A 114,647-nucleotide genomic window follows, 5' to 3' on the forward strand; every position below is an offset into this window, starting at 1 on the left:
GTTTTCAATCAGCGCCAACAGCGAATGGTCAGTGAGGAACCCGTACAGGATCGCGACATGAGCATCATGGGGCAGTTGAGTGCGCTGGGCATCGGTAAGGGGCTGGAATTCAAGCCAGACACGCAACGCCAGAAACTCCTTCGCGATGCGGTCGATGAAGCGCATGCCTACATGATGGACGGCTATGCCAGATCGGGTGTCGCTATTTGGGACGGCCAGCGTAAATGGCGTTCGCTGGCAGAACCAAAGCAGGCGATCGGCACGAAACTGAGCTTCATCGAGCCAGGCCGGCGCGTCTATCTCGATGACCGTGCCTTTGCCTGGTTCGCCATGTATGGCCCTATCGTTCCACCAGGTCCGCAGGTCTACATGAAGAGTTACGAGACCGGCAAGGGCGAGCCACTTGACGGCATCCACACCTACCGCCTGACCATTCCAGCCAATGCACCGGCAAAGGATTTCTGGGCGCTGGATGCGTACGACGCACGTACTGCCGGCTTCATTCGTGAAGCCCGGGTTGTGGGACTTGATTCCTATAACCAGAAGATGAAGACGAATCCGGACGGCAGTGTCGATCTGTACTTCGCACCGAAACCGCCTGCAGGTCATGAAAGCAACTGGATCAGCACCCAGGCCGGCCAGCCGTTTTTTACCATGTTCCGAATCTATGGACCGGAACAGGCCATGCTCGACCGAACCTGGGTAATGAACGATATCGAAAGGCTCGACTGAGCGCCGGGATAGCAGCGGCTGATGGTCAGCCGCTTGCCTCGGGCAGTTCCCCAATCAACTCTTGAGCGATGCGTCGGGCGTCTTCTGCGATGTTTTCGCTGAGCAGGGGGAGCGAGGCACCACTGTTTTGCCAACCCGTCTGTACATGACTGCTGTCTATGCGATTGACGCGGCGCTCGATGCGTTGAGCAATATCGGTCGCCAACAACCGGGCGCGACTGGCGGTTTTGCCGTCCAGCTTGCCGCAATCCAGTGTGCGAAAGCCCAGGTCACACATAAGCCGCGCGGCTTGCAGTTGGGTGTTGAGTTCTGTGAACTGAGTGGCCACCAGATGCTGTGCCGCGATTGGCCGACCGAATTGAGTGTTGAGTTTGGCCCGGCTGATCGATGCATTGAGTGATACCTGGCCTCGTGCGAGCGTAATGACCGCCTCGTGCAGTTTGGCGACATCGAACAAATGGCGTGTCATCACTGAAGTAGCACTGGCATCACCCAACCAGCGTTCGGCGGGGAGCCGGGTTTGAGTGATCTGCAAACTCATCTGCTTATGGCCCTCGAGATCGTGGTAGTGGCGGATCTCGTGACGATCTTTTGAGCGATCCAGCAACAGATAGGAGGCATTTTTCGCGTCCTCACGGACGGCACAAACAAGCAGATCGCAATGGAGACTGGCGGCGACATTGTCGCAACGTCCATCGATGATCCACTCATCAGCTTTTCGGCGGCCATGCAACGCGCTGGTTGGGGTATTGAGCGTAATGCCGAACAATGTACGACCCACGATCAGATCGGGCAGGTAGCGCTCACGCAATGTCGGTTGTTGCATGACAAGGGTTGTAGCGAGCATGTTCATCAGGACCTGGCTGGCCAGTTCGACACTGCCCATGGCCAGCTCCTCGAACAGCCTGCCTTGCGTTACCCAGTCAACACCGTGACCGCCCAGTGCCTTGGGAATAACTATCCCGGGCAGGCCGAATTCGGCGACCGCCTGGGTAAGCTCCAGCAGTTGATCGCGTGGCGCTGCGTCATGACGCAGGACATTGGCGACGGGTTCAATTTCACGCTGCACGAAGGTGCGCATGCTGTCGATTGAAAGCAATTGGGCGTCTGTCATGGGTGGACATACCATCTCAAGTTAACTCATAGTCCGGATGCCTCACGTTAACGTAATGCCGATGAGTTTCTCCCACTCCGCTGGAGTGGTCCCCCGGCTCATCGTGCCCCGCCCGAGTTATTGCCTGATGAAACCCAACACCTTACTGGTCAGCACTAAATTCGCTCCGCCTCGTCTTTCCAGCCAAACCGTGTTGCGCGAAGAGCTGATGACCCGGCTGAACGATGCTCGCCATAAAAAACTGCTGGTCATCACTGGGAGCGCCGGTTTCGGCAAAACCACACTGATGGCGCAATGGCGGATGGAACTGATCAAGGACGGCGCGCGCGTTTCCTGGCTTTCACTGGTTCCGGAAGACTCCTCAAGGGCGATCTTCTGTGCAGGCTTGGTTGGCACACTGCAAAAAGCAGGATTGGCACTTGAGGACGACTTATGGCTCTTGAGCGAGGCGGGGGAGAGCGGTTGGCAGCAGGCCATTTGCGCGGCGTTGATCAACTCGCTTGAGCGGGATGGGGCCGAGCAGTACCTGATGATTGACGACTTTCAACACATCAGTGACCCACCCATCCTGGCGCTGATACAGGCATTGGTCGATGCCGCTCCCAGCAATTTGCATATCGCGCTGGCCTCGCGGGTGGGGCCGTCACTCTTGTTGGGCCGCTTGCGGGCAATGGGTGATTTATGCGAGATCGACGGCAGTGAGCTGTCGTTCGCCTTTCGCGAGTCCTTGAGTTTTCTCAAGAGTCACCTGGACGCCAGCATCGATCTGGATGCCGCGCACTCTATTCACGACTTGACCAATGGATGGCCCATCGGCCTGCAGCTGGTCTCAATCTCGATGAAGTCAAAGCCCGCTAAACAGGCGCGGCCTGCAAGACAGCTACTCAACAACGCGAATCTTGGCGCTTATCTATCGGAAGATGTGATCAGCGATCTGCCCGCCGAGTTGTTCCAGTTCATGCAGAAGATTTCGATTCTGCGCCGCTTCAATGCATCGTTGGCCGCGCATGTCACCGAGAATGACCGCGCGCCTGAGCTCATCGCTTCTATCGAGGCACGCAATCTCTTCCTGCTGCCAGTGGACATGGAAGATCGCTACCAATGGTATCGGCTGCATCCGATGTTTACCGAGTTTCTCAATCAGCGATTGGTCGAGGTGGTGGTTGATGTCAGCAGGCTGCACCTGCGCGCTGCGCAGTGGTTCGCCAATGAGGGGCTTTTCACCGAAGCAGTGCGGCATGCCGTGTTAAGCGGTGACTTCCACACCGTGGTGGAAATTCTGGAACGTGCCATCCCGACATTGAACAACCTCGGCCATCTTGGCGTGTTCATGCGCTGGATCGAGCGAGTGCCGACGGATCTTCTCTCCGTTCACCCACGATTGATGCTGATGGGGGCCTGGAGCGCGGTGATGGTCGGGCACCTCGAAACAGCCAGGCATTGGAAAGATATCCTGACGACGAGCCGACCTACGGAAATTCAGGCATTACAAATCAAATTGCTGCAGGCGATGATTGCGGAAATGGACGATGACGTGGAAAGCGCCCTCGTCCATTTGAATGAAATTGGTGACGCTGCGCTGGGGCATGAATTTTTCGAATGTTTCCGCCTGGGCCTGACCGTCGGCGCTTTGGCAGTGCTGGGACATTATCCGCAGGCGCGCAGCCGTTTCAATGCGCCGGATGCCCGGTTTGTGCAGAACAACATCAGCGAGGTGGCGCTGGTTAACCGCAGCACGATTGCGATGGTGGCAATGTACGAGGGCAACGTCCTGGAAGCCGAGCGCATCTGTTCGAGCATTCTGGCCACAGCCGAAACCCATCATGGTCGTCGCTCTGTCAGTGCCAGCAGTACTGCAGCCCTTTTGGCCGAGCTGTGGTACGAACTGGACCGCATTGACGATGCGCGGGAAACCCTCGCCAACCGTTTGGACGTCGTGCATTTTTGTGCGCCTGAATACATGTATTGCGCAGCGCGAAGTTACGCGCGGCTTCAGTATCTTCAGGAAGGTCTCAGGTGCGCCCTTGATTATGTGGTCAAAAAAGAAGCTCATTTTCGCGCACAGGGTTTGGACCGGGGCGTTGCCTTGATGCTCGCCGAACAGGTCAATCTGGTACTCAAAACCGGCGACTGGCGACACGCCGATTCGTTACAGGTGGTTCTTGATGACCTGTCTCGGCAGCCAGAACGATCCCGTACATGTCATAGCGCAATCGTCGCGATTGCAGGATTGTCGAGGGCTCGCCTGGCGCTGGCCAGGCAGGAGCCTGAGTCGGCGTTGCAGATTATTGAGGCGGTGCATGAAATCGCCGTGCGACTTAACAGAGGCGTGTTGTTGGTAAAGGCTGACATCCTCAAGGCCGTTGCGCTGGAGAAACTCGGCAATGAAGCCTTTCGCAGCAGCCTGCTGAACGCTCTCGCGTCCGGCTACCGTTTGGGACTGCTAAGGACCTTCATTGATGAAGGGGACATGTTGCATGGGTTATTGGTCGATCTGGACTGCCAATCCGTTGAAACACTTGCGCAGTACAAACAGCAATTGTTGGCTCGAATGACGTTCACGATGAAGACGTCAGTCGATAAACCACCAGCAGCTTCGGCGGCGGCTCACGAGGGGACAGAACCACTGACCAAGCGTGAGCAGGAGATTCTCGCGTTGCTGGAGCAGTCCATGTCGAACAAGCACATCGCACTGGCACTGAACATCAGCGTCCAGACCGTGAAGTGGAACCTGAAGAATATGTTCATCAAGCTGGGGGTCTCCAGCCGTTACGAAGCCATCATCGTTGCTCGCAAGCGCGGATGACGCGGCCCACTCCTGGGGGTGGGTCTGGTGCCTATGGCGATGAATTAACCTGAAGCCCTGATTACAAAGGGGTTGATTGTTGTGAGTCGTACCATTTCCACACTGACGGGAACTCGTCGCAAAGTCGACGGCGGGACCCTGTTCGGGCATGCACCGCGGCTGAAATGGGCTCAGTGGATGACACCCGATCGGGACAATAATGTCGAGATCGCCTCCCGCGCACTGCTGGTGCAACGGGACGGAAAAAACATCCTGGTGTTGGCCGGAACGGATGCATTGTTTTGCTTCTCTCGCAATCGATACCGGGTCATGGGCAGCTATCCCAAAGCGGTCATCCCGAGCACGTGACTATCCCTGAGTTTTTCTCAGCCCTTTCAAGCGCACATTCGCCCTTTGCACAGCGGCCATTTTTTCAGGCCGCTTCATGCGTTTCCACTTTCGGATGTCTTCTTTGCTTCGCCCGCAGCTCACACACAGATCACCACTGAGTTGGCAGACAGAGATGCACGGATTCTCGATTTCTTTAGCCATTGTCAGCCACCTTTGGCCCCACGTGATTGAGTCAGGCGGATTTTCCAGTCGCCTCCGTGATTTCGCTGACACTCTTCCTCAGAGTCAAAACGGACACAATTGTCTGAAGGGATCAGGTCGATGTCGGCCTGATTCAACGCGATGGCCGTCAACTCAAAAATGCGTGCCTTGGCGTCAACCTGGGCGCGCTTTCTGTCAGCCAGGGTTTCGAATACCCAGATGACTTTCAAAGTCTCAGCCAACGCGTTCAGGTCCGCAGTGTGGGTGAGCCAGGTAAAGCCCTTGATTTCACCTTTTGCCGTTTCGCACGCTTCGGTCAGTGTGGTGATCAACCGGCGTTCGATCCGCGCCGATTCACGTTTCCCTGGAGGCATCGCAAGTTCCTTTGGAGATAATGGAGGGGGCTGAATCAGACCGGTCGAAACTCGACCGTCAGATGGCTGACTTCGTGAACCGGCTTGAGACGTTCACGAATGCTGTCGGCGTTCGCAGTGGCTTCACCGAGAACGCTGACGATGGCCGCATGGGCTTGCGGTCCGACCCGCCATACATGCAAGTCGGTGATGGTGGCGTCCCCCGGCTTCTCGACCAGCTCGCGGATTTCCTCGGCCACATGCGCATCTGTCTGATCCAGCAATACGCCGGCGGTGACCCCCATCAGGGTCCATGCCCAACGCGCGATAACGATGGCGCCGACGATACCCATCACCGGGTCCAGCCACACCCAACCGAGATACCGGCCGGCGAGAAGTGCAGCGATGGCCAGAACGGAAGTCAACGCGTCCGCGATGACATGGACGTAGGCCGATTTCAGATTGTTGTCGTTCCCGTGATGCGCATGGGAATGGCCATGATCATCATGATCGTGCCCATGACTGTGCCCGTGGCCCAGCAGCAGGGCACTGACGATGTTGACGATCAAACCGGCAATCGCGATGAGCGTAGCGGTGCCGAACTGTACGTCCGTTGGCTGCAAGAGGCGCATGACAGATTCAACGCCAATGCCCAGGGAGACCATTCCGAGAATCAACGCCGAGGCGAACCCGCCCAAGTCTCCAACCTTTCCGGTCCCGAAACTGTAGCGCTGGCTGGTAGCGTGGCGTTTTGCGTACCCGTAAGCGGCTGCCGCAATGCCCAATGCGCCGGCATGAGTTGCCATGTGAAAGCCATCGGCGAGTAACGCCATCGAACCCGTGAGATACCCGGCGGTGATCTCGCCAACCATCATCACGACGGTGAGTGCCACTACCCAAAGCGTACGCTTGGCATTTTCGTCGTGCGCTGAGCCAAGGAACACGTGGTCGTGCGTGTAGTTGATATTCGTGCTGTTCATGAGTGTGGCCTGGATGCGTTCACTTGGAGTAACGGCGAATGGCTTTAAAAAGCTCTTCGACACCCTTGTCACGCTCTTCTTCACTGAGCGCAGGGCTCGCGACATGCTCCCGCGCGTGGTCCGCGACGCCTGCATGCGAGGTGACTATCGTACGCGCCTGCGAACCGTCCGGCTTAGCCTAGTGGCTCGGCAAGACCCACGATGATCCCCTCAGGCCCACGAATATAGGCGAGCCGGTAGGAATTCTCGTACTGCATCTGGCCAATAAGTTCTGCGCCATGAGCCTGTATCTGTGCAACGACCGAATCGATGTCATCGACGGCAAACATGATGCGACGAAGACCCAAAGCGTTCATGGGTGCGTCGACAGGCCCAAACCTGACTGCTTCTGGCGTGTGGAATTTGTCCAGCTCAATTCCCTGCCCATCGGGAGTGCGCAGCATCGCGAGGGTGGCTCGCACATCACCAAGGCCGATGAGCCTCCCGATGGCAGCGCCTTCAACCGTGCTTTGCCCCTCAAGCTTGAGGCCCAGCGCGATGAAGAACGCCTTCACCGCTTCGAGATCGTCGACAACTATCAAGACGTTGTCCATTCGCCTGACTGTCATGTTCTTCACTCCCTTTTTCAACGGTGTCGCCAATTGGGGGAACCGGCGTCTGGATCGAACCGGGCGGATGGATCGCGTGGCTTGGCACTAACGACGATAGTAGCGGCGATCGTCCTCGTAGCGGTGCCGCATGGCCCGATCTTGGTGGCGCTCTCAATCACGATGGCGTTCGGCTTCTCGACGAGCTTGCTCTCTGCGCCACTGATCTCGACGCCATTGATCTCGACGCCAGTCATCTCGGCGCCAGTCGTCTCTACGATCGTGCCAACGGCCGTCATGCCAGTATCGGTCGTCATGGGCAAGCAACGGCCCAGGCTGCTTGCCAGCCGTACTGGCCAGGGTCGACCAAGGGTTGCCGACGGCCTGGACAGGCGCCTGAGCGGCGGTGACGTGCGTTGCTAAAACCGGGGTTGAGGTACTCATCTGTGAAGCTGATGCCGAGCCCATTGCCGCGAGCGCGAACAGGCCGAAGAGCACCATCCGTGGGTAATGGAATTTCATGGGCGAAGACAACCTCGGATTGACAATTGGAAGTGTGGCCATCCGGCTGCGGCGAAGCCTGTTGGTCGCGCACGCAGGCGGATGTGCCTGTCCAATAGACCGATAAATAGCCGAAAGTTCTGGGGAGCCGGTGCTCCACCTGGCAGTCGAACTGTTGACCAGATGCCCATTGGCACCGGTGACCAACGATAGCGTGTTCATGGATTGCCTTATCCGCTGACGGCGGACCCTGAAAGATACGGGTTGCCCCAAGGGACAGAGTCAAGCGCTGGCGTCAGGCCCATCGAAGGTGACAGCACAGGACCCGGCACTTTAGAGGTCATCGTTTTTGTGAAATCACACCACCCATGTATTGATTCAAATCGCGCAGATCATTAATGCTCCACGAGTGCGGCGGTAGCTTCACACCATTCTCACGCAAGGTTCTTGGAATCAAGTCTCCATTTGGGCGAAGTATTATCGAACTTACAATCACGCCCGGATAATCATTCAATCGTATTTTGAAAGTGGAGGTTGTCAGATCAGGTGTAGGAGGATTGCTTTTATTGGCCAGTGGCCCTGTCGCCTTGAGATCCATTCCGTGGCACATGCTGCATCGCTGTAGATAGAGATTTTTTCCATTAGCACTGTCCGCGAAGGACAGTGACGTTTGAGCCAGCGATAAAATGCCTAGCGCAGCGATGAATAATAGCTTCATTGTTTTCTATCTTCCTTGATGAGATCAGCGTCGATTGGACGCGATTTGACGCGCGGGAAAGATATCAGCCATCCCGTCGGCACTGACACTCATTTCTATTGCTCAACTCGTTTTTCCGGCGCAGTCCGGTGACCGCTCCTGGCCACGGCTGGCGGTAACTCCACGGACAAAAAACGAACCCGGCGGACCAATCACGCATTGATTTTCCTCCGAGCGCAATCTGTCATATTCGGTATTACTTCATTGCAGATAGTAGCCAGCCCATCGTTCGATCAATGAGGCTGTACTGTGTTTCCACGTCTTCTGTGTTCGCTGTCCGTTTTGACTGTGTCCATCGCCACTGCCCAAGCCGCCGAGACTAATGTCCTCGAGACTCCCCACCTGCGCAGCATTGACAACTTCCGTGATCTCGCGGGGACTACCACCGCCTATTCCACGGCCCACGACGGCACGATGCGTAGCGGCGTGTTCTATCGTTCCAACGCGCTGACCCCGTCTGCCGCGGATCTGGCTACGCTGAATTCTTTGGGCATCAAGGCAGTCTACGACCTGCGCACACCCAGTGAGATTGCCGGCACGCCGGACACGATGCTCAGCGGGGCGACCTACGAAAACATTGACATCATCGGCAGCACCACGTCCGGTTCGAACATCACCACGGTCTCGTTCAAAAGTGCAGCCGATGCCATCGCGATGATGGAGCAGACCAACCGGGCGTTTGTCAGTGACGCAGGGATGCGCAGCCAGTTCACCAGGCTGTTCAATGAACTGGCCAGTGTCGACGGTGCCGCGTTGTTCCATTGCACCGCCGGCAAGGACCGAACCGGTTGGACCGCCGCCGTGTTGCTGAGCATTGCCGGGGTCGACAGTGCCACCATCATGAGTAATTACCTGGCCACCAACGACTACACCGCCGCGCGCGTGGGGGCGACCCTGGCAAGTATGCCGCCCGCGATGGCGGCCATTTATGCGCCGCTGCTCGGCGTCGAGGCCAGCTACTTGCAAGCCGGTCTGGACGAGGTGACCGCGCAGTACGGCAGCATGGATAACTACCTCAAGCAAGGCCTGGGTCTGTCCCAGGAGACGATCTATGTGCTGCGCGGCAAGATGGTCTACTTCAACAGTCTGCCCGGCCAGGCGGGTTTGCTCGGCAACGCCGCCGGCGGCGCGCAGCTTTTGCAACAGCTGCAGAACAGCAGCCTTTCGGGCACTTACAGCGACTACAACTACTATCTGCAATCGGCCATCGATGCGGGCAACCTTGCGGGCGTCGAGTCCACGGTCGGTGGTCAGGTGCACGCCGACGCGGCGAGTTACCTGCTGCGTCAGGGCGCGATGATCGACCAGGCTGCTGCGCCGTTTGCCAGTGGCACGGATCTCAAGGCGGGCCAATACCGTTTGTGGTCCACTGCGTTGGCGGGCTACCTGGGCACCGACGGTTCGTCCCAGGTCTCCAGCAGCAACGAGCACAGCCAAGGCATGATGGTCGGCCTGACCCAGCGTTTCTCCGACCAGATCAGCGCCCATGCCGGCTTCGGCTACAGCAAGGGCAACGTCGGCGGCGCGGGTGGCGAGGCGGATACCGACTTCACCTTTTTCAGCATGGGCGCACGCTTCGCGCCGGACGGTCTGGAACGCGGGCTGTTTGTCGACGCCGACGCCAGCGACGGCTACATCGACTACGACAGCAAGCGCGACCTCGGCGGCGGCCTCGGCACCGCCAAGGGCGAAAGCCATGGCAATCTCACCGGAGCCACCCTGGCACTGGGCTATCGAGTGCCGGTCAGCGGCGTGACACTCGAACCGAGCCTCGGCGTGCGCGTCAGCCATCTGAATTTGTCGGGTTTTCAGGAGAAAGGCAGTGATCTGGCCCTCGACGTCGACAGCATTGACGAAACCCGCCGCAGCGCCGTGGCCAACCTCAACGCTGCATTCGCCCCGATCGGCATGGGCGCCTGGCAACTGGTGCCGGGTGTCCAGGTGGGCTATGAGCATGTGCTCGGCGATCATCAGGTCGACAGCGAAGGGCATCTGCTGGGCCTGGATATCGAACAGCGCGCCGCGTTCGATAACCGCGATCAGTTCACCGCAGGGATCAACCTCATGGCTAATCTCGGCGCGCTGAGCGTGGGTGCCGAAGTGGGTGCGAGCGGCGGTGGGGACAGCCACGGCTTCAGCGGCGGGCTCAAGGCCAGTTATCTGTTTTAAGGAAACACTTCGGGGTCGGGCCGCTATCGTTTGGCGGCCTGGGCCTTACTGCCGCGCTCGCGTGCGCAGTCCTGATTTCAGGTCCGCGGGGCTGATGCCATAGGCGCTCTGGAAGTACTGGCAAAACCTGCCGACATTGCTGAAGCCCAATCGCAACGCCACCTCAGTCACGGAAGGCGAATCGCGGTGGGCGAGCGATTCGTAGGCGCGCTGCAGACGCACCTGCCGCTGGTACGCCACAATCGAGCTCCCTACGAATCGCCGGAAACCTTCCTGCAATGCCCGCTGGCTGACGTTGGTCAATCGGGCCAGATCCGTTCCGCTGAGCAGATGCTCGGGGTGCGCCTGAATGTGCTCAACCGCCAGCTTCACATGCCGGGGCGCGATCAACGGAGCAGGCTGTCTCAGGGCTTGCGTGAAATTATGCGGCCAGGCTTCCAGCACCGCGTCCAGCAGCATCTCTCGCAGTCGCGATGGCATCAATGTTCCGCTGTTGATCAGCACATCGAACTCGGCTCCGGTGGCCAGATCAATCAATGCCTTGATGCCCTGGAAACTCGAGACCTTCAAATCAACCACAGGCTCGAATACCAATCTTTCAACAATTGGCTTTCCCAATAGCGTCGACAGTCGTTCAGTGAGCAACGCACGCTTTATCGAAATCCCGTGCTGCGCATGATTGTCGACAAAGCGCATCGAACGAATTTCCGCCTTGTCGATTGCCAGCCCGACCTGTGAAACACCCACCGACTCGCAGAGGTGATTGAAGATGATTTTGCCGGCGGTAGGAATGACGAAGGTGATTTCGTCCTGGGGATCGGGAAAGACCACCGAGAAGTCGCCCCGGTAATGCATGCGGCGAAAACTGACACCTTCGTGCCGGCCGTAGACGCCGCCGATGATGATGTTCGAGGGCAAGGGCGGGGTGTTGGAATAGCGGTTGCCGAACATTTTCGCGAACAGCGCGCCGAAGTCATCGCTGCACATGTCGTTGGACCTGAGGATGATTTGCTGGCGGGACGGAGTGGAGGACACCTTGGCTGGCACCTTGTAGTCAGGCTTTATGTCGGGGTGAAATGCGGGAGAGCGGGAGGTTAGCGTGCAGGGATGACAGGTTTGTGACGGTCCGGTGTTCTGATCGCAAATCCGCCTCTTGCAAATCTTCGGATGATCACATGACAATAAGAGTCATTATCAGTCGTGAATTATTCCATCGCCATGCCCGCCAATGATTTAAGCCTGCGCAGCGCCGTCAATGACCTGTATTGCGACCACCATGGTTGGCTCAATGGCTGGCTGCGCAAGCGTTTGGGCAACGCGTTCGATGCGGCTGATCTGGCACAGGACACCTTCGTGCGAGTCATCAAGGCGCGTAATGCGTTGGAGATTCGCGAGCCGCGCCCTTACCTGACAATGATCGCAAAGGGCTTGCTGATCGATCTGTTCCGCCGGCGCTCTCTGGAACAAGCCTATCTGGAAGCCTTGGCGGCCATGCCCGAATTGCAGCAACCCTCACTGGAGGAGCAGGCGATCCTGTTGCAAGCGCTGATGGAAATCGACCGCTTGCTGCAAGGGCTGGGAGCTAAAGTGAAGCAGGTGTTCATCTTGTCTCAGTTCGAGGGGTTGACCTATCCGCAGATTGCCGAGCGGCTGGGTATCAGCTCCCGAACGGTCAACAATTACATGGCCAAGGCCATGGAGCATTGCTGTTTGATGCAGATCCAGATGCAACTGGCATGAGTCTTTCAGCCATCGAGTTGAAGGCGATCAGCGTCGCTGCCCAGTGGTACGCCCGACTTCACTCCGGTGTCGCCACCGACTCGGATCGATCAGCCTGGAACGACTGGCTGGTTGCTGACCCTGCCCATCTTCAAGCCTGGCAACGCATGGCGGCCGTCGGCGAACAGATGGCACGTGTGCCGGGCGCCTTGGCTTCACCCGCGTTGCGCGGTGCTGATCTGTCCCGGCGTCAGGTGGTGCGCAGTGTGCTGCTGCTGGCGTCCGCCAGTTCCATTGGCTGGCTGGGCTGGCGCAGTGAAACCTCCCGGACCCTGTTTGCCGATTTGCGTTCCGCCGTGGGCGAGCGCCGTGAATTGCGCTTGGCCGACGGCAGCTCATTGCTTCTCAATACCGACACCTCCCTCAACCTGCGATTTGATGGTCGACAGCGGGTCTTGGAATTGTTGTCCGGTGAGATTCTGGTGACCACCGCTGTTGATCCGTTGCAGCGCCCGTTCAAGGTGCTCACTCGCCACGGCGAAGTGCTGGCGCTGGGAACCCGCTTTATCGTCCGGTCCCAGGAACTGGGCGGCGAAGTGTCGGTGCTCGAAAAAGCCGTTCAGGTCAGTCCCGCTCTCGGTGGGGCGATGATTCGCGTGGAGGCCGGACAATCCGTAGCCTTCAACGGTCGCTCAGCCGGTGCGCTGCGGCGTAATGATGCCTCGGTCGGGGCATGGCAGCAGGGCAGCATCATCGCCATTGATCGCCCCTTGAGCGAATTGCTCGCTGACATTTCGCGCTACCGCAGCGGCGTGTTGCGCTGTGATCCGCGTATTGCCCAACTGAAGGTGTCCGGAGCGTTCCCTATCGATAACACGGATAGGGCGTTGGCGGCGCTGGAGAGCGGATTGTCCCTGCGCGTCACCCAGTACAGCCGCTATTGGGTCAACGTATCGAGCGATGATCCGCGCTAGTTGAAAATAGTTTTTGTGGGTTTGCACTTTTTGTACTCATCGTTCGGCTCATCCCTCAATGAGTTTTTATTGATTGTGTTTTGGGGGAGGGTAAAGCATGTCTCGGGTGTACAAGCCTGGTCGTCTGGCGACGGCAGTGAAGGCCGGTCTATTGGTCGCAGCAGCGACGGGTGTTTGGTCAACGGCAACGATGGCGGCACAGGTTGCGTCGCAGCAACAGGCTGCGGTTCAAACCTTCGACATTGCCGGGGGGAGCCTGACCGAAGTGCTCAGTCATTTCGCCAGTGCAGCGGGCGCGGCGATTTCATTTGATGCGCGACAAACCGAAGGGTTGAAATCTCCAGGGCTCAAGGGCGCGTTCGGCATCACTGAAGGCTTTGCGCGGATTCTCAGTGGCAGCCGTTTGCAAGCGGAGCCCCAGGCCAACGGGACTTATGTTCTGCGACCCGTTCCGACTTTCGGTTCGGCACTGGAGCTGGGCGCCACCAACATCAATGGTCAGATGCTTGGCGCAACGACCGAGAACAGTGGCTCGTACACCACGGGCGCGGTGACCATTGGCAAGGGCGAGCACTCTCTCAAGGAAACGCCGCAATCGGTCACGGTGATGACCCGCAAGATGCTCGATGATCAAAACCTCAACACCATTGATCAAGTCATGGAAAAGACGCCGGGCATTACCGTGTATGACTCCACCATGGGCGGCAAGTACTTCTATTCGCGCGGCTTCCGGATGTCGGGCCAGTATCAATACGATGGCGTACCCCTGGACATGGGCAACCTCTATGTTCAGGCCGACAGTTTCAGTGGTGACATGGCCTATTACGACCGCGTAGAGATCCTGCGCGGCGCAGCAGGCATGATGAAAGGCTCGGGCGGCACCGCCGGTGGCGTCAACTTTGTGCGCAAGCGCGGCCAGACAACCCCGCATACCGAGATCACGCTGTCCGGTGGCAGTTGGGACAATTATCGTGGACAGGTCGATACCGGCGGCCCGCTGAATGACGCCGGCACCATACGCGGCCGGGCCATCGTCGCCGAGCAGAGTCGGCACTACTTTGTCGACGATGCCAGTCGCAAGGATCAAGTGTATTACGGCGCCCTCGACGTGGATGTGAGCCCCGACACGACACTCGGGCTGGGCGTTGCTTATGAGGATGTGGATGCCAATCCTTGTTGGGGTGGTCTGCCGCGCTACAGGGACCGCAGCGATTTGAAGCTCAGCCGTTCGACCTGTCTCGATCCTTCGTGGAACACGTGGCGTAGCAAGCGCACTACTGTCTTCAGTGATCTGAATCATCGGATCAACGACGATTGGTCCTTAAAGGTCGCCAGTGTTTATACAAAAAACACTCAGGACATCAAGTACGCGTTCGCGTCCGGCGCGGTGACTCCAGGCATCAATACCACTGGCATGCTGGGCAGCATGTACGACTACGACCAGGTCGATTACGGTCTGGACGCCTACGTGGATGGCAAGTTCGACGCGTTCGGTCAGCAGCATGAGTTAGTGGTGGGCGCCAATGCCAGCCGCGGGAAAAAAGATGACTTCTACTCGGTGGCGTTTCTGCCGCAGCGGCAGAATGTGTTCAACCCCGATAAACATATTCCCGAACCGGACGACAGCTACTTTATCGATAACTCGTCTCGCGGCGGGCCGGTCAATTCGGTGACCAAACAAAAGGGTGTCTACTCGATCCTTCGTTTGAAACTGGCGGACCCTCTGACGCTTGTCTCCGGCACTCGAGTGAGCTGGTACAACTCGGACACCGACTCTGACTTCATCAACACCGGCACCTCGGAACACTCCAGTACCACGGAGACCGGACAGGTCACACCATTTGCCGGTGTGCTGCTGGATTTGAACGAGAACCTGACGGCCTATGCCAGCTACTCGGACATCTTCACCCCGCAGGGTAACTACCGTTCCGAAGACGGGTCAGCGCTCAAGCCTCTCGTGGGTCAGAGTTATGAACTGGGGATCAAGGGGGCCTGGTTCGAAGGTCGCTTGAACAGCTCCTTCAATCTGTTCCGCACGATTCAGAAAGACCAGGCCCAGACGGACTTCAACTCTTCCTGTCCTTCATCCGATGGCTATTGCTACGTCAATGCCGGCAAGGTTCGCGCTCAGGGCTTTGAGGCCGAGATCAGTGGTGAAGTCATCGAGCGCCTGCAATTGCTCGCGGGTTACACCTACACCCAGACCAAAACCCTCGATGACATCGACGACAGCCTGAACGGCGCAGCATTCAACTCCTATGTACCTCGACACATGCTGCGCATGTGGGGCGACTATGCGTTGAGTGGTTCGCTTGAGCGGTTCACCATTGGTGCAGGCGTCAACGCGCAAAGCGACAACTTCCGTGTTTCTCCCGCCAGTGGAGAGAACATCACCCAGTCGGGTTATGCGATCTGGAACGGTCGCATCGGCTACCGCATTGATGACACCTGGTCGGTCGCGCTCAATGGCAACAACCTGTTCGACAAGCGCTACTACGCCACCATCGGCACCGAGTCCTTCGGTAACTACTACGGCGATCCACGCAACTTCATGGTCTCGGTTAAAGCGAGTTTTTAAATGGGTAAATTTGCCTGTCGCGTCCGGCGTATCTAGCCGTTGTTTGACCGTTCGCAAATGATCGCTTCTGGGCGTTTCCTGCCGGACTTTACAGGCAGAAAACACCCAGAGACGATCGGTGACAATAGCCAGAATCCGATCGGGGGGCTGAGCCGGGCCTATTGCGGTAGTTTGGCGATCACCTTGATCTCGAAGTCGAAGCCGGACAACCACGTCACGCCGATAGCGGTCACCGTCGGGTAGGGCGCTTCGCCCCAGTACTCGGCCGCGACCTCCCAGATCGTTTCGAATTTCGAGTCGGGGTCGACCATGAAGATGGTCGTGTCGATTACATCCTCGAAACTGCTGCCGGCCTGGGCCAGGATCGCGTTGAGGTTGGCAAACGCCAGGCGAACCTGATCCGAGAGGTCCGGCTCGGCCGAACCATCCTTGCGGCTGCCGACCTGACCGGATACGAACAGAAAACCGTTGGCGCGAATCGCCGGTGAGTAGCGGTGGAGTTCGTACAGTGCATGGCGGTCGGGCGGGAAAACGACATCACGTTGACGGGTCATTGCATACCTTCTTCGGGGCCATCGTGGCCCGCTGTTTACGATGGTGTCACTGTAAAAAGATGACCGACCCGGATAAACAGGCAACTCTGGTCATGACTGTTTGTAGAATCCAAACTATCCAGACCGAGTGAGGCGTGAAATGGACCGTTTCGATGCGATGCAGGCCTTTGCCCGGGTGGTGGAAACCGGCAGCTTCACCAAGGCGGCAGCCACCCTGCACATGAGCAAGACCAGCGTGACGCAACTCGTCCAGCAACTGGAAGCGAGGCTGCGCGTACGCCTGCTCAATCGCACCACGCGCAAGGTCAACGTCACCGCCGATGGCGCGGCCTACTACGAGCGTGTCATCCGGCTGCTGGCCGATGTCGACGACGCCGAGACCAGCCTGTCCAGCGCGTCGATGACACCGCGTGGGCGGCTGCGAGTGGATGTGCCAAGTCCGCTGGCGCGAATGCTGCTGATACCGGCCTTGCCGGGGTTCTATGCACGCTACCCGGAAATCCAGCTGACCATGGGCGTGAGCGACCGCATCGTCGACATCATTGGCGAAAACGTCGACTGCGTGCTGCGTGGCGGCGAGATCACCGATCAGTCCCTGGTAGCAAGGCATGTGGGCGATCTTCAACTCGGCGTTTATGCCGCGCCGGGCTACCTGCAACGCTGCGGTACGCCGGCGCACCCACGTGAGCTGGAGGAGGGCAGGCACAGTACCGTTGGCTATCTCTGGTTTCGTACAGGCAAAGCCTTGCCCTACGCGATGCAGCGGGGCGAAGAACGCATCGAGGCACAGGGCCGCCCGCAGCTGACGGTCGATGACGGCAATGCGTACCTCGCCGCAGGACTGGCAGGTCTGGGCATGCTCTGGCTGCCGCAGTACATGGCCAAGCCACATCTGGTCAGCGGCGAGTTGCTGCCGCTGTTCGAGGACTGGCATATGGCGCCGATGCCGATGTATCTGGCATTCCCGCCGAATCGCCATGTCAGCGCCAAGGTGCGGGTATTTATCGACTGGATAATCGAATTGATGGCCGAGCATGCGCCGGTGGTTGGGCGGGGTTGATATCGGGGATGAAAAAGTTGTACACGCTCTGTACTGATGGTGTAAAAACTATACATTGATATATTCTTGTATAGATTTTCAAAAAAGGCCGAGACGCTGATGAACGTGGCTGGTTCCAGACGCTTGCTCAAACATCGTCTGTCGATAGGCTGGTTGTTCGCGATGTTACTCGCCGTACCAGCCTGGGCGGACTGGCATCCCGCGCTGCCCGACAGGCGTCTGGTGGGCAGCGGCGACTTTACCTGGTTCGGCGTGAGTCTATATACCGCGCGGTTGTGGAGCGCTGGGTTGCCGCTGACCTGGGATCAGCCCTTTGCACTCGAACTGACTTATCACCGTGTCTTTTCCCGGGACACGCTGGTGGAGGTCAGCCTCAATGAAATGGAGCGCATGGCAGAGGCTCGTCTAGAGGAGTCCACCCTCCAACGCTGGTCCAATGAAATGCGTGAAGACTTCGTCGATGTTCGGCCCGGAATGCGCATCACCGGGGTCTACCATCCCGGCAAGGGCTGCACTTTCTACGTCGACGGCCAGTTGCGCCGGCGGGTCGACGACCCTGCTTTCGCCCGCGCCTTCTTCGATATCTGGCTTGATCCGCGTACACGGGACAAGCCACTGCGTCACCGACTGCTGGGGATGGCCGGGTCGGCGGAGTGAGGAGGTTGAGATGCGTCAAATACTGGTACTGCTCGTTAGCCTGCTGCTGGTCAGCTGTAACAACGTTGGCGTGGAGCACTACGCAAAGGAGCGACCGACGCTGGACCTCGTGGGGTTCTTCTCTCGGCCGGTACAGGCTTGGGGTCTGTTCCAGAATCGCTCGGGCGAGGTGGTCAAGCGCTTCCATGTTCAGATCGACAGCCGCGTCGAGGGCCAGCAGTTGATCCTCGACGAGCGATTTCTCTACAGCGATGGCACGCGTCAGCGGCGCGTCTGGACGCTTGAACCGGCCGGTGCCGGGCGTTGGCGTGGTCGTGCCGACGACGTAGTCGGAGAGGCTACCGGCGAGGTCGCTGGCAACGCGTTGCGCTGGCGCTATCGCCTTGACCTGCCGGTTGACGGCAGGCATTGGGAAGTGGATCTGGACGACTGGATGTACCTGATGGACGAAGACACGATGATCAATCGCTCAAGTATGAGCAAGCTGGGCGTCGAGTTGGGACAAGTGATCCTGTTCTTCCGCCGCCAGCCGGAGTCGCTTCCGTAAATCCTCAATAACCGGCAAAGCAGGCGGTATTCAATCATTTCAAAAGGCTGCTGTTGATCAGCGGGACGCCGCCAGCCGCAGAATGATTGGCATCCATACAGCCCACAACGGGGCAAGCAGCAGAGCCGTGCCGAGGGTGCCCAAGGGCAGGCCTACACCGGCGATCGTTGCGCCAGCGAGGTAAGCCAGAGGTCCACCGAACAGGCCCAGTAGGACCCCGTACCAAAGCGGACGTCGAGCCCAGGCCAGGCTGTGGCGAAGCCCACTGGCCAGCACCAGCCACAGCACGGCCAGCCACAGGGGAAGGGGGCGCTGGGTAAAATCGAAGACACCCAGCGCACCCAGGCCGGCATCCAGTAAACAGCCTGCCATCCCCACACAGGCCAGAGTGATTGCTTCGTCGCCCGGTCGAGGGCAAGCCGCCACATGCACCAACAGGCCTGCCACCACCGGGACTAGCAGCCAGGGATGCCGCTCACTCAGTACGCAAGCCCACCAGGCGGCCTGCATCCACAGCGCGTTGCCGATCAACCAGGCCCGGCTCACATCAGGCGCCTGGCAGCGCTGCGCGGCGTGCGGCCGGAGCTGCCCAGAGCAGTTGCGCGACGCCGATGGCACGCTCCTCGAAACCGCCCTGGCAGTAACACAGGTAGAACTCCCAGAGGCGCTGAAAGGTGTCGTCATAGCCCAGCTCGATCAAGGCGGTGCGCGACTGGCGCAAGTTGTCGCGCCAGTGCTGCAGAGTCCGCGCATAGTCCAGGCCGAAGTCCTCCATGTGCACCAGATTCAACGCGGTATGGCAACTGGCGGTCTGCAGCATGACGCTCAGGGAGGGCAGGGCACCACCGGGAAAGATATAGCGCTGAATGAAATCTACCGACCGCTGGGCCTGTTCATAGCGCTGGTCGCGGATGGTGATGGCCTGCAGCAACATCAAGCCGTCATCCTTGAGCAGTGACGCGCAGCGGCGAAAGTAGACCGGCAGATAGCGGTGCCCGACCGCCTCGATCATCTCGATCGAGACCAGCTTGTCGAAACGACCGCCAAGGTCGCGGTAGTCCTCGCGCAGGACGGTAATGCGTTCTTGCAGGCCAAGATCGCGGACGCGCTGCAGGGTATGGGCGTACTGCGCTTCGGACAACGTGGTGGTGGTCACCCGGCAGCCGTGGCGGGTGGCGGCATGGATCGCCAGGCTTCCCCATCCGGTACCGATCTCGAGCAGATGATCGTCGGGGCGCAGCGCGAGTTTGTCGCAGATACGCTCAAGCTTGTTCAGTTGACCTTGCTCCAGGCTCTGCTCCTGACTGTCGAACATGGCTGCCGAGTACATCATGGTCGGGTCCAGCAGCCGCTCGAACAAGGCATTGCCCAGATCGTAATGGGCGAGAATATTGCGGCGCGCGCCGCGCCGGCTGTTGCGGTTGAGCCAATGCAGCAGGCGCAGGACCGGACGGCCCAGGCGCGCCAACCCGCCTTCAAGGGCGTCGAGCACCTCCAGGTTGGCGACGAAGAGGCGAGTGACCGCGGCCAGGTCCGGACTGCGCCAATAGCCATGGATGTAAGCTTCGCCGGCACCGATAGAACCGTTGGCAGCCACCATCCCCCAAACTGCCTCATCGAAGATCTCGACCTCCGCGTGCAGCTCGCTGTTGACGTCGCCAAACAACCACTCCTGGTCCTGGCAGATCAGGCGCAGACGGCCCTGGCGCAGGTTGCGAAGCTGAGTGAGCACGGCGCTCCTGGCCAGGCCGCCGAACAACGGCACCAAGCCCATGGATTTGCTAACGCTCAGAGTTGGATCGGACATGCTCGGGCTCCTCGTGGACGTGATGGCCAAGGTTTTGGCTGCTCTGATGGGGTGTGTGGCTATAGAGCGGGGTGCGCTTGAGCAACAGGCGCAGGGCTTGCCAATAAATGGCGCCGAGGGTACGCAGGCTCATCCAGGGGAACGCCAGCACGTGCCGTTGTAGTGCGGCGCCATCCAGCGGCTGTTGGCGCAGGGCCAGGTCGGCCTCGAATACTTTTTGTCCTTCGCGGCGGTTTTCCATGTGGATGCGCATGTGCGCGTCATCAATGTAAAAGCGCATGTGGTATTGCATATCCATTGGCAGGAATGGCGAGACATGGAATGCCTTCGTGACCGAGAACTGCCGCGGCTGACCGGGCAGCACAGACAACACGTAGTGAAAGCGCTCACGCCAGGGGGTGTTACGGACCTCCAGGACAATCGCCGCCAGGTGACCGTCACTGTCGTGGCAAAAATAGAAACTGACCGGATTGAATGAAATCCCCCAACTGCGCGGCTGGGTCAGCAAATGAATGGTGCCGCACGGGGCCTGGCCCAAGGCCTTGGCCACCACTTCGCGCACAGCTTCCTTCAAGGGGATACCGCGACGAGTCCAGGCTGGCAGGTAATCGGTTTCTCGCCAGCACAACGGCGCCAGGCGAGAAGCACCGAGTAACGGGGACAGGCCCAGCAGCAGATCCTGTTCGTCCAGATCCACATAAAGCATGCCGGTCCGATAACGGAATCCATGGAATCGCGGCAACAAACGCCGGTGGCTGACCCAGCCGTAGCAAAGGCTGCTGTTCACAGGCGCTCCCCGAATCTTTGGGCGACGTCCAGTGCGCTGACCACGCCATCCTCATGGAAGCCGTTGGCCCAGTAAGCGCCGCAGAAGTAGCTGTGCTGGTTTCCCTGTAGCTCACCTTGGCGCGCCTGAGCCGCCATGGCGGCAAGGCTGTATTGAGGATGTGCATAGTTGAAGCGCGCCAGCACCAGCGACGGGTCCACGCAATCGCCCTGATTGAGGCTTACGCAGAAGGTTGCCGGGGCGTCGAGGCCTTGCAGAATGTTCATGTTGTAGGTCACGGCCGCCGGAGCGTGCTCGGGTCCACCGAGGCGATAGTTCCAGCTGGCCCAGGCCTTGCGCCGCTTGGGTAGCAGGCGGGTGTCGGTGTGAAGCACTACTTCGTTGGCGGCATAGTCGAGGGCCCCCAGCACCTCGTGCTCGGTAGTCGTCGGTTTCTCCAGCAGCGCCAAAGCCTGGTCGCTATGGCAGGCGAACACGACCTTGTCGAAACGCTCATGGCCTGCCGCGCTAGTGATCACCACGCCGTTGTCGTCCCGGCGGACGCTCATCACCGGGCAACTGAGCCGAATGCGCTCGCTGAAGCTCTTGCACAACGGCTCCACATAGCTGCGCGAGCCACCCTCGATCACTCGCCACTGTGGCCGCTGGCTGATCGAGAGCAGGCCATGGTTACGAAAAAAACGGACGAAGAAGTGCAACGGGAAGCGCAGCATATCGGCCCGTGATACCGACCAAATGGCCGAGCCCATGGGGACGATGTAGTGATGGATGAAACGCTGTCCGTAGTTTCGTTCGTGCAGGTAATCGCCAAGACTCATGCCCGGTTCGATGCGGTGGCCGTCAAGGTCGGCCACCGCCTGGCGGTTGAAGCGCATGATGTCGCGCAACATACCCCAGAAGCCCGGCGACAGTAGATTGCTGCGCTGGGCGAAGAGGGTGTCCAGGTTATTGCCGTTGTATTCCAGGCCGCTCTGTGGATCGTTCACGGAAAAGCTCATCTCGGTGGGGCGCGAGACGACTCCAAGGCGATCCATCAAACGGATGAAGTTGGGATAAGTCCAGTCGTTGAAGACGATGAAACCGGTGTCCACGGCATAACGCTGGCCCTGCCATTCGATGTCGACAGTGTGGGTATGACCGCCGATCCAGTCAGCCGCTTCGAACACCGTCACTTCATTGCGACGTGACAGCAGATAGGCACAGGTCAGCCCAGAGATCCCGCTGCCGATGATGGCGATGCGCATATGACGTTATTCCTGTTCGGTGCGCGCCAGTCGGCGGCCCAGGGCCAGACGCCAACGCGCTGGCAGGGCGCCAAGCAAGCGCAGGACGAAAATGAAGAGGCGGGGAAAGTTGATCTCCAGCGGTCGTCGCGTCAGGCGCGCGACGACATGCCGCGCGGCGCGGTGGGCCGTCCAGCGTTGTGGCATGGCAAAGGTGTTGCGCTGAGTCAGGGGGGTGTCGATGAACCCAGGGCTGACCAACGTTACATCAATGCCTTCAGCGCATAGATCCAGGCGCAGGGATTCGACGAGATAACGCAGGGCCGCCTTGGACGCGCCATAGGCTCCCGCCCGCGGCAGCGCCAGCCAGGTCACCGAGCTGCCGATCACGACCAGGTGTGGTCTGTGCCCGCGACGAAGCAGTGGAAGGGCGGCTTGCAGGCAGTAACTGACCGCCAGCAGATTGGTGCGCATCACGCGCTCGACTGTCTCGGCCTCGAACCTGCCCGGCACAAGATATTCGCAGGTGCCGGCGTTCAGGATCACCAGGTCCAGCGCGCCCCATGCCTGCTCGATGTTCTCGCAGATAGCCGAGACCTGTCGTGGGTCAGTCACATCGCCGGTAGCGAGCAGGGCCTCAGGGTAACGCAGCACGAGCGGCATCAGTGCCTCCGCCCGCCGGCCACCCAAAGCCACCGCATGACCTTGCTCCAGAAGCCGTTCTGCCAGGGCAGCACCGAGGCCGCTGCTGGCTCCTGTCAGCCAGCAGCGGCTCATGCGAGCCTCCTCTTGATCAAGCCAATCACCCCGCCAAGTACCGGGACGTGCTCGTAGAGCAGGGCGCCGGCATCGAAATAGTCGTGGTGCAGGTAGACATGTGTTGCCCAGCGCAGGTGGCTGCAGCCTTGCAGACTGATCGGCTGGCCGCGGGACAGGTGCGGATGACGGAAGTGCAGGTTCCAGCGCAGATAACCGTGGCCGGGGGCGGTTTCATCAACGTCCAGGAGGTCGTAGCGGATATCCTGGACGTTGCTGTACAGCTTTTCAAAGTAAGTGCGCAGTGCCGGCAAACCATCCAACTGATGCAGCGGATCACGAAACTGAACGTCGTTGCTGTATAGCTCGCCCAGTCGGTCCAGGCAATCAGCGTTCAGCGTTGCGAACGTGTCAGCGAAATGGTGGAGATACGCAGACATGGCAAGCTCCAGGCAAAATTGTACAAGTCGGAAAACCTGTACATGTTTAGCTGAAGCGTACGGGGAAAATTGTACAAGTCAATATTCTTGTACACTTTTTGTGTCGCTTGTGGCGCTACTCGTCGTTAGCCACCGAGCGTTGCCAGTTGACGGCGAAGCTCGGCCACTTCGGTCTCAAGTGACTGAATCTTTTCCAGAGCGGCAATCTTGTCGCTGACGTCGTGCTGTATGCCAATGTAGTAAGTCAATTGATCGGCATCATTGTGCACGGGAGTGATAGACAACTCGTTCCAGAACGGGCTGCCATCCTTGCGATAGTTGCGCAGCACCTGGCGGCAAGGCTGACCGAGGCGGATGGCGCTGCGGATTGCCTCAAGGCTGGGCTGATCATGATCGTCTGCCTGCAGGAACCGGCAATCCTGGTAGAGAATTTCGTCGGCACTGTAGCCGGTCAGGCGCTCGAAGGCGGGGTTGGCATAGATGAGAATGCTGTCATCGCCTTCCTGCTCGGCCACGACGATGCCGTCATTGGAGGCTTCGACCATAAGTTGCAGGAGTTTGGCGTCAATCATGGCTGGGCTCGTTGTGATTCGTGGGGTTGCCCCACAGCGTAGTCGTCAGCGACAGCCATGCCTAGAGGGCAGGGCGCAGAGCAGCGGGACATCGATTGCTGCTGGTTAAAAAGTGCGATGCCTGGTTTAGAATGCCGACACACTCAGGATGCAACGACTTTCAATGACCGAGCCCATCGAATCCACCTCCGACGACGCCTTGCTGCCCATGCGGGAAGTCGCCAGCCTGACTGGCGTCAACCCGATCACCTTGCGGGCATGGGAGCGCCGTCACGGGCTAATCCGACCCGTTCGCACGGTGGGAGGGCATCGCCTGTATTCGCAACAGGACATCGAACATATTCGTAGCATCATGCTCTGGACCAGCCGAGGCCTGCCGATCAGCAAGATAGGCGCGTTGCTCGTCCGGCAGCAGGACACGCCCGGTATCACTGCGTCGGGCTCGGCCGAAGCTCCCCTGGTCCAGTGGCAAGAGGCGGTGCACCGTGCCGCGCAGGCTTTTGATGGCGCTGAGCTGGAACGACTGCACGGGCAACTATTCACCATCTATCCGAAAGCTACTGTACTGGAGGCTATTTTGCTGCCGGTCTGGCGCAGCCTGGCATCCGGGAATAATTTCGGTCGACGCAGTCAGTGGTTGTTCCTTGACGCCTTCTTGCGTGCGCGGATGTTATTGCGCCTGCAGATGAACCAGAGCAACGGTGCTTGCGTGCTACTGGCAGACGGCTCGGGCCATGCGCGCGAATTGGAGCTGCTGTGTGCCGGTTTGTTGATGAGCAGTGACCAGCTGCGCATTGAAGTGCTGGGCGCGGGCCAGCTTCTGGATGAACTGCCGTTACTGTGTGAAGCGATTCAGCCCGCCGCGCTGGTGCTATTGGTCCAGGCGCCACTGCAGGCAGATGCACACAAACGACTGCGAGCCCTTGAAATGGGCGTTGCGTGCCCAGTGGCCTTGGCTGGCGACGGTGCTGCCGCGTCATCGGAAGAGTTGCGTGGATCTTCGATTGCCATTTTGGGCAAGGACGAAGCGAGTATTTTGCCCAGGTTGGAAGCCTTGGTTAGGGGCACACTGCAAATTTGAGCAATCCAATGCATCCCTCCATCGCTGGATTGTAGGGTGTTCGTAAAATTGAAACGCCTTTTGGGGCGATGACTCAACGCCGATAGAGCAACGCATCCACCACAACACCAAACGCTGACGAGTGTTCACGGCGATTGGGGTAGTAAAGATGATAGCCCGCAAAGGGTTGGCACCAGTCCTCGAGGACTGGCACCAGACTGCCGTCAGCCAGCTCTTTTGCGGCCCGACGTTGGCGTTGGGAGAACAGTAAGCGAGCTATCGAGTGGGCACTAGACGGGTAAATCGGCAAGGGTTCATGAGGTTTGCTCATCAGTCCCGAAAGAGGGGGGTGCCAGCGGGAGCGCGGAGTATCCAGCGCGAATGACCGCTTCAGGTTGTGGATGCAACCGGCCGCCGCAACAGATTGGCTAATTCGTTCAGCGGTTGTTTCATCGTTTGGTGTTTTCCAGGTGCGGAGATTTATGCCACGGATAGCCTTTCGCGCTGAGTTGAAAGGCGTAATCGAATAAACGCTTCATGTACTCGCCATCGAATTTGCGATCGTGGGCAAAATCAAAATCGGAGCCAATGTAGGCGAGATTGAAATCTGCGCCATCCTGTTGCGCCATGCGGTAAATGCGCTCCAGATCGCTGATCCCCTGAGTTTGAATCAAGGCACTGATGGCTCGACCGCCGATACTCAATGTGCGGCGCTTGGTCCCGGACCACTGCGGCTCCAGCGTTCCGTTACGAATCACATAGAAATGCCGGTCCAGTCGCAATGGTGCTCCGGTGGCTTTGCTCAGCGCCATCACGGTACTGGGTGGGTAAAGAAACACTTGTGTAATGACCCCACCGTCCACGTGCATTTCCTGAAACAGTTTGCCATCAACGTCCACATCAATCATGACGGGCGAGACTGCACCGGGAATACTCATTGAGGCGAGCATGATATTGCGGAAAAGGTCGAGCGCTCCCGGTGCCTGGCTGGAAGCAATTGCGCCCATGTTCCAAGTGACCGGCCGACCCGAATCAAGGTCAGTGGTGCCGATCAGCAGAATTCGTCCTTTGGCGTACTCCGTCGCGATCGCCGCGAGAATTTCTGTTGTGACGTATTTTGCGATGAGCCGCGAAAGAGGTTTGCTATCAGCGATACCGTCGCTGGCAAAGCGGGTTAACACGTTTCGCGAATGAAAAATGTCTTTGGGGCCGATGGCGTTGGAGACATACCGAATGACGCCGTCGTACTCGGACCCCAGGTATGCGAACGGGGCGACCAGGGCTCCCGCGCTAATGCCCGTGACGAACTTGAACACGGGGCGAGTCCCGTGCGTCGTCCATCCGGCAATTAGTCCCGCTGCGAATGCCCCCGCATCGCCGCCACCGGAAACCGCCAGCATGTTCGCCAGGGGAAGGATATTGTTCGGCTTCCCGGCCTCGGCGAGCACCTCGCTCTCACGTTTGTTGGACTGCACCGCATCCACAATGAAAGGCGTCAGGTCGTGATCCAGCCTGTAGCGAGCATCGGGAATGCCCGGGATGACAGCTTTTTCCGTCAAGGTCGGCGGAACCGCGTCACGACGTGGCAGACATGCCTGAAGAAACAGGTCCAGAGAGGCGCCAGGTTTGAGCGGGAATGGTTTCACATCGTCTCTCCAGTCCTTGCCGTCGACAGCATCAATTGCGACGCGTGCCCCGACCAGAACGACTGACCGCCCCAGGTGGTGTCCGTCACGATGTACGTTAGCCGTTGCGGCTGGCCTTGAGGGTCAACGCTAGCGATGCTTGCGATAGCGTTCGGTCAAGGACTGCACGAGGGTGACGTAGGATTGCGTCTCGGCGTAGGGAGGCACGCCGTTGTACTCGACCACGGACGCTTCGCCGGCGTTGTAACCTGCCAGCGCCAGCACTTGGTTGCCGTTGAAGCGCTTGAGCAGCCAGGCCAGGTAGCGCACGCCACCGCGAATGTTCTGTCGCGCGTCGAACGGATCGTCCACGTCGAAGCGTTCGGCGGTGGCGGGCATCAACTGCATCAGTCCCTGGGCGCCGGCTTCGGAAATAGCGTTGGGGCGAAATGCCGATTCGGCATGAATCACTGCGCGGACCAGCGCGCTGTCGACACCATAATGACCCGAAGCGGCTTCGATCTCCCGCTGATAGGAACGGGTGTCCAGGCGCAGCGAGGTGACTTTGAAATCCTTCGGCGCCATGCACAGATAGCAGCCCTTGATGTAGTAGAGCTCAAGGACATCGACCCGTGCGGAAATCCCGACGGGGCGCCGGCTCACATATTGACGAACACCCTTGTGGATGAACGTGAACACGCGAATCCGTACCGCGCCTGAATCGTCGTCCCGCACAAGCCGTGGCACGGTCATAGCCTTGGCGCCGCCATCGGCGCCCGCCATGTTTTTCAGGCGAGTGCAGCGGGCGCTGGCAGTGGCTTGGTTGGTGTAGCTGATGGCTCCGTCGCTGGCTTGGCACTTGAACATGGCGCTGGCGCACAGTGGAGCGACCAGCAAGGCCAGCTCGATGCTGCCAATCAGGCTCTTGCGAGCCCCTCGCCATGCTCTGGAACTCATCACATCGCTCCGCACCGAAGGCGCTGATCAGGCCACGACGCGTGGCCCGGCCGCCTGTTGTTCTGATAGTTATACCCCTTGTTACCGGCCTTGGAACTTGTATTGACGTAAGGGCAGACGCACAGACCTCGGGCCCCCTGTAAGCGGACCGCAGGATCCAGAACCTGAGCAACCAACCCTCCATTCAAGCGTTGCTATAAAAACAAAAGTCATTTGCGATTTGACCGGATTGTTGCACCACAATCATCAGTGCGATTGGCGTTCCTCCCTATTGGGATGATCTCAGCGGGTCCAGCCAGTCAGAATGAAGCTGCGGAAATCGCTCTTGCAGCCATTCAATAAAAACCTGTACTTGCGGCGCCAGGTGCATCCGGCTTGGGTACAACAGCGACACAGGACGAGGGGCTGGCCGATAGGGTCTAAGAATCTCCACCAAAGCGCCGCTGTCCAGATACTCGGCCACAGTAATGCCTGGCGCCTGGACTATTCCGAAGCCCGACACGCCACACTGAACGTACGCATTCGATTCGGTGACGGTGATACCGGCATTACTGACAAACGCTCGATCCTGACCCTTAACCGAGAAGTGCCAAGGCAATGTTCTGTTGCTCTGACCGGACAAGAAGTTGACGCCTCGATGGGCGGCGAGATCGTCGAGTGTCTCGGGTTCGCCGTGCTCGTGCAGATACTCGGGCGCCGCGCACGTCACCATGGTTGCCATTGCGATAGGGCGGGCGATCAATGTCGAGTCCGGTAAATCGCCTATGCGCAATGCACAGTCGATGCCTTCGCCGATCAGGTCAACGGCTCGATCGGTCACGCCCAGCACCATGTCGATGCCGGGGAAGGCGGTGGTGAACGCTTTAAGGCTTCTGATGAATTCCATTTGTGCAAAAGCGGTCGGGATATCGACGCGAAGTCGTCCCACGAGCGTTGCTCCGGTGCGGTCAAACATCGAGGTCGCGGCAGAAATGCCCGCGAGAATTTCCTGCACCCGCTCATAGAACTGCTCCCCCTCGGCGGTGAGCGCCACCTTTCTCGTGGTGCGTTGGAACAAGCGCACGCCCAATGACGTCTCCAGCTCCTGGATATAACGGGTGACCTGAGGCCGCCCGATGTCCAGCGACTCGGCGGCTTTAGTGAAGCTGCCGAGTTCGGCGAGTCTGGCGAACAGTCGCATCGATTGCAGCAATTCCATGACGTTTCCATGTGGGCCCCGACTGATTTACGGAGCAAAAGATGATTGTTGCCTGAGGATAGAACAATCATGTCTATTTCCGCGCATTTATTGCGCCTCTCCAAAAGCGAAAGATGTGCCCAAGGCAAAGCCATTTCCGGTTTGCGGCCCATTGACGAGTATTTGGAGATTTATAATGAAGGCTTGGCTATTGAAAGATTTCGGACTCGACAACCTGCAATTGGGAGAGGTAGCGACCCCGCAACCCAAGGCTGGCGAGTTGTTGGTCAAGGTCGGCGCTGTCTCGCTCAACTTTCGCGACAAGGCGATCGTGGACGGTATCTACGAACCGCATAAAGTGCCCAAACCCCTGATCCCGGTCAGTGATGCAGCCGGCACAGTGGTCGCAGTCGGTGATGGCGTCACGCGCTACAAAGTCGGTGATCGGGTCAACTCGCATCTGTACTCCCGTTGGCTGGATGGCGAGCCTGGGCCGAATGAACCGGATTACTGCTTCGGCTCGCCGTTGCCCGGCGGTCTGGCCGAATACATGATCATCCACGAAGACAGCGCCGTGGGTGCGCCAGACAACATGAGCGACGAAGAGGCGGCAACACTGCCGATTGCCGCGCTCACGGCGTGGTATTCGCTGGTGGACTTCGGACAGATTCAGCCGGGTCAAACCGTGTTGGTTCAAGGTACCGGCGGGGTGTCCATTTTTGCCGTGCAAATCGCTACGGCGCTTGGCGCCAAGGTGATCGCAACGTCGAGTAGTGACCAGAATCTGCAAGCCGTGAAAGAGCTAGGGGCTGTAGCGGGCATCAACTACCGAACGACTCCGAACTGGGCGGACGAAGTACTGACGCTGACCGAAGGGAAGGGCGTGGATCTGCTGCTCGATGTGGCTGGCGGCAGCGGCATCAATCAATCGGTCGCAGCGACCAAGGCATCCGGGCGTATTGCGCAGATCGGCTTTTTGACCGGGCAGACCGTTGAACTCAACCTGATGCCACTGATTTTCCGCCAGACAACCATTCGCGGTATCGCCGTGGCGCCGCGCTCATCGTTTGACCGGATGAATGCGTTCCTCAACGAACACAAGATTCGTCCCGTGATCGATCAGGTGTACCCGTTCGAGAAAGCACGAGAAGCTTACGAGCATCTTGCGAAGGGTGCATTTGGAAAGGTTGTCATCAAAATCGGTTGATATCGGTAAGGCTGTATTCTGTGAGCGCTACTGCATCTGCGCATGCCTGTAAGGCAGGATCAGCTTGTAGCGCTTCTGATACTCCTCACCGGAGAGGCCCTGCTGTTCGAGTTGTTGCAACCAGCAAAGATTCTCCCGCTACGCTACTGCCTGAGGCTTTGGCAATACGCCGAAAATCGGCAGCAACGTTCCGTGGGTCGGTTTCCGGTGGCGTTTGCAGTCTCGGGAACCCTGCTTACAGCCTTCGGGTACTTCGCGATGGTCCTCGCGGATTGACGTGGTCCGCAGAGCCGAGGGTTCATAGTCCATAACGACCGGCTGCTTCGTGTCAGCTGCTGCCCTTCGTAACTGGTCGTTAGCGACCGAACGCAAGGCGGCAGGAACCTTCAAGGCCCACCCTCCCACAACTGAGCAGCCACCTGCGAACATTGCTACGTCCAGTAATCGACCTGACGATGCCAACCGCTCGACAGAAGTCGTCATTCACTCCCGAGCAATCTTGTCATTTGCCAAGGCTTAGGGCAGGGTCGATACCACTGACATCTCTGCCATAGGAGTCACCCATGTCAAAGCTATATCCCAGTATCGATCCTGAGGGGCTGGTCGAGTACTCAGTGGTCTACACCGACCGCTCGCTCAACCACATGTCGCAGTCGTTTCAAGGCGTGATGAAGAACATTTCCAGCACCCTGAAACAGGTTTACAACGCCCAGGGTGTTGCGGTGGTTCCGGGCAGCGGCACCTTCGGCATGGAAGCGGTGGCGCGACAGTTTGCCACCGACCAGCAATGCCTGGTGATACGTAACGGCTGGTTCAGTTATCGCTGGAGCCAGATCCTTGAGATGGGCAACATCCCGGCGGCCACCACGGTGCTGAAAGCCCGGCCGGTCGACACGGGTCGCCAGGCTGCCTACGCTCCACCCCCACTGGACGAAGTGCTGGCAGCCATTGCCGCTTCGAGGCCGCAGATTGTCTTCGCCCCCCACGTTGAAACCTCATCAGGGATTATCCTGCCCGACGACTACCTGCGGGCCGTCGGCGACGCCGTGCATGCGGTGGGTGGCTTGTTCGTGCTGGACTGCATCGCCTCTGGCACGCTGTGGGTTGATATGCAGAAATGCGCAGTCGACCTGCTGATCAGCGCACCGCAGAAAGGCTGGAGCGCTTCCCCTTGCTGCGCTCTGGTAATGCTCAGTGCTTTGGCCCTCGAGCGCATCGAGCAGACGCAGAGCAGCAGCTTCGCTTGCGACCTGAAAAAGTGGCTGCAGATCATGCAGGCCTACGAACAGGGCGGACATGCCTACCATGCGACCATGCCCAGCGATTCCCTCGCGCGGTTTAACGAAGTGATGAAAGAGACGCAAGCCTACGGTTTCGACAAGGTCCGCGGCGAACAACAGGTTCTGGGCGATCGGGTACGCGCAATGTTGACCGGCAAAGGCTTTAAAAGCGTGGCCGCAGCCGGCTTTCAGGCCCCTGGCGTAGTGGTGAGCTACACCGATGATGCCGACATCAAGAACGGTAAGAAATTTGCCAACCACGGTCTACAGATCGCCGCCGGAGTGCCGTTGCAATGCGACGAGCCGGCCGACTTCCAGACCTTCCGCATCGGTCTGTTCGGACTCGAAAAGCTGCAGAATATCGAGCGCACGGTCAACACCCTTGAGCAGGCACTGGACGAGGTGATGGTTAACTAAGCCATCTTCCAGCCCGCAGCACGTCATCGTCAGGGTGGAAAACGTTTGGTGCAGGAGCAGCCGAAGCTAGGGCGTAAAGCCCTAGCGGATAGCAGGTGTCACTTTTTCTTTTTCGCCGGCTTTTCTGCCTTGTCTGATTTCTTGGCCTTTTCTGGCTTGCTGTCAGCTTTTTTTGCAGATTTCTTTGGTTCGGCATCTTTCTTCTTGTCTTTCTTTTCGGAAGATTTCGAAAGAGCCGAGGCTGCAGCTGATTTCTTCGCCGATGATGACTTCTTGTCTTTCAAATCCTTGCTGGCGTTCGAAGCTGCACCTTTGCTTTTCTTCTCGTCTTTAGCCACGTTGACCACCTCTCGGAGTATGCCGGTATTGGCACATCGCCTGTGCGAATGTCCACAAGCTGATCATTAGGCGAGCGCGTACAACAGCGGTTCAAATTCTTTTTGATGTGTTGAGATCGGCGCACCGATATGTACTGAGGTCTGAAAGCAGGTATGTCTGAGCGTCGACAACGGCACGGTTTGAACTAGCCTTGAGTTAAATAACGGGGAGAAAAAATCCCATGCCCGTCGCTCTCGGAGATATGTTGGCCGTTGCCTTGGCTGTTTTTTGCATAGCAGCGTCCGGCCAAACGGTTGCTGCAGAAACCCATGAGCCACCGGCAATACTCCCGTTGGAGTCCGAGTCGGTGCCTACGCTCGTGGCGTATCCTCCACTGGCCGAACCGCTTGCCCGCGGCGTCGTCATTATTCAATATCGAACAGAGCGCGCCAGGATCATGCCGGTTTTTGGTAAAGCCGCTGCCGACGTGTCACCACGACTCGGTCATCTTCACGTTACCGTTGACGACTGGAAGGGTACATGGGCACACACCAGTGAAGACCCGATTATCCTGGTCGGACTGACGCCCGGCACTCACAGGGTTCTTCTTGAAGTGGCCGACCCGACTCACAAAATCCTCACCAGTACGGTCGTGAGTTTTACAGTCCCGGAGAAGAAACCAGCGGGCGCCACACCGTGACGATAACTGCGAGGAGCGAGAGCGGAGATGGGCGAAGCGCGACCGATCAAAAAGTAGTAAACCGGCGGTGATAGGATCTGAACGACTCTATCTCGCCAAGAGATTGCCCATGGATCGCTTGTCTATCTTGTTGTCGCAGTTCGGCGTGCGCGCAAACCTGTTTTATAACGGCCGACTTTGCGGCCTGGCGTCTTACGATGACACTGACCGGCGTGGTTATATCCATCTGTTGCAGGCAGGGAGCGTCACGTTGCAGGGGCCCGATCGCAAGGACGTGCTGCTGACCCGGCCCAGCCTGATTTTTATGCCACGCCCCAGCCGGCATCAACTGTTTGCCGGTGAGTCAGAGGGCGCTCAACTGTTGTGTGCGTCAATGGAGTTTGAAGGCGGGGTTGATAACCCGTTATCGGCTTCCTTGCCCGACTGCCTGGTGCTGTCCCTGGATGAGCTGCCAATGCTGGCCGATACGCTGAAGTGGATGTTCGGCGAGGCGGCAGGCGGACATTGTGGCAGAGAGGCCGCGTTGGACCGGTTGTTCGAATTGTTGATCATTTTGTTGTTCCGGCACCTGCTGGACCATCATCAGTTGCGAACGGGAATGATGGCAGGGCTGGCCGATTCGCGGCTGGCGCGCTCCTTGGTACAGATTCACAACGCGCCGCAGCGAGCCTGGTCAATTGCGGAGCTGGCGAGCGAGTCGAACATGTCTCGCGCGGCCTACGCCGTGCATTTTCGGGCCGTTATCGGGCAGACGCCAGCCGATTATCTGTTGAGTTGGCGTATCAGCCTGGCGCAGAAGCGTCTGCGGGAAGGGCGGTCGATTACGCTGATCGCCGCCGAGGTAGGCTATGAAAGTCCTTCGGCACTTGCTCGTGCGTTTCGGCGCAAGACAGGCTACAGCCCTCGGGACTGGATGAAAGATCTGGCAGGAGAAGATGATGGGGCAATGGCCTGAAAGCATCGAACTGCTTCAAGCCATCCCGGTTGGTCGATCATCGGTTAACGGCGTTCCAACTCAGTCAGCGAATGGCCGGCCACAAATATCGACGCAGCAAGCAACCCGATGTCTTTAAGTAGAAACTGCCCCGGCGCAACCGTAATGGCGGGAAAACCGAGGCCGGGTTCAATTACGCCGGGGGTCGAGAACATGAAGCTCAAGGTCGTGAAGAACAATCCTGCAGACAGCGCACCCCCAATCAATGAAAGCTTGGGAGACAGCAAGCGACCTGCAATGAGTACGCCGATCGAGACCTCCAGGATGCCGAGCAGACTGGAGAAGGTGTCGACACTGAAAATTTCATAAACCCAACCCAGGAAAGGGCTGTTGCTCACCAGCGGAACCAGCCCGACGGCTTCGTAGTGTGTGAACTTCATCCCGCCGAACCAGAAGTAAATGACCGCGAGCGCAAAGTAGGCACCGTAGGTGCCCAGCGCCATGGTTTTGATTCCGAGCGAAGAAGGGTTTTGTGCGTTGTTGGTTCTGTGTTTCTCGATGCTTAAGGTTTTCATGATCAAGGCTTCCAGGAGTGTGGTGAGGAACGCTAATCAGCAACCCGGCGCGGTGTGCGTTGGGAGTGGAGACAGTGTTGCCTTTGATTCCACGCTCGTGCCGTCCGAACGTATTGCGTTCAGTGCAGATCGTCTTGACTCATGGCAGGATTGAAAGAACAGGCAGATTCACGCAGCTGTACCGGACTCACCCCAAGGCGATGCCTGAAAGTCGTCGCCATATGCGCCTGAGAGTTGAATCCGCAGGCGAGGGCGATCTGCGCAAGGCTGGCGGTCGAATCGCGCATCAGTGCGCGGGCCTTGGCGAGGCGTCGGTCGATCAGGTAACTGTGGGGGCTTTTGCCTGTGGCGTTCTTGAATGCCCGGATGAAATACCCGTCGGACAATCCCAGCAACCCGGCCATCGCCGGTATGCTCAGCGGGCCATCGAGGCCAGCCTCGATAAACTCATCGAGCAGGCGCATCCGGCTACCGGTTATCGAACCCTGGACGGGCACCGACAACGCTGGGTTGTCCGTTGTCCGCTCAGCCAGGGCGAGTGCCCAGGCCTCCCAATCGTCTTCCACCGAAGCCTGTAACAGCGCGGCGCGCATGCGCAGCGCAAGGGTAATGGCTTGCGGATCAATACGATTGTTGAACGCATGGTCCCCAGCCAGCGCAACACCGTCGATGCGAATCACCCGCAGGTACTCACCGCCCTTGGGTGACTCGGACAACACGTCGCAGCCAACAGGGACGAACGCCAGTCCGTTGGGCAGGGCGTCGAAGGGGTGGACGCGATCGCTGCCAATGGCGTGCAGTCCTCGTTGGCTGTCGAAGGCAAAGCCAATCGCCGACTGGGTCGCCACATAGCGGGTCGCATAAGCAGCGCCGGGTAGCAGCTCGATCGCCCAAGGCCCGGCCTCGATCCGACGGACCGGTTCAGGCTGGAGCGGGGGCAGGAGGCGGTTTCGATGGCTCATGAGCAGCATAGTAATGAAGAGGGGGTGAAAAAGTCAGGTCAGTTTTCTGAACGCAAGGATGGTGTGGGTTTTTCTGTGCAGAGCCGTTGGGCTGTCTTGTCACTTGTGCTTGTGCCTGACCCCAAAGGTTGTTTGGCAGTTTGACGTCGTACAGCTAATCTAGCGCACGCTAGGGTGGAAATGTCGCCTTGGGTCGTCAGTGTCTGGCAAGGGAGCCGCCCGCGATGAATACCGAACAGAGTCATTACAGTCCGCCCACCCTGCTGGTGGTGGATGACACACCCGATAACCTGCTGCTGATGAATGATCTGCTCAAGGATCACTACCGGGTCAAGGTCGCCAATAGCGGTGAGAAGGCTTTGCGATTACTACAGGGCGGCACGTTACCGGACCTGATTTTGCTTGATGTCATGATGCCCGGACTGTCCGGCCATGAAGTGGCGATTCAACTCAAGCGCGACCCGCGTACGCGCGACATTCCAATCATCTTTCTGACGGCCATGGCCGGTACTGAAGACGAGATCCATGGCCTGGAACTGGGTGCTGTCGACTACATCACCAAACCTATCAGGCCGGCTCTGGTTCTGGCGCGGGTGGATACCCAGCTCAAGCTCAAGGCGGCGGCGGACTTCCTGCGCGATCACAACGACTATCTCGAGCAGGAAGTGGCGCGTCGCACTCGCGAGGTGACGGCGATCCAGGACGTGGCGATCCAGGCCATGGCTTCACTGGCGGAGACCCGCGATAACGAAACGGGCAACCATATCCGGCGAACCCAGCATTACATCAAGGTGCTGGCCGAGCATCTGCGTGACCATCCCCGATTCAGTCACTTTCTCAGCGAAGAGACCATCCAGTTGCTGTTCAAGTCGGCACCGCTGCACGACATCGGCAAAATCGGCATTCCCGACCATATCCTCCTAAAGCCTGGGCGATTCACCGAGGAGGAGTTCGAGATCATGAAGACGCATACCACGCTGGGCCGCGATGCCATCCAGCATGCCGAGGATGCGCTTGGCATTCGCGCCGATTTCCTCAGCCTGGCCAAGGAGATTGCCTACAGCCACCAGGAAAAATGGGACGGCAGCGGGTATCCGCAGGGGCTGGCGGCTGACGACATCCCCATCAGTGCCCGGTTGATGGCGGTGGCTGACGTCTATGACGCACTGATCAGCCGGCGGGTCTACAAAGCGGGGATGCCCCACGAACAGGCTGTCGAGATTATTCGTCAGGGGCGCGGTACGCACTTCGACCCGGACATCTGTGATGCCTTCCTGGTCTGCGTTGATCAGTTCCAGGCCATTGCCGAGCGTTTTGCCGATACCGATCAGGACATGGCCGGCAAGCTGGCGGCCCTGGAACGTGTTGGACAAGCTACCTGAGCCAGGGCTGCGAGCCCGTTTTAACCGTGTATTCATCAGGTTCACAAGGATAGGTCATGGCCCGATTACGCACCCTGCTTGAGCGTCTCTCGCTGCTGCACAAACTGATCCTGGGATTCGCCGCGCTGCTGCTGTTGGTACTGGTACTCGGCGTGCAAAGCCTGCGCACTCAGCAATCGCTGAAGCAGGACATGCAGAACCTCTATCTCCAGGAACTGGTCGGCATGGAGCACCTGTATGAGGCGCGGGTGCAACTGCCTCATATGGTGCAAGCCCTGCAACGGGCGGTGGGAACCAACAGCGCGCAATTCCGTGTCGAGTCCCTGCAGCGCCTGCGTGAGACCCAGGATCGCTTACAGCGGGCTCTGGCTCAAGCCAAAGTGACCCTCAGGCGCCCGGAGAATCTGGCGCGTCTCGCCGAGTTGGATGTGCTGCTGCAAAAGTTGCAGGGTGATAGCGATCAGGCTTTTCAACTGATTGATCAAGGCCGACAGGGGCAGGCGATGTTGCTGCTCAATAGCAGCGAGTTTCAGCAACTCGATCAGCAGGCCGATGCGCTCTTGAGCACGATCGCCCAGATCAAGAGCGCCTCGATTCGCGACACGGCCAAGGATATTGCCGACTTCGCCGAACACAGCACCTTGCTGACTTACGTGCTGTTGTTCGGCGGTTTGACGCTGGCGTTGCTGCTGTCCTGGCTGGCCAGCCAGTCGATCCGCAATCCGCTCAACCGGGTGCGGGTGGCGGTGGATCATTTGGCCGCCGGGCAGCTCGATCAGCCGATTCCTCACACCGACCTGAACAACGAAACGGGTGATCTGGCACGCGCCATCGCCAAGTTGCAGACCGAGTCCCAGCAACTGGAGCGCCAGCGCTGGATCAAGGCGCATACCGCGCAATTGCAGGTCGATTTGCAGCAGGCCGATACACCAGACGAACTGGCCCACGTGTTCCTGCAGCACATGGCAAGCCTGCACGGAATCTGCCAAGGGGTGCTTTACAGCGCACACGAGGAGTCCGCCAAACTGCTGCTGATGGGCCGCTATGCCACCGATGCCGAGCGACCACCTGAGGCACAAGTCATGTTCGGCGATGGCCTGCTGGGGCAGTGCGCGGTGGATCGCCAACCAAGGCAATTTCACGCGCTACCGGAGAATTTCTGGCGTTTGCATTCGCCGCTGGGCGAGATTCCGGCCAATTGCCTGCTGCTGCAACCCATCGTGCATGGTGAACGGTTGCTTGGGGTACTCGAGCTGGCCGGACTGGAGCCACTGAACGAGCGTGAATTGCTGCTGTTGCATGAAGCCACCCCGCGTCTGGCGGCCGCGATGGCGATCATGGAGCGTAATGAAGCGGTCAAGACGCTCTTGGCAGAGACCCGTCGCCAGGCCAATGAAGTGGCGGAACAGGCGCTGCAATTGGAGGAACAAGCCCAGGCACTCGAAACCCAGCAGTCGGCGTTGCGCGCGACCGAGGCCTGGTATCGCGGGATTATCGAAGCGGCGCCGGACGGCATGTTGGTGGTGGATGCCGAGGGGCACATCCTGCGGACCAATCGCCAACTGGATCAGCTGTTTGGTTATGCCGCCGGAGAACTGCTCGGCGAACCGATCGAACGCCTGGTGCCGTCGGCGAGTCGGGGTCGCCACGTGGCGCTGCGCAATGGATTCCTTGCCCACGGCGACACGCGACAGATGGGCGCCAATCTGGACGACCTGCAAGGCGTGCGCAAGGACGGCAGCCTGTTCTCGGCGGAGATCAGCCTGTCACGCTTGCCGAGTCTGGAAGGCGGCGAAATATGCGTGTGCGCGTCGGTGCGTGATGTGAGTGAGCGCCGACAGTTGCAGGCGGCGTTGAAGGCCAATGAAGCGCAATTGCGTGCAGTCCTCGACAGCAGTCCGGTGGCCATGGTGATCCGGGATGGCGATGGCCGTCCGACCTACTGCAACCCGCAGTTCGACAGTTTGTTCGGGACCCGCCTCGCTGACCTCGAACGTACCGACCCGGCACAGTTCTGGGTCGACCCGCAGGCTCATCAACGCTTCCTCGCAGCGGAGTCGCAAGGTGAGGTGCTGAACTTCGAGGCTTGCATGCAGCGTGCTGACGGCGATCGTTTCGACGTCCTGGTGTCGGCCATCACGATGACGCTGGGCGAGCGGGGCATGGCTGCCAATTGGTACTTCGATATCACTGATCGCAAGCTCGCCGAAGCCGAGGTGCAGCGCGCACGGGAGGCTGCAGAAGAGGCGACCCGGGCCAAGAGCGACTTCCTGGCCACCATGAGCCACGAGATCCGCACGCCGATGAACGCCATCATTGGCATGAGCCATTTGGCATTGCGAACCGAGCTCAACCATCGCCAGCGCAACTACATCGAAAAGGTCCATCGCTCGGCTGAAAACCTGCTGGGGATCATCAACGATATCCTCGACTTCTCGAGGATCGAGGCCGGCAAGATGAACCTCGAGCACATTCCTTTTCGCCTTGAGGACGTGCTCGACGGTTTTTCCAGCATGATCGGCCTGAAAGCCGAGGACAAAGGCCTGGAACTGCTGTTCAGCACGGCTGCCGAATTGCCGACCGCATTGATCGGCGACCCGTTGCGTCTGGGTCAGGTGCTGATCAACCTGGGAAACAATGCGACGAAGTTCACCGAGCAGGGCGAGATTGTGCTGGGTGTAGAGATGCGCGGTACCGCAGGAGAGAACGCCCAACTGCATTTCTGGGTGCGTGACAGCGGAATCGGCATGAGCGCCGAGCAATGTTCGCGGTTGTTTCAGCCGTTCAGTCAGGCGGATAGCTCCACTACCCGCAAATACGGCGGCACCGGCTTGGGCCTGGCCATCTCCCGGCATCTGGTGGAATTGATGGGCGGGGACATTTGGGTGGAGAGCGAGCCGGGCTACGGGTCGACTTTCCATTTTGAAGTGAGCCTGGGCGTGCAGCATGACGTTCATTTACGGCGCATGGTGACGGCCGACGAACTGGCGGGCTGCCGTGTCCTGGTGGTCGACGACAACGCCAGTGCGCGGGAGATTCTGTCCTGCATGGCGCGCAGTTTTGGCGTGGAAGTCGACGTCGCGCAAAGTGGTCGAGGCGCATTGGCCATGCTGGTGGAGGCCGAATCCAGGGCGCTGCCTTATGACCTGGTGCTGATGGATTGGCGCATGCCGGGTATGGACGGGGTGGAGACGGTGCGACAGATGCACGCCGCCAAACTGGCGCAAACACCGTCGGTGATCATGGTCACCGCGTTCGGTCGCGAGGAGGCGCACGAAGAGGCCAGTCGACATGGCATTCAATTGCCGTTGGTGCTGACCAAGCCGGTAACGCCGTCTACCTTGCTTGAAGCGCTTGGCGCCGTACTCGGCAAGTCCCCTCAAACGGATGCCCGGGCCAGCGAGCGATTGGGCCAGAGTGCCAGTGCCATGGCCAGCCTGCGTGGCGCACGACTGTTGCTGGTGGAAGATAACGAACTGAACCGGGAGTTGGCGTGTGAACTGCTGGAGAGCGCCGGGATTGAGTTGTGCCTGGCCGTCCATGGTGCAGAGGCGCTTGAGCAACTGGCGCGTGACGCGGACATCGATGGTGTGTTGATGGACTGTCAGATGCCGGTGATGGACGGTTATACCGCTACCCGCAGAATTCGCGAGCAGTCACGTTGGGCTAATTTGCCGGTGATCGCCATGACGGCCGACGCCATGGCGGGGGACCGCGAACGGGCGCTTGGCTGCGGCATGAACGATCACATTTCCAAGCCTTTGAACGTCGAAGACATGTTCGCCACGTTGGCCAAATGGATACACCCGCGACCTGGTCGTGGCGCGCCTTCGGCGGAAGTTTCGCCAATCATCCCCGTGACTGCGCCGGGCCTGCCGGCCAGCCTTCCCGGTATAGATTTGAACGCAGGCCTGGGCACCTGCATGGGCAAGGTCGAACTCTACCTGCGCCTGCTGCGCAAGTTTCAATCCAGCCAGCAGGCCTTTTGTACCGAGTTCCTGGCGGCACGCGGTCAAGGCGATTCTTCGGCGGCAGTCAGAGCGGCTCATACCTTGCGCGGTACGGCGGGCAACATCGGCGCCCTGGGTGTCGCGAATGCAGCCAGCGCCTTGGAACAGGGGTGTCTGAGCGAAGTCTCGGAGCAGGACCTGGCCGATCGATTGGCAGAAGTTGAGCGCTGCCTGACAACGGTGCTTGAAGGATTGGCGGTACTGACCGAACCGACATTGACCGTCGATTCATCAGATGCACCGCCTCTGAACAGCGAATGGCATGCTCAACTGGATCACGTCCGTTATCTGTTGGCCGAGAGTGACGGCCAGGCATTGACAGCCTTGCACAAACTGCAGGAGCTGGCGTCAGGCCCGCGGGCAGTGGAGCAGTTACATCGGGTTGTCCAGCAAGCCGAGTGCTTCGATTTCGATCAGGCTCTGGAATTACTGGAGCAACTGTCCTGATGATCTCGTTGCCACAATAAGGCGTCGAGGCCGTGGCAGGCGTGAGTGACCTACGCCTGCTTCTGGCCGAAAGCGATCAGGCTTCGGCGTGTACGCCCCACGTTTCATTTAATCTCGGTTCCGGGCGTGAAAAATTTACCGGGATCATCGGCTTGCTTCAGGTCAATCAAGGCTCGGCAAACGCAGTGGGAGAATTGTTCCTGCAACTTTTCGGGGTCTTTCCAGGCTATTTGGGAGGCCTGCAAATGCTTTGCCTCATTCGATTTATAGCAGGCACAGTTGTCAAGTCGGGTGATGCCGTCATTGCTCTGACAAGCAGTGGTAAGGAAAGAGATCGCGATGAGTATGACGAGGCGTTTCACTGGCTCCCCTCCGAGACTGTTGTGATGGTCTGACAAAGCAGAACGCGGTCCGCTCAATAAGCCCGAATACAGAAGGAAGCTTAGCTGTCATTTTCCATCGAGGGGGCGAGACAGTCAGGTCAGTTTTTTGAAAGCCGGTGGGGTGAGTGTATGTCTAGACTGGGCCAAAACCAGGAGACGACTCATGCACCCACTGACGCGCGAAGATATCGAACAAGCGGCCCGCCACGTGTACCAGGTAATGCCTGCCACCGCCCAGTACGCCTGGCCTTTACTGGCTGAGCGGCTGGGTTGCACGGTGTGGGTCAAGCACGAAAACCATACACCGACCGGTGCTTTCAAAGTGCGTGGTGGCATCACCTTCATGCACTGGCTCAAACGCGAGCACCCGGACGCCAAGGGCATTGTCACCGCCACCCGCGGCAACCATGGTCAGAGCCTGGCGCTGGCAGCCGCCGCGCTGGGTTTAAGGGCATTGATCGTCGTACCGGAAGGTAACTCGGTAGAAAAAAACAAAGCCATGCGCGGCTTTGGCGGTGAAGTGGTCGAGTACGGCCGTGATTTTGATGAAGCCCGTGAAGAGGCCGCGCGCCTGGCGCAGGTGCATGATCTCTATCTGGTGCCGCCATTCCATGTCGAACTGGTCAAAGGCGTGGCCACTTACGCGCTGGAACTGTTCATGGCCGCACCGGATCTGGATACCGTGTACGTGCCGATTGGCTGTGGCTCGGGGATTTGCGCAGTGATCGCCGCTCGCGATGCGTTGGGTTTGAAAACCCGTGTGGTGGGCGTGGTTTCCACTGAGGCTGCGGCCGCCAAGTTGTCGTTTGAAGCGGGAGAAATCCTCGAAACCGCCACAGCGAATACTTTCGCGGATGGCCTTGCCGTGCGCAAACCGATTCCCGAGGCCTTTGCCATCTACGGGTCGGCTGCGGCTCGAATCGTATCGGTCAGCGAGGAGGAAATTGCCGAGGCCATGCGCGTGTATTACACCGATACCCACAATCTGGCTGAAGGGGCGGGTGCGGCGGCCCTGGCGGCACTTATCCAGGAGCGTGAATCGATGGCGGAAAAAAGCGTAGGGGTGATCCTGTCCGGGGGGAATGTTGATCGGTCGGTGTATGCAAAGGTGATTGCTCCGTCCTGCCAAGTCTGAGAAAACCTGCGAAGCACGACGTGTTGAACCGCGGCACTGTCCAGAAAATACAAATGCGAATAGGTATCAAAAGCCAATGGCGTGGTTTACCATGCGCCGCGATTTATTGGCACGAATGCCGTCCCATTTGGCTATTTTCACAAGGTTTCCTCGATGCGTCGTACTTTGGTTTCTGTCTGTGTGCTTCAGGCGTTTTCCGCTTCTTCCTGGGCGGAGCAAGTGACAACCGATAAATCCAGTCTGGAGCTGCAAGCGACCGACATCGTGGGCACCGCTGACTTTGAAACGGCGTTGGGGCCGGTGGATGGATATCGTGCGACGCGTTCGGCCAGTGCAACGCGAACCGACACGTCGATCCACGAAACACCACAATCCATCACTGTAGTGCCCAAGGATGTCGTGGAGGACATCAGTGCTACCCGGTTGCAGGACGCACTCGACTACGCCGGTGGGGTGGGGCGGGCGAACAATTTCGGTGGCCAGGGCCTGACCACTTTCACAGTGCGTGGATTTACCACCGGCGAGTTCTATCGCAACGGATTTCCGATCAACCGTGGTTATCCGAACATGCCTGATGCGAACACCATCGAGCGGCTCGAAGTGCTGCGAGGGCCGGCGACCATGCTCTATGGACGAGGTGATCCAGGGGGCACATTCAACGTCATTTCCAAACAACCTTTGGCCGTGCCCACGGTCACGCTGGGTAGCCAGCTCGATGACCAGGGGATGAAGCGTGGCACGCTGGACGCCTCCGGCCCGCTGGATGAAGAAGGTCGCCTGGCCTATCGCCTGAACGTGGTGGGAGAGGGCGGTGATACCTTCCGCGATCATGTTGAAACCGAACGCTATGGCGTGACTCCGGTTATTTCCTGGCAGGCCAACGATGACACCAAGGTGATCTTCGAGGGCGATTTCATGCGTAATAATCACCCGCTGGATCGTGGCCTGACGCGCTATCCGAATCAGATTGGCACTGCGTCGCGTGACACGTTCTTTGGTGAAAAAGACGTCGGTAAATTGCACAACGACAACAACATGGCGCAGTTGCGTTTCGAACACCTGCTGAGCGATAACTGGACCTTGGGCGGTGGTTTCCAGTGGCTCGACGGCACCCTTGAAGGTAATGCCGTTGAGGCCAATGGTGTCGCGGCCGACGGACGCACCCTGGGCCGCAACTTCAACTATCGCAAGCTGGAGTGGACGGACAAGGACACTCAGCTCAACCTCACCGGGCATTTCACCGCTGGCGGTTTCGATCACACCTTGCTGACCGGAGTCGAGTACGAGGATTACGACTACAAGTCGATCATTCAGCGTTCCAGTGGCGCGGTGAGTGCCTATCCGATTGATATCTTCGATCCGGTGTATGGCCAGCCTCGTCCGGTCTTGACCCGAACCCCGACCAATGACAAGGAAAACCTCAAGACCTACGCCGCTTTCGTCCAGGATCAGGTGGCATTGACCGAACGTTTGAGAGTCCTCGCCGGGGCTCGTTTCGAGCGCTTCGAGCATGAGTACGAAACCTTCGTACCGGGCGGTAGAAGCTGGGATGCCAGCGACAATGCCGTGACCCCGCGCATAGGGGTGACCTATGACCTCACCGACAGCGTGGCGATCTACGCCGATACGGCTCGCTCGTTCAAGCCCAATACGGGTGCCAGCCGGCAAGGCGGTGGTTTTGACCCGGAAAAGGGCAAATCGTATGAGCTGGGTATCAAGTGGGAAGCACTGGACAGTCAGTTGAGCGTCGACGCGGCGATCTACCAGATTGAGAAGCGCAATGTACTCACCACCGATCCTGTGGACTCGACCTTCAGCGTGGCGGCAGGCGAAGTACGCAGCCGTGGTTTCGACCTGAATGTCGCCGGCAACCTGACCCCGCAATGGCGGGTGATTGGCGGCTACGCGTATGTCGATGCCGAAGTGACCAAGGACAACGTGATCAAGTCCGGCACCCGCTTGATGAACATTCCGCAGAACAGTTTCAGCCTGCTCAATGTCTACGAATTCCAGGACGGTGCGCTCAAGGGGCTCGGGCTCGGTACAGGGCTCAAGTACGTTGATGAGCGTGCAGGGCAGACCGCCAATACCGCGTTTTCAATGGGGAGCTACACGGTTGTCGACCTGCTTGGCTATTACAAGGTAAACGACAAGATCAGGCTCAATCTGGACGTGAAAAACCTGACTGACGAAGACTACGAGGAAGGGGCGTTCGGCAACGTTTACGCCTATCCAGGGGCGCCGAGAACGGTACAGGTTGGAATTTCTTATACCCTCTAGCGAACCCGTGGCTTTGTTTTGAATCCAGTGGCGACAAGGCAGAACTTGTTAAAGGCCCAATCTGCGCTTGAGTTCGGCCTCGCTCAACACGCCGCTGAGCGGGCCGCCCGGCAAACCTTCATTGGCGCGCGCCAGCGGGATAAGCACCGGCACAAATCCGGCATCTCGCACCAAACGGGCACCCAGCTCTCGGGCCTGGGTGTCGTCGGCGAAAGTGGGAATCGCCTTGTTTTTGCCGGATTGGTCTTTCATTGATGCGTACCCTATGGCGTTAAACGCTCGCACCAGGTGCACCCCAGGCAAATATTGCTGGTCCGCCAAGGCGACTCCCAGATCCAGCGCCTTGCGCCCTACGTCGCCGTCACGACCGCTGAACGGATTGCTGGTGCTGAACACCACTTTGCCGGCCAGTTTGCCCTTCAGTTGTTCGGACAGTGCCGGCATTGCACCGTAGGGAACACTCAGCACGATCACATCACCCCATGCCGCTGCATCGCTTACCGAGCCCGCCTGAGCGTTGGGGCCGGCAGCCCTCACCAGTTCCGTAAGCGCCTCGGGGTGGCGTGACGAAAACATCACCGAATGTCCGGCCTTCACCCATAGCGTGCCAAGCGTACCGCCGACGTTTCCTGCGCCGATCACACTGATCTTTAGCGTGTCCGCCATAGCCTGACCAGTGCACAGAGCCATGCCAGCGAACGTCAAAAAGATGATTGCGTACATGCGTTGCGCTCCTGTGTTGGAAAGCGGTGTTGTCATCACCGCAGTAGAGCCTAGCGTGTTCTTCGGGTGTGCAATGCCGTCAGCTCGACAGACCATTTGATGGCTCCCTTGAAGCAAGGGTCCGGGGGCCTCTTACCTGACCCCAGCTTCGCAAAACCCTCAAAGCCACCGTTCAATGGCAGAATCTGCGCAACTTGATCGTTTTGGAGAACACCATGCTTCGTGCGTTTGAACGAAGGCTCGACCCCTTTCCCCCTGACGAGGTACCACCGCCACCCGACGGCCTGGCTCGCTTTCTTTGGGCCTGTACGCGGGGTGCCCGCGGTTACATCCTAGCGCTGGCGCTGCTCGGTGCTGGTGTGTCGATTTACGAAGCCTGGCTGTTTTCCTTCCTCGGACAGGTTGTGGACTTGCTCTCGACCTGGCAGGCAGGCGGTGAAGCGGCTGCGCAGGAAAGTCGCGTGTTGTGGGGCATGGGCATCGTCATGGTGACCAGTATCGGCCTGGTGGCGTTGCGCACCATGGTGCAGCACCAGATACTGGCGATTAACTTGCCATTGCGGCTGCGCTGGGACTTCCATCGCCTGATGCTGCGGCAAAGCCTTTCGTTTTTCTCCGATGAATTTTCCGGCCGAGTCACTACCAAGGTGATGCAGACGGCGCTGGCGGTGCGCGACGTGCTGTTCACCCTGATCGAGATCGTGCCCGGGATCGGCGTGTATTTCATTGCGATCATCGCACTGGCCGGCGGCTTCGCTCTGAAACTGATGCTGCCTTTCATTGCCTGGGCTGTCTTGTTCGGTCTGGCCATGTGGTACTTCGTGCCCCGTCTGGGGAAAGTCGGGCAGGAACAGGCCAATGCACGATCCATGATGACCGGGCGTATCTCGGACGCCTACACCAATATCACGACGGTGAAGCTGTTCTCCCACTCCAATCGTGAAGCGCACTTCGCGCGCGCGGCGATGGAGGACTTCAAGCAAACCGGTTTTCGCCAGATGCGCCTGGTCAGCCAGTTCGAGATCGTCAACCAGGCATTGGTGGTGGGGTTGATCATGGCAGCGGGTGGCTATGCCCTGTGGCTATGGTACCAGGGTCAGGTCGGCGCGGGTGCCGTGGCGGCCATCACCGCCATGGCGTTGCGTATCAATGGCATGTCGAACTGGATCATGTGGCAGATGACCTCGCTGTTCGAGAGCATCGGCACCGTGCAGGATGGCATGGCCACCCTGACCCGCGGCCCGAAGGTGCAGGATGCGCCGAACGCGGGCGTCCTGGTGACCTCCGGCGGGGCGGTGACCTTCGACAATGTGAGCTTTAACTACGGTGGCGAACGTCAGGTGCTCGATGGCCTGAGCCTGAACATTCGCCCGGGCGAAAAAATCGGCCTGGTAGGGCGCTCCGGCGCGGGCAAATCCACGCTGATCAACTTGCTGCTGCGTTTCTATGACGTCGACAGCGGGGAGATTCGCATCGACGGCCAAAACATCGCAAAGGTGACTCAAGACAGCCTGCGCAGCGCCATCGGCATGGTCACGCAGGATACCTCGCTGCTGCACCGTTCTATTCGCGACAACATCGCCTACGGGCGTCCGGACGCAACCGACGCGCAAATCCGCAGCGCCGCGGCCAATGCCCAGGCCGATGGGTTCATCAGCCAACTGAGCGACCGGCAAGGCCACACCGGCTACGACACCCTTGTGGGTGAGCGCGGTATCAAGCTGTCAGGCGGCCAGCGCCAACGCGTCGCGATTGCCCGGGTGATGCTCAAGAATGCACCGATCCTGTTGCTTGACGAGGCCACCAGCGCACTGGACTCGGAAGTGGAAGTGGCCATTCAGGAAAGCCTTGATGAAATGATGCACGGCAAGACCGTGATCGCCATCGCCCACCGGCTGTCCACGATTGCCGCCATGGACCGGCTCATCGTCATGGATGATGGACGCATCATCGAACAGGGCACTCACAGCGAATTGCTTGGGAAGAACGGCATCTATGCGCGGCTGTGGCAGCATCAAAGCGGTGGGTTTCTGGGGGAGGATCAGGGAGTGGTCGAGGCGGTTGATCAGGCGTGAGCATGAAGGGGGCGCGGCAAGGGGGGACGACGTCCTGCTGTCATTGGGCTGAAAACCGGGAATGGATGGAGCGCCCGGTGCAGGCGCCCATCCGATCATTGCAGGTTCAGCGCAAGTGCACGTAGGTACCCGGCGCAGCCTCAGCAGCGGCATAGGCCTTGTTGCCCAGTTTAGCCGGAGCCTTTTTGTGATCGCCCGAGCGTGCCTGCAACCAGGCCAACCAGTGGGGCCACCAGGAGCCTGCCTGTTCATTGGCAGCCTGCATCCATTCCTGAGCCTCGACGGGCAAATCGCTTCCGGTCATGAAGCGCGCCTTGGGGTTGCCTGGCGGGTTGAGGATGCTCTGGACATGCCCGCTGTTGGACACCACGAACTCGCCCTGACCGCCGAACAGTTGCATGGAGCGGTAACAGGCGTCCCACGGCGTGATGTGGTCGGTTCGGCCGGCGATGCAGTAGAAGTCACTGGTGACCTGACCGAGGTCTATCGGTGTGCCGCAAACCTCCATGGCACCGGCGCGGGCGAGCGGATTGGTCTGGTACATGTCAATGAATTCGCCATGCAGCGTGGCGGGCAGGTTGGTGGTGTCGTTGTTCCAGTAGAGGACATCGAATGCCGGCGGCTCGTTACCGAGCAGGTAGTTGTTGATCCAGTAGTTCCAGATCAAGTCATTGGGGCGCATCCAGGCGAAGACTTTGGCCAGTTCGCGACCCTTCAGCACGCCAGACTGATAGGAGCGGCGCTTGGCGGCCTCTAGAGACTTCTCATCGGCGAATAGACTGACCTGGGTGTCGGGGCGTATGTCCAACATACTGACCGCCAGGGTAAAGGCATTGACCTTCTTCTCGTCCAGGGCAGCGTAGTGGCCCAACAGCGAGGACAGGGTGCAGCCCCCGGAACAGGCTCCGAAGGTGTTCAGGTCAGGGCTGCGGGTGATCGCAAGAACCGCGTCGATCGCTTCCTTCAGCGCTTCTACGTAGCTGGACAGACCCCATTCACGCTGTGCCTTGCCCGGATTGCGCCAGCTGATAGCGAAGGTCTGGATACCGCTGTCGAGGAGAAAACGGATCAGGCTCTTCTCCGGCGTCAGATCAAACAGGTAGAACTTGTTGATCTGTGGCGGCACCACCAACAACGGACGCGCCTGTACCTGCTCGGTACGGGGCTTGTACTGGATCAACTCCAGCACCTCATTGCGAAACACCACCGCACCTTCGGTGATGCCCAGATTGTGGCCCACCTCGAAAGCCGTCTTGTCCACCTGACTGGGCATGCCGCCGTTTTCAATCAGGTCCCGGGTCAACTGCGAGAGGCCATCCAGAACGCTCTTGCCGCCGGTTTCAAGCAAGCGCTTGAGTGCTAACGGGTTGGCCAAAGTGTTGGTCGGTGCCATCGCCTCGGTCAGCAGGCTAATGACGAACTGACCACGCTGAGCGTCCTGTTCGCTGAGGTTGCTGGTGCTGATCCAGTCGTTCATTTCCTGGCACCAGGCCAAGTAAGTCTTCATGTAGCGACGGTATAGCGGGTTGCGCTGCCAGGTATGTTCGTCAAAACGCTTGTCTCCCGCCGCTGGCTTGAGCTGCGAGCGGTCGAGTAGAACATTTTTCAGCTCAATGCCGAATGCAACCATATGCCGAGCGCTATGCACGGGTTGCTTCAACACTTGTTGCAGGACCATGCGGGCGGTGCCGAGCAGGTCGCGCCGTCGAGGACTGAACACCGGATTCAGGCTCAACGTGTGCATGGCAGCTTGCTGGGAGAGGTCTTTATTTTTCTTGTTCATTGTGACACCCGATAGGACACCCAAAACGGGCGCCCGGAAGTTGTATGGCTGCGGGCAAGCGGACGGACATTGTGGCGGCTGAGCCAGCCGCAGGAAGGCAGGGCTCGCCGCGCAGATTTTGAGAAGTTAATAGACGGGGGGACGGCAAACATTTCATTTGGCGACAATGCTTTTTCAATTCATGACAATCCACGACCTTTGATCGGGCATCGCACAGGAACAACAAGGTGCATCGCAAAAGCGCATCGCCACCCGGGCATGAAACTTCCCGATTGGCGGGACCTATCGGTTTGCCGATTGGCAGCCATACTTTTGCGTCAACAGGCTTGAATTCGGCGTCGCTCCCGGTGGGCGCTGCGGTGGTGCGCCGAATAAAGGCGATCTTCCGGTCATTGAACTGCGCTGGAGGTGCTTGATGCTGTCCTTGTTCTCTGAACGTCCATTGATATGGGGCCTGGCCTTGATCCTGATCGATATGGTGATGTGGCGCGTGGTCGGTTCCCACCGGTACAACTGGAAAGTGCTCGCGCGCCTGGTCATTTTTTCGTTGTACAGCGTGCTGTTGTTCCACGAAGGCTTGAGCCCATGGGAGCCGGCGCCCTTGATCGATTATGCGCCGCTGCAATTTGCGCACACGGTGCTGCAGATCATCTGGTGGCTGTTCGGCGCGCGTACGCTCACGGTGATGATCGGCTCCGTGATGATGTATCGGGTTGGGCACGCCGGCCGGTTACTCCAGGACTTGCTCGGCGCGGTGATTTTCCTGGTCGCGGTGATCGCCGCGCTGGCTTATGTGCTCAACCTTCCGGTCAAGGGCGTTCTGGCGACGTCCGGCGCCTTGGCGATCATCGTCGGTCTGGCCCTGCAAAGCACACTCAGCGACGTATTTTCCGGAATCGTCCTGAACACCACCAAGCCCTATCAAATCGATGACTGGATCGCCATTGACGGCACCGAAGGCCGGGTGACCGATATCGATTGGCGCGCCACGTTCCTGCAAACCTCCCAAGGCAGCATGATCGTGATTCCCAATTCGATGGCGGCCAAAGCCAAGATCACCAACTTCAGTCGGCCCAGCGACATGTTCGGCGTTTCGATCAGTTTGTTGATCAGCCCGCAGGTACGCCCGAACAAGGTGTTCGATGCCCTTGAGCGTGCAGCCCAGGGCTGCCGCATTCTGCTGACCAAACCGGCACCCAAGGTGACAATCAAAAGTACCGGCAGCAATGGCGTGGAGTACGAAGTCAGCGGCTTCGTGGTGTCGATGGATCAGAAGCGCACGGTGCGCAATCAGATGTACGATCTGGCGTACCGGCATTTGCTGGCAGCCGGTGTCAGCTGGATATCGACCATCGAACAGAGTGCGCCCGCGCGGCTGTCGCGAGCCAGGGCCTTGCTGGACCACACCAGCATTTTCTCGGGTAACTTGAGTGAGGAAGACAAGGACCACGTCAGCCAGAACATGACCCTGCAATCCTTCAATCCCGGCGAAATCATTCTGGCGGGCGGGCAGGTCAGCTCGGAGTTGTACATCATTGAGTCCGGCGTGGTGACGGTGGCCTTGTTCCGTGCTGACGTCAAATTCGAAGCCGGGCGCATGGGGCCGGGGGAGGTCATCGGCGAAGGCGGGATCGTCTCGGGAACGGCGCTGCCGGCGGAGTTCGCCGCGCTGACTTTTTGCAATCTTTACCGGATCGAACGGGATTATCTCCATCCGTGCATGGAGGCTCGCCACGAGATGTGCCAAGCGATGAAGGCGTTGCTGGATTTCCGCTTGCAGATCGCCCATACGATGACTCAGGAAGAGCCAAAGGCCATCGAGAAAAAAGGTTTCCTGCAGTGGCTGCGCAGCCGGGTGTGAGAGGGATCATCTGCACGCCAGACGTTGTCTTAGCTGGGGGCAGACCAAGGGGGAAACCATGACAACGCAAAAATTAACCGTTAAAGACTTGCAGTTGAACGTTTCAATCCGCGGTCAAGGCTCACCGCTGCTGTTGCTCAACGGCCTGGGTGGTTTGATCCGTACCTTCGATCCCCTGCGCAATGAATTGGAGGATTACAGGACCATTACACTGGACGTGCCCGGGGTCGGCAAATCGCAAGTGCCCCGCTGGCCGATGCGCCTGCCGCGCCATGCCGACCTGATCGCCGAGATGCTCAAGCAATTGGGAATTGACCAGGTCGATGTGTTCGGCGTGAGTTGGGGCGGAGCATTGGCGCAAGAATTTGCCCTGCGTTACCCGAGCATGGTGCGCCGGCTGATCCTCGCGGCGACCTCGGCCGGCCCGGCGATGCTGGTGAAGCCCGCGGACATCCTGGACTTTTTTTGCAGGAGCAAAAACGCCAAATTGCGAAAGCAAGAAGGCTCGCGCCATTCGATACAGACGCTGCTGCGCTTCGGTGTGGTGAACGGCATGCTCACGGCCAATCCGCGAACCTATTACCACCAGCTCACCGCCTTGGTCGGCTGGACCAGCCTGCTGCGTCTGTTCCGGCTGCGCCAGCGCACGCTGATCCTCACTGGCGACCGCGACACCCTGGTGCGGCTGTACAACGCGCACATCCTGCGCCGCACCATTCGACGTGCCGAACTGCACGTCTTGCAGGGCGAGGGGCATTTTTTCGTGGTGACCAGCGCCAGGCGAACCGCCGAAGCGATTCGCGAATTCCTCTGCCAGCAGCACGAGGATGAGGTGCCCGCGCCAATGATCGCCAACAGCATGTTCAAGCCACACCTGCTGTAATCCGATATGGCTGCGGGCGAGCGAGCGGGCAGGGCGATTCAAAACGGGCTTCTGACGAGCCGCTTTTGCGGGGCCTGCTATAGTCAGTCCGAGCGGCTCAAGGCAGTAGCTGCAGGGTAATAAGTTATCTACTCGGGAGTTTGATTATGCGAATCGTAACCGCCGCGGTGTGCACATTCCTGTTATCCCTGGCAGTGCCAACGGTGTCCTTTGCCGGTTCGGATTGTGACGATGCGGGCAGTGCAAGTGACGTCAGAAACTGCTTAAAAAACAACAACGATCAGAAAGGCAAAGGCAATTGCAATGACAATGGCAATTGCGGCAAAGCCAAGGCCAAGGCCAAAAACAAGGATTACGATGACGATCACTCGGTCAGTTGCATGGAGATCAATAACCTTGCCTTGCGCCGTGAGTGTCTAGACCGGCGCAGGAATTGAATAAAGGAATTGCAGCTGCAAGCGAAAAAACCAGCGCTGCGCTGCTTTCCTTCCGACCCAAGAAGGCATGGCGTGCCTACTGATGTGGTCACGTCCACTGGTTGTTCTGAAAAGGTGAAACATGTCGCCCGGAGGGGGAGCTATGTTAATCAGGAAAGTACCTTCAGGCTTTTTATACTACGTTAGCTCAAGTCGCTCTAACGCATAGTCCTTTCCTGCCAGGGTCAGTTCAAAAATCGTGGCGCCGAAGGTACCCCTTGTCACTTTTTGCCTCACCAGCCGTTTGGCTTGGAGTTGTTTTAGGCCGGCTTCGACTTCTAACGTGCTGAGTGAGACAAGCTTGCAAATTGAGTTTAAGTTAGCCACTTTTCTGAAGTTCGCATGATAGGCCAAAGCTTCCATCAATAGCGTCTGGTTATCTGTCAGCTGTGGAAAGTGAGGGTTGTTCTTTTTGTAAACTTTTCGTTCTATTTCGTGCAACTCGCCGTTAGCTCCATCAGTCATGCGTGCGTAGTAAATCGCTACAGACAGAGTGCTGATTAAAATCGCGATAATCATCAGTAGCGACCAATTCGGCACTGGCGATTCCAGCAAAAGCCAATCCCAAAGACTTAGCAGCCAGCCCGTTGCATCTTCCAACAACGTCAGGTCAAGGTACGTGTCGAGTAGATTTATAGCAGCCCCGGCGACAAGGAAAATTCCTGCCGAGCAGGCCATGGCCTTGAGCATGAACGGGGAATGGTTGCCTTGTGTTGCCATGCTACTCGTCTCTGGGTTAGAAACAGATGCTATCAGCATAGCAGTGGAAAATTCGCGAGCGAGCCGCTAAACCGCTCGCCTGAAGTCCTTAAAATAGCCTGGTGATTTGATTCAGGATCCGATCCTGGGTTTGCGTACTCGGCCTGTTGCGATAAGCCACTGCGAAAAAAGCAACACCTTCGTAGTCGCAGCGAATCGAAAAAGTCATACCTTCACGCAACCCATAGACTGACCTGTCTCCCGTTTCTACAAAATACCTCGCTTTTGTAAGAGCCGCTCTTGCGTGCTCCATACAGCCGGTTTGGCTAAATGAGTGTTGCAGCCAACTCGTAGTGACACGCACAGAAGACGTTTCGCTGTCGTCGATAGGAGGGCGAGTAATTTCTTTAGGTGCAGTCATGCTCTCGTCGCTGGTGCAAGCGGTCAGCCCCACTGAGATAACACCCAGTAAAAAACCAAAACGAACTCTCGAGTGCTGAAGTGGATTTCGCATCGTGGGGCGTTCCTGTGACGATCTGCAATGAATGAATTGGCGATTACTACGTAATAGCGGATTTCTGATCTTTTGCTACCTGTGTTCAGTCATTGCGACGAGACGCGACTCGACCCACAGCTGACCTTGTCCTATACCCGTTGACGATTTCGTTGCTGTTTCACCTTATACATCTCGCGGTCTGCCAGCTTTGTAGCCTCGTCCACAGTCATGCTGCCCGGGATCACTGCCACCACCCCGACGCTCGCGCCGGTATATTGGATATCACCCAGATCGTGGCCCAGCTCATATCGCCCAATCGTCGCTTGGGACAGGCGATCTTGAAGCAGTTCGGCGGCATGTCGCATGTCTTCTGCCAGGTCCAAGTGTTGGGAGGGTGTGCCCAAGGCGATCACGATGAACTCATCACCGCCAGTACGCCCGATGATGTCGCTGGTTCTAAGGCCATGCTGCAATTGGGCGGCCACGCTGCGCAGTAGCTGGTCTCCAGCCAGGTGGCCGCGGGTATCGTTGATGAGCTTGAACCCATCCAGATCGATGACACCCATGAGTATGTATTTGTGCTCCCGCTGGGCCAGGGCGAACAGGCGCGCGGCATCGTTTAGTATCGCGCGCCGGTTGGACAGGCCGGTGAGTGGATCGGTCAGGGCCAGCTTGGTCAACTCGGCGTTGGCAGCCTGGAGTCGCTCAACCAGCAGCCCACGTTCAAGGGAATATCCGAGCAACCCTGACAGCAGCATCAGCAAGGGTTCCACTTCAGGAGAGCGGGCCACCCGATCCGAGCTGGCGGCGCATACCGTACCCAGCACTTGCCCATCCTGGGATCTGATTGGCGCGCTCACGTAAGTCCTGATGCCCAGGGCCGCGGCGGCCTCCGAATCGCTCCAACATTCGGCCACGTTATCCGAGTACATGCGATTCTCGTCCAGCGCCCGCTTGCACAGAGTATCTGTCCACGGCACGACCAGCCCTTCAGGAATCACCATGTCACCGACGTTGCGCGCGAACTCGACACGCTGGACCCCCTCGTCGGTATTAATGGTCGTCAGATAGGTCGACTCCATACCGGTTACCTTGCTGAGCAGGGCCAGCAAGGGACGCGTCAGCTGCTCCAGGGTCTGGGCTTTTGGAAGGGTATCGGAGAGAAGAGAAAGAATCTGATCCATTTGGGCGTGCCGATATTTAAGTAGTGTTTCAATTATCGACTAATCGGCGGATTACTGAACAGGGCAGGGCTTCTGCAAAATGATTGATCGATAAATCCACAGGGCTGCCGTTATCTGTCCTTTAGCCGACATCCACTGGCTTTTTAGCGTTAGTCGGCAATCACCCGCCGCGTTAAAGTCGTCGTCACGTTCCCGGCAATCCTGGATGATCCTGATGACTCGCCCTCGTTTTTTACCCGACAACTTCACCCTGACCCTGATCGGTGTCGTGGCTCTCGCCAGTTTGCTGCCCGCCAGTGGTCAGGTCGCGGTGGGCTTTGGCTGGCTGACCAACAGCGCCATTGCCCTGCTGTTTTTTCTGCATGGCGCCAAGCTGTCGCGCGAGTCGATCATCGCCGGTGCCGGGCATTGGCGCCTGCATTTGTTGGTGTTCAGTCTGACCTTTGTGCTGTTCCCGCTGCTCGGCCTGGCGCTCAAGCCTGTGTTGTCACCGATGATTGGTGCCGATCTGTACATGGGCATGCTTTACCTCTGCGCGCTGCCCGCGACGGTGCAGTCGGCGATTGCCTTTACCTCTCTGGCGCGCGGCAATATTCCAGCGGCGATTTGCAGTGCGGCGGCCTCCAGTCTGTTCGGAATTTTTCTCACGCCACTGCTGGTGACGTTGCTGCTGAACGTGCATGGCGACGGCGGCTCGACCGTCGATGCGATATTGAAAATCAGCGTGCAACTGTTGCTGCCATTCATTGCCGGGCAGCTCGCACGGCGCTGGATCGGCGCTTGGGTAGGGCGCAACAAGAGTTGGCTGAAGTTTGTGGATCAGGGCTCGATTCTGTTGGTGGTCTACGGGGCTTTCAGCGAAGCAGTGAACGAAGGCATCTGGCATCAGATTCCGTTGCGGGATCTGGCCGGACTGGTGGTCGCTTGCTGTGTGGTGCTGGGGCTGGTGTTGGTGGCTTCTACGGTGTTGGGCAAAGCGTTTGGCTTCAATCAGGAAGACCGCATCACCATTTTGTTCTGCGGTTCGAAGAAAAGCCTGGCCACCGGCGTGCCGATGGCTCAGGTTCTGTTCGCCGGCAGCACCATCGGCGTATTGATCCTGCCGTTGATGCTGTTCCATCAGATTCAGCTGATGGTCTGTGCGGTCCTCGCTCAGCGCTATGCAAATCGCAAGGAGTCGGTGGCCGAACTGATGGGGCAAGTCGATCCTTGAGGCTTGAGAGGAGCCGGGATTTGAATCCCGGCTCAAATCAGTCTTGCTGTGCTCGGTACTGACAAGCGCTTGCTGAGTAGTGAGCGACCATCAGTGCGAATGCCGCGGCTCACCGCCACTGCGCGCAATAACCCGCATGTGCAAGGTGGCCGGTTCCAGGCAGCCGCCAGTGGACAGCTGCCCCACTAATTGCCGGTACAGCTCCTGCCACGGGGTTTGCGAGGCGGGGATATTCGGTGTCCACTCGGCGCGGCGGCGCTCCATTTCGGCTTCATCCACCAACAGGTTGACCGAGCGTGCGTTGAGGTCGACGCGCAGACGGTCGTTGGTTTTAAGCAACGCCAAACCACCCCCCACGGCCGCTTCCGGCGACATGTTGAGGATCGACGGGCTGGCGGAGGTGCCGCTCTGGCGACCGTCGCCGAGGCAGGGCAGGGAATCGATGCCTTGCTTGATCAGCGCCGCCGGAGGCGCCATGTTCACCACTTCCGCGCTGCCCGGGTAGCCCACGGTGCCCGCGCCACGAATCACCAGGATGCAACGCTCGTCGATATCCAGCGACGGGTCGTCGATGCGCGCGTGATAGTCCTCCGGCCCTTCGAACACGATGGCCCGTGCTTCGAAGCTGTTTTCCGCACCGGGTTCAGACAGATAGGTCTTGCGAAACGCTTCACCGACCACCGACATTTTCATGATCGCGCTATCGAAGAAGTTGCCGCTGAGCACGATGAAACCAGCGCGATGTTTGAGCGGCGTCTCGAAGGGATAAATCACATCGGCGTTGCTGGTCAGGCTGCTGCTGACGATTTCGCCGATGGTCTTGCCGCTGACCGTGGCGCAGTCTTCGTGCAGGCGCCCGGCTTTTTGCAGTTCATGCATGACCGATGGCACGCCGCCCGCGCGGTGGAAGCCTTCGCCCAGGTACTTGCCCGCCGGCATGCAGTTGACCAGCAGCGGTACGTCTTCACCAATGCGTTGCCAGTCATCGAGGCTCAATTCGACGCCCATGTGCCGGGCGATGGCGATCAGGTGAGGAGGGCAGTTGCTCGATGCGCCCAAAGCCGAGGCGACGGCGATAGCGTTTTCGAACGCCTCGCGGGTCATGATTTGCGAGGGTCGAACATCCTGCATCACCAGTTCGCAAATACGCTTGCCGGTGGCGTAGGCCATTTGCCCGCGCTCACGATAGGGCGCCGGAATGCTCGCGCAACCCGGCAGCGACATGCCCAGCGCTTCGGCCAAGGCGTTCATCGACAGGGCGGTGCCCATGGTGTTGCAGTGACCGACGGAGGGCGACGCCGCGGTGGTCATTTCCATGAAGCCTTCGTAATCGATTTCACCGGCGGCCATCAGATTGCGCGCATGCCAGAGCACGGTGCCGGAGCCGATTAGCTCACCCTTGTGGTGGCCGTCGAGCATCGGCCCGCCGGACAGCACAATGGAAGGCAGGTCGGTGGTCGCGGCAGCCATCAGGCAGGCCGGGGTGGTTTTGTCGCAACCGGTAGTGAGTACGACGCCGTCCAGTGGATAGCCGTGGAGGATTTCCACCAGCCCCAGGTACGCCAGGTTGCGGTCCAGCGCGGCCGTCGGCCGACGGGACTGTTCGGCGATCGGATGCACAGGGAACTCCATGGGAATGCCGCCGGCGTCACGAATGCCGGCCTTGACCCGCTGCGCCAGTTCCAGGTGATGGCGGTTGCACGGGGTCAGGTCGCTGCCGGTCTGGGCGATGCCGATGATCGGGCGGCCCGATTGCAGCTCTTCGCGGGTCATCCCGTAGTTCATGTAGCGTTCGACGTACAGGGCAGTCATGTCCGCGTGGGCAGGGTCGTTGAACCATTGCTCACTGCGCAGGCGGCGCTTTGGGGTGTCACTCATGGTCGGGTCTCTCTTGTAATTGGATGAATCGACAATCCGGCGTGGCTTCAGCGGGCGAGCAGTCCCCGGGACGCCAGGTTGCGCAGCAAGGCACTGACGCCAAAGGTCCAGGGCGCGGCCTCAGAGCTGTGGGTTACCTGGTTGTGCAGACTGCCGAGCAACGGGCTGCTGATGCTGACCCGGTCGCCCAATTTGTGGGTGAAACCACTGCCGGCATGATCGCGATCCTCGGTGGGGGCGAACAGAGTACCGAGAAACAGCAGGAAACCATCAGGGTATTGGTGATTGGCGTTGAGCGTCTGGCCGGCCAGGTCTTGCGGATCACGGCTGATCTGGCTCATGGAACTGGAGCCCTGCATCCGGTAACCGTCCTCGCCCAGGACTTTCAGGTCGACCACGCAAGCGCGCACATCATCCAGGCTGAAGTGCTCGTCGAACAGGCGAATGAACGGCCCGATCGCGCAGGACGCATTGTTGTCCTTGGCCTTGCTCAACAACAGCGCACTGCGGCCTTCGAAATCCCGCAGGTTGACGTCATTGCCCAGGGTCGCGCCATGGATCTGGCCACGACTGTTCACGGCCAGCACCACTTCCGGTTCCGGGTTGTTCCATTGCGAGCCGGGGTGAATGCCAATGCGGCTTCCACTACCGACGGCGGCCAGAACCGGTGCCTTGGTGAAGATTTCTGCGTCCGGGCCAATGCCGACTTCGAGGTATTGCGACCACATGCCTTGTTCGATCAGCAAGGCTTTCAAGCGCATGGCTTGTTCGGAGCCTGGAACGATCGAGCGCAGGTTGTCACCGATCACGGCTTGCACGGTAGCGCGCACGGCTTCGGCCTTGGCCGCGTCACCGCCGGCTTGTTCCTCGATCACGCGCTCGATCATGCTGGCGGCGAAGGTCACCCCAGCGGCCTTGATCACTTGCAGGTCCAAGGGCGGCAGCAGATAAGGTTTGGCGGGATCAGAATTGGAACCGCTGTTGGCCAGCAGGGCTTCGATGCTGCAAAGGAAGGTGCCGGGCGTCTCGCGCACGGCCGACAGCGGTGCTTCCGCTTCCAGCAAATCACTCAAGGTCGCGAAACGCTCCGACAGGTCGAACACGCCGTCAGCGCGCAGGACGATGGGCGAAGGCCCGGCGATCTGGCCGGGAACCCAGGCGCGGCCAATCAAGGTACCGGCTACGCCGTCGACCGGCAGGGTGTTTTCGGGAGTAAGCAGTAGCGACATGGCGAATCTTCCTGGTTCGTAAAGCCTTCACGCTAGGGCGGGCAGTCGATAAACTCCAATGAGATATATTCAGTATTCGATAACGTCTGGTTATTGCCGCCCAAAGGAATGCCCATGTCCGATCTGTCCTTCTCCAGCTTCTGTGGCTGGCTCAAATTCCGCCATTTGCTGCTGATCGACACCCTGGGGCGCACGCGCAACATGCACCTGGCGGCGCAGCAGATGAACCTAAGCCAACCCGCCATCAGCAAGATGCTCAAGGAAATCGAAAGCCTGCTCGGCTTCGCGCTGTTCGAACGGCAACCCCGGAGCATGCCGCCCACGGCGCTGGGCGAGCACGTGTTGCGCTATGCGCAGATCGCCCTGAACGATGCCCGCTCGTTCGTCGAGCAGATCAGCAGCCTGCGTGAGGGCGGTCATGGTCATCTCAAGGTCGGCGGGATTTTCGCCGCCACGGCGGTGGCCTTGCCCGAGGCCATATTGCAGATCAAGCAACGCTGGCCCTTGCTGTCGATTGAGGTGGTGGAGCAAACCAGCAACCACCTGATGGAAATGCTCGAAGAGAAAAAGCTTGATCTGGCGGTCGCCCGTTTCACCGAGCAAAGCCAGCAGCAGCGGTATGACTTCCAGCCTTTGGCGCCGGAACCGTTTTGCATCGTGGTCAACAGTAGCCATCCACTGGCTGACGCTGGGCCGACTTCTTTACAGCAATTGGTGGATCTGCCGTGGATTCTCTACCCGGTCGGCACGCCGATTCGCGGGCGCATGGAACTGGCGTTTGCCGAAGCGGGGGTGAGGATGCCAAGGAACACGGTCGATACCATTTCCATGCAGACCTTCCTTCAGGTTTTGCGGCGCGGGCCGATGATCGGGATGCTGCCCAATGCCATGGTCAATCCGCTGCTTGAGAGCGGTCAGCTGAAGACGCTTGATACACCGTTGCATCTGGTGCCGCAGGACTACGGTATCCTCACGCGCAAAGGCGAGCACCTGGTTGGCGCGGCTTTGGAATTTGCCGAGATACTCAAGGAAAACGCCCGGCTGGCTCGCGATTTGGCTGGCTGAAATGCGCGCCGAAACCTGTAGGAGCCGGCTTGCTGGCGATAGCGGTCTCTAATGTGCCTTCTGTGTCGAATTATCGGGCGCCATCGCCAGCAAGCCGGCTCCTACAGGTCAAAAAACGCGTAGCTTTTTCGATAACGCAGGATTACGGCATCCTCACGCGCAAAGGCGAGCACCTGGTTGGCGCGGCTTTGGAATTTGCCGAGATACTCCCCGGCTGGCTCGCGATTTGGCTGGCTGAAATGCGCGCCGAAATCTGTAGGAGCCGGCTTGCTGGCGATAGCGGTCTCTAATGTGCCTTCTGTGTCGAATTATCGGGCGCCATCGCCAGCAAGCCGGCTCCTACAGGTCAAAAAACGCGTAGCTTTTTCGATAACGGTTCGTTATCGGTTAATCCAAAAATGCCATTGGGAAAGAATCGGTTCGCGACAGTAGAGTATCGACCAGCTTCCAATCACGGTCAGGAGACTGTCATGCCCCAACTGTCCGGACACAATTTCATCGCCGGTGGCCGCAGCGCCGCCGGATCGGTGGTGCTGCACAGCGTTGATGCGACAACTGGAGAAGCGCTGCCTACGGCCTTCATTCAGGCAACGGTCGAGGAAGTGGACGCCGCTGCCACGGCTGCCGATCAAGCCAGCCCGATCTACCGCAACCTGCCCGCCGCACGCCGTGCCGAATTCCTCGACGCGATCGCTGCTGAACTTGATGCACTGGGTGATGATTTCGTCGCCCTGGTCTGCCAGGAAACCGCTTTGCCTGCGGCGCGCATCCAGGGTGAGCGAGCCCGCACCAGTGGCCAGATGCGCCTGTTTGCCCAGACCCTGCGCCGCGGTGATTTCTACGGTGCGCGCATCGATTTGCCGCTACCCGCGCGCCAACCCCTGCCTCGGGGCGATCTGCGCCAATGCCGCTTGGGCGTCGGCCCGGTGGCCGTGTTCGGTGCCAGTAACTTTCCGTTGGCCTTTTCTACCGCCGGTGGCGATACCGCCGCCGCGCTCGCGGCTGGCTGCCCGGTGGTGTTCAAGGCCCACAGCGGCCATATGGCAACCGCAGAGCGAGTGGCCGAAGCGATCATTCGCGCCGCCGAGAAAACCGGAATGCCAGCGGGCGTGTTCAACATGATCTTCGGTGCCGGCGTCGGTGAGGCGTTGGTCAAGCATCCGCTGATTCAAGCGGTCGGTTTTACCGGTTCGCTGAAGGGCGGCAGGGCGTTGTGCGACATGGCCGCCGCTCGCCCGCAGCCGATCCCGGTGTTCGCCGAGATGAGCAGCATCAACCCGGTACTGGTCCTGCCCGAAGCCCTGCACGTCCGCGGCGAGCGTATCGCCAGCGAACTGGCCGCGTCGGTGGTCATGGGCGCGGGTCAGTTCTGCACCAACCCCGGCCTGGTCATCGGTATTCGCTCACCAGCGTTCAGCCACTTCGTGAAGGCACTCGCTGCTTTGATCGCCGATCAACCGGCGCAAACCATGCTCAATGCCGGCGGCCTGCGCAGTTATGTGCACGGTTGCGAAGCCTTGCTGGCGCATCCGCGGCTCATGCACTTGGCGGGACAGAAGCAGCAGGGCGATCAAGCCCGGGCGCAATTGTTCCAGGCCGACGTCAGCCTGCTGTTGACCGGCGATGAGTTGCTGCAAGAGGAAATTTTCGGCCCGGCCACCGTGGTGGTTGAGGTGGCGGATCGAACGCAATTGTTAGCTGCACTGAAAGGTTTGCGCGGGCAACTGACCGCGACCCTGATCGGCGAAACGGCCGAACTGGAGCAATCCGCCGATCTGGTGGCTGTGCTTGAGCAAAAGGTCGGACGCGTATTGGTCAACGGCTATCCCACCGGTGTGGAAGTCTGCGACGCGATGGTCCACGGAGGCCCTTGGCCGGCCACGTCTGATGCCCGTGGTACTTCCGTGGGCACTTTGGCCATCGATCGATTCCTGCGCCCGGTGTGCTACCAGAACTTCCCTGATGCCTTGCTCCCCGAGGCCCTGAAGAACAGCAATCCACTGGGGCTGACGCGCCTGGTCAACGGAGAGAAAACTGCCCAGGCACTCTAGTCATTGCTTCGCCGCCGAGTGAATCGCTCATTCGGCGTGACCCAACTTCGATAAAAACAATCAGGCATGTCCACATGCCCAGGGGTTACCTTAATGCAAACGATATCCGAGCATTTGCCCGCGCAGGCGCAAGCCAGCGAACTCGATTTTGAAGACCGCACTTACCGCAAAGTCATCTGGCGCATCCTTCCCGTGCTGCTGCTGTGCTACATGGCGGCGTACCTGGACCGGGTCAACATCGGCTTTGCCAAGCTCGACATGCTCAACGAGCTTTCATTCAGCAACACCGTCTATGCCTTGGGCGCCAGTATGTTTTTCTGGGGCTATTTCCTGTTTGAAGTGCCGAGCAACCTGCTGCTGCATCGCTACGGCGCGCGCTTCTGGATTGCCCGGATCATGTTGACCTGGGCCGTGATCTCCATGGCCGTCGCGTTCACCGTGCCGCTGGCAGGGTTCTTCCATATCGAATCGAGCACCATGTTCTACGTGCTGCGCTTCCTGCTGGGTATCTGCGAAGCCGGTTTCTTCCCGGGTGTGATTCTGTACCTCAACTACTGGTTCCCAACCCATCGGCAAAGCCGTGTGATGTCCGGGTTCCTGATGGCCATGCCGATCAGCCTGACCCTGGGCGGGATCCTCTCCGGTTGGCTGATGAACAGCATGCAAGGCGTGCAGGGTATGTCGGGCTGGCAATGGATGCTGATCATCGAGGGCATTCCGTCAATCATCATGGCGTTTGTCGTAATCGTCTGCCTGGCCAACAACATCGACTCCGCCAAATGGCTGTCGGCTGCCGAAAAAGCCTTGCTCAAGGCCAACCTGCAAACCGATAACCAGGGCAAGGCGTCACGCCTGAGCGAAGTATTCTTCAACCCGCGAGTGTGGTTGTTGGTGCTAATCCTGCTGACCTTCAACACCGGCTTCTACGGTCTGGCGTTCTGGATGCCATCAATCATCAAAAGCACCGGTATCACCAATAGCCTGCACATCGGCTTGCTGACCGCCATTCCCTACGCAGTGGCCGTGGTCGCGATGCTGCTCAACGCACGGCATTCCAACCGCACCGGCGAGCGCCGCATGCACGCCGCGATTCCTGCGTTCATCGGTGGGCTGGGGCTGATGCTCAGTGCCTACTTCGCCGACAACCTGGTGCTGTCTATCCTGTTCCTCAGCGTATCCGCCTCGGGGATTCTCAGCCTGATGCCGATTTACTGGACCCTGCCTGGGACTGTGCTGTCGGGCGTCGCTGCTGCAGCAGGCATCGGCATGATCAACGCCTTCGGCAACCTGTCCGGTTTCACCGGCTCGATGATCACCGCCGTCGCGGAAAACCTCACCGGTAACATCAATAACGGCACCTACGTGTTGGCCCTGTGCCTGTTCGTCAGCGGCGGATTGATCCTGGCTATTCCCGCGTCGATGCTCGGCAGAACCCCGAAAACCGCGACCACCAGCGCGAACCTGGAGACGGCATGAACCTGCAAAACAAACGGGTGCTGGTCACGGCGGCCGGGCAGGGCATTGGCATGGCCAGTGCCATTGCCTTTGCCCAGGCGGGCGCCGAAGTCTTTGCCACTGACATCAATATCCAAGGGCTTGAAGGCGTCGAGGGCATCACCGCCCTCACGCTGGACGTGACCTCGGCCAGTGCCATTAGCGAAGCCTGTGAACGTATCGGTGGACTGGACGTGTTGTTCAATTGCGCCGGCTACGTCCACAGCGGCAACATTCTCGAATGCGACGAATCGGCGTGGGCGCGCTCGATGGACCTGAACGTCACGGCCATGTACCGCATGATCCGCGCCTTTTTGCCAGGCATGCTGGAACGTGGGGGCGGCTCGATCATCAACATGTCATCGGTGGTTTCCAGCGTCAAAGCGGTGCCCAACCGTTTTGCCTATGCTGCAAGCAAAGCCGCAGTGGTGGGATTGACCAAGGCTGTCGCTGCGGACTTTATCGGCCAGGGCATTCGCTGCAATGCGATTTGCCCCGGTACCGTGGAGTCGCCGTCGCTGCGCCAGCGCATTGCCGCGCAGGCCGCACAACAGGGCGTCGACGAAGCACAGGTTTATCAGCAGTTCCTCGACCGCCAACCCATGGGTCGAATCGGCAGCGCGAACGAGATCGCCCAGTTGGCCTTGTACCTGGGCAGTGATGCGTCGAGCTACACCACCGGCGGCGTGCACGTCATCGATGGCGGCATGAGCATCTGAAACCCGGTTTGCACTTTCAGTTTGAGCAGGAGAAACACATGAAACTGTTGCGTTATGGCGAAAAAGGTTCGGAGAAGCCCGGCCTGCTGGATGCTGATAATCAGATCCGCGACCTCTCGGGCCACGTGGCAGATATCGCCGCTCAAGTCCTGAGCCCGGAAAGCCTGGCCGCGCTGGCCGCCATTGATCCGGCCAGCCTGCCGCTCGTTGTCGGCAAGCCACGTATCGGCGCTTGTGTAGGGCAGGTCGGCAAGTTCATCTGCATCGGCCTGAACTACGCCGACCACGCGGCCGAGTCGAACATGGAAGTGCCGAAAGAACCGATCATCTTCAGCAAATGGACCAGCGCCATCTGCGGCCCCAACGACAACATCGAAATCCCGCGCGGCTCGGTCAAGACGGATTGGGAAGTGGAGCTCGGCGTGGTCATCGGCAAAGGCGGGCGCTACATCGATGAGGCGAACGCCATGGAACACGTCGCCGGCTATTGCGTGATCAACGATGTGTCGGAACGCCAATGGCAGCTGGAGCGCGGTGGCACCTGGGACAAGGGCAAGGGTTTCGACACCTTCGGCCCGCTCGGTCCATGGCTGGTGACCCGCGATGAGATCGCCGATCCGCACTCACTCGACCTGTGGCTGGAGGTTGATGGCCACCGCTATCAGCAAGGCAACACCCGCACGCTGATCTTCAATGTGCCGCAACTGATTGCTTACCTGAGCCGATGCATGAGCCTGCAACCGGGCGATGTGATTTCCACCGGTACGCCACCGGGCGTGGGCCTGGGTATCAAGCCCAATCCGGTATTCCTGCGCGCGGGTCAGACCATGCGCCTGGGCATCGCGGGCTTGGGTGAGCAACAACAAGTGACCGTGCAGGCGGATTGACGCGCCTGCGATCAATGCCTGCACTCCGCCAACACCACCTGGCAGGTGTTCGGCGTGCCACCGGATCGCCCGGCATAGCGCATGCAATTATCCATGGATTTTTTGCGCGCCATGCTCATGGTGTTGCCCCAGGCCAGGCCGCCTTCACCAGCCGTAGGCAGGGCTTTTGCGTAGCAGCTTGAGCCTACGGTGGTATAGCGAGACGTGGAGCTCTTGCCTGAACATCCGGCGGTGAGCGCCAGGTTGATGGCGAGCAAAGAAGGGAAGATCCAGGACGAGCAGTGCAACGCTGTTTTTCCGGTCATCCCGTTTCCCCTGTATCAACCGACTAGAGGCGAATGTGTGCTGCCGTTGCACTCAGCGTAGACGGTGTCCCGGTTCAAGAGCGGTCGGCCTGCGCAAAGCCTTATGCCAGAGCCATTTCTTACCAACCACAGAAGCCTAAGCTAATTCCAAAATAGTATTTATATAAGTTTTTTAAGATCGTTTAGCTTTATGTCATCAGAAGCGCCGCACTTCACGTCCGGCGCTTTTTTTGCGTCGGGCTAACCGTTTTTCGGTCACAGCCCGAGACTCACTTTTTCCAACCCGTAAGCAAGCTTTTATGGGTCGTTGGCCGGGAGCTCCTGTGACAGTCATACAAACCCCTTTGGCACTGGACCGGATCGCGTCCGGGCAAAGACCGCTACAGCCGGACGATCACGCAAATGACGGCGATGTGGTGCTCGAATTGCGGGATGTCACCAAGACCTATCTGCGCAAAAAAGGCACGCCGGCGTTACCTGCGGTCAGCAATGTCAGCTTGAAGGTACGTCGCGGTGAAGTGCTGTGTCTGATGGGGACTTCTGGAAGCGGCAAGTCAACCTTGCTGCGACACATCAACCGTTTGATCGAGCCCAGCAGCGGCGAAGTGCTGATCGAAGGTGAGGCCATCAGCGGTCTGAGCAGCAAGGCTTTGCGCACACTGAGATCGCGACGCATCGGTATGGTGTTCCAGCATTTCGGTCTGCTGCCCCATCGCACCGTTCTGGACAACGTCGCGTTGCCGCTGGAGTTGTGCGGCGAAGCGGAATCCGCCCGGCATGCGGCCGCCGCGATTCAGTTGAAGGCCGTTGGGCTGGACGGGTGGGGCGAGCACTATCCTCACGAACTGTCCGGGGGCATGCAGCAACGGGTCGGGTTGGCCAGGGCGTTGGTGACGGAACCGGACATCCTGCTGATGGACGAGCCGTTCAGCGCACTGGACCCGACGATCCGCCGCGACCTGCAAAGTCACTTTCTCTCCATCGCCCGTGAACGCGGGATCAGCACCTTGCTGGTCACCCATGATCCGGCCGAGGCCATTCGCCTGGCTGACCGCATCGCGGTGATGCGCCAGGGTCGCCTGGTGCAGCTGGGCACGCCGCAACAACTGCTTGAGCAACCGGCCGATGCTGAAGTCGCGGACTTTTTCCGCGACCACCTTCCAGCCTCGACCGCCCCGCGCAGCTTGAACAGCAGCGGTCTGCAAACGTCACAAGGTGAACGTCGCGAGCAGCCTTCCTCCCCTGGCTTGCCGTGGTGGCAAGCGCTGTTGCTGGGGCCGGCGGCCTTGGCAGCACGGGGTAAGGGCGGCTTGTTCTGGGGCACGTTTGCCGTAGAACTTGCGGCATTGGCTGCCTTGGGGCAGGGCATTGCCGGCTCGTCGTGGCTGGCGATTGTGGCGGCGTTGCTCCTGCTGTTCGCCAGCCGATTCACCGCTGTCTCGATGAGTCGACATGCGCTGCGTCGGGGCGTTTCCGGTTGGGCGCTGCCGCTGGGCGTACTGCTGGTTTCGCAAGCGTTGGTGATCTGGCGCGTCGTGACCCCGGACACCGGTCACGTGCTGTTGCAGTTCCCGGTCAACCGGCAGGCGCTGCTGTTGACGGCGCAGAGCATCGACGAGTTTATCGGCTGGTCGCAAGTCACCTTCGAAACGGCGTTCGTTGGCGTGATCGTTGCCGTTCGCACGGTCATTGAAGGGGTGGAAAACGTGCTCGGCTGGCTGCCATGGCCGGTCTCGGCACTGGCTCTGGTATTTCTGGCCTGGCGCTCTGCGGGCCTGGCGTTGGCGCTCACCAGCAGCGCTGCCTTGTTATACATCGGCCTGTTCGGCTTCTGGGAACGCACCATCGCCACGCTGGCACTGGTGGGTTCGTCGGTGCTGATCGCCCTGATCATTGGCGTTCCCACCGGCATCTTGCTGGCCAAGCGGCCGCTGGTACGCCGGCTGATCACGCCCTTGCTGGACGTCATGCAGACCCTGCCCACCTTCGTCTACCTGATTCCAGCGGTAGCGTTCTTTTCCGTCGGCAAGACCCCTGCGGTGATCGCGACCGTGATTTTCGCCCTGGCCCCAATGATCCGTTTGACGTCGCTGGGCATTCAGGAAGTGCCCAAGGATGCGGTCGAAGCCGCTGTCGCCCACGGTGCCAGTCCATGGCAAACGTTGATCAAGGTGCAGCTGCCGCTGGCTCGCCGTTCGTTGTTGTTGGGGATCAACCAGACCATCGTCATGAGCCTGTCGATGGTCGTCGTTGCTGCACTGATCGGCGCCGGCGGCCTCGGTTACGACGTCATGACCGCGTTGCGCAACATCAAGGGCGGAGAGGGCGTGCTGGCCGGCGTCGCGATCGTCCTGTGTGCGCTGATCCCGGATCGAATCATTCAATCGAGCTTGCGCAAGCAAGACCACCTCTACCACTGACAGTGAGAATTATCGTGAAGACACGCCTATCGCGCACCTTGGGTACGACTGCATTACTGGCCTCCGTGATTGCCTCCGGCGCGGCCATGGCCAAGGACAAAATCGTCATTGGCGAGCAAAACTGGACCGGTGCCATCGCCATTCAATACATCCTCGGCGAAGTGCTTGAAAGTCGCCTGGACGCCGATGTTTCCTACCTGGCTGGCGATGTCCCGGTGTTGCTCAGCGCCGCCTCGAAAGGCGATGGTTCAGTGGATGTCTTGACCGACATCTGGTTGCCCAATCAGTCCGCCGCCTGGGCCAAGTACGTCACCGGTGGCACCCGCTCACTGGTCCCGAACAGCCACCCGTACGCGGGTGAGCAGGGTTTCTATATCCCGGGCTATCTGCAAGACAAGTACGGGGTCAAATCGGTCTACGACCTGAAGAAACCGGAAGTGGCCAAGCTGTTCGAGCCACTGGGCGGTGGCAAGGCACAATTGCTGGTGGGGCCAGCGGGCTGGGAGTCGACTTACATTGGTCAAATCAAGGCCAAGGATTACCAGTTCGCCGACAAATTCGAGGCGGTCTCCACTGAAGCTTCCGTGACCTATTCGAAGTTGTCCGCGGCGTACAAGGCTGAGCGTGGCGTGGTGTTCTATGCCTACACCCCGGACTGGATTTTCTCCGCTTTCGACCTGCGTCGCCTGGAAGAGCCTGCGTTTGACGGTTACGCCCAGGACAACAAAAAAGATGATCCGCTGTACAAGGCCGACGGTTGCTGGAAATTCATCAGCCCGACGGTTGATCCGGACTGGCTGAACAAGAGCCGGATCACCTGCGCGTTCCCGGATGCCAAAGTCCACGTCCTGGCCTCCGTTGCATTGCAAAAGCGCGCACCGAAAATTGCCGAGTTCCTGCAAAACGTCGCCATCGAGCCGAAGCAGCTCAACGAGTTGATTCTGAAGATCGAAAAGGAAAAGCAGCCGGCTGACGTTGCCGCGAAGGCCTGGGTCAAGGCGAACGGTGCCACGGTTGATCAGTGGCTGGCGGGTCCGACGCAGAAAGTGAGCGTGAACCAATGACCCAATCGTCAGTGCGTTTGCTTGATGGCGGCATGGGGCGGGAGCTGCAACGTATCGGCGCGCCGTTCCGGCAACCGGAATGGTCGGCGCTGGCACTGATCGAATCGTCGGATTTCGTGTTGCAAGCGCATCGGGCGTTCATTGCCGCCGGTGCCCGGATCGTCACCACCAACAGCTACGCGGTGGTGCCGTTTCATATCGGCGATCAGCGCTTTGCCGAACAGGGCCGTTCGCTGGCCGAGCGGGCCGGACGCCTGGCTCGCCAGGCAGCCTCGGAAAACTCCGAGCCGGTCACGGTGGCCGGCTCATTGCCGCCGGCCCTGGGTTCCTATCGCCCGGACCTGTTCGATCACCCGCGTAGCGTCGAAATCCATCGGCAGCTGATTGCCGGGCTGCAAGATCAGGTGGATGTCTGGCTGGCGGAAACCCAGAGCTCCATCGCGGAAGTGCGTGCAGTCGTCGAAGCCTTGGGCGTAGATCCCAAGCCTTTGTGGCTGTCCTTTACGCTGCTTGATGAGGCCGACGGAGCGCCACGTCTGCGCTCTGGCGAACCGGTGGCCGATGCGGTGCAAGTGGCTGCCGGGCTGGGCGCCAAAGTAGTGCTCTTCAACTGCAGTCAGCCAGAAGTCATGACGGCTGCATTGGCGCAAGCCCAATCGGTCATCCAGCGCCTTGGCAAAAGCATTGAGCTGGGGGTTTACGCCAATGCCTTTCCACCCGTCAGTACCCAGGCCAAGGCCAACAGCACCTTGCTCGAAATCCGTGCTGACCTGACCCCCGAGTCGTATCTGCACTGGTCAAGGTCATGGGTGGCTGCGGGTGCCAGCATCGTGGGCGGATGTTGTGGTATCGGGCCTGAACATATCGCGCAGTTGCACGAGCATCTGCTGCCGCAAAAAGAGGCTGTTAGCGTATGAGTGATTCGCAAAAAGACGTATTTGTTGAACAGGCGACGTTTGGTGCCGGTTGTTTCTGGGGTGCCGAGGCGTCATTCAGGGCCTTGCCAGGCGTGCTCGACAGCCGCGTCGGCTTTGCCAGCCCGGCCGGTGATGAGGCGGTGTCCATCGAGGTGGTCCAGGTCGATTTCGACACCCGGGAAATTCCCTACAGCCGCCTGATCGAGCATTTCTGGACACTGCACGATCCCACCTCGGTTGATCGCCAGGGCGCCGATGTCGGCGTGAAATATCGTTCGGCATTGTTCTTCAATTCAGCCCGCCAGGCCGACGACGCGCAAGCCGCGAAACAGCAGCTCGACGCCACGGAGCAATTGGGCAAACCCGTGTCCACGGTGATCGTGCCGTTGGGTGAGTTTCAACTGGCGGACGAGGAACATCAGCAGTATGTGGAAAAGCACGGAGGGAGCAGCTGTTCGATTTGAATGCACGTAAAATCTCAACTTCACATTTAAACCGTGGCGAGGGAGCTTGCTCCCGCTGGGCCGCGAAGCAGACCTAAAAGCTGCGGCTGCTACGCACCCGAGCGGGAGCAAGCTTCCTCGCCACAGAGACTGTGTACCGGGGGCTACTCATGCGGATCAATCTGACTCAGCACCCGGTTGGCCGAAGAGGTGGTAATGGCCTCACCGTGGAAAAGACCTCTGCCATCGCCAAAAATGACCTCACACCCACCTGTGGCGAGGGAGCTTGCTCCCGCTGGGCTGCGCAGCAGACCTAAAAGCTGCGGCTGCTACGCACCCGAGCGGGAGCAAGCTCCCTCGCCACAAAGAGACTGTGTACCGGGGGCTACTCAGGCGGATCAATCTGATTCAGCACCCGGTTGGCCGAAGAGGTGGTAATGGCCTCGCCGTGGAAAAGACCTCAGCCATCGCCAAAAATGACATCACACCCACCTGTGGCGAGGGAGCTTGCTCCCGCTGGGTCGCGCAGCGGCCCCAAAAGATCGCAGCCTGCGGTAGCGCCTACAGGTTTGTGCCCTGCTTGATATCCCCGCAAAAAATATCGACGTTGCCATCGGTCGCGGTGGTGCGCACGAGGATGGAGTATTCACCGGCAAGCAAGGTCTGCAATGGCACCGGTGCGCTTCTTGAGAATGCCCAGCCGCGGATCGGTTGACGTTCGGTGTTGACTCGATCATTCATGGCGTAGGCGACTGGCCCGGGTTGCTGGCAGCTGCCTTTGTTGATGAAGGAATAAAGGCGCAAGGGCAGTACCACTCCACTGGGCGCACCACTGATGAAGAAACTCAACCCGGTCTGTTTGTCCCACTCGGACAACACGACATTGCCGATCTGACCGGTGTTTTGCCGGGTGGCCACCAACGTAACGTTAACGCTCTGGTTGGATGAAGTGGTGCAACCGAAAAGGCTCACGGTGACCATCAGCGCTGCCAGTGAGTTTTTGAGTTTCATTGCCAACCTCCGGTGATGAAGGGATGTACGCGCACTTGTAGGAGCTGCCGCAGGCTGCGATCTTTTGACTTTGATCTTCTAGGGACCGGTGGAAGATCAAGATCAAAAGATCGCAGCCTGCGGCAGCTCCTACAGTAAAGCCGGACGTATGCGTTGATCAGCCTAAGTCGTCCGCATGATGCCGTTCCGGCACCTGGCTTTCCTCATCGCCCCACGTCCGGTTGACGCGCTGGCCACGGATGACCGCAGGCCGTTTGGCGATTTCTTCCGCCCAGCGCTGCACGTGGGAGTATTGGTGGGCCGATAGAAACTCGGCAGCCGAATACACGTTGTCTCGCACCAATTGGCCGTACCAGGGCCAAACCGCGATATCGGCGATGGTGTAATTTTCACCGGCCAGGTAAGGGCTTTCAGCCAGGAGGCGGTCGAGGACGTCCAGCTGCCGCTTGGTTTCCATCGTAAAACGGTCGATCGGGTATTCGAGTTTCTCCGGTGCGTAGGCGTAGAAATGCCCGAAGCCGCCGCCCAGGTAGGGCGCCGAACCCATCTGCCAGAACAGCCAGTTCAGGGTTTCGGTGCGTCCTGCGAGATCGGTGGGCAGGAAGGCGCCGAATTTTTCTGCCAGGTAGAGCAGGATCGAACCGGATTCGAAGACACGGATCGGTGGCTCCACGCTGCGGTCCAGCAGCGCCGGGATCTTCGAGTTCGGGTTGATCTCGACAAAACCACTGGAGAACTGATCACCTTCGCCGATGCGGATCAGCCAGGCATCGTACTCGGCGTCGCTATGCCCACGCGCCAGCAGTTCCTCCAGGAGGATGGTCACCTTCACGCCATTGGGCGTGGCCAGTGAATACAACTGCAATGGATGCTTGCCGATTGGCAGTGTCTTTTCATGGGTCGGACCGGCAACAGGGCGGTTGATGCTGGCGAATTGGCCACCGGATGGAGCGTTGTTTTTCCAGACCTTGGGAGGAACATAAGACGCTTTGCTCACGAGATCGACCTCATAATGTGATTACTGAGATGGCGCAGAATGCTTGCGTGCGTTGGACGTTATGCCGGTGTGACATCGCTGCCTTCAACCAGCAACATCCGGTACTGCGCGCCCTTCATGCGATGCAGTCGCGCCTCCTGATAGGCAGGGCTGTTGTACCACGCGCGCGCGGCGGCCATGTCGGGAAAACGCAGGATCGCGACGCCTTCCGCCGCCGAGCCTTCCAGCACTTCGAGCTGGCCATAGAAGGCGAGGCGGGTGATGTCGTGGCCCGTTCGGGCGGCTGGCGCCTTCTGCGCGTACTGCTGCATTTCTGCTTCGTTGGTAGTCGTTTCGCGGATGAAAATAACATAAGCGGACATGCTTAAAACCTCAGTGTTTGTACAGGTTTGTCTCTGACTTTTCGAGACTGAAGACCCGGCCAGATGCCTTCGAACAGCGATCTGGTCGGGCTCGCCCATGACGATGATTAGCGCAGCGCCTCGATAATCGCTTTTGCCAGCGGGCCGCCCGAAGCCGGGTTCTGGCCAGTCAGCAGGCGGCCGTCGACCACGACCTTTTCCTGCCACACATCGGCCGACGAATACTCGGCACCCTCGGCGCGCAGGGCATCTTCCAGATTGAACGGCACATCTGCCTGTGCGTAGCCAGACTCTTCATCATTGGAGAACGAGGTCAGCTTGCGTCCGCGGATCAATGGGCTGCCATCTTCCTGTTTGACGCCAAGGAATGCCGCCGGGCCATGGCAGACAGCTGCCACGATTTTGCCGCCGTTCCAGGCACGTTCGACAGCACGTTTCACGTCCGGGTCTTTGGCGATATCCACCATCGGACCGAGGCCACCCGGGAAGAAAATGGCGTCGTAGTCGAGCACATCCACTTCCGATAACTTGCGGCTGTTAGCCATGCGGCGGATCGCCAGGCTGTTGCGGAAGGCGAGCTGCGAAGGATCGCTTTCATCGTAGCCATCTTCCGGCGGTGTACCGCCCAGTGGCGAGGCGTATTCCACCGCTACGCCTGCTTCGGCGAAGACCTCGTAAGGGTGGGCGACTTCAGGGAAGAAGTAGCCAGTGCGGCGGTGGTTGGGGCCGATTTCGGCAGCGTTGGTCAGAATGAACAGTACGTGTTTGATGCTCATGGCGAACTCCTTGACGAGGGATTGGGCAGAACCTTTTGGTTGGCCTAACTTTGCGTCAAGGTCAGTTATTCGAGAAATTTACTTACGCTATTTTAGATATTCATCTGGCATTATGACTGCTGCATCGTTAACCAACGCGTGAGCACTTATGCGATACGACCTCAATCTCTTGCCGGTTTTCATTGCGCTCATGGAGGAACGCAGCGTCACCCGCGCCGCGCTGCGTCTAGGCATCACACAGCCTGCGCTGTCGAACGCATTGAATCGGCTACGCGATACGTTACGAGATCCTCTGTTTATCCGTGAACGTTACGGCATCAAACCGACCCAGTTCGCCGAAGAGATTGCGCCTGTGATTATCGAGACGCTCGGCAGGCTCGATGAAGTTCTGGTTGGCCGGCAGCACTTCGATCCGGCCACGGCTACCCGGCAGTTCAACGTTGCTGCCAACAGTTACGTCGAGATCGTGCTCATGCCGAGCATCATCGCCAAGCTTGGACATTTAGCGCCCGGGATCAAGATGTCCCTGACGCCGTTCGGCAATGATCTGGTGGAAACGGGGGTGATCTCGGGAACGACTGACATGGTGCTGGGCCGCATCATCGATCCGCCCGACAATTTGATCCTTCAGCATTTGATGGACGATGGCCTGGCTTGCGTCGTGCGCATCGACCATCCGGAAATCGCAAACAGCCTGTCGCGGGAGCAATACGAGCAGCTGCGCCATGTCAATGTTCAACCACCGGGTCGACTCAGGGCAGGGGTGTTTCAGGCGCTTGAACGGCAGGGGCTGCGGCGCGAGCTGGCTATTTCCGTTACCCACTTTCTGGCGGTACCGGAAATCATCGCGGTCACCGATTACTGCGCGACGCTGCCTCGACTGATCTGCAACCAGATCGCCAGGGATCCACGGCTGAAAGTGGTGCAGGCCCCCGTCGATCTCGGCACTTTTCCGGTGGAGATCGCTTGGCATGTGCGTTATCGAAATGATCCAGCCCACCAATGGTTTCGGCAGTTGCTGGTTGAAACAGCAGCGCAATTGACCGGTAAAGACCAAGATCAGCACGCGTGAACTCACCCTGCCGACACACGCATCCCCTGTAGGAGCTGCCGAAGGCTGCGATCTTTTGATCTTGATCTACCCCGCCCATAGCGGAACAGCACACAGATCAAAGTCAAAAGATCGCAGCCTTCGGCAGCTCCTACAGGGGGACCGGTTTCGCTGACTGTTCCACCAGATGAAATGCTGGATTGTAAAAGCTGGTAATACCGCTGTTCCGGACGGGAGTAGAAGATAGGCCATCGACGCGACTACCGGGTCGAACCGTCCAATAATCGGAGTACGTCATGTCCCAGCAAGCAATCAAACTTTATCGTCACCCGCTGTCCGGTCACTCGCATCGGGTCGAATTGATGCTGTCCCTGCTTGGCCTGCCTACCGAACTGGTCTTTGTGGATCTGATGAAAGGCGCACACAAGACGCCTGAATTCCTCGCGCTCAACCGCTTTGGCCAAGTGCCGGTGATCGATGACAACGGCACCGTGTTGGCGGACTCGAACGGGATTCTGACTTACCTCGCTGCCAAATATGGCGATGGCCAATGGTTGCCGAGCGATCCGGAAGCGCAAGCCAGCGTCCAGCGCTGGCTCTCGGTGGCCGCGGGCCAGATCAATTCGGGACCCGCCAGGGCTCGACTGATCACCGTATTCGGTGCCGGTTATAACGCTGAAGAGGCCATCAGTAACGCCCATGGCTTGCTCAAGGTCATGGAGCATGAGTTGGGGGAAAGCCAATTTCTGGCCGGTGAAAAACCGACCATTGCCGATGTCGCGGCTTACACGTACGTGTCCCATGCCCCTGAGGGCAATGTTGCACTGACTGATTATCCCAATGTCCGTGCCTGGCTCGGCCGCATTGAAGCGTTGCCGCGTTTTGTCGGCATGCAACGTACCGCGACAGGCTTGCAACAAGCCTGATTCGATCCGCTGGAGCTTGTCGAAAACACGTTCGACAAGTTCCAGTCCTTCGGTTTTCCCCGCCGTTTTCTCACAAATCGCATTCGCCTGTTCCGAAGTCGGTCGGGCGTGCGTGCGAAATTCGCAATAGCCAACAATACTGGCCAATGCTGCTGCGCGCGGAAGCGTTCAGGGGCTTCGCCATTTCTTTACCCAGAAAGGCTCGTCAATGGATCGATTTCAGGAAATGCAGATTTTCATGGCCGTCGCCGAGGAGGAGGGTTTTGCCGCCGCCGCCCGCCGCCTGAACATCTCGCCGCCAAGCGTGACGCGGGCCATTGCCGGGATGGAGGAGCGGATCGGCACCCAGTTACTGTCGCGTACCACCCGCAGCTTGCATCTGACCGAAGCCGGCCAACGTTATCTGGAAGATTGCCGGCGTATTCTCGGCGAAGTGGAGGAAGCGGAGGAGGCCGCCGCCGGCAGTTATTCGATCCCCTGCGGGCATTTGACGGTGACGGCGCCGGTGTTGTTTGGCGAGTTGTTCATCGCGCCACTGCTGGCGGAATATCTGGATCGGTTTCCGTCCGTGCACGTCAATGCGTTGCTGGTCGACCGCGTGGTGAGCATGGCAGACGAAGGCATTGATGTGCCGATACGCATCGGCCATCTGTACGAGAACAGTCAGCACGCCGTCAAGGTAGGAGAAGTGCGTCAGGTGATATGCGCGGCCCCTGCTTATTTTGAGCGGTACGGCAGACCACAGCATCCTGGGGATTTGAGCGCAGCAAACATTGTCATGTCGTCCGCCAGCCACCTGCTGAGCGATTGGCAATTTGTAAAGGATGGCAATGCCTTGAGCTTGCGCGTTAACCCGCGCCTGGTAGTGACCGCGAATCAGGCGGCGATCAATATTGCTTGCCTGGGCTGGGGGATCACTCGGGTGTTGTCCTATCAGGTGGCAGGCCACGTCGCCGATGGCGGGTTGGAAGTGGTGCTCCAGGCCTTCGAACCTCCAGCGCTGCCCATTCAGGTGGTGTATCAAAAGAACCAACGAGTACCCGCCAAAGTGCGAACTTTCGTCGACTTCCTCGCAGAGCGATTGGCACAGGACACGGCGCTTAAACCAGCCGTCAAGAGCACAGCCTGATGGATCGTTTCCATGAGATGCAGATGTTCGTTGCGCTATCGGAACGCCCCAGCCTTGCATCGGCAGCCCGTCGTCTCGGTGTATCCGGCCCGGCGGTGGTGCGCGCCATCGCCCGGCTGGAAGCGCGCCTGGGTGTCGCGCTTTTGCAGCGCAGCACGCGCGGGGTCGCGCTGACGCACGCGGGTGCTGCGTTTATGACGGATTGCTCGCGCATCCTCAAGGGCGTTGAAGAGGCGGAAGCTTCCGCCAAGGGTCTGCACGTCGAGGCTCAAGGAAACCTGAAGGTGCTGCTGCCGTTGCAGTTCAGCGGTGATGTGATGACGCCGTTGCTGGCCAGTTACATGGAGGCGTATCCCGAAGTCAGGGTGTTCGCCCATTACCACGATCGTTTTCCAAACATGAACGAAGAGGGGCTGGACGTGGCAGTGCTGATCGGCCAATTGCCCAGCTCATCCTTGGTTGCACGGCCGGTTGGTCATGTACGCTCGATCGTTTGCAGCAGCCCCGAATATCTTGCCACTCACGGCGAGCCGAGCGTACCGACGGATCTCAAACATCATCGCCTGGTTGCCACACAAGCCTGGCGCGACAGTATTCAGTGGGACTTTCAAATGGAGGGTGAGCTGACCGCCATCAAGGCGCCCGCGCGGGTCAGTTGTGCAACGGTCCAGGCGGCCATTGACGCTACTGCCCACGGCGCCGGGCTGACCCGTTGTTCGAGTTATCCGTTGTACGACTATCTGAACAGCGGACGATTGCGTCGGGTCCTGCAACCGTTTGAGTTGCCGGCGCTACCGGTGCAGGTGGTGTACCGCGAAGGACGCAAGGCTTCGATGCGGGTACGCAGCTTTGTTGACCATGTCGTTAACGGCCTGCGCGAGCATCCGGCCATGCGACCGGATGCCAGTTGAGCCAATGCAACGCGTGCTCGATCAGGGCGTGGCAGTGCTCCAGGCATCATCAAACAGGCTCCGACAGTCGACGGCATTTCAGCGAGTGAAACAGTGGATTGTGTTTTTTGGTAGTTCTCTCCCGTGCCGTTAAAGGGGAGCATCTGCTTTCGCAATATATTGATGGTTACGCCGCAGGATCCGACGCCACAACGATGAGTCGGCGAGTGAAGTGCACCTGTTTACGACGCCTAGAGGTGATCATGAATCAGACGGACGAGACCGGCACATCGCCTTGGCATGCGGGCGAGCGGCAATTGCAGGAAACAATCGGCGTTGCCGATCGCATGGAAATAAACGGGCGCCGGGTCGTACGCGACTACATGCCCGACCAGCATCGATTGTTTTACAGCCAGCTGCCTTATCTGGTGTTGGGCGCCGTCGATGAACGAGGCACGCCCTGGGCGACCCTGATAGAAGGCCCGCCCGGTTTTGCCCATTCCCCCGATCCGCGAATATTGCAACTCGATCGTCTGCCCGCCGAAGGTGATCCGGTCACGCCCGCGCTGACAGAAGGGGCTGCCGTAGGCATTCTCGGCATCGATCTGAAGACCCGCAGGCGCAATCGCATGAACGGCAACATCAGCCGCGCTTTCCCTGGCGGTTGCGCCGTTTCGGTGGTGCACAGTTTCGGCAACTGTCCGCAATATATCCAGCTGCGCAGCGTGGAGCCCGTCAGCCTCGGGCACGCTTCGGCAGCCACTCAGGCCGAGCATCTCGACCAACTCGATGAGGCCGCCAGGGCGACGATCAGCAAGGCCGACACCTTCTTTATCGCCAGTTACCTGGACCTGGACGGAGATCCCGCGCAACGCGCAGTGGACGTCTCGCACCGGGGCGGCAATGCAGGTTTCGTCAGGATTGAAGGCAACGTGCTGAAGATTCCAGACTTCGCCGGCAACCTGCATTTTAATACCCTGGGTAATTTGTTGCTCAATCCCCGGGCGGGATTGCTGTTCGTCGATTTCGAATCAGGCGATGTACTTCAGGTCGCCGGCCGCACCGAGATCATTCTCGACGGCCCCGAGATCGCTGCATTTCAGGGCGCAGAACGGCTCTGGACGTTGACGGTGGACCAAGTGATTCGACGTCCCGCGACGTTGGCGTTGCGTTGGCAGTTTGAAGGCTTCTCGCCCAACAGTCTGATGACGGGTAGCTGGGAACAGGCCGATGGCCGCTTGCAGGCCGACGCCTTGCGCGACCAATGGCGACAGTTGCGGGTGACCCGCATTGTTGATGAAAGCAGCACGATTCGCTCGTTTTACCTGGAACCCGACGATGGCGCCGGTTTGCCGCGCTTCGAGGCAGGGCAACACTTGCCAGTGCGCATTTGCGTCGCTGAAGGGGAGGCTCCGCTGGTCAGGACCTACAGTGTGTCGAGCGCACCGTCCGACAGTTTTTTTCGCATCAGCGTCAAGCGTGACGGGCTCGTTTCGGCGCATTTGCATCGGCGTATTCAAGTCGGGGATTTGATTGAGGCGCGTGCTCCTCAGGGACGCTTCACGGTGCAGGCCGATGAGCGTCGACCGCTGGTGCTGTTGGCCGCCGGTGTTGGCGTAACACCCTTGCTCTCGATGTTGCGCGAAGTGATTTATGAAGGAGAACGCATCCGCCGGACGCGCCCTACCTGGTTCATTCAGAGCGCACGCAGTTTGGCCGAACTGGGGTTTCGAGATGAGCTGTACGAACTGGCGACCCGCGCCAAAGAAAAAATTCGTGCGTTACGCCTGCTGAGCCAACCCGAGGAACACGCCAGCGAAGGTGAAGACTTCGAGTTGGCGGGACGCATCGACATCGCTCTGCTGAAGTCGTTGCTGCCGCTGGACGATTACGACTTTTACCTGTGTGGTCCCGGGCCATTTACCCAAGCGCTTTACGACAGCCTGCGTGAGTTGCGCATTGGCGATGATCGCATTCATGCGGAAACCTTCGGCCCATCGACGCTGGTACGCCAGCGCGACCAACTGACGCCTGCGGTGGAGCAGGTGCCGGCGGCCAGCAGCCCGGTCAAAGTGTTGTTCGCCGCATCATCCAAAGAGGCGCGTTGGGAACCGGGCGCCGGGAGTTTGCTGGAGCTGGCTGAAAGCCGTGGCCTGAATCCGGACTTCAGTTGTCGCGGTGGATCGTGCGGCACCTGCCGTACCCGGCTGGTCAGCGGGCAAGTGCATTATCTGAACCTGCCCGCGGAAATGCCGGCAGAAGGCGAGGTGCTGATTTGTTGTGCGGTGCCTGCACAAACCAAGGAGGGCGATGCGCCCTTGGTGCTTGAGTTGTGAGTCGCTCAACGGAACGGATCAGGAGAAGAAAATGCGCAAGCTCATCGTTGCCGCCTTCATCAGCCTCGATGGCGTCATCCAGGCGCCCGGCGGGCCTGATGAAGATACCAGCGGCGAATTCCGTTTCGGTGGCTGGATCGTGCCTTACTCGGACGAGTCCTCCGGTCAGGCGATAAAGGACTTGTTCTCGCAGCCGTTCGAGTTGCTGCTGGGTCGTCGCACCTACGACATATTCGCGGCGTACTGGCCGCGGATAAAGACCGAATCACATAACTACATCGCTGATCTGTTCAACAGTGTCCCCAAGCACGTGGTCACCCATCATCCCGATACCCTTGATTGGCACAACAGTCATGGGTTGCAGGGAAACCTCGTCGACGCGATACACGCGCTCAAGCAACAGCTTGGCGCTCACCTGTTGACCCAGGGCAGCGGAGAACTGGTGAGGCAATTGCTTGCCGCCGGGTTGGTGGATGAGCTTCGGTTGATGACTTTTCCTGTTGTACTCGGGCAAGGCAAGCGCCTGTTCGATGACAACGTACAAGCGTCCGCCTTCACGTTGGAACGTTCGACCAGCACGCCACAAGGTGTGCTGATCTCCCGCTACGTGCGCAGCGGCGAGGTGCGCACGGGATCGTTCACCGAAGCTGAACCCCAATAAGCGCACAAAAAAAACGGCTCGTTGGTTAAACGAGCCGTCTGTGTGAACGCGCTTATCGCGGGACGCTACTCAAAGGTGATCGGCATCAATCACCGCTTTGGCGAACGCCTGCGGATCTTCCTGCGGCAGGTTGTGGCCGATGCCGCCGTTGATCAGCCGGAACTCGTACTTGCCGGTAAAGCGTTTGGCGTAATCCTCCGGGTTCGGGTGCGGTGCGCCATTGGCATCGCCTTCAAGGGTGATGGTCGGCACGCTGATCGAAGGCGCCGTCGCCAGTTTCTGCTCCAGCGCCTCGTATCGGGATTCGCCTTGCACCAGGCCCAGGCGCCATCGGTAGTTGAACACGGTGATGTCGACATGGTCGGGGTTTTCCAGGGCCTTGGCGCTGCGGTCGAACGTGGCGTCATCGAAGGCCCATTTCGGCGAGGCCAGTTGCCAGATCAACTTGGCGAAGTCGTGGGTGTTTTTCTCGTACCCGGCGCGACCTCGGTCGGTGGCGAAGTAGAACTGATACCACCACTGCAATTCAGCTTTCGGTGGCAGCGGGTTCTTGCCAGCCGCCTGATTACCGATCAGATAGCCGCTGACCGAAACCAGCGCCTTGACCCGTTCCGGCCACAGCGCCGAGACGATGTCGGCGGAACGCGCGCCCCAATCGTAGCCACCCAGCACGGCCTGTTTGATCTTCAGCGCATCCATGAAGTCGATGACGTCACTGGCCAGCGCGGCGGGTTGACCATTACGTACGGTTTTCTCGGACAGGAAATGCGTGTCGCCATAGCCGCGTGCATAGGGCATCAGCACGCGATAACCCTTGGCCGCCAGCAACGGTGCGACTTCGTCATAGCTGTGAATGTCGTACGGCCAGCCGTGCAGAAGAATCACCACCGGGCCATCGGCCGGACCTGTTTCGGCGTACGCCACGTCCAGCAGGCCCGCGTTGACATGCTTGAGCGGGCCGAACGGAGAGGGCGCCGAATAGGAGACGCCGGCATTGGTCGCCGCTGGCTGTGCGGCTGCGGTCGATTGAGCGTGGGCCGCACCGATCACGCCGAACAGGGTGAGCGCGAGGAGTGAAGAACCGACCAGACCGCGGCGAGTTTTGCCGGTGTTGTCCTTGTGCATTGCCATCTTCATGGGGATGTCTCCGTTGCATGTCATGGGTCAGGGGCTCTGGCTGGATCCCCTTCAAACCTTGCCTGCATTTGAACGCGGGGACGTATCTGGCGTGTGTCGAATTGCACGGCCAGACGCAAGCCGATGTATCGGGGTGTCGCCCGGATACACTGTGATACACAGAGTCATTCTGCGCCTCTCGTGTCTTGAACAGAGCCTCACACCCCTTTGGTAGACGGTAGCAAGATTGTCAGTATCCCCAGCAGTGGCAGATAGGAGCAAAGGTTGTACACGTACTCGATGCCGTGAATATCCGCCAGATGCCCGAGCAAGGCGGCGCCAATGCCGCCAAAGCCGAACATCAGACCGAAGAACACGCCGGCGATCATGCCGACGTTGCCCGGCACCAGTTCCTGGGCGAAAACCACGATGGCGGAGAACGCCGACGCCAGAACAAAACCGATGACCATGCTCAGCACACCCGTCCAGAACAGATCGACGTAGGGCAACGCCAAGGTGAAAGGTGCTGCGCCGAGGATGGAGAACCAGATCACCTTCTTGCGACCGATCTTGTCACCGATAGGGCCGCCAAAGAACGTGCCTGCGGCGACAGAGCCAAGAAACAGAAACAGGTACAGCTGAGAACTGGCGACCGACAGGTCAAACTTCTCGATCAAATAGAAGGTGAAGTAGCTGGTGAAGCTGGTCATGTAGAAGTATTTGGAGAAGACCAACAGTGCCAGCACCACCAGCGCAAAGGTCACTCGCCCTTTAGACAGTCCATGGGTGGCCTTGCTGCCCTGCTTCAGCTTGAACAGGTTCAAGTGCTGGCGATACCAACGGCTGAGACCGAACAGAACCAGGATGGCGAATGCCGCAAACAGACCGAACCAGGCGACGTTGCCCTGTCCGTAAGGAATGATGATCGCCGCCGCCAGTAACGGACCAAAGGCACTACCGGCGTTGCCACCGACCTGGAACGTCGACTGTGCGAGGCCGTAGCGACCACCCGATGCCAGGCGGGCAACCCGGGAAGTTTCCGGGTGAAAGGTTGAGGAACCAATGCCGATCAGCGCCGAGGCCACGAGGATCGCCGGGAAGGAACCGACGAAGGCCAGCATCAAAATGCCAATCAGCGTACACACCATGCCCGCTGGCAGCAGCCACGGTTTGGGGTGACGGTCGGTGTGATAACCGATCCATGGTTGTAGCAGCGAGGCGGTGAGCTGGAAGGTCAGCGTGATCAGTCCAACCTGGGTGAACGTCAGGCCGTAGTTGGCCTTGAGCATCGGGTAAATCGACGGCAGGACGGCCTGGATCAGGTCGTTGATCAGGTGCGCCAGAGCGCAAGCGCCGATCACACGCATGACCAAGGGGCTTGCCTGGCTGGCAACTGAAGCGCTGGCTGAAGCGGTAGTGCTGGTGGACATCGCAGATCATCCGGACGGGTGAAAAAAGGGCTGGGCATGAGTACAGGTCGCTATGCTAGATTTCAGCAAATTGCCTGTCTCACGCGATCCGGGCGACAACTATCGTAAAAAGGGAATCATCATCAAACCGTTGCAAGAATTTCTGCTCGAGATGGACGAAGTGGCCTGGGCGGTGTGCAGCAGCGCTACCGACTACCCGGAAAACTGGTTCATCGAGCCTCACTCCCATGCCAAACATCAGTTGATCTACGCGATTGAAGGCGTGATGGTCGTGCATTCGGGGCTGAGCCAGTGGACTGTTCCGCCCAGCCGCGGGATATGGATGCCCAGCGGCCACGTGCACTCGATTCGCTGTGTTGGTGCGTTGAAGATGCGCAGCGTTTTCGTGCGCCCGGACCAGTTTCCGCAGCTCCCGGGCGAAACCCGGGCGGTGAGCATCTCGGCGCTGCTGAGCGAGCTGATCAAGACCTCAGTGACCATCGCCGCGCCGATCGATGCCGATACCCGTGAAGCCAGGATCCTGCGCTTGATCGTCGACGAACTGACCCTCTTGCCGACCTTGCCTCTGCACCTGCCGCAACCGGCTGATCCGCGTATCGGCGCGATTTGTGCGACCTTGCAAACCGATCCGGGTGACGGTTCAACGCTGGCGGACTGGAGCGCCCGGCTGAACCTTGATGAGAAGACCATCCAGCGCCTGTTCCACAAGGAAACAGGCATGACGTTCGGCCAGTGGCGTCAACAAGCCCGGCTGCTGTTGGCGCTGGAGCGCATTGCAGTAGGGGAGAAAATCATCGATGTTGCCGGAGCCTTGGGTTACGACAGCCCCAGCGCCTTCACGACCATGTTCAAAAAGCAGTTCGGGAAGACGCCCAGTCATTTTTTCAAGTGATCACTGTCCTTCAAATCGACCCTTGATTGACACGCTTGGTCAGCTCTTCAGCCGACTCCTTGCGTTCCGAATAACGGTCGACCAGATCCGGGCGATCGCGCAGCAACAGTGTGAACTTCACCAGCTCCTCCATGACGTCCACAACACGGTCGTAAAGCGAAGAGGGTTTCATGCGATTGCCTTCGTCAAATTCCAGAAAGGCTTTCGGCACGGAAGATTGATTGGGGATGGTGAACATCCGCATCCAGCGTCCCAGAACACGCAGCTGATTCACCACGTTGAACGATTGCGAGCCGCCGCTGACCTGCATGACGGCGAGCGTCTTGCCTTGTGTCGGACGAACCGCGCCCAACGCCAGCGGTACCCAGTCAATCTGGGCCTTGAATACGGCAGACATCGAACCGTGACGCTCGGGTGAACACCAGACCTGTCCTTCGGACCATTGCATCAGCTCCAGCAGTTCCTGGACTTTCGGGTGATCGCCGGGAGCGTCATCGGGAAGTGGCAGGCCTGACGGGTTGAAGATCCGTGTCTCGGCACCGAAGTGTTCGAGCAAGCGCGCGGCTTCTTCGACCAGCAGTCGACTGAAGGAGCGTGCGCGGGTCGACCCGTACAGCAACAGAATGCGTGGCTTGTGTTGGCTGTCGTCAGTGGCGATGGGCTGAGTCAGCGAGGTGTCGAGATTGGGCAATGGAGTGGTCATGGGGGCTCCCGTTATAGCGTGCCGATGCGGTCGAGTTCGCGCTTCAGTGCATCACGATCGAGTTGGCTGAAGGGCAGGGTGAGGAAGGCCCGGCAGCGTGTTTCGATGCGTGCCAGGGTTGCGTGAAAGGCTGCGGCGACAACTGCCTCATCTCCCTTCACCTCGGATGGATCTTCCAGTCCCCAATGGGCTTTCAAGGCAGGCCCGAAGTATACCGGGCACGCCTCGCCAGCAGCCTTGTCGCAGACAGTGATGACAATGTCCGGCGGGTTGGCTTCGAAGGCGTCGTTGCCTTTGCTGCTTAAACCGTCAATTGCTATCCCGGCCTCCTGCAGCGTCGTCAGGCTGCGCGGCAGAACCTGGCCTTTGGGGAAGCTGCCAGCGCTGATCGCCTGGAAGCCTTGCGGTGCGAGATGGTTGAACATCGCTTCGGACAGAATGCTGCGACAGCTATTGGCGGTACACATGAACAGGACGCGCATGGCGACTCCTCTTTCCAGGCAGGTGCTAGAGGCCAAGGCGCAAGGCCAGGGCAGACAAGGTGATGAATAAAATGGGCAGGGTCAGAATCACACCCACCTTGAAGTAGTAACCCCAAGTGATACGGATGCCCTTGCGCTGCAGAACGTGCAGCCAAAGCAGAGTCGCCAGGCTGCCGATGGGCGTGATTTTCGGGCCGAGATCAGAGCCGATGACGTTGGCGTAGATCATGGCCTCGCGCACCACGCCGGTGGCGTCACTCGCATGAATCGACAGCGCGCCCACCAACACAGTCGGCATGTTGTTCATGGCGGATGACAGCAGGGCCGTGAGGAAGCCAGTGCCCAATGCCGCGCCCCAGATGCCGTAGTCGGCCAAATAGTTGAGGATCTCCGTCAGGTAGGTGGTCAGGCCCGCGTTTTTCAGCCCGTAAACCACCAGGTACATGCCCAACGAGAAAGTCACGACTTGCCAGGGTGCTTCGCGCAGTACGCGCCGGGTTGAAATGACATGGCCCCGCGCCGCAACGGCGAACAGCAACGCGGCGCAGAAGGCCGAAATGACACTGATCGGAACGCCCATCGGCTCCAGTGCAAACAACCCGACCAGCAACAACACCAGGACTATCCAGCCGACGCGAAAGGTCAGCCGGTCGCGCACGGCATGTCGCGGATCTTGCAGGTCGTCCAGTGAATAACGTTCGGGGATGTCGCGGCGGAAAAACCAGTACAGCATCGCCAGCGTCGAGCCCACGGCAACGAAGTTGACCGGCACCATGATGGAGGCGTACTCGTTGAAGCCCAGGTTGAAGTAATCCGCCGAAACGATGTTGACCAGATTTGACACTACCAGCGGCAGGCTGGCGGTGTCGGCGATAAAACCTGCGGCCATGACAAACGCCAGGGTCGACGCAGGGGAAAAGCGCAGGGCGAGCAAAATGGAAATAACGATGGGCGTCAGGATCAGCGCCGCGCCGTCGTTGGCGAACAGCGCGGAGACTGCGGCCCCCAGCAGAACGGTAAAGGCGAACAGTCGACGGCCATTGCCCTTGGCCCAGCGGGCAACGTGCAATGCGGCCCATTGAAAGAACCCGGCCTCGTCGAGCAGCAGGCTAATGATGATCAGCGCAATGAACGTTGCAGTGGCGTTCCAGACAATGCTCCACACCAGTGGAATATCGTTGAGCGACACGACACCGGTGATCAGTGCCAAAACGGCGCCCAAGGTGGCGCTCCACCCAACGCCCAGGCCTTTGGGCTGCCAGATGACCAACACGATGGTGAACAGGAAAATCGCGAACGCTATAAGCATAAAAAATCTCGGCAGGCTTGGGGTCAGCAGCAGGCGGCGGTGTTGAGAGGGCGGTCGCCCATCGCGTGAAGGCGAGCCGTGTTGGCCTCAAGCCAGGCGCTGTTGGCGGCCAATGTGGTGTCAAGAACGGCGCGTACCCACTCCGGCAACTCAGGGTTGAGCCGGTAGTAAACCCACTGACCCTGGCGACGATCGAGAAGCAGGCCGCATGCCCGGAGCTGGGCAAGGTGGCGGGAGATTTTCGGCTGGCTGTCCTCCAGCGCGCAGACCAGCTCGCAAACGCACAACTCGCCCTCGCGGGTGATCAGCAAGGTCGCCCGCGCGCGGGTTTCGTCGGATAGGCATTTGAATACGGCGGCGGGATTCAGCACGGTGGTGTCTTCGATACATATGGATATACGAATATACGGTTTTCCATATGTGATGAGCAAGGCAAAATATTAGCGCTGAAGATTTGGGGGATTTAGCCCTTGGCTCGGTGACGCAAGCGCGAATAGGAAATCAGCATGCTGGTCAGTTCTTGTGTCACTTGAGTGAACGGTGCCACTCGACGGCTGATCAGGCACACCTCACTCGTCTCCAACGACTCCTGAATCGGAATGTTGATAAGCGATGAGGAAAACAGTTTCATGCCTTGAAGCCTGCTCGGCTCGACGGTCAGGTAATCCGTCTCGGAAATGATCTGCAGAATTTCCAGCATCGACTCGGTGGTGACCACGATATTGGGCGGCGGCAGGCCTTGGGCTTTGAACAGATCGATCAGATGATTCTCTGCGCTACCTGCCACCCCGGCCGGCCGGACACTGATCCACTGGCAATTGGCCAAATCACTCAGTGAACGAGCATCCGCCAAGGGATGCCCCTTGCGCGCAATCACGCTGGTTTTCGAGCGGTAAAGCCGCTCGATGTGCAAGTCGATATCACAGACACTGGGACTCAACGGACCCATCACGAAGTCGAGCCGGCCAGCGCGAATCATCTCGATCAGCCTCTTCGTCTGTCCACCGGCGACATGCAGTTTTACGTTAGGAAATCGGCGGGTAAAACTGCTGAAGACCGGCATCAGGCACGCAGCCAAGGGTTCCGCTGTGACACCCAGTGCGATCTGACCTTCGGGCATGCCATTGCACTGTCGGACGTCCTGTACGGCACGATCGCAATCCAGAACGATCGAGCGTGCCCGGGTCAGGAAAACCTTGCCGGCCAGGGTCAGGCTGGTGCCTTGACTGGAGCGCACCAGCAAGGTGACACCCAGTTCTCTTTCCAGACTTTGAATCGACTCTGTCAACGTACTTTGGGCAGCGTCCAGTGCGCGTGCCGCCGAGCGAAAGCTGCCCTTGTCGACCACCGAGCAGAAGGCCCGGAGCTGAATCAGCTTCATGAAACACAGTCGCTGGAACTGATGATCCAGTTGTTGCCGTTGTGCCCGTGAGCGGTGTGTTGAGCCGCGTTAAACGCTAGGTGGTGGGTTGCGATATTCAAGGACTGAACCTCCAAAGGGCTTAATTCGTAGCGCAATCGATTCGATCGTATGCGATGTATAAATAGTCAACGAAATAGCACCTTGATGTCAAAGCCATGTTTCGCCTCAGCGACCAGCGGTGGTGCTGTGGGGCGGGCGGAAAAGCCGAAGGTGATCGCTTTTTCCGTTCTATTCGGTGCCGTATTTGCCCTTATAAAATCAATTCCGTCAGCTAGTTACAGTCCTTTGTTCTAGCTGAATCTCGAAAGAATAATTCAAGGAATTTCTGATGCTCAAAACCGAAAAAGTCCTGGTAACCGAACATGAAAGCCTGTCGGCCAGATTTATTGCTGTGGCGGCGATAAATACCCTTTTGCCGTTATTTCGCCGTGCTTAATCAATAAGTGGCTCTACGTGTAACGGCGCGCCTTAGGAGCCTGTATGTCCAGACACATCAAAAAACTTTCCCTGAGCAGACGTAAATTTTGCGGCGCTGCTGCAGTGACGTGCGCTGCGGCGCCGCTGGGGTTACTCGGTTTATCAATCAGGACTGACGCTATGCCTATTACTCCAAATAAAACAAATAGTGTTTCTTCTGAAATACGTCCCTTTCATTTCAGCGCCAAAGAGGCAGAACTTTCCGAGTTGCGCAGACGCATTGAAGCAACCCGATGGCCGGACCAAGAAATAGTCAATGACTCATCTCAAGGCGTACAACTGGCGACCATTCAGAAACTGGCCAATCACTGGGCGACTAAATACGACTGGCGAATCATCGAGTCGAAAATAAACGCCGTTCCTAACTTCATCACCCATATTGATGGTCTGGATATCCATTTCATGCATATCCGCTCCAGACACGAAAATGCTTTGCCACTGCTGATGGCACACGGCTGGCCTGGGTCGGTGATCGAGTTGATGAAAGTCATCGGGCCACTCACCGATCCAACGGCGCACGGTGGCAATGCTGCCGACGCGTTCAGCCTGGTGATTCCATCGATGCCGGGTTACGGCTTCTCGCAGAAACCGACCGAGGCCGGTTGGAATCCCGATCGCATCGCCGATGCCTACATCGAATTGATGAAGCGCCTCGGATACACCCGATATGGAGCACAAGGGGGAGATTGGGGTGCAATCGTCGTCGATTTAATGGCAGTAAAAGCACCACCTGGCCTGATCGGTATTCATTCGAACATGCCGGGGGTTATCCCGCCTGAAATCGATGCAGCGTTGTTTCGGGGGGAGCCGATTCCCAGTGGGCTCTCCGAGGAAGAGACGCAGGCGGCGGTTCAACTCGCCAACACCTACAAGCACATCGGCTACGCCATCATGATGGGGGATCGACCTCAGTCGCTGACAGGCCTCACTGATTCACCGATTGGGTTGGCGGCGTTCATGCTGGATCACGATCCCAAAAGCTACGAGATGATTGCGCGTTCCATTGACGGACAACCGGAAGGCCTCACGCCGGACGACGTCCTCGACAACATCACGCTGTTCTGGCTGACCAACACCGCCGTTTCTTCGGGGCGACTGTATTGGGAGAACAAGTCGACATTCTTCGCGGTGAAGGGCGTCAACATTCCGGTGGCGGTGAGCGTGTTTCCCGATGAGCTGTACGCAGCGCCGAAAAGCTGGTCGGAGCGGGCGTATCCCAAACTGGTGCACTACAACAGATTGCCCAAAGGCGGGCACTTTGCGGCGTGGGAGCAGCCGAAGTTGTTCTCGCAGGAAGTTCGCGCCGGGTTCAAGTCGTTGAGGTAAGTGACAAGGCTATAAATTAGCAAGCTGCGTTCATCCTGTTTCGTTGCAGATGAACGCAGCCTGCTTACCGCTTTACAGCAACGAAATCGGGTAGCTGATGAACAGACGATTTTCGTCAAATTCATTGGTGCTGAAGTTTTTACGGATACTGGAGTTTCGCCATTTAACGGTCAGGTTTTTCAAGGCGCCAGACTGAACGACATAGGCCAGTTCAGATTCGCGGCCCCATTCCTTGCCGTCGGTGATAGCCCCGGTGTGCACGTTGTCGCCACTGATGTAGCGGTTCATCATCGTCAGGCCCGGAACACCCAGTCCGACGAAGTTATAGTCATGGCGAACCTGCCAGGAACGTTCCTGTGCGTTGTCGTAGCTGGAGTTGTAGCTGTCGTTCGCCAGGGTGCCGCCACTGGCGCCGTTGACCCGCATCCACGCGGTATCGCCAGTGAGCTTTTGCAGGCCGACATAAAACGTGTTGCCACCCAGTTTTGCCGAGAACAAACCGAAAGCGGTCTTGTTGTCCATGTCGCCGGCCAGACTGGCGCCGTTTTCCTTGCCAGTGAAAAAGCCCATATTGGCGCCGAGTGTCCAGTCGCCCACGAGTTGGCTGTGGCTCAGGCTGAAATATTGTTGCTGATAGATGTCCTCGAGTTCGTCGTACCAGACACCCACCGTCGTGCGCTTTTCGTTGAAGGTGTATTCACCGCCACCGAAATTGAATCGGTCGGACGTGAACGCCGCTTTGCCGTTCATGGACATGTCTTCCATGCTGGCGTCATTGCGCGGGCTGTTCTGCCGGAATTGACCGCCGTACAACGTCAGCCCGCCGATCTCCTGGGAGGTGATCTGCGCACCTTGAAAGGTCTGCGGCAGTGAGCGACCGTCATCGGAACGGAGGATCGGCAGGGTACTGACCCATTCGCCGACTTTCAGCACTGTCTTTGAAACCTTGGCCTTGGCGGCAACGCCCAGGCGTCCGAAATTGTCAGCAGGCTCGCCATCACCATGGACAGGCAACAGTTGCGTGCCGGCTGTACCTTTGCCCCCATCAAGCTTCTGCGAGTAAAGCCCCAGCACATCAACCCCGAAACCTACCGGCCCTTGGGTGTAACCGGAGCGGGTATCGAGGATGAAGTTTTGCGTCCATTCCTCAGCTTTGTTCTGCGGCGCGGCAGCATTCGGGTAGGCGGGATTGACGAAGTTACGATTGATGTAGGCGTTGCGCAGATTGAGCGTGGAAGTCGCGCCCTCGATAAAACCGCTATTTTCATCGGCATGAGCGACAGTTGCCGAGGCGGCACTGAGCGCCAGGGTCAGGCCGATTAATTTGTAATGTGCGGGTACGTTACGGCGAAAAACAGAGTGATGCATGTTGGCTTTCTCGCATTCAATTATTATTTTTCTGGCGGTTTTTTGCAGCCGGCGACTGAATTTCAGCCGCGGGCGGCCCTGGCAACAATCTGCCTAGGGACCGCCGTGTAAGCGTCTTGCGAAGAGGTGTTACTGGTTGGCTACCTGACGACGCAGCAAGTCATCAATGGCCCGGATGGCGAGGGGATAACCGTCGGCACCCATGCCGCAGATCACTGCATTGACCACGCCCGACATGATCGAGTGGCGATGCAGTTCGTCCCGTGCATGGATGTTCGACAGGTGCAGCTCAATCAGCGGCGCGTCGAGTAACTTCAGCGCATCCAGGACCGGAATCGAATGGAACGAGAGGCCGGCCGGGTTGATGATCACTGCTGCGCCTTGCTCGAAGGCCTCTTGAATCCAGTCGACCATCACGCCTTCGTGGTTGGTCTGGCGAAAATCACATACCAGGTCAAGTTCCTCGGCCAGCCGTTCACTGCGTTGCCGGATTTGTTCGAGCGTGGTGTGGCCGTAAATGTGTGGCTCACGACGACCCAGCAGGTTCAAGTTAGGGCCGTTGAGGATGAAGACGGTGCGGTTCATGGTCGTCCTGCTGCGTTATTTGGAAAGAATGGCTTGAGCGCGAGTGTCGACCGCGTCATCTTTGGCATCGGCGTTCAGGTCGACGCCACGGGTTTCCGGGCCGATGACGATCATGGCCAGCGAGATCAGGTTGATCACCGCGCACAGCGTCACCAGGGGCCATGGCGAGTTGTTCGACTGGCTCATCAGGTAGACCGCGATCATCGGCATTGGGCCGCCGATCACCAGGTTGGCGCCGGTGTAGGCCAGTGCCGAGCCCGAGTAACGGACCTGGGTCGGGAAGGCTTCGGCGAAGGCCACAGGCTGGATGCCACTCTGGAACTGGGTGAAGCCCAGGAACAACCCCATGATTGCCATGATGGCCGGGACGTTCAGCGTGTTGAGGATCGGGAAGTAGACGAACAGGATCAGCAAGGTCATGCACGACCCAAATGCCAGCGCCTTTTTACGGCCCCAACGATCGGACAGATAACCACCGGCCAGCGCACCGAAAATCGCGCACATGTTGGCCACCATCAGCGACATGAAGCCTGTCGACTGGCTGAAGCCCAGATGCTTGGTCAGGTAGCTGAGGGAGAAAATCACGATCAAGTAGAACAGCGCAGCGGGCGAGCAGAAGAACAACATCAGTCGCAGAATGGTTTTGTAGTGGCTGCCCACGGCGGATTTGAGCGGGCTCTTTTCCTGCTTGACCGGGTTCTTTTTCAAGGCAACGAAGGCTGGGGTTTCATCGACTTTCAGGCGGATGAAGATCGCGACTACCACCAGCACGAAGCTCATGAGGAAAGGAATTCGCCAGCCATAGCTTTCGAATTGCTCGCTTGAGAGCGTTGCTGCCAGGCCCATTAACACGCCGTTGGCCAATATCTGACTGAGCGGTGAGCACAAGCCGAGCATGCCGGAATAACGCCCGCGGCGATCAGGGGAGGCGTGTTCCAGTGCCATCAGTTGGGCGCCGGTGGACTCGCCGCCCAACGCGAAGCCTTGAATGACCCGCAGCAGAACCAAAAGGATCGGTGCCCAGACGCCAATCTGACCATAAGTTGGCAACAGACCCATCAGCACCGACGCCAGTCCCATCATGGTCACAGTGGCCAGCATCAGGTTGCGGCGACCGAGTTTGTCACCCAGGTAGCCACAGGTAATCGCACCCAATGGGCGTGCGGCGAGGCCGACACCGAAGGTTGCCAGCGAGGCGAGCAGGCCGGCTGTCGGCTCCATCGCCGGGAAAAACAGCTTGGGCAGAATGGTTGCGGAAATCGCGCCATACAGCGTGAAGTCAAACCACTCCAGGGCAGTGCCAATGGTCGCGGCGGTCACCGCTTTGCGAGGCATGCGCAAATCATGAGTCTCGTGACTGGTTGTGCTCATAAAGGTGCTCGTCATTGTTTTTATGGTGTTGGGATACCCATCCGATTCCGCTTGGACAATGCAGCTGGCAGGAATCGTCGAAGTGAGTAGACGTTAGCGCATACTGCTTGCAAAATAATTATCGAAATCACGATAAATAGATAAGCCAGCCTTATGGGTAGCAATTATGGAACTGCGTCACCTGAAAGCCTTCGTGGTCGCCGCCGACCTGCAGCACTTCAGTCGGGCGGCTGAACAACTGGGTATTGCGCAACCGGCACTGAGCCAACTGATGCGCACGCTTGAGGCGGAATTGGGACTCGCCTTGTTCCGCCGGGAAAACCGCGGAGTGGCGTTGACCGCTGCCGGCGAAGCGTTTCTGCCCCATGCGCGGCAGTCTATCGATTCCAGCGAACTGGCGATTGCTGCCGCGCGGCGTGCCCGACGCGGTGAAGTCGGCGAGATCAACATCGGCTATCACTCGGCGCTGTTCGAGGCCAACCTGCCGCAACTGCTGCGGCATTACTTCAGCACGTTTCCCGAAGTCAAAGTATCGCTGGTGGACGCGGGTATTCGCGCGCAGTTCGACATGTTGCTCGACCACAAGCTCGACCTGGCCTTTGCCCGGGTGTTCAAGGATCACCTGCCGGACCGTTTGCGCACCCATCATTTCAGTCAGTCCCGGCTCGTGCTGCTGATTCCGGACAACCATGAACTGGCGGACAGTTTTACCGGCGACCTGGCAACACTGCGGCATGAGAAGTTCGTGTTTTTGCAGGACAGCGCCGGCATCGGCCTGACCTCGCACACACTGCAGGCGTGCCGGCAAAACCAGCTGCACCCTGAGAACATCATGTACGTGCCGTCGCTGATGAGCATTCCGGGGCTGGTGGCCGCGGGCATCGGCCTGAGCATCGTGCCAGAAACGATGACCCGCTTGACCATGCCGGGCATACGCATTGTGCCGCTGGCGCAACCGGAAATGGTCAGTGAGTTGTCGCTGATTTCCCGGATTGATGAGCGGTCCAGTGCAGTGCTGCACTTTATCGAAGAGGCTCATGGATGGGGCTGACCTGCTCTTGTACAAACACAAACCTGTAGGAGCTGCCGAAGGCTGCGATCTTTTGATCTTGCTTTGCAGCGATCCCAATTTCAAAGATCAAGATCAAAAGATCGCAGCCTTCGGCAGCTCCTACAGGTCCGCGTTTCCATAGTAGAGTGTCGAGCCATGTCGTAACTCAACAGGGATGACTGATGTCTCAACGCCGCTCGACAATGATTGCCCTGTTGGTCGCCGTCACGTTCTTCATGGAGAACCTCGACGCCACGGTGATTGCCACCGCGCTGCCAGACATGGCCAAGACCTTTGGTGTGCCGGCGGTGGATGTAAACATCGGGATGAGCGTGTACATGCTCGCGGTGGCAGTGTTCATTCCCATCAGTGGCTGGTTGGCGGATCGCTTCGGCTCACGTCTGATATTCAGTTCGGCAATCGTGCTGTTCAGCCTGTCTTCGTTGATGTGCGGATTGAGTAACAGCCTGGAAACCTTTGTCGCCGCGCGCGTGCTGCAAGGCATCAGCGGCGCGATGATGGTGCCGGTGGGGCGCTTGGCGGTGCTGCGCACGACCGAGAAAAAAGACCTCGTACGGGCGATATCCTTCATTACCTGGCCCGGCCTGGTCGCTCCGGTACTCGGCCCTCCTTTGGGCGGTTTCATCGTCACCCACGCGTCCTGGCCGTGGATTTTCTACCTCAATTTGCCGTTAGGGCTACTGGCCCTGATTGCCGCGTTCGTCTTGATTCCCAAGCAAGATCACGTCACTACCCGGACATTCGATTTCAGCGGTTTTCTACTGGCCGGCAGCGCCAGTGCTGCGTTGCTGTTCGGCCTGGAGATGCTGGGGCAAGGTCAGGCCAATTGGCTGCCGGCGTTGTTACTCAGTGGTGCCGGCGTAGTGCTCGGTTTGCTGTCTTGGCGACATTTGCGTCGGCATGCGCAACCGCTGTTGGCATTGGGTGTTTTGAGCATTCGCACCTTCAGCGTCTGCCTCTGCGGCGGGTCGATTTTTCGCATCGCCATCAGCACCTTGCCGTTTCTCCTGCCGCTGATGTTTCAACTGGCCTTCGGGCTTTCTGCGCTGGATGCGGGGCTGCTGGTGCTCGCAGTGTTTGCGGGCAATCTGGCCATGAAGCCGTTCACCACGGCGGTGATGCAACGCTGGGGTTTTCGCCCGGTGTTGATGATCAACGGCGTCCTTGGCGTACTGGCGATAGCGGCTTGTGCCTTGCTGGATGAGCAGATGAGTTGGGGGCTGATTCTGTTCATTCTGTTTGTCGGCGGCTTGTCACGATCCATGCAGTTCACCGCGTTCAACACGTTGGGCTTTGCCGATGTGCCCAAGGAGCAGATGAGCGATGCCTCGACCTTGTTCAGTATGTTTTTCCAGCTGAGCATGGCGATGGGGGTTGCCGTGGGCGCGTTGCTGCTGCGTCTTGCGATGAGCATCCACGGCAATGCCGGGCACGCCGAGACGGTCGACTTTCAGTTGACGTTCCTGTGTGTGGCGGTGATTGCGGGGATCGCCTTGCTGGACAATCTGCGATTGCCACCGAAGGCGGGGGAGGCGGTGTTGCAACGGTCATAAAAGCGGCGAAAGCGGCGTTGAGAGCGAACCTCTCAACACCGTGCCGGCGTCATCAGAAATCGAAGAACACGGTCTCCGATTCTCCTTGAACATGAATATCGAAGCGGTACGCCAACTTGCCATCAACCGTGCAGCGCTTGGCAATCAGCGATTCGCGCCGATGGGGTTGTTCGATCAGGTTCAAGACCGGGTCCATCGCATTCGCTTCAGGTTCATCGTCAAAGTACACGCGAGTCTGCAAGTGAATGTTGATACCCCGGGCAAACAGCGACACATTGATATGCGCGGCCATGGGTACGCCCGCGGCGTTTTTCACCACGCCGGGTTTCACGGTTTTGATTGTCCATTCACCGACATCTGTCGTGGCGGTACGGCCAAAACAGTTGAAGGATTTTTCCAGGTTGTAAGCGCTGTCATAGACGCCTTCGTGATTTGCCTGCCAGCACTCCAGAAACGCGTCACGAATCAAGTGGCCATTGCCGTCGTACACATGGCCGAGCAATAAAATGTGTTCGCCGGGCGCACCCGGTTTAGCCATTTCATTCCAGATTTCCTGCTCACGCGGCGCGTTGCCGGCAGCCTCCAGCGCCAGTCCGATATGGACATAAGGGCCGGCGGTTTGCGATGGGGTTTCAGGCAGCAGTTGAACGGGCATAGCGTGCCTCCTCAGCAGTTTTCGAAGTGGGTCTTGCGCTGGCCGCGCAGGACGATATCAAAGCGATAAGCCAGGCAATCCATTGGATTGGCCATGCTCATATCAAGCCTGGCGATCAAGCTCTGCACCGCATCCTGATTGGCGATCGACTTGACGATCGGGCACATGGGGATGAGCGGGTCACCTTCGAAATACAGCTGGGTAATCAAGCGCGTGGCAATGGACGGGCCACTGATCGAGACGTGGATATGCGCCGGCCGCCAATCGTTGGGGCCGTTGCGCCATGGGTACGGACCGGGTTTGACGGTGCGGAAACTGTAGTTGCCATCACGGTCGGTCAACGCACGGCCAACGCCGCCGAAATTCGGGTCAAGCGGGGCTAGATAACTGTCTTTCTTATGCCGATAACGGCCACCGGCATTGGCCTGCCACATTTCCACCAGGGTGTGGGGGATCGGCTTGCCGTACTGATCACACACTCGCCCGGCGACGATGATGCGTTCGCCGATGGGTAGGCCACCGTGATTGAAATTCAACAGCAGATCGTTATCGTGCCGGCCCATTTGCAGATGGGAAAAGTCCGGGCCGCTGGTTTCGGATACAGATTGGGGAATGCTCACCAGTGCCTGGCGCGGGGATCGCAGGATCGACGTCTTGTAGTCGGGTGTCAGGGCTTTGGGATGCCAATTACGGTCACGAATGACGAAGCGGCTGTCGTGCGCATCAGACATGTCGTTTTTCCTATTGTTATGTTGGGACGGAGGCGGGCACTGCGCGGGCAGCGACTCGTAACCCAGTTTCCTCTTGCACGACCCAACGCAAAATTGAAAAAACCGACCTGATCCATATCCAGATGGTTATGGATATTGGCCTTCACGATATTCTTCCCCGACCTCACGCAGTGCCTCTACGCACCACTGCGCCGCCGTCGTCACCGGCAAAGCAGGGTTAGTACATAGCCCTACGGAGCCGCCGGGTTCTCGCATTCCCAGATCCAATTCCACCAACTCGCCTTGGCGCAAGTCTTGTCGGACGGCATCAAGTGGCGCAACCCAGATGGCCTGACTGCTTTGCACGTAGCGCCGACTCAGGGCGACCGACAGGGTCTCCAGGCGCTGTCGAGACGGCGTAATCCCGTGCTGCACGAACAGGCTGTCGGCGAATTTGCGGATGGTCGTCCCCGCCGACGGCAATACCAGCGGATAGTCTTCGAGGTGTTTACGTCCCTGCGGATCAGCGAGCACCGGATGGCCGCTGCGTACCACCAGGGTCATGGATTCGCTGTAGAGGTGTTCGAAGGCCAGCCCGAGAATCAACGGGCTATCGGTCATTCTGCCGATCACCAGATCCAGTTCTCCGACACGCAGTCGGGACAGCAAATAAGCGCTGGGTCCAGTCACAACACTGACCACCAGCGCGGGATGTCGCGCGTGTAAGCGGCAGACCACTTCAGGTACCAACAGGCTTTCGACGGTGGACAGCACGCCGAGCTGCACGGTAATGGGCTCATGCACACCCGAGCGCAAATTGTTGACCCCGTCGCGCAGCGATTGCACGCTCGGCCCGGCATAGCGCAAAAAGGCTACCCCGGCCTCAGTCAGCGTCGAGCCTTTTTTACCCCGCTCAAACAGGGTGGTTTCCAGCAGGGATTCCAGTTCCTTCAGGGTCTTGGAAAGCGCCGGCTGGCTGATTGCCAACTTGTCGCAGGCGCGTGCGAGGCTGCCCTGGCGCGCGACCTCGAGAAAACACAGCAGATGGCGGAATTTGATTCGGGTATCGATGTTCAATCGTGGGCTCTGCTTTTGTGGTTGAAACTGGTTCCGGCCGGGCGACACACCTTGCCCGGATTCATCGATCGGATTCGGCCACGAACAGCAACGACTGCGGCACAGGGCTCTGCGGATGCTGCGGCTCTTGCAGGCTGGTCAGTCGAAAACCGGCCATGTCCAGCGCATTGAGCCAACTGGACAGCGTGCGAAAGTACCATGGCATAGGTTGCCACAGTCCCTTGAACCCGGCGAAGGTCTCTTCCCGCCAACCGTCCTGATAGTCGCCCGCCGCCGCGGTCCATGGGTGCAGCGTCTGGATGATCAGCGCGCCACCGGGCGCGAGCAGCGCGTTCATGGCGGCGAGCAGAGGGATGATGTCCTGGTGCAGCAAGGCGAAGTTCGCACAAATCAGATTGTAATCGCTGCCGATGTCAACCTTTGCCTCCACCAACTCGTCATAGCTCGCCAAATACACCGGAGAAGCGCCCGCCGCTCGCGCCGCCTCGACCAACGTCGTGTCGCCGTCCACGCCGACTGCCTCGAATTTTCGTGCAGCCAACGCACGCAACAACCAGCCCTCTCCGCAACCGAGGTCGAGCACGCGCTCGGGCTGGCGACCGAGTATCGCCAGCAGGATCGCCTGGTCGGTGACCTGGTGACGGCTTTCAATGGCGCCGGTGCGTACCGCATCGATCCAGGATTGGGCGTTGTGGTGCCAGCTTTGGAGGAGGGTAGTTTCGGTGGCGGGCATTTTAGTGTCCGGAATGGTGAGCTTGGATAAAAGGATAGGTAACCCTTGAACAGTTACTTCCTCAAAAAAACCTGATGCACGATTTTCTGCTTGTGGCGCGCATTGGCTACCCGAACAACTGCTGGCGCGCAACGATTTGCCGCAGTGCGACAGCATCAGCCTGCATGGCATCTGGACCTGGGTGAGCCGCGACAATCAAAAACTGATCGTCGAATTCGCCCGCCGACACCTCAAGCCAGGCGGTCTGCTGTACATCGACTACAAATGTCTGCCAGGCTGGTCGCCTTCGGCACCCTTGCGTCAGCTGTTCAGCCTGCATGACCGCTTTGCCTCCAAGACATCGGCACGCCCGGCGGAGCGTATCGAGGCAGCGCTGAATTTCTCCGAAGCGTTGCTGGCAGCCAATCCCAAATACGCCCATGCAGCGCCGGGAATGAGCGCCAATCTGCAAAGCATCAAAGGGCAGAATCGGCAATACATCGCCCATGAATACTTCAACCGTGACTGGAACTGCATGTACTTTAGCGACGTCGTCGATGCACTGGTTCATGCCAAGCTCGACTACGCGACGACGGCCGTGCCGCTGGACGCAGTGGACGCGCTCAACCTGAGCGCCGAAGGCATGGATTTTCTGCAAGGCATCGAACACCCGATCATGCGCGAGCAAGCGCGTGACTACTTCGTCAACCAGAACTTCCGCCGGGATCTGTACGTACGCGGCACCAGCCGACTGTCAGCCACTGAGCGACGCGAGCACTTGCTTAATACGCGTTTTGTCCTGCTGCAAAGGGCGGAGAGCGTATCGGGTACGGTCAAGGGGCCAGCAGGCGAAGCGTCATTGCAGGTAGAAATATACGGCCCAGTGCTCGAAGCGTTGGCGGCCAATGACTATGCACCGAAAACCTTGCGTCAGGTAATGGGTGCCTTGCCTGCGCTGGCTTATGGCGATCTGGAGCAGGCCGTCAACGTGCTGGTGGGCATGGGCGTAGCGGCACCGTGTCAGAGCGAAGCGGCCGAGAACCGGGTGCAGGCGCGTTGCGATGATCTCAACCTGCAACTGTGTAAACGCTCGCTGTACGGCAACACGATCCAGATCATGGCCAGCCCGGTTACCGGCGGTGGCGTACCTGTCAGCCGATTCCAGCAGTTGTTCCTGATTGCGATCAAACATGGCAAGAAACAGCCATCTGAATGGGCGCAGCTGGCGTGGAGCATCATCGCCGAACAAGGCGAGGGCATTCTCAAGGGCGATACAGCCCTGACGACCGCCGGAGAAAACATTGCCGAACTGAACGAACAGGCCCAAGCGTTCGCCGAGCAATCGCTGGTGATTCTCAACGCGCTGAAAATCGTTTAATCGCACCGGGTCATGGCTGCGTGGCGGGCGTGCAGCTGCTATTTTCACCATCACCGGTCATGGGGCGGCGCTTTGATCCCGCCGCTCCGTCACTCGGGCAAACCGGTGCCTGATGAAAAGAGGAGACGCAGCATGGACCGATTCACTGGCGGTTGCCTGTGCGGCAAGGTTCGATTTGAGGCTTCGGGGCAACCCTACCGGGTAGGCGTTTGCCACTGCCTCGACTGCCGCAAACATAATGGTGCGCTGTTCAACGCTTCGGCGATTTTTCCTCAGGACGCGGTCACGATCCATGGCGAAACCCGGGACTACGCGGGGCGGTTTTTCTGTCCGCGCTGCGGTTCGTCTGTGTTTGGCCGCAGCGCCGACGAAATCGAAGTGAACCTGGGATCTCTGGATGCCCCCGACCAGTTTGCCCCCACCTATGAACTCTGGACTGTACGTCGGGAGTCCTGGTTGCCGGCGTTTCCGTTCAAGCATCGCTATGAGCGCGATCGTCACAACACGGAGCGCTTTGAAAAGTAGGGCTTAGTCCCATTAGTTGCCGGGCGCAATGTAACGTCAAACTTTACTCTGGCTTACAAAACCCTTACACAGATCGGCGTTACCATGGCGGTCCCATAACATTCCTTGTTATAGACCCTGCGCGCCTGCTGGCCCGCGGGTGCCAAGACCATAGAGCCATGGAAGTCCTTACTTGAAAAACCTGATCAATCGCTATGCAACTCCGCTAACTACTGGCTTCTTTCTCGTCTCTTTGGTTTCTGGCGTGGCGTTGTTCTTCCATTGGGCGCCGGCGCTGTTTCATGGCATGCATGAATGGCTCAGCATCGTGTTGTTGGTGCCGTTTGCGTTGCACTTGTGGAAGAACTGGGGGCCTTTAATGGGCTATATCAAACGCAAGTCGCTTTACTGGCCGCTGTTGCTGTCGATATTGGTTGCCGTGCCTTTTGTCGTTTCCGGTATGGGTGGCAAGCAGGGTGGTAATCCGGCATTTGCCGCGGTGCAACTGGTGACCAAAGCGCCGTTGACCGACAGCGCAGCCCTGTTCAAGAACACACCCGATGAACTGGTTGCACGACTGCGCCAGCGAGGGCTTACGGTGACATCGCCGAGCGACACCCTCAACCAGATCGCCCAGTCCGCGAAGATGCAGCCTGTGCAGTTGATTGCGGAGTTGTTGAAGGAGCGGCCGTCATTCTGAAATTGCGCTCTCGTACTGGAAGTGATTAATATACGATCCATATGCATTTCATATCGGATTGGCTATGGGCATCGTAAAAATTTCAGAAGACATGCACGAGAACTTGCGCGTCGCCAGCGACGCGCTGAGTCGCTCGATCAACGCGCAGGCCGAGCACTGGATGCGCATCGGCATGCTCGCGGAGTTGCATCCAAACCTCGATCATAGCGACATCAGCCGACTGCTGATTCGTGCCGAACTGGCGGGCGGTCTCGATGTAAAACAGCTCTGCGCGCTCGCGGATGTTTCGCACGGCTCCCAGGTTCATGCAACGTCTGGAGCCAAGCAATGAAGGCGAATATCACCCTCAACACCCCGGCAGACATAGCCAAATCGCGCACGGCCGCCACGCTGGCCGCCGAGGTGCTGGCCATGATCACTCCCCATGTGAAAGCGGGGGTCACCACCAATGAACTCGATCGGATCTGCCACGACTACATCGTCAATGTGCAGAAAGCCATTCCGGGCAATGTCGGCTACCACGGCTTCCCGAAAACCGTGTGCGCATCCGTCAACGAGGTGGTGTGCCATGGCATCCCTTCGAACAGGGTGTTGAAGGATGGCGACATCCTGAACATCGACATCGCGGTCATCAAGGATGGTTGGTTTGGTGACACAAGCCGCATGTACTTCGTTGGCGAACCTGCGCCGGACGCTCGACGCCTGGTCAAGACGACCTATGAAGCCATGTGCGCCGGCATCCGCATGGTCCGCCCGGGCGCGACGCTGGGCGACATTGGCCATGCCATTCAGAAGGTCGCCGAAGATGCTGGATACAGTGTCGTACGCGAGTATTGCGGTCACGGCATCGGCAAGGTGTACCACGATGAGCCTCAGATCCTCCATTACGGCTTTCCAGGCCAGGGACTGAAGCTGAAAGCCGGCATGATTTTCACCATCGAGCCGATGCTTAACCTGGGCAAGCGCCATGTGAAAACCCTGGATGACGGCTGGACCGTGGTGACCAAGGATCAGTCCCTTTCGGCCCAGTGGGAGCATATGGTGGCGGTCACGGAAGATGGCTTTCAGGTACTGACCGCCTGGCCAGACAGCAGCGATGAATATCCCGCTATTGTGTAGTAGCCAATAAGTTTGCTTGCTGGGGTTGTCGGTTATTCAGGCGCTGAAGTGATCGTCAGCTTGTCGGCCTCGGTCACCCAACCGCCACCGGCCTGCATTTGCGATGAATTGTGAGAAACCACAGAACCCAGGCAGTAGCGCTGATCGAAGCGCCCAGCAGGCACACCGCCATCCAGCCCCATAACGCAAAAACCTGGGTCGCGGCGGCGGCTCCCAGCGCGCTACCGACCGAGTAGAAACACATATAAGCACCGACCATGCGACTTTGGGCATCCGGCCGTGCCGAGAAAATCAGGCTCTGGTTGGTAACGTGTACGGCTTGCACCGCGAAGTCGAGCAAGATAACGCCGCAAACCAGCGCTAGCAGGGACGTCTCGGCAAACGTGATGGGCAGCCAGGACAGCGTCAGAATCCCCAGCGAAATACCACTCACTCGTTGCCCCAGGCCTTGGTCGGCCCAGCGTCCAGCGCTTCTGGCAGCCAGGGCACCGGCTACGCCCGCCAGTCCAAACAAGCCGATTGCGGTGTGTGAAAGCGACAGCGGCGGGGCGCTTAACGGCAGGACCATGGATGTCCATAGCACGGAAAAAGCGGCGAAGATCAGCAGGGCCAACAGACCCCTGATTCGTAGAACCGGTTCGCTCACAAACAGCCTGAAGAGCGAACGGATAAGCGCCAGGTAAGAATCCTGATGCCTGGATGGCGCTGCGGCGGGCACCACTTTCCAAAGCACCGTCGCGAGGGTCAGCATCAATCCGGCGGACACAAAATAAACGGCGCGCCAGCCCGCGATGTCCGCAATCAGGCCAGAAGTAAACCGCGCAAGAAGAATGCCCAGGACAATTCCACTGGTTACCGTCCCGACTGCATGCCCACGCTGTGAAGGTGTCGCCAGCGCGGCGGCGTATGCCACAAGGACTTGAACGACCACTGCCAGCAAACCCATTACGATCATGGCTCCCAACAGGGCCAGCCACTGTTGTGCTGCACCAACAGCCGCCAGCGCAATGGCGGACAGCAGCACTTGAGTCAGAATCAGGCGCTTACGGTTGACCAGATCGCCCAGTGGGACGATGAACAGCAATCCCAGCGCGTAACCCACCTGAGTGGCCGTGACCACAATCCCGATCATCGATGACGCCACATTCAGGCTCTGAGCCATTGAATCGAGTAACGGTTGTGCGAAGTAAACGTTGCCTACTGCAAGCGCGCAGGTGACAGAAAACAGGAAAGCGAGCGACGGAGAAAGGCCGGGGGATCGTTCAGACTTGGCGAATCCCTGGGTGACCGAGTCGGTATCTGCTGTCATGTACGCCTCCATGGCGCTAAACTGGTTTCAATTGAAAACTAGTTTCGATTGTTGCTGATTCAGGTTTCAAATTGCAACCACATTCCGTCAGTCTGCCAAACAGCCTCGGCGAATCCACCTTTCGGAAGGTCAGAAAAATGCTCGAAGACGCTCCACCGCAAAACAGCGAATGCCCGGTTGCCAGAACACTGGAGGCAATCGGCGATCGATGGTCGCTGATGATCATTCGCGATGCGTTCGACGGCATTCGCCGATTCAGCGAATTTCAAAAGAGCCTGGGCGTGGCCAAGAATATTCTGGCATCGCGACTGAAAACGCTGGTTGAAATCGGGATATTCGATGTTCGACCGGCGTCAGATGGCAGTGCTTACAAGGAGTACGCGCTTACGGAAAAAGGCCGGGAGATTTTTCCGGTTGTGGTTAGCCTGAGGCAGTGGGGGGAGCGGTTCCTGTTCAAGCCGCAAGAGCCCCGTTCCGTGCTGTTGGATAACGAGTTCGGTCAGCCTCTGATGCCGCTTGATGTGCGCTCATCAAGCGGTCAGAAACTTCAACCATCTGACTGTCACAGAGTGAGACTTGCTGTCGGTGAGTCGTGAACCGAAAGCTGTGCCGTATCTCTATTTTGGGACCGGCGCAGCTAAGCGATTCCCGTTCCGGGCGTGCGCTACCTTCGCTCGAATACCATCAAAGTATTGGGACTTCAGCTGCGTCGTTAATGGCCCGAGGATGGGGTTTGCCTTGAACGGCGCCAGCAGATGCTCTATCACCCGATCCACCTTGGCGTAGGCAGCGCAAACGCTTGACGGGACCAGCGGATCAAACTGAATCCCTTCCATCTCGATATCGAGCCTTTTCAACACGGGTTCGGCGTCCAGGATCTGGTGGCGTATTTCATCCGGCGAGCAGCGCATCGTTGACTTCCTTGTTTGCGGTACACACCTCTGGCTCACGGCTGATCGAGTCAAGCAGTCGGAGGTGTGTGCTGTCTTAAAAATGAAACAAAATTGTCGCGCAGAAATATTACTGAAATGTTTCATTCCTATGATCGAGGGAGGTTTTTTTCAGGTGACCTCTCTCATGCGTCGAGTCGTGTTCAATCAAAAAGGTGGCGTTGGCAAATCGAGCATCGCCTGCAATCTGGCTGCTGTCAGTGCTGCCGAAGGCTACAGGACGCTTTTGGTGGATCTCGATCCTCAGGCGAATTCGACTCATTACCTGACCGGGCTGACAGGCGATGACATCCCCATGGGGATCGCCGATTTCTTCAAGCAAACCTTATCCAGCGGACCGGCCAGTAAAAAGAATCGAGTGGCCATTACCGATACCCGCTATGCCAATCTGCATCTGGTCACGGCCAGCCACGAGCTTGCCGACCTACAGTCAAAGCTTGAGTCGAAATTCAAGATCAATAAGCTGCGGCGCTTGTTGGTAGAGCTTTCCGAAGATTACGAACGCATTTATATCGATACGCCGCCGTCCCTGAATTTTTATACGTTCAGTGCGCTGATCGCCGCCGACCGCGTGTTGATTCCTTTCGATTGCGACAGTTTTTCTCGTCATGCGCTCTACAACGTCATCGCCCAAGTGGCCGAGTTGCAGGCTGACCATAACGAGTCGTTGATCGTGGAGGGCGTAGTGGTCAACCAGTTTGTGGCGCGTGCCAGCCTGCATCAGATGCTGATCGACGAGTTGGTGGCCGAAGGCCTGCCAGTGTTACCGGATTATTTGAGCAGCACGGTCAAAATGCGTGAGTCCCATGAAGCGTCGGTGCCAATGATCCATTTGGCACCACGGCATAAGCTTTCTTTGGAGTACGTCAGCCTGTTTTCGGCGTTGGAGCGGGCCAGTTGAACGTAACCGACAATGGCTAAATGGTTTAGAGCCACATACCTCTTGAGGCTCTGGCATTACCCCTGTTAACGGTGCTGTTCAAATCATCAGATCGCCCGCAGAAAAAGCGGCCCCTTCGATATGGTAGACCCTCGGTTCTTCCGAAAAATATTCCTCCAGGCCCATCATGAACATCCGATGGTCTTCACTTTCTTCGAAGCCCGGCGTGTGATCCGCAAGTGAAGCCCAGCGCACGATCAGGTTGAATTGCTCGGGGGTTTCAGTCCCTTGCGCGAGCATGTGGCCACCGTAACCCTTTGCCCGGGTAAGCAAAGGGGCGACTTCGGCAAATGCAAGCCTGAACGTTTCAATGCGTTCTTTGTGAACGGGGAGCAGAGCGATCTCATAAATCATGGCGTTTCTCCGATATGACTTAAACGGTTAAAAGTACGCACTTACGAGATGAGCGATGGCTCGACCGCAATCGCAATTTTTCCTTGAAGGCCGTTGTTGGGACTCTCCAACCGGGCATGGGCGAGCGCAATGTCGGCAAGCGAATAGACTGCGCCAACGTGTGGGCGCAGCTGGCCGCGCTCTACCAACGCCCTCAATTCATCAAGCTTGCCGCGGTTCTGCCTTGTGAAAACGAAGTGATAACTCGCGTTCTTGCCCCAGGCCTGAACCACGTTTTGCGGCTGTGCAATGTCCACAATCGTGACCACCCGGCCAAGTTGTGCGAGCACGTCGGGGCTGCGCGACAGTGTGTTGCCGCCGATGGTGTCGAACACGACATCGACTCCGCGACCATCCGTTTCCCGGATGATGGCGTCGACGTAATCCTCCTTTTCGTAGTCGATGACCACGTCGGCACCTAAACTTCGTACGAACTCGGAGTTTGCCTCGCGCACGGTCGTGAACACCTTTGCACCCATGGCTTTTGCCAGCTGGATCGCCACATGGCCAACCCCTCCAGCACCGCCATGCACAAGAATGCTTTCCCCGACTCTGAGCGCTGCACGCACGACCAGTGCTTCCCACGCCGTCCCGCCAACCAGGGTCAGACTTGCCGCCTCCAGATGGCTCAGGGATGGCGGCTTCTTCCCGATAATGCTTTCGGCCGCAACGTGGTACTCGGCATAACTGCCTGGCCCGTCAAATATTTGCGGGGTGTACCAGACTTCGTCTCCCGGAGCGAAGGTCGTCACACCCGGCCCGACTTCTTCGACAACGCCCGATACGTCGTGTCCGGTGATGGCCGGCAGTTGCACCAGGTCGGGATAATCGCCACGTCGAACCTGATAATCCAAGGGGTTGATGGAGGTTGCGTGGACTCGCACCAGGACTTGTCCCGCACGCGGCACGGGCTTGGGCACGTCGCGCAATTCGAACGAGTCAGGGCCGCCAAATGCTTTAAGTGTCATCGCTTTCATTGTGAAACCTCATATCGACAAAAAGGGATATCGAGATATCTCGATATTGTGCGGTAAAAAATTACAGCTCTTTCCCTATGAGCTCAGCAAGAACACTGATGGTTGCTTCATTGCGTTTGTAGTAGGTCCACTGACCGATGCGCCTGACTTCGACCAAGCCCACTCGTTGCAGGGTTGCAAGATAACCAGACACCGTTGACTGCGACAGCCCGATGCCTTCTTGAATACTGCTGACGCAGACCCCCACCGTGAGAACGTCCCCTTCGTCCTGCGCAGGGAAGTTCTTTACGGGGTCCTTCAAGCCTTTCAGGATTTCAAGGCGTGTAGGGTTTGAGAGGGCTTTGAATATTTCGAGTAATTCCATGAGCTGAGGATATCGAGATTTATCGATATGTCAATGCGAGTTCCGATAGAGGGCGAAGTACGCAGGATGGTGATTTTTCCCCGGGGAAGTGGCGATAGTTTGAAGGTGGCGGTCTTGCCTGTGTCATATCTGACAGTTTGAAAATTAACGCGTCGTGATTGGAGGCGCAGACAATCAGAGTTGAATATTCGCCTATCCACCAATACATCGCCGCAGCAGAGCGCTCGGTAATACGCGGTGGGGAATATGTATATGCTCTTTTAGTCGTTGATTCTTGGTCGCTTTCAAATTCAACTAGCGTCTTTTTGACAGGTGAGCGTTGATGTCCGAGCGGTGTGATGTGGTGGTGCTGGGCTTGGGTGCCATGGGGGCCGCCACGGTTTATCAGTTGGCGAAGTCGGGGGTGAATGTCGTGGGTATTGACCGCCATCATCCACCTCACAACCAGGGTTCCAGCCACGGCGATACGCGCATTACTCGGCTGTCGGTCGGTGAGGGCGCGCAATACGTTCCCATCGTGCGCAACTCCCACCGTATCTGGCGCGAGCTTGAGAAACTGTCGGGGGAGTCGCTGTTCGAACAGTCCGGCCTGCTGGTTTTGACGTCGAGTCCCGAGTTTGACCCCAACGACAAAACCGACTTCACCTTGCGCACCATCGGCCTGGCGCAGACCTACGGCATCGAGCACGAAGTCTTGTCCGCCGAGCAGATTCGCCAGCGCTTCCCCCAATTTGCCAACGTGCACGACACGGCCATCGGCTATTTCGAGCCGGGTGGAGGTTTTGTACGCCCAGAACGTTGCATCGATGTGCAACTCAAGCTGGCCCAACAACACGGCGCAATTCTTTACAAAGGCGAGACCGTCACCGCGATCAGCTCGAACGAGCAGGGTGTCGAAGTCACCACGAACTTGCGCACGCTGTTTGCCAAAAAGCTGGTGATCAGCGCCGGCAACTGGAGCAGCGAATTGCTCGGCAAGCCGTTTGACACCTTGCTCAGTGTCTACCGGCAGAAGCTGTTCTGGTTCGAGCTGGAGGAGGGCGCCGGGCTGGTTGGGCACTCACCGACATTTATCCTCACCCACGGTCGTGGTGACGACAAAATCAACTACGGCTTTCCCGCATTACACGGCGAGGGCAGCCTGAAAATCGCCACCGCGCAATACAACACTGCTTCATTACCGCAAACAATGGATCGCACAGTTTCGGCGGCCGAAGAGCAGGACATGTATGAGCACCAGGTCCATGGCCGTATCGCCGGGGTTACCTCGAAGGTGGTCAAGTCGGTGGTCTGCGCCTACACCGTGACGCCGGATCGCCATTTCATCATCGACGAACATCCGTCGTTGCAGCACACCCTGGTGGTGTCAGCCTGTTCCGGTCACGGCTTCAAGCATTCCGCCGCACTGGGCGAGGCGTTTGCACAGTGGTGCATGCGCGGCTCGACCGACCTGGATCTTTCCTCTTTCTCCCTGAAACGCTTCGAAGGAAAACTATCGTGAAACGCGTCGCGCTCTCCGTTGCCCTGCTGGTCGCCGCCATGGGCTCTGCCTATGCCGAAACCCTGAAAATCGCGGTGGTGCCTGTGCCCCATGCCGAGATCCTGGAATTCCTCAAGCCTGAGCTGGCCAAGGAAGGGGTGACGCTGGATGTCAAAGTCTTCTCTGACTACATCCAGCCAGACCGGCAGACGGACGAAGGCTTGCTGGACGCCAACTACTTCCAGAGCAAACCCTATTACGAGGCGTACAAAAAAGACCGCCCAAGCAGCGATCAGGTGCCCATCGTCGCCGTGCACATCGAACCTTTCGGTGCCTATTCGAAGAAGATCAAGTCCATCAGTGAACTCAAGGACGGCGCCACCATCGCCATCCCCAACGACCCGACCAACTCCGGTCGTGCGTTGCTGCTGATCGCCAAACAAGGCCTGATCACGCTCAAGGATCCCGACAACATCATGGCGACGCGCCTGGACATCGTCAGCAACCCCAAGCATCTGAAATTCCAGGAACTGGAAGCGGCGATGCTGCCGCGCGTGCTTAACCAGGTTGACCTCGCATTGATCAATGCCAACTACGCACTGGAAGCAAAACTGGAGCCTCACAAGGATGCTCTGTTTATCGAAAGCTCGGAGTCGCCGTACGCCAATTACCTGTACGTACGTCGCGACAAGGCAAACGCCCCTGCCGTACTGAAACTCGGCGCGTTGCTCAATTCGCCTGAAGTGAAGAAATTCATCCTTGAGCGTTATCACGGCGATGTCGTGCCTGCGTTCTGACGCGCAAGCATATATCTCGTGTAGCTACACCTCTCCTACTAAAACAGCGACCGAAAACGGTCGCTGTTTCGTTTCGGCTTGATTGCCTTCGGCCGGGGCACTTGTCTGCTGCCGCGCCGAACAGCGAACTCGCAATTCCTCTGCGAGCGCATCACGTTCCACCTTCGGGTCGACTAAGGGAAACCTTTAGCCGGGTTGAAGATTTCCCCCTCTCTGATGCTGTTCATCTCGATACCGGCGCGACGTTCACTCGCATACCTTGCGTAGACAAGAGGCGTGTCGTCGTAGCGGACTGTTCCATTGAGCTCGCGTGGCGTTTTACCCCATAACAATAAGAGTGGAGATGTTGGATGCTTCAGGTAAAGCAATCTTGCCGTGGGCTCGGTATTGCCAGCGCATTGGGAATGATCTGTTCGCCATTGGCAGCCTATGCCGATGTTATTGATGACAGTCACTTCAAGGTCGATACGCGTAACTTCTATTTGCACCGTAACTACACCAATACCAATGCGCCGGTTTCTGAAGTGCACAGTTGGTCTCAGGGTTTCGATGCGCAGTTTACCTCCGGGTACACCGATACCGCCCTGGCCATCGGCCTTGATGTGGATGCGCAATACGCCGTGCGCCTGGACTCGTCGGGCAACGACGGTTCGCTGCCGTACAGCGTCAGCGATCAACAGACCGCCGATGACTACAGTCGCGCCGGTGCAACCTTCAAGATGCGTTACAGCAAGACCGAGTTGAAAGTCGGCGATCTGCGCCCGCAATTGCCGGTGGCGTTCGATGACCCCAGTCGCCAACTGGACACCATCTACCAAGGCGCCGTGGTTGAGTCCAAGGAAGTCGATGGGTTGACGCTGACCGGTGGCCGTTTCTGGTCTGCCGTGACACGAGAGTCTTCCAACCACGAGAAACTGTATAAGTTTGGCTCCACCGATAATATCGACAGCGATGGCCTGGACTTTGGTGGCGTGACTTACGACATCAGCAAAAACCTGCAAGCCAGCTATTTCTATGGCGTGTTGCACGATATTTATCAGCAGCACTATTTCGGCCTGATGCACATGGCTGACCTGGGCAATGGCTACAAACTTAAAACCGACTTGCGCTACTTCAATAACAATGAAGACGGCGAAGCGTTAAACGGTGAGATCGACAACCGCTCCTACGGTGCCTTGTTCAGTTTGTTCAAGGGCGCGCACATGTTTGGCATCAGTTACCAGCGCATGCTCGGTGACAGCGTGTTCCCGACCATGAACGGCTACATTCCGCAACCTTACCTGGTGCACTGGTCATCCCTGGGGTTTGTCCGCCCGGATGAAAAGTCCTGGTCGGCGCGCTATGGCTATGACTTTGCCGGGATGGGCATGCCGGGGCTGAAGTTCTACACCCGCTACACCAAGGGCACCAACTGGGACCGTGGCGGCAACCTGAGCGACAACGAAGAAAGCGAACGTTATCTGGGGCTCAACTACGTGGTCCAGAGTGGACCGCTGCAAGGCCTCGGGCTGGACCTGCGCAACATCGATGTGAAACAGAAGTTTGGCTACGACTACAACGAATTCCGTGTCGCCACGACGTACACCTGGAAATTCTGGTAAGCGTGCTTACACCATAACAATAAGAGGCCTGACCATGTTCCAACCCATTCTCCTTTACATCTGCCCCGCAACTTTCCAGTCGGTGTCCCGTGCACCGTTACCCGGCGCGCTGCGCGCATGAGCGGATTCCAAGAGGAGCAAATACGAGTGAATATCCAGGTCGATAACGCGGTCCTGCAACAGCAGAAAAAGAAAACCTACATTTACGAGTGGTACGTGGTCGGCTTGTGCATGGTCGCCTACATCTTCTCATTTGTGGATCGGCAGATCCTCGCGCTGATGATCGAGCCGATCAAAGCCGACCTGCAGATCAGCGACACCCAGTTCAGTTTGTTGCACGGGCTGGCGTTTTCGTTGTTCTACGCCTTCATGGGCATGCCCATCGCCTATCTGGCTGATCGCTTCTCGCGACCGAAGATCATCGCCGTAGGGGTGGTGTTCTGGAGCCTGGCGACGGCAGCCTGCGGCCTGAGCAAGAACTTCCTGCACATGTTCCTCGCGCGCATTGGCGTCGGTGTCGGCGAAGCGGCCCTGTCGCCCTCGGCCTACTCGATGTTCAGCGATATGTTCCCCAAGGAGAAACTTGGCCGCGCCGTGGGCATCTACTCGATCGGCTCGTTCGTAGGTGGTGGCCTGGCCTTCCTGGTGGGCGGTTACGTGATCGCCATGCTCAAGGACATGCACACCATTGAGGTCGCCTTTCTCGGCGCAATGAAAGCCTGGCAACTGGCGTTTTTCATAGTCGGCCTGCCCGGCATCGTGGTCGGTCTGCTGATCTGGCTCACCGTGCGTGACCCGGCGCGCAAAGGCTTGCAGGTTGACGCGCAGGGCCGGGCGAAGAAGGTCGCGCTGAGCGATGGCTTGCGTTTCCTCGGCCGTCACCGTGCCACTTTCGCCTGCCACTACCTGGGCTTTTCGTTCTACGCCATGGTGCTTTTCTGCATGATGAGCTGGAGTCCGGCGCTGTACATCCGCAAGTTCGGCCTGTCGCCGATGGAGGCGGGTTACATGCTCGGCACCGTGCTGTTGCTGGCCAACACCGCCGGGGTGCTGTTCGGTGGATGGCTCACCGATTATCTGGCCAAGAAAGGTCATCAGGATGCCGCGATGCGCACCGGCGTGATCGGCGCCCTTGGCATGGCAATACCGGCCGTGATGTTCCCTCAAGTCGATCAACTGTGGTTGTCGGTGACGTTGTTGGTGCCGGCGATGTTCTTCGCCTCGTTCCCGATGCCAGCGTCCACGGCGGCGATGCAGATTCTCGCGCCGAATCAGGTGCGTGCGCAGGTTTCGGCCGTGTTCTTGTTGATCAGCAATCTGCTGGGGTTGGGCCTGGGCACCACGCTGGTGGCGCTGTTGACCGACCGCTACTTCGGTTCGCCGGCAGCTGTGGGTTCGTCGATGTCGCTGGTGATCGTGGGTGCGTCGGTGTTGACGGTGCTTCTGCTGTGGCGTGGGTGCCGTCGTTTCCGCGAAAGCTATGCCCGTGAGTATCCGACCCAGGTGTGACATAAACAGTCCTCTGTCGGTATTTCGGCCTCGCTCCGTTTGCACGCAGCGGGGCCGTTGCGCTTCAGGTCAGGAGAGCCTCTGATGTTGAATGATGTACACCTGCTGGAACGGCATAGCTTGTTCAGCTCGGCCGATTACCGCGAGATCAAGGACAAGGTCAGCCATTACCTGTGCCCGCACAGTTTCAACGTCCTGCGTGACGAGCCGATTTACACCCGTCTCAACGGCGTATTCTTCGGCGATTCGGCGCTGCTCGACTTGCGTTATGGCGCGCCGGTGGAGATCAACATCGGCGACATTGCCGATCAATACCTGTTCCGCATCACCTTGCAGGGACACTGCGAGGTGGCCCATGGACGGCGCAGCGCGGCGATGCAGTCGGGCTACCTGAGCGTTTCCTCGCCATTCGCGACTAGCCGCATCGTCACCGATGGCGAGTGCCGCAACCTGATCCTGCGTATCGACCGCGATGCCCTGGAGACGCAACTGCAACGCTTGCTCGGCCGCAGCCTGCGGCAGTCGGTGATCTTCGATGTCACCGTCGATCACTTGGGCGCCGGCGTCGTCAGCCTCTATCACACCCTGGATTACATCTGCCGGCTTTACGGCGATGGCGTGGACGGTTCGCGCATCGCCAGCGGCTTGTCCGAATACCTGATGCAGCTGCTGCTCACCCAGTTGCCGCACAATTACTCGGCGGATCTTTTGATCGACGCGCGCGCGCCGCTGCCGCACCACGTGAAAAAGGCCCGTGACTACATCGAGGAGCATCTCGACGAGACGATCAGCCTGGCGACCCTGAGTGAATTGTCTGGCGTTTCGGTGCGCACCTTGCAGAACGGCTTCAAGCAGTTTCTCCAGCAAGCGCCGGTCGAGTACATCCGTGACCGCCGCCTGGCGATGATCCACGAGTCGCTGAAGCAGGGCAAGGAGGGTGAAACTGTCACCGATATCCTGTTGCGTCATGGCATCAACAGCTTCGGGCATTTTTCCAGCGCCTATCGGCAGCGTTATGGCTGCTTGCCGTCGGACACGCTGCGCCGACAGAAGCATTGAGGCTGCTGCGCAATCCGTCAGTCGGCTGCGCAATCGGGTAAGTCGGCGGCGGTGCAGCTCGATAGCATCGAGTCACTGACAAGAGGAGTGACTCGATGAATATAACCGTGCTGGGTGGTGGACACGGCTGTTATGCCGCGGCTGTCGAAATGGCTGAAAAGGGGCATCAAACTCGCCTGTGGCGTCGCGACTGCGCCGCGCTCAAAGAACTGCTTGCCATCGGCAGCCTGACCATCAAGGACTACCAAG

At 58.7% G+C, this 114,647-nt stretch carries 108 protein-coding genes and 3 pseudogenes (1 of these 111 running past the window's edge); 57 read left to right on the plus strand and 54 right to left on the minus strand.

The features are described from left to right. Window positions 1–732 (plus strand): DUF1214 domain-containing protein (locus NL64_RS23290; RefSeq protein WP_034150417.1); only part of this gene is annotated, 732 nt, incomplete at its 5' end. A 25-nt stretch (window positions 733–757) separates the two neighbouring features. Here the strand turns inward: NL64_RS23290 and NL64_RS23295 are convergent. Then, window positions 758–1,861, minus strand: coding sequence for an acyl-CoA dehydrogenase family protein (locus NL64_RS23295; RefSeq protein ID WP_080758091.1), 1,104 nt, complete (start codon window positions 1,859–1,861; stop codon window positions 758–760). A 112-nt stretch (window positions 1,862–1,973) separates the two neighbouring features. On the opposite strand from NL64_RS23295, the gene NL64_RS23300 reads away from it, so the two are divergent. Both NL64_RS23300 and NL64_RS23305 read left to right on the plus strand, forming a co-directional pair. Further along, complete coding sequence (locus tag NL64_RS23300) at window positions 1,974–4,652, plus strand: LuxR C-terminal-related transcriptional regulator (RefSeq protein WP_034150419.1); 2,679 nt, start codon at window positions 1,974–1,976, stop codon at window positions 4,650–4,652. A gap of 81 nt (window positions 4,653–4,733) precedes the next feature. Next, window positions 4,734–5,000, plus strand: coding sequence for a hypothetical protein (locus NL64_RS23305; RefSeq protein ID WP_034150420.1), 267 nt, complete (start codon window positions 4,734–4,736; stop codon window positions 4,998–5,000). On the opposite strand, the gene NL64_RS23310 is transcribed toward NL64_RS23305, so the two are convergent. From NL64_RS23310 to NL64_RS29830, 7 genes and pseudogenes are all read right to left on the minus strand, one after another. Further along, complete coding sequence (locus NL64_RS23310) at window positions 5,001–5,183, minus strand: DUF1289 domain-containing protein (RefSeq protein ID WP_034150421.1); 183 nt, start codon at window positions 5,181–5,183, stop codon at window positions 5,001–5,003. Between the two features lie 2 nt (window positions 5,184–5,185). Continuing rightward, window positions 5,186–5,557 carry a hypothetical protein gene (locus tag NL64_RS23315; protein ID WP_034150422.1) on the minus strand — a complete coding sequence of 124 codons (372 nt, stop codon included), beginning with the start codon at window positions 5,555–5,557 and terminating at the stop codon, window positions 5,186–5,188. A 35-nt stretch (window positions 5,558–5,592) separates the two neighbouring features. Beyond that, entirely contained in the window at window positions 5,593–6,516 is a 924-nt protein-coding gene (gene dmeF, locus NL64_RS23320; RefSeq protein WP_034150423.1) for a CDF family Co(II)/Ni(II) efflux transporter DmeF, read from the minus strand. Window positions 6,517–6,535: 19 nt separating this feature from the next. After that, window positions 6,536–6,643: pseudogene (locus NL64_RS29815) on the minus strand (metal/formaldehyde-sensitive transcriptional repressor); the annotation flags it as partial. A gap of 46 nt (window positions 6,644–6,689) precedes the next feature. After that, complete coding sequence (locus tag NL64_RS23325; RefSeq protein ID WP_034150424.1) at window positions 6,690–7,124, minus strand: VOC family protein; 435 nt, start codon at window positions 7,122–7,124, stop codon at window positions 6,690–6,692. A 17-nt stretch (window positions 7,125–7,141) separates the two neighbouring features. Beyond that, on the minus strand, window positions 7,142–7,420 hold the full coding sequence (locus NL64_RS30200) for a hypothetical protein (RefSeq protein WP_052321291.1): 279 nt from the start codon (window positions 7,418–7,420) through the stop codon (window positions 7,142–7,144). 524 nt (window positions 7,421–7,944) lie between these two features. Continuing rightward, the gene (locus NL64_RS29830; protein WP_080758095.1) at window positions 7,945–8,322 is read right to left on the minus strand and encodes a c-type cytochrome; all 378 of its coding nucleotides are present in this window, start codon (window positions 8,320–8,322) and stop codon (window positions 7,945–7,947) included. A 288-nt stretch (window positions 8,323–8,610) separates the two neighbouring features. Here NL64_RS29830 and NL64_RS23335 point away from each other — a divergent pair, with 288 nt between their 5' ends. Continuing rightward, window positions 8,611–10,530 carry a tyrosine-protein phosphatase gene (locus NL64_RS23335; protein ID WP_034150425.1) on the plus strand — a complete coding sequence of 640 codons (1,920 nt, stop codon included), beginning with the start codon at window positions 8,611–8,613 and terminating at the stop codon, window positions 10,528–10,530. Between the two features lie 45 nt (window positions 10,531–10,575). On the opposite strand, the gene NL64_RS23340 is transcribed toward NL64_RS23335, so the two are convergent. Then, complete coding sequence (locus NL64_RS23340; RefSeq protein ID WP_052321292.1) at window positions 10,576–11,517, minus strand: helix-turn-helix domain-containing protein; 942 nt, start codon at window positions 11,515–11,517, stop codon at window positions 10,576–10,578. Between the two features lie 231 nt (window positions 11,518–11,748). Between NL64_RS23340 and NL64_RS23345 the strand changes: the two genes are divergently transcribed. From NL64_RS23345 to NL64_RS23355, 3 genes are all read left to right on the plus strand, one after another. Then, complete coding sequence (locus NL64_RS23345) at window positions 11,749–12,270, plus strand: sigma-70 family RNA polymerase sigma factor (protein WP_034150619.1); 522 nt, start codon at window positions 11,749–11,751, stop codon at window positions 12,268–12,270. Next, on the plus strand, window positions 12,267–13,223 hold the full coding sequence (locus tag NL64_RS23350) for a FecR domain-containing protein (RefSeq protein ID WP_034150427.1): 957 nt from the start codon (window positions 12,267–12,269) through the stop codon (window positions 13,221–13,223). The genes NL64_RS23345 and NL64_RS23350 overlap by 4 nt, the downstream gene beginning before the upstream one ends. A gap of 97 nt (window positions 13,224–13,320) precedes the next feature. After that, complete coding sequence (locus NL64_RS23355) at window positions 13,321–15,801, plus strand: TonB-dependent siderophore receptor (RefSeq protein ID WP_034150428.1); 2,481 nt, start codon at window positions 13,321–13,323, stop codon at window positions 15,799–15,801. 158 nt (window positions 15,802–15,959) lie between these two features. Here NL64_RS23355 and NL64_RS23360 read toward each other — a convergent pair whose 3' ends face one another. After that, a complete protein-coding gene (locus NL64_RS23360; protein ID WP_034150429.1) occupies window positions 15,960–16,355 on the minus strand; it encodes a RidA family protein in 396 nt (131 codons plus the stop codon). Window positions 16,356–16,494: 139 nt separating this feature from the next. Here NL64_RS23360 and NL64_RS23365 point away from each other — a divergent pair, with 139 nt between their 5' ends. The 3 genes from NL64_RS23365 to NL64_RS23375 all read left to right on the plus strand — a co-directional run bounded on the left by NL64_RS23365 (window position 16,495) and on the right by NL64_RS23375 (window position 18,619). Beyond that, window positions 16,495–17,415 (plus strand): LysR family transcriptional regulator, encoded by a 921-nt coding sequence (locus tag NL64_RS23365; RefSeq protein ID WP_034150430.1) that lies wholly within the window; start codon window positions 16,495–16,497, stop codon window positions 17,413–17,415. Between the two features lie 99 nt (window positions 17,416–17,514). Continuing rightward, window positions 17,515–18,072: a chalcone isomerase family protein gene (locus NL64_RS23370; RefSeq protein ID WP_437176935.1), complete on the plus strand. Its 558-nt coding sequence runs from the start codon at window positions 17,515–17,517 to the stop codon at window positions 18,070–18,072. 10 nt (window positions 18,073–18,082) lie between these two features. Then, on the plus strand, window positions 18,083–18,619 hold the full coding sequence (locus tag NL64_RS23375) for a DUF3833 domain-containing protein (protein ID WP_034150431.1): 537 nt from the start codon (window positions 18,083–18,085) through the stop codon (window positions 18,617–18,619). 57 nt (window positions 18,620–18,676) lie between these two features. Here NL64_RS23375 and NL64_RS23380 read toward each other — a convergent pair whose 3' ends face one another. From NL64_RS23380 to NL64_RS23410, 7 genes are all read right to left on the minus strand, one after another. Next, on the minus strand, window positions 18,677–19,165 hold the full coding sequence (locus NL64_RS23380) for a DUF2878 domain-containing protein (protein ID WP_034150432.1): 489 nt from the start codon (window positions 19,163–19,165) through the stop codon (window positions 18,677–18,679). 1 nt (window position 19,166) lies between these two features. After that, window positions 19,167–20,426, minus strand: a complete 1,260-nt coding sequence (locus NL64_RS23385; RefSeq protein WP_034150433.1) for an SAM-dependent methyltransferase — start codon at window positions 20,424–20,426, stop codon at window positions 19,167–19,169. Continuing rightward, window positions 20,401–21,213, minus strand: a complete 813-nt coding sequence (locus NL64_RS23390; protein ID WP_034150434.1) for a DUF1365 domain-containing protein — start codon at window positions 21,211–21,213, stop codon at window positions 20,401–20,403. Before NL64_RS23390 ends, NL64_RS23385 begins: the two co-directional genes overlap by 26 nt. Next, the gene (locus NL64_RS23395) at window positions 21,210–22,457 is read right to left on the minus strand and encodes an NAD(P)/FAD-dependent oxidoreductase (protein WP_034150435.1); all 1,248 of its coding nucleotides are present in this window, start codon (window positions 22,455–22,457) and stop codon (window positions 21,210–21,212) included. The genes NL64_RS23390 and NL64_RS23395 overlap by 4 nt, the downstream gene beginning before the upstream one ends. A gap of 6 nt (window positions 22,458–22,463) precedes the next feature. Continuing rightward, entirely contained in the window at window positions 22,464–23,213 is a 750-nt protein-coding gene (locus NL64_RS23400) for an SDR family NAD(P)-dependent oxidoreductase (RefSeq protein ID WP_034150436.1), read from the minus strand. Further along, window positions 23,210–23,632, minus strand: a complete 423-nt coding sequence (locus tag NL64_RS23405; protein ID WP_034150437.1) for a nuclear transport factor 2 family protein — start codon at window positions 23,630–23,632, stop codon at window positions 23,210–23,212. Before NL64_RS23405 ends, NL64_RS23400 begins: the two co-directional genes overlap by 4 nt. Before the next feature lie 125 nt (window positions 23,633–23,757). After that, the gene (locus NL64_RS23410; RefSeq protein WP_034150438.1) at window positions 23,758–24,204 is read right to left on the minus strand and encodes a PAS sensor domain-containing protein; all 447 of its coding nucleotides are present in this window, start codon (window positions 24,202–24,204) and stop codon (window positions 23,758–23,760) included. Window positions 24,205–24,367: 163 nt separating this feature from the next. On the opposite strand from NL64_RS23410, the gene NL64_RS23415 reads away from it, so the two are divergent. Then, on the plus strand, window positions 24,368–25,285 hold the full coding sequence (locus NL64_RS23415) for a MerR family transcriptional regulator (RefSeq protein ID WP_052321293.1): 918 nt from the start codon (window positions 24,368–24,370) through the stop codon (window positions 25,283–25,285). A 73-nt stretch (window positions 25,286–25,358) separates the two neighbouring features. Here NL64_RS23415 and NL64_RS30205 read toward each other — a convergent pair. From NL64_RS30205 to NL64_RS23430, 4 genes and pseudogenes are all read right to left on the minus strand, one after another. Further along, window positions 25,359–25,505 (minus strand): annotated as a pseudogene (locus NL64_RS30205) (LysR family transcriptional regulator); the annotation flags it as partial. A 208-nt stretch (window positions 25,506–25,713) separates the two neighbouring features. Beyond that, window positions 25,714–26,910: a patatin-like phospholipase family protein gene (locus tag NL64_RS23420; protein WP_034150439.1), complete on the minus strand. Its 1,197-nt coding sequence runs from the start codon at window positions 26,908–26,910 to the stop codon at window positions 25,714–25,716. A gap of 129 nt (window positions 26,911–27,039) precedes the next feature. Next, a complete protein-coding gene (locus NL64_RS23425) occupies window positions 27,040–27,846 on the minus strand; it encodes a lytic transglycosylase domain-containing protein (RefSeq protein ID WP_034150440.1) in 807 nt (268 codons plus the stop codon). 268 nt (window positions 27,847–28,114) lie between these two features. Then, window positions 28,115–29,044, minus strand: coding sequence for a LysR family transcriptional regulator (locus tag NL64_RS23430; RefSeq protein WP_034150441.1), 930 nt, complete (start codon window positions 29,042–29,044; stop codon window positions 28,115–28,117). 175 nt (window positions 29,045–29,219) lie between these two features. Between NL64_RS23430 and NL64_RS23435 the strand changes: the two genes are divergently transcribed. Together NL64_RS23435 and NL64_RS23445 are read left to right on the plus strand one after the other, a co-directional pair. Continuing rightward, a complete protein-coding gene (locus tag NL64_RS23435) occupies window positions 29,220–30,230 on the plus strand; it encodes a zinc-dependent alcohol dehydrogenase family protein (RefSeq protein WP_034150442.1) in 1,011 nt (336 codons plus the stop codon). Window positions 30,231–30,793: 563 nt separating this feature from the next. Further along, window positions 30,794–31,927, plus strand: a complete 1,134-nt coding sequence (locus NL64_RS23445) for an aminotransferase class V-fold PLP-dependent enzyme (RefSeq protein WP_034150444.1) — start codon at window positions 30,794–30,796, stop codon at window positions 31,925–31,927. Between the two features lie 98 nt (window positions 31,928–32,025). Here NL64_RS23445 and NL64_RS23450 read toward each other — a convergent pair whose 3' ends face one another. Beyond that, window positions 32,026–32,265 carry a hypothetical protein gene (locus NL64_RS23450; RefSeq protein ID WP_223503768.1) on the minus strand — a complete coding sequence of 80 codons (240 nt, stop codon included), beginning with the start codon at window positions 32,263–32,265 and terminating at the stop codon, window positions 32,026–32,028. Between the two features lie 221 nt (window positions 32,266–32,486). Between NL64_RS23450 and NL64_RS23455 the strand changes: the two genes are divergently transcribed. Beyond that, window positions 32,487–32,945: a DUF6130 family protein gene (locus NL64_RS23455; RefSeq protein WP_034150446.1), complete on the plus strand. Its 459-nt coding sequence runs from the start codon at window positions 32,487–32,489 to the stop codon at window positions 32,943–32,945. A gap of 109 nt (window positions 32,946–33,054) precedes the next feature. Beyond that, window positions 33,055–33,900 carry an AraC family transcriptional regulator gene (locus NL64_RS23460; RefSeq protein ID WP_034150447.1) on the plus strand — a complete coding sequence of 282 codons (846 nt, stop codon included), beginning with the start codon at window positions 33,055–33,057 and terminating at the stop codon, window positions 33,898–33,900. 44 nt (window positions 33,901–33,944) lie between these two features. On the opposite strand, the gene NL64_RS23465 is transcribed toward NL64_RS23460, so the two are convergent. Next, window positions 33,945–34,454 (minus strand): YkgB family protein, encoded by a 510-nt coding sequence (locus NL64_RS23465; protein WP_034150448.1) that lies wholly within the window; start codon window positions 34,452–34,454, stop codon window positions 33,945–33,947. Window positions 34,455–34,573: 119 nt separating this feature from the next. Further along, window positions 34,574–35,425: a helix-turn-helix transcriptional regulator gene (locus NL64_RS23470; RefSeq protein WP_052321294.1), complete on the minus strand. Its 852-nt coding sequence runs from the start codon at window positions 35,423–35,425 to the stop codon at window positions 34,574–34,576. Window positions 35,426–35,640: 215 nt separating this feature from the next. On the opposite strand from NL64_RS23470, the gene NL64_RS23475 reads away from it, so the two are divergent. The 5 genes from NL64_RS23475 to NL64_RS23495 all read left to right on the plus strand — a co-directional run bounded on the left by NL64_RS23475 (window position 35,641) and on the right by NL64_RS23495 (window position 45,053). Further along, on the plus strand, window positions 35,641–36,798 hold the full coding sequence (locus tag NL64_RS23475; RefSeq protein ID WP_034150449.1) for a response regulator: 1,158 nt from the start codon (window positions 35,641–35,643) through the stop codon (window positions 36,796–36,798). Between the two features lie 56 nt (window positions 36,799–36,854). Continuing rightward, on the plus strand, window positions 36,855–41,255 hold the full coding sequence (locus NL64_RS23480; protein WP_034150450.1) for a response regulator: 4,401 nt from the start codon (window positions 36,855–36,857) through the stop codon (window positions 41,253–41,255). 32 nt (window positions 41,256–41,287) lie between these two features. Beyond that, window positions 41,288–41,650 carry a hypothetical protein gene (locus NL64_RS30210; RefSeq protein WP_034150451.1) on the plus strand — a complete coding sequence of 121 codons (363 nt, stop codon included), beginning with the start codon at window positions 41,288–41,290 and terminating at the stop codon, window positions 41,648–41,650. Window positions 41,651–41,801: 151 nt separating this feature from the next. Further along, window positions 41,802–42,773, plus strand: a complete 972-nt coding sequence (locus NL64_RS23490; RefSeq protein WP_034150452.1) for a threonine dehydratase — start codon at window positions 41,802–41,804, stop codon at window positions 42,771–42,773. 153 nt (window positions 42,774–42,926) lie between these two features. After that, on the plus strand, window positions 42,927–45,053 hold the full coding sequence (locus NL64_RS23495; RefSeq protein WP_034150453.1) for a TonB-dependent siderophore receptor: 2,127 nt from the start codon (window positions 42,927–42,929) through the stop codon (window positions 45,051–45,053). A gap of 48 nt (window positions 45,054–45,101) precedes the next feature. Here NL64_RS23495 and NL64_RS23500 read toward each other — a convergent pair whose 3' ends face one another. After that, window positions 45,102–45,776, minus strand: a complete 675-nt coding sequence (locus tag NL64_RS23500) for an NADPH-dependent F420 reductase (protein WP_034150454.1) — start codon at window positions 45,774–45,776, stop codon at window positions 45,102–45,104. 215 nt (window positions 45,777–45,991) lie between these two features. On the opposite strand from NL64_RS23500, the gene NL64_RS23505 reads away from it, so the two are divergent. Next, on the plus strand, window positions 45,992–47,851 hold the full coding sequence (locus NL64_RS23505) for an ABC transporter ATP-binding protein (protein WP_034150455.1): 1,860 nt from the start codon (window positions 45,992–45,994) through the stop codon (window positions 47,849–47,851). Window positions 47,852–47,957: 106 nt separating this feature from the next. Here NL64_RS23505 and phaC read toward each other — a convergent pair whose 3' ends face one another. Next, a complete protein-coding gene (phaC, locus tag NL64_RS23510) occupies window positions 47,958–49,634 on the minus strand; it encodes a class II poly(R)-hydroxyalkanoic acid synthase (protein ID WP_034150456.1) in 1,677 nt (558 codons plus the stop codon). 415 nt (window positions 49,635–50,049) lie between these two features. Here phaC and NL64_RS23515 point away from each other — a divergent pair, with 415 nt between their 5' ends. From NL64_RS23515 to NL64_RS23525, 3 genes are all read left to right on the plus strand, one after another. After that, complete coding sequence (locus tag NL64_RS23515; protein ID WP_034150457.1) at window positions 50,050–51,495, plus strand: mechanosensitive ion channel family protein; 1,446 nt, start codon at window positions 50,050–50,052, stop codon at window positions 51,493–51,495. Between the two features lie 58 nt (window positions 51,496–51,553). Then, window positions 51,554–52,378, plus strand: a complete 825-nt coding sequence (locus NL64_RS23520; RefSeq protein WP_034150458.1) for an alpha/beta fold hydrolase — start codon at window positions 51,554–51,556, stop codon at window positions 52,376–52,378. A gap of 146 nt (window positions 52,379–52,524) precedes the next feature. Then, window positions 52,525–52,815: a hypothetical protein gene (locus tag NL64_RS23525; protein ID WP_034150459.1), complete on the plus strand. Its 291-nt coding sequence runs from the start codon at window positions 52,525–52,527 to the stop codon at window positions 52,813–52,815. Window positions 52,816–52,992: 177 nt separating this feature from the next. On the opposite strand, the gene NL64_RS23530 is transcribed toward NL64_RS23525, so the two are convergent. Both NL64_RS23530 and NL64_RS23535 read right to left on the minus strand, forming a co-directional pair. Next, a complete protein-coding gene (locus tag NL64_RS23530) occupies window positions 52,993–53,574 on the minus strand; it encodes a hypothetical protein (RefSeq protein ID WP_034150460.1) in 582 nt (193 codons plus the stop codon). 624 nt (window positions 53,575–54,198) lie between these two features. Next, window positions 54,199–55,233 (minus strand): sensor domain-containing diguanylate cyclase, encoded by a 1,035-nt coding sequence (locus NL64_RS23535; protein ID WP_034150461.1) that lies wholly within the window; start codon window positions 55,231–55,233, stop codon window positions 54,199–54,201. A gap of 214 nt (window positions 55,234–55,447) precedes the next feature. On the opposite strand from NL64_RS23535, the gene NL64_RS23540 reads away from it, so the two are divergent. After that, a complete protein-coding gene (locus tag NL64_RS23540; protein WP_034150462.1) occupies window positions 55,448–56,446 on the plus strand; it encodes a bile acid:sodium symporter family protein in 999 nt (332 codons plus the stop codon). A 90-nt stretch (window positions 56,447–56,536) separates the two neighbouring features. Here NL64_RS23540 and NL64_RS23545 read toward each other — a convergent pair whose 3' ends face one another. Together NL64_RS23545 and NL64_RS23550 are read right to left on the minus strand one after the other, a co-directional pair. Then, a complete protein-coding gene (locus tag NL64_RS23545) occupies window positions 56,537–58,324 on the minus strand; it encodes an IlvD/Edd family dehydratase (protein ID WP_034150463.1) in 1,788 nt (595 codons plus the stop codon). 47 nt (window positions 58,325–58,371) lie between these two features. After that, entirely contained in the window at window positions 58,372–59,553 is a 1,182-nt protein-coding gene (locus tag NL64_RS23550) for a fumarylacetoacetate hydrolase family protein (RefSeq protein WP_034150464.1), read from the minus strand. 114 nt (window positions 59,554–59,667) lie between these two features. On the opposite strand from NL64_RS23550, the gene NL64_RS23555 reads away from it, so the two are divergent. From NL64_RS23555 to NL64_RS23580, 5 genes are all read left to right on the plus strand, one after another. Next, on the plus strand, window positions 59,668–60,618 hold the full coding sequence (locus NL64_RS23555) for a LysR family transcriptional regulator (protein WP_034150465.1): 951 nt from the start codon (window positions 59,668–59,670) through the stop codon (window positions 60,616–60,618). 470 nt (window positions 60,619–61,088) lie between these two features. Further along, window positions 61,089–62,669, plus strand: coding sequence for an aldehyde dehydrogenase (NADP(+)) (locus NL64_RS23565; protein WP_034150467.1), 1,581 nt, complete (start codon window positions 61,089–61,091; stop codon window positions 62,667–62,669). A gap of 93 nt (window positions 62,670–62,762) precedes the next feature. Next, on the plus strand, window positions 62,763–64,145 hold the full coding sequence (locus NL64_RS23570) for an MFS transporter (RefSeq protein ID WP_034150468.1): 1,383 nt from the start codon (window positions 62,763–62,765) through the stop codon (window positions 64,143–64,145). Continuing rightward, a complete protein-coding gene (locus NL64_RS23575; protein ID WP_034150469.1) occupies window positions 64,142–64,882 on the plus strand; it encodes an SDR family oxidoreductase in 741 nt (246 codons plus the stop codon). The genes NL64_RS23570 and NL64_RS23575 overlap by 4 nt, the downstream gene beginning before the upstream one ends. A gap of 38 nt (window positions 64,883–64,920) precedes the next feature. Beyond that, window positions 64,921–65,769, plus strand: coding sequence for an ureidoglycolate lyase (locus NL64_RS23580; RefSeq protein WP_034150470.1), 849 nt, complete (start codon window positions 64,921–64,923; stop codon window positions 65,767–65,769). Between the two features lie 11 nt (window positions 65,770–65,780). Here NL64_RS23580 and NL64_RS23585 read toward each other — a convergent pair whose 3' ends face one another. Next, window positions 65,781–66,074, minus strand: a complete 294-nt coding sequence (locus NL64_RS23585; protein WP_034150471.1) for a hypothetical protein — start codon at window positions 66,072–66,074, stop codon at window positions 65,781–65,783. Window positions 66,075–66,397: 323 nt separating this feature from the next. On the opposite strand from NL64_RS23585, the gene NL64_RS23590 reads away from it, so the two are divergent. The 4 genes from NL64_RS23590 to msrA are packed head-to-tail and all read left to right on the plus strand — an operon-like array spanning window position 66,398 to window position 70,939. Beyond that, on the plus strand, window positions 66,398–68,494 hold the full coding sequence (locus NL64_RS23590) for an ATP-binding cassette domain-containing protein (RefSeq protein WP_253277106.1): 2,097 nt from the start codon (window positions 66,398–66,400) through the stop codon (window positions 68,492–68,494). A 2-nt stretch (window positions 68,495–68,496) separates the two neighbouring features. Further along, entirely contained in the window at window positions 68,497–69,558 is a 1,062-nt protein-coding gene (locus NL64_RS23595) for an ABC transporter substrate-binding protein (RefSeq protein WP_034150473.1), read from the plus strand. After that, window positions 69,555–70,475 (plus strand): homocysteine S-methyltransferase family protein, encoded by a 921-nt coding sequence (locus NL64_RS23600; protein WP_034150474.1) that lies wholly within the window; start codon window positions 69,555–69,557, stop codon window positions 70,473–70,475. Before NL64_RS23595 ends, NL64_RS23600 begins: the two co-directional genes overlap by 4 nt. Continuing rightward, window positions 70,472–70,939, plus strand: a complete 468-nt coding sequence (gene msrA, locus NL64_RS23605) for a peptide-methionine (S)-S-oxide reductase MsrA (RefSeq protein ID WP_034150475.1) — start codon at window positions 70,472–70,474, stop codon at window positions 70,937–70,939. The genes NL64_RS23600 and msrA overlap by 4 nt, the downstream gene beginning before the upstream one ends. Before the next feature lie 540 nt (window positions 70,940–71,479). Here the strand turns inward: msrA and NL64_RS23610 are convergent. The 4 genes from NL64_RS23610 to NL64_RS23625 all read right to left on the minus strand — a co-directional run bounded on the left by NL64_RS23610 (window position 71,480) and on the right by NL64_RS23625 (window position 74,064). Next, a complete protein-coding gene (locus tag NL64_RS23610; RefSeq protein WP_034150476.1) occupies window positions 71,480–71,929 on the minus strand; it encodes a hypothetical protein in 450 nt (149 codons plus the stop codon). A gap of 157 nt (window positions 71,930–72,086) precedes the next feature. Continuing rightward, window positions 72,087–72,926, minus strand: a complete 840-nt coding sequence (gene yghU, locus NL64_RS23615) for a glutathione-dependent disulfide-bond oxidoreductase (RefSeq protein ID WP_034150477.1) — start codon at window positions 72,924–72,926, stop codon at window positions 72,087–72,089. Between the two features lie 59 nt (window positions 72,927–72,985). After that, window positions 72,986–73,288, minus strand: a complete 303-nt coding sequence (locus tag NL64_RS23620) for a DUF1330 domain-containing protein (RefSeq protein ID WP_034150478.1) — start codon at window positions 73,286–73,288, stop codon at window positions 72,986–72,988. Between the two features lie 107 nt (window positions 73,289–73,395). Next, complete coding sequence (locus NL64_RS23625; RefSeq protein WP_034150479.1) at window positions 73,396–74,064, minus strand: type 1 glutamine amidotransferase domain-containing protein; 669 nt, start codon at window positions 74,062–74,064, stop codon at window positions 73,396–73,398. A 148-nt stretch (window positions 74,065–74,212) separates the two neighbouring features. On the opposite strand from NL64_RS23625, the gene NL64_RS23630 reads away from it, so the two are divergent. The 6 genes from NL64_RS23630 (at window position 74,213) to NL64_RS23655 (ending at window position 81,057) form a co-directional block, all read left to right on the plus strand. After that, the gene (locus tag NL64_RS23630) at window positions 74,213–75,136 is read left to right on the plus strand and encodes a LysR family transcriptional regulator (RefSeq protein ID WP_034150480.1); all 924 of its coding nucleotides are present in this window, start codon (window positions 74,213–74,215) and stop codon (window positions 75,134–75,136) included. Between the two features lie 275 nt (window positions 75,137–75,411). Next, window positions 75,412–76,041, plus strand: coding sequence for a glutathione S-transferase family protein (locus NL64_RS23635; RefSeq protein ID WP_034150481.1), 630 nt, complete (start codon window positions 75,412–75,414; stop codon window positions 76,039–76,041). Window positions 76,042–76,249: 208 nt separating this feature from the next. Next, a complete protein-coding gene (locus tag NL64_RS23640) occupies window positions 76,250–77,170 on the plus strand; it encodes a LysR family transcriptional regulator (protein ID WP_034150482.1) in 921 nt (306 codons plus the stop codon). After that, the gene (locus NL64_RS23645; protein ID WP_034150483.1) at window positions 77,170–78,081 is read left to right on the plus strand and encodes a LysR family transcriptional regulator; all 912 of its coding nucleotides are present in this window, start codon (window positions 77,170–77,172) and stop codon (window positions 78,079–78,081) included. Before NL64_RS23640 ends, NL64_RS23645 begins: the two co-directional genes overlap by 1 nt. Window positions 78,082–78,323: 242 nt before the next feature. Beyond that, window positions 78,324–80,396: a 2Fe-2S iron-sulfur cluster-binding protein gene (locus NL64_RS23650; protein ID WP_034150484.1), complete on the plus strand. Its 2,073-nt coding sequence runs from the start codon at window positions 78,324–78,326 to the stop codon at window positions 80,394–80,396. Between the two features lie 31 nt (window positions 80,397–80,427). After that, complete coding sequence (locus tag NL64_RS23655; protein ID WP_034150485.1) at window positions 80,428–81,057, plus strand: dihydrofolate reductase family protein; 630 nt, start codon at window positions 80,428–80,430, stop codon at window positions 81,055–81,057. A 69-nt stretch (window positions 81,058–81,126) separates the two neighbouring features. Here NL64_RS23655 and NL64_RS23660 read toward each other — a convergent pair whose 3' ends face one another. Next, window positions 81,127–82,194 carry an alpha/beta fold hydrolase gene (locus tag NL64_RS23660; protein ID WP_034150486.1) on the minus strand — a complete coding sequence of 356 codons (1,068 nt, stop codon included), beginning with the start codon at window positions 82,192–82,194 and terminating at the stop codon, window positions 81,127–81,129. Window positions 82,195–82,391: 197 nt separating this feature from the next. Next, a complete protein-coding gene (locus tag NL64_RS23665) occupies window positions 82,392–83,603 on the minus strand; it encodes an MFS transporter (protein WP_034150487.1) in 1,212 nt (403 codons plus the stop codon). Between the two features lie 118 nt (window positions 83,604–83,721). Between NL64_RS23665 and NL64_RS23670 the strand changes: the two genes are divergently transcribed. Beyond that, window positions 83,722–84,495 (plus strand): AraC family transcriptional regulator, encoded by a 774-nt coding sequence (locus tag NL64_RS23670; protein WP_253277108.1) that lies wholly within the window; start codon window positions 83,722–83,724, stop codon window positions 84,493–84,495. A gap of 10 nt (window positions 84,496–84,505) precedes the next feature. Here NL64_RS23670 and arsH read toward each other — a convergent pair whose 3' ends face one another. The 5 genes from arsH to NL64_RS23695 form a co-directional block, all read right to left on the minus strand. Next, on the minus strand, window positions 84,506–85,198 hold the full coding sequence (gene arsH, locus NL64_RS23675) for an arsenical resistance protein ArsH (RefSeq protein ID WP_034150488.1): 693 nt from the start codon (window positions 85,196–85,198) through the stop codon (window positions 84,506–84,508). A gap of 11 nt (window positions 85,199–85,209) precedes the next feature. Beyond that, window positions 85,210–85,680: an arsenate reductase ArsC gene (locus NL64_RS23680; RefSeq protein ID WP_034150489.1), complete on the minus strand. Its 471-nt coding sequence runs from the start codon at window positions 85,678–85,680 to the stop codon at window positions 85,210–85,212. Window positions 85,681–85,705: 25 nt separating this feature from the next. After that, entirely contained in the window at window positions 85,706–86,989 is a 1,284-nt protein-coding gene (locus tag NL64_RS23685) for an arsenic transporter (RefSeq protein WP_034150490.1), read from the minus strand. Window positions 86,990–87,012: 23 nt separating this feature from the next. Then, window positions 87,013–87,360 carry a metalloregulator ArsR/SmtB family transcription factor gene (locus NL64_RS23690; protein ID WP_034150491.1) on the minus strand — a complete coding sequence of 116 codons (348 nt, stop codon included), beginning with the start codon at window positions 87,358–87,360 and terminating at the stop codon, window positions 87,013–87,015. A gap of 92 nt (window positions 87,361–87,452) precedes the next feature. Then, the gene (locus NL64_RS23695; RefSeq protein WP_034150492.1) at window positions 87,453–88,370 is read right to left on the minus strand and encodes a LysR substrate-binding domain-containing protein; all 918 of its coding nucleotides are present in this window, start codon (window positions 88,368–88,370) and stop codon (window positions 87,453–87,455) included. A gap of 522 nt (window positions 88,371–88,892) precedes the next feature. Here NL64_RS23695 and NL64_RS23700 point away from each other — a divergent pair. After that, a complete protein-coding gene (locus NL64_RS23700) occupies window positions 88,893–90,215 on the plus strand; it encodes an epoxide hydrolase family protein (protein WP_034150493.1) in 1,323 nt (440 codons plus the stop codon). Window positions 90,216–90,287: 72 nt separating this feature from the next. Here NL64_RS23700 and NL64_RS23705 read toward each other — a convergent pair whose 3' ends face one another. The 3 genes from NL64_RS23705 to NL64_RS23715 form a co-directional block, all read right to left on the minus strand. Further along, window positions 90,288–91,583, minus strand: a complete 1,296-nt coding sequence (locus tag NL64_RS23705; protein ID WP_034150494.1) for an OprD family porin — start codon at window positions 91,581–91,583, stop codon at window positions 90,288–90,290. A 129-nt stretch (window positions 91,584–91,712) separates the two neighbouring features. After that, window positions 91,713–92,168 (minus strand): type II 3-dehydroquinate dehydratase, encoded by a 456-nt coding sequence (locus NL64_RS23710; protein WP_034150495.1) that lies wholly within the window; start codon window positions 92,166–92,168, stop codon window positions 91,713–91,715. A 15-nt stretch (window positions 92,169–92,183) separates the two neighbouring features. Continuing rightward, on the minus strand, window positions 92,184–93,539 hold the full coding sequence (locus NL64_RS23715; protein ID WP_034150496.1) for an MFS transporter: 1,356 nt from the start codon (window positions 93,537–93,539) through the stop codon (window positions 92,184–92,186). A 166-nt stretch (window positions 93,540–93,705) separates the two neighbouring features. Between NL64_RS23715 and NL64_RS23720 the strand changes: the two genes are divergently transcribed. Together NL64_RS23720 and NL64_RS23725 are read left to right on the plus strand one after the other, a co-directional pair. Beyond that, window positions 93,706–94,590 (plus strand): LysR family transcriptional regulator, encoded by an 885-nt coding sequence (locus tag NL64_RS23720; RefSeq protein WP_034150497.1) that lies wholly within the window; start codon window positions 93,706–93,708, stop codon window positions 94,588–94,590. Between the two features lie 182 nt (window positions 94,591–94,772). Beyond that, on the plus strand, window positions 94,773–96,164 hold the full coding sequence (locus NL64_RS23725) for a DHA2 family efflux MFS transporter permease subunit (RefSeq protein WP_034150498.1): 1,392 nt from the start codon (window positions 94,773–94,775) through the stop codon (window positions 96,162–96,164). Between the two features lie 52 nt (window positions 96,165–96,216). Here NL64_RS23725 and pcaG read toward each other — a convergent pair whose 3' ends face one another. The 4 genes from pcaG to NL64_RS23745 all read right to left on the minus strand — a co-directional run bounded on the left by pcaG (window position 96,217) and on the right by NL64_RS23745 (window position 99,339). Further along, window positions 96,217–96,819 carry a protocatechuate 3,4-dioxygenase subunit alpha gene (gene pcaG, locus NL64_RS23730; RefSeq protein ID WP_034150499.1) on the minus strand — a complete coding sequence of 201 codons (603 nt, stop codon included), beginning with the start codon at window positions 96,817–96,819 and terminating at the stop codon, window positions 96,217–96,219. Window positions 96,820–96,830: 11 nt separating this feature from the next. Next, window positions 96,831–97,550 carry a protocatechuate 3,4-dioxygenase subunit beta gene (gene pcaH, locus NL64_RS23735; protein ID WP_034150500.1) on the minus strand — a complete coding sequence of 240 codons (720 nt, stop codon included), beginning with the start codon at window positions 97,548–97,550 and terminating at the stop codon, window positions 96,831–96,833. 126 nt (window positions 97,551–97,676) lie between these two features. Further along, window positions 97,677–98,606 (minus strand): pca operon transcription factor PcaQ, encoded by a 930-nt coding sequence (pcaQ, locus tag NL64_RS23740; RefSeq protein ID WP_034150501.1) that lies wholly within the window; start codon window positions 98,604–98,606, stop codon window positions 97,677–97,679. 61 nt (window positions 98,607–98,667) lie between these two features. Next, the gene (locus NL64_RS23745) at window positions 98,668–99,339 is read right to left on the minus strand and encodes a class I SAM-dependent methyltransferase (RefSeq protein WP_034150502.1); all 672 of its coding nucleotides are present in this window, start codon (window positions 99,337–99,339) and stop codon (window positions 98,668–98,670) included. A gap of 112 nt (window positions 99,340–99,451) precedes the next feature. Here NL64_RS23745 and NL64_RS23750 point away from each other — a divergent pair. The 5 genes and pseudogenes from NL64_RS23750 to map form a co-directional block, all read left to right on the plus strand. Continuing rightward, window positions 99,452–100,696, plus strand: a pseudogene (locus NL64_RS23750) (methyltransferase regulatory domain-containing protein); the annotation flags it as partial. Window positions 100,697–100,828: 132 nt separating this feature from the next. Continuing rightward, a complete protein-coding gene (locus tag NL64_RS23755) occupies window positions 100,829–101,221 on the plus strand; it encodes a GFA family protein (RefSeq protein ID WP_034150503.1) in 393 nt (130 codons plus the stop codon). Window positions 101,222–101,393: 172 nt separating this feature from the next. Further along, window positions 101,394–101,900: a DUF4405 domain-containing protein gene (locus NL64_RS23760; protein WP_034150504.1), complete on the plus strand. Its 507-nt coding sequence runs from the start codon at window positions 101,394–101,396 to the stop codon at window positions 101,898–101,900. A 64-nt stretch (window positions 101,901–101,964) separates the two neighbouring features. After that, window positions 101,965–102,231 (plus strand): ParD-like family protein, encoded by a 267-nt coding sequence (locus NL64_RS23765; RefSeq protein WP_034150505.1) that lies wholly within the window; start codon window positions 101,965–101,967, stop codon window positions 102,229–102,231. Beyond that, window positions 102,228–103,019 carry a type I methionyl aminopeptidase gene (map, locus tag NL64_RS23770; protein ID WP_034150506.1) on the plus strand — a complete coding sequence of 264 codons (792 nt, stop codon included), beginning with the start codon at window positions 102,228–102,230 and terminating at the stop codon, window positions 103,017–103,019. Before NL64_RS23765 ends, map begins: the two co-directional genes overlap by 4 nt. Window positions 103,020–103,092: 73 nt before the next feature. Here the strand turns inward: map and NL64_RS23775 are convergent, their stop codons facing one another. Further along, window positions 103,093–104,328, minus strand: coding sequence for an MFS transporter (locus tag NL64_RS23775; protein WP_034150507.1), 1,236 nt, complete (start codon window positions 104,326–104,328; stop codon window positions 103,093–103,095). Between the two features lie 137 nt (window positions 104,329–104,465). Between NL64_RS23775 and NL64_RS23780 the strand changes: the two genes are divergently transcribed. Further along, complete coding sequence (locus NL64_RS23780; protein WP_034150508.1) at window positions 104,466–104,924, plus strand: winged helix-turn-helix transcriptional regulator; 459 nt, start codon at window positions 104,466–104,468, stop codon at window positions 104,922–104,924. 21 nt (window positions 104,925–104,945) lie between these two features. Here the strand turns inward: NL64_RS23780 and NL64_RS23785 are convergent, their stop codons facing one another. After that, window positions 104,946–105,239: a hypothetical protein gene (locus NL64_RS23785; RefSeq protein WP_034150509.1), complete on the minus strand. Its 294-nt coding sequence runs from the start codon at window positions 105,237–105,239 to the stop codon at window positions 104,946–104,948. A 166-nt stretch (window positions 105,240–105,405) separates the two neighbouring features. Between NL64_RS23785 and NL64_RS23790 the strand changes: the two genes are divergently transcribed. Next, complete coding sequence (locus NL64_RS23790; RefSeq protein ID WP_034150510.1) at window positions 105,406–106,179, plus strand: ParA family protein; 774 nt, start codon at window positions 105,406–105,408, stop codon at window positions 106,177–106,179. Window positions 106,180–106,257: 78 nt separating this feature from the next. Here NL64_RS23790 and NL64_RS23795 read toward each other — a convergent pair whose 3' ends face one another. The 3 genes from NL64_RS23795 to NL64_RS23805 all read right to left on the minus strand — a co-directional run bounded on the left by NL64_RS23795 (window position 106,258) and on the right by NL64_RS23805 (window position 107,952). Beyond that, window positions 106,258–106,572 (minus strand): antibiotic biosynthesis monooxygenase family protein, encoded by a 315-nt coding sequence (locus NL64_RS23795; RefSeq protein ID WP_034150511.1) that lies wholly within the window; start codon window positions 106,570–106,572, stop codon window positions 106,258–106,260. Window positions 106,573–106,613: 41 nt separating this feature from the next. Beyond that, window positions 106,614–107,588: a zinc-dependent alcohol dehydrogenase family protein gene (locus NL64_RS23800; RefSeq protein WP_034150512.1), complete on the minus strand. Its 975-nt coding sequence runs from the start codon at window positions 107,586–107,588 to the stop codon at window positions 106,614–106,616. Window positions 107,589–107,649: 61 nt separating this feature from the next. Further along, window positions 107,650–107,952 carry an ArsR/SmtB family transcription factor gene (locus NL64_RS23805; protein ID WP_034150513.1) on the minus strand — a complete coding sequence of 101 codons (303 nt, stop codon included), beginning with the start codon at window positions 107,950–107,952 and terminating at the stop codon, window positions 107,650–107,652. 322 nt (window positions 107,953–108,274) lie between these two features. On the opposite strand from NL64_RS23805, the gene solA reads away from it, so the two are divergent. The 6 genes from solA to NL64_RS23835 all read left to right on the plus strand — a co-directional run. After that, window positions 108,275–109,453, plus strand: coding sequence for an N-methyl-L-tryptophan oxidase (gene solA, locus NL64_RS23810; protein ID WP_034150514.1), 1,179 nt, complete (start codon window positions 108,275–108,277; stop codon window positions 109,451–109,453). Next, complete coding sequence (locus tag NL64_RS23815) at window positions 109,450–110,229, plus strand: MetQ/NlpA family ABC transporter substrate-binding protein (protein ID WP_080758108.1); 780 nt, start codon at window positions 109,450–109,452, stop codon at window positions 110,227–110,229. The genes solA and NL64_RS23815 overlap by 4 nt, the downstream gene beginning before the upstream one ends. A gap of 350 nt (window positions 110,230–110,579) precedes the next feature. After that, window positions 110,580–111,830, plus strand: a complete 1,251-nt coding sequence (locus NL64_RS23820; protein WP_034150515.1) for an OprD family outer membrane porin — start codon at window positions 110,580–110,582, stop codon at window positions 111,828–111,830. Window positions 111,831–111,977: 147 nt separating this feature from the next. After that, window positions 111,978–113,339: a spinster family MFS transporter gene (locus NL64_RS23825; protein WP_034150516.1), complete on the plus strand. Its 1,362-nt coding sequence runs from the start codon at window positions 111,978–111,980 to the stop codon at window positions 113,337–113,339. A gap of 84 nt (window positions 113,340–113,423) precedes the next feature. Then, complete coding sequence (locus tag NL64_RS23830) at window positions 113,424–114,398, plus strand: AraC family transcriptional regulator (RefSeq protein ID WP_034150517.1); 975 nt, start codon at window positions 113,424–113,426, stop codon at window positions 114,396–114,398. A gap of 95 nt (window positions 114,399–114,493) precedes the next feature. Next, a protein-coding gene (locus tag NL64_RS23835; protein WP_034150518.1) for an NAD/NADP-dependent octopine/nopaline dehydrogenase family protein crosses the window boundary here: on the plus strand, window positions 114,494–114,647 show its beginning. 953 nt of this gene lie beyond the right edge of the window; 154 of the gene's 1,107 nt are visible here — the first part of the coding sequence; it begins with the start codon at window positions 114,494–114,496; its stop codon lies off the right edge, out of view.

This window comes from Pseudomonas fluorescens (assembly GCF_000802965.1).
Taxonomy (GTDB): domain Bacteria; phylum Pseudomonadota; class Gammaproteobacteria; order Pseudomonadales; family Pseudomonadaceae; genus Aquipseudomonas; species Aquipseudomonas fluorescens_A.

Bases quoted from the DNA above. Each gene is read 5' to 3' on its own strand.
- NL64_RS23295 (WP_080758091.1), bottom strand. From the start codon at position 1,861: ATGGTATGTCCACCCATGACAGACGCCCAATTGCTTTCAATCGACAGC.
- NL64_RS23300 (WP_034150419.1), top strand. From the start codon at position 1,974: ATGAAACCCAACACCTTACTGGTCAGCACTAAATTCGCTCCGCCTCGT.
- NL64_RS23310 (WP_034150421.1), bottom strand. From the start codon at position 5,183: ATGGCTAAAGAAATCGAGAATCCGTGCATCTCTGTCTGCCAACTCAGT.
- NL64_RS23315 (WP_034150422.1), bottom strand. From the start codon at position 5,557: ATGCCTCCAGGGAAACGTGAATCGGCGCGGATCGAACGCCGGTTGATC.
- dmeF (WP_034150423.1), bottom strand. From the start codon at position 6,516: ATGAACAGCACGAATATCAACTACACGCACGACCACGTGTTCCTTGGC.
- NL64_RS23325 (WP_034150424.1), bottom strand. From the start codon at position 7,124: ATGACAGTCAGGCGAATGGACAACGTCTTGATAGTTGTCGACGATCTC.
- NL64_RS30200 (WP_052321291.1), bottom strand. From the start codon at position 7,420: ATGACGACCGATACTGGCATGACGGCCGTTGGCACGATCGTAGAGACG.
- NL64_RS29830 (WP_080758095.1), bottom strand. From the start codon at position 8,322: ATGAAGCTATTATTCATCGCTGCGCTAGGCATTTTATCGCTGGCTCAA.
- NL64_RS23340 (WP_052321292.1), bottom strand. From the start codon at position 11,517: ATGTGCAGCGATGACTTCGGCGCGCTGTTCGCGAAAATGTTCGGCAAC.
- NL64_RS23345 (WP_034150619.1), top strand. From the start codon at position 11,749: ATGCCCGCCAATGATTTAAGCCTGCGCAGCGCCGTCAATGACCTGTAT.
- NL64_RS23350 (WP_034150427.1), top strand. From the start codon at position 12,267: ATGAGTCTTTCAGCCATCGAGTTGAAGGCGATCAGCGTCGCTGCCCAG.
- NL64_RS23355 (WP_034150428.1), top strand. From the start codon at position 13,321: ATGTCTCGGGTGTACAAGCCTGGTCGTCTGGCGACGGCAGTGAAGGCC.
- NL64_RS23360 (WP_034150429.1), bottom strand. From the start codon at position 16,355: ATGACCCGTCAACGTGATGTCGTTTTCCCGCCCGACCGCCATGCACTG.
- NL64_RS23365 (WP_034150430.1), top strand. From the start codon at position 16,495: ATGGACCGTTTCGATGCGATGCAGGCCTTTGCCCGGGTGGTGGAAACC.
- NL64_RS23370 (WP_437176935.1), top strand. From the start codon at position 17,515: ATGAACGTGGCTGGTTCCAGACGCTTGCTCAAACATCGTCTGTCGATA.
- NL64_RS23375 (WP_034150431.1), top strand. From the start codon at position 18,083: ATGCGTCAAATACTGGTACTGCTCGTTAGCCTGCTGCTGGTCAGCTGT.
- NL64_RS23385 (WP_034150433.1), bottom strand. From the start codon at position 20,426: ATGTCCGATCCAACTCTGAGCGTTAGCAAATCCATGGGCTTGGTGCCG.
- NL64_RS23395 (WP_034150435.1), bottom strand. From the start codon at position 22,457: ATGCGCATCGCCATCATCGGCAGCGGGATCTCTGGGCTGACCTGTGCC.
- NL64_RS23400 (WP_034150436.1), bottom strand. From the start codon at position 23,213: ATGAGCCGCTGCTGGCTGACAGGAGCCAGCAGCGGCCTCGGTGCTGCC.
- NL64_RS23405 (WP_034150437.1), bottom strand. From the start codon at position 23,632: ATGTCTGCGTATCTCCACCATTTCGCTGACACGTTCGCAACGCTGAAC.
- NL64_RS23410 (WP_034150438.1), bottom strand. From the start codon at position 24,204: ATGATTGACGCCAAACTCCTGCAACTTATGGTCGAAGCCTCCAATGAC.
- NL64_RS23415 (WP_052321293.1), top strand. From the start codon at position 24,368: ATGACCGAGCCCATCGAATCCACCTCCGACGACGCCTTGCTGCCCATG.
- NL64_RS23425 (WP_034150440.1), bottom strand. From the start codon at position 27,846: ATGAGTTCCAGAGCATGGCGAGGGGCTCGCAAGAGCCTGATTGGCAGC.
- NL64_RS23430 (WP_034150441.1), bottom strand. From the start codon at position 29,044: ATGGAATTGCTGCAATCGATGCGACTGTTCGCCAGACTCGCCGAACTC.
- NL64_RS23435 (WP_034150442.1), top strand. From the start codon at position 29,220: ATGAAGGCTTGGCTATTGAAAGATTTCGGACTCGACAACCTGCAATTG.
- NL64_RS23445 (WP_034150444.1), top strand. From the start codon at position 30,794: ATGTCAAAGCTATATCCCAGTATCGATCCTGAGGGGCTGGTCGAGTAC.
- NL64_RS23455 (WP_034150446.1), top strand. From the start codon at position 32,487: ATGCCCGTCGCTCTCGGAGATATGTTGGCCGTTGCCTTGGCTGTTTTT.
- NL64_RS23460 (WP_034150447.1), top strand. From the start codon at position 33,055: ATGGATCGCTTGTCTATCTTGTTGTCGCAGTTCGGCGTGCGCGCAAAC.
- NL64_RS23465 (WP_034150448.1), bottom strand. From the start codon at position 34,454: ATGAAAACCTTAAGCATCGAGAAACACAGAACCAACAACGCACAAAAC.
- NL64_RS23470 (WP_052321294.1), bottom strand. From the start codon at position 35,425: ATGCTGCTCATGAGCCATCGAAACCGCCTCCTGCCCCCGCTCCAGCCT.
- NL64_RS23475 (WP_034150449.1), top strand. From the start codon at position 35,641: ATGAATACCGAACAGAGTCATTACAGTCCGCCCACCCTGCTGGTGGTG.
- NL64_RS23480 (WP_034150450.1), top strand. From the start codon at position 36,855: ATGGCCCGATTACGCACCCTGCTTGAGCGTCTCTCGCTGCTGCACAAA.
- NL64_RS23490 (WP_034150452.1), top strand. From the start codon at position 41,802: ATGCACCCACTGACGCGCGAAGATATCGAACAAGCGGCCCGCCACGTG.
- NL64_RS23495 (WP_034150453.1), top strand. From the start codon at position 42,927: ATGCGTCGTACTTTGGTTTCTGTCTGTGTGCTTCAGGCGTTTTCCGCT.
- NL64_RS23500 (WP_034150454.1), bottom strand. From the start codon at position 45,776: ATGTACGCAATCATCTTTTTGACGTTCGCTGGCATGGCTCTGTGCACT.
- NL64_RS23505 (WP_034150455.1), top strand. From the start codon at position 45,992: ATGCTTCGTGCGTTTGAACGAAGGCTCGACCCCTTTCCCCCTGACGAG.
- phaC (WP_034150456.1), bottom strand. From the start codon at position 49,634: ATGAACAAGAAAAATAAAGACCTCTCCCAGCAAGCTGCCATGCACACG.
- NL64_RS23515 (WP_034150457.1), top strand. From the start codon at position 50,050: ATGCTGTCCTTGTTCTCTGAACGTCCATTGATATGGGGCCTGGCCTTG.
- NL64_RS23520 (WP_034150458.1), top strand. From the start codon at position 51,554: ATGACAACGCAAAAATTAACCGTTAAAGACTTGCAGTTGAACGTTTCA.
- NL64_RS23525 (WP_034150459.1), top strand. From the start codon at position 52,525: ATGCGAATCGTAACCGCCGCGGTGTGCACATTCCTGTTATCCCTGGCA.
- NL64_RS23530 (WP_034150460.1), bottom strand. From the start codon at position 53,574: ATGGCAACACAAGGCAACCATTCCCCGTTCATGCTCAAGGCCATGGCC.
- NL64_RS23535 (WP_034150461.1), bottom strand. From the start codon at position 55,233: ATGGATCAGATTCTTTCTCTTCTCTCCGATACCCTTCCAAAAGCCCAG.
- NL64_RS23540 (WP_034150462.1), top strand. From the start codon at position 55,448: ATGACTCGCCCTCGTTTTTTACCCGACAACTTCACCCTGACCCTGATC.
- NL64_RS23545 (WP_034150463.1), bottom strand. From the start codon at position 58,324: ATGAGTGACACCCCAAAGCGCCGCCTGCGCAGTGAGCAATGGTTCAAC.
- NL64_RS23550 (WP_034150464.1), bottom strand. From the start codon at position 59,553: ATGTCGCTACTGCTTACTCCCGAAAACACCCTGCCGGTCGACGGCGTA.
- NL64_RS23555 (WP_034150465.1), top strand. From the start codon at position 59,668: ATGTCCGATCTGTCCTTCTCCAGCTTCTGTGGCTGGCTCAAATTCCGC.
- NL64_RS23565 (WP_034150467.1), top strand. From the start codon at position 61,089: ATGCCCCAACTGTCCGGACACAATTTCATCGCCGGTGGCCGCAGCGCC.
- NL64_RS23570 (WP_034150468.1), top strand. From the start codon at position 62,763: ATGCAAACGATATCCGAGCATTTGCCCGCGCAGGCGCAAGCCAGCGAA.
- NL64_RS23575 (WP_034150469.1), top strand. From the start codon at position 64,142: ATGAACCTGCAAAACAAACGGGTGCTGGTCACGGCGGCCGGGCAGGGC.
- NL64_RS23580 (WP_034150470.1), top strand. From the start codon at position 64,921: ATGAAACTGTTGCGTTATGGCGAAAAAGGTTCGGAGAAGCCCGGCCTG.
- NL64_RS23585 (WP_034150471.1), bottom strand. From the start codon at position 66,074: ATGACCGGAAAAACAGCGTTGCACTGCTCGTCCTGGATCTTCCCTTCT.
- NL64_RS23600 (WP_034150474.1), top strand. From the start codon at position 69,555: ATGACCCAATCGTCAGTGCGTTTGCTTGATGGCGGCATGGGGCGGGAG.
- msrA (WP_034150475.1), top strand. From the start codon at position 70,472: ATGAGTGATTCGCAAAAAGACGTATTTGTTGAACAGGCGACGTTTGGT.
- NL64_RS23610 (WP_034150476.1), bottom strand. From the start codon at position 71,929: ATGAAACTCAAAAACTCACTGGCAGCGCTGATGGTCACCGTGAGCCTT.
- NL64_RS23620 (WP_034150478.1), bottom strand. From the start codon at position 73,288: ATGTCCGCTTATGTTATTTTCATCCGCGAAACGACTACCAACGAAGCA.
- NL64_RS23625 (WP_034150479.1), bottom strand. From the start codon at position 74,064: ATGAGCATCAAACACGTACTGTTCATTCTGACCAACGCTGCCGAAATC.
- NL64_RS23630 (WP_034150480.1), top strand. From the start codon at position 74,213: ATGCGATACGACCTCAATCTCTTGCCGGTTTTCATTGCGCTCATGGAG.
- NL64_RS23635 (WP_034150481.1), top strand. From the start codon at position 75,412: ATGTCCCAGCAAGCAATCAAACTTTATCGTCACCCGCTGTCCGGTCAC.
- NL64_RS23640 (WP_034150482.1), top strand. From the start codon at position 76,250: ATGGATCGATTTCAGGAAATGCAGATTTTCATGGCCGTCGCCGAGGAG.
- NL64_RS23645 (WP_034150483.1), top strand. From the start codon at position 77,170: ATGGATCGTTTCCATGAGATGCAGATGTTCGTTGCGCTATCGGAACGC.
- NL64_RS23650 (WP_034150484.1), top strand. From the start codon at position 78,324: ATGAATCAGACGGACGAGACCGGCACATCGCCTTGGCATGCGGGCGAG.
- NL64_RS23655 (WP_034150485.1), top strand. From the start codon at position 80,428: ATGCGCAAGCTCATCGTTGCCGCCTTCATCAGCCTCGATGGCGTCATC.
- NL64_RS23660 (WP_034150486.1), bottom strand. From the start codon at position 82,194: ATGAAGATGGCAATGCACAAGGACAACACCGGCAAAACTCGCCGCGGT.
- NL64_RS23665 (WP_034150487.1), bottom strand. From the start codon at position 83,603: ATGTCCACCAGCACTACCGCTTCAGCCAGCGCTTCAGTTGCCAGCCAG.
- arsH (WP_034150488.1), bottom strand. From the start codon at position 85,198: ATGACCACTCCATTGCCCAATCTCGACACCTCGCTGACTCAGCCCATC.
- NL64_RS23680 (WP_034150489.1), bottom strand. From the start codon at position 85,680: ATGCGCGTCCTGTTCATGTGTACCGCCAATAGCTGTCGCAGCATTCTG.
- NL64_RS23685 (WP_034150490.1), bottom strand. From the start codon at position 86,989: ATGCTTATAGCGTTCGCGATTTTCCTGTTCACCATCGTGTTGGTCATC.
- NL64_RS23695 (WP_034150492.1), bottom strand. From the start codon at position 88,370: ATGAAGCTGATTCAGCTCCGGGCCTTCTGCTCGGTGGTCGACAAGGGC.
- NL64_RS23700 (WP_034150493.1), top strand. From the start codon at position 88,893: ATGTCCAGACACATCAAAAAACTTTCCCTGAGCAGACGTAAATTTTGC.
- NL64_RS23705 (WP_034150494.1), bottom strand. From the start codon at position 91,583: ATGCATCACTCTGTTTTTCGCCGTAACGTACCCGCACATTACAAATTA.
- NL64_RS23710 (WP_034150495.1), bottom strand. From the start codon at position 92,168: ATGAACCGCACCGTCTTCATCCTCAACGGCCCTAACTTGAACCTGCTG.
- NL64_RS23715 (WP_034150496.1), bottom strand. From the start codon at position 93,539: ATGAGCACAACCAGTCACGAGACTCATGATTTGCGCATGCCTCGCAAA.
- NL64_RS23720 (WP_034150497.1), top strand. From the start codon at position 93,706: ATGGAACTGCGTCACCTGAAAGCCTTCGTGGTCGCCGCCGACCTGCAG.
- NL64_RS23725 (WP_034150498.1), top strand. From the start codon at position 94,773: ATGTCTCAACGCCGCTCGACAATGATTGCCCTGTTGGTCGCCGTCACG.
- pcaG (WP_034150499.1), bottom strand. From the start codon at position 96,819: ATGCCCGTTCAACTGCTGCCTGAAACCCCATCGCAAACCGCCGGCCCT.
- pcaH (WP_034150500.1), bottom strand. From the start codon at position 97,550: ATGTCTGATGCGCACGACAGCCGCTTCGTCATTCGTGACCGTAATTGG.
- NL64_RS23745 (WP_034150502.1), bottom strand. From the start codon at position 99,339: ATGCCCGCCACCGAAACTACCCTCCTCCAAAGCTGGCACCACAACGCC.
- NL64_RS23755 (WP_034150503.1), top strand. From the start codon at position 100,829: ATGGACCGATTCACTGGCGGTTGCCTGTGCGGCAAGGTTCGATTTGAG.
- NL64_RS23765 (WP_034150505.1), top strand. From the start codon at position 101,965: ATGGGCATCGTAAAAATTTCAGAAGACATGCACGAGAACTTGCGCGTC.
- map (WP_034150506.1), top strand. From the start codon at position 102,228: ATGAAGGCGAATATCACCCTCAACACCCCGGCAGACATAGCCAAATCG.
- NL64_RS23775 (WP_034150507.1), bottom strand. From the start codon at position 104,328: ATGACAGCAGATACCGACTCGGTCACCCAGGGATTCGCCAAGTCTGAA.
- NL64_RS23780 (WP_034150508.1), top strand. From the start codon at position 104,466: ATGCTCGAAGACGCTCCACCGCAAAACAGCGAATGCCCGGTTGCCAGA.
- NL64_RS23785 (WP_034150509.1), bottom strand. From the start codon at position 105,239: ATGCGCTGCTCGCCGGATGAAATACGCCACCAGATCCTGGACGCCGAA.
- NL64_RS23790 (WP_034150510.1), top strand. From the start codon at position 105,406: ATGCGTCGAGTCGTGTTCAATCAAAAAGGTGGCGTTGGCAAATCGAGC.
- NL64_RS23795 (WP_034150511.1), bottom strand. From the start codon at position 106,572: ATGATTTATGAGATCGCTCTGCTCCCCGTTCACAAAGAACGCATTGAA.
- NL64_RS23800 (WP_034150512.1), bottom strand. From the start codon at position 107,588: ATGAAAGCGATGACACTTAAAGCATTTGGCGGCCCTGACTCGTTCGAA.
- NL64_RS23805 (WP_034150513.1), bottom strand. From the start codon at position 107,952: ATGGAATTACTCGAAATATTCAAAGCCCTCTCAAACCCTACACGCCTT.
- solA (WP_034150514.1), top strand. From the start codon at position 108,275: ATGTCCGAGCGGTGTGATGTGGTGGTGCTGGGCTTGGGTGCCATGGGG.
- NL64_RS23820 (WP_034150515.1), top strand. From the start codon at position 110,580: ATGCTTCAGGTAAAGCAATCTTGCCGTGGGCTCGGTATTGCCAGCGCA.
- NL64_RS23830 (WP_034150517.1), top strand. From the start codon at position 113,424: ATGTTGAATGATGTACACCTGCTGGAACGGCATAGCTTGTTCAGCTCG.